This is a genomic window from Piscinibacter sp. PDB5-1 (assembly GCF_056676035.1).
The window spans coordinates 498,800-586,017 of record NZ_JBWVZL010000004.1; the positions used below are offsets into that span (position 1 = coordinate 498,800).

At 68.5% G+C, this 87,218-nt stretch carries 60 protein-coding genes and 1 pseudogene; 26 read left to right on the forward strand and 35 right to left on the reverse strand.

Translation table 11 applies throughout. The annotated features are described in order from the left end of the window. Positions 1-89 precede the first annotated feature (89 nt). A complete protein-coding gene (gene recG, locus AC1KAT_RS18575) occupies positions 90-2,210 on the reverse strand; it encodes an ATP-dependent DNA helicase RecG (RefSeq protein WP_480328457.1) in 2,121 nt (706 codons plus the stop codon). A gap of 38 nt (positions 2,211-2,248) precedes the next feature. Here recG and AC1KAT_RS18580 point away from each other — a divergent pair, with 38 nt between their 5' ends. From AC1KAT_RS18580 to AC1KAT_RS18590, 3 genes are all read left to right on the forward strand, one after another. After that, complete coding sequence (locus AC1KAT_RS18580) at positions 2,249-3,430, forward strand: PQQ-dependent sugar dehydrogenase (protein ID WP_480328458.1); 1,182 nt, start codon at positions 2,249-2,251, stop codon at positions 3,428-3,430. Between the two features lie 74 nt (positions 3,431-3,504). Then, positions 3,505-4,572, forward strand: coding sequence for a tRNA preQ1(34) S-adenosylmethionine ribosyltransferase-isomerase QueA (gene queA, locus AC1KAT_RS18585; RefSeq protein WP_480328459.1), 1,068 nt, complete (start codon positions 3,505-3,507; stop codon positions 4,570-4,572). Positions 4,573-4,635: 63 nt separating this feature from the next. Then, positions 4,636-6,987 carry an ATP-binding response regulator gene (locus AC1KAT_RS18590; protein WP_480328460.1) on the forward strand — a complete coding sequence of 784 codons (2,352 nt, stop codon included), beginning with the start codon at positions 4,636-4,638 and terminating at the stop codon, positions 6,985-6,987. Positions 6,988-7,013: 26 nt separating this feature from the next. On the opposite strand, the gene AC1KAT_RS18595 is transcribed toward AC1KAT_RS18590, so the two are convergent. Beyond that, complete coding sequence (locus tag AC1KAT_RS18595; protein ID WP_480328461.1) at positions 7,014-7,685, reverse strand: LuxR C-terminal-related transcriptional regulator; 672 nt, start codon at positions 7,683-7,685, stop codon at positions 7,014-7,016. A gap of 209 nt (positions 7,686-7,894) precedes the next feature. Here AC1KAT_RS18595 and AC1KAT_RS18600 point away from each other — a divergent pair, with 209 nt between their 5' ends. The 4 genes from AC1KAT_RS18600 to AC1KAT_RS18615 all read left to right on the forward strand — a co-directional run bounded on the left by AC1KAT_RS18600 (position 7,895) and on the right by AC1KAT_RS18615 (position 14,328). Continuing rightward, the gene (locus AC1KAT_RS18600; RefSeq protein WP_480328462.1) at positions 7,895-10,339 is read left to right on the forward strand and encodes a hypothetical protein; all 2,445 of its coding nucleotides are present in this window, start codon (positions 7,895-7,897) and stop codon (positions 10,337-10,339) included. Between the two features lie 92 nt (positions 10,340-10,431). Continuing rightward, complete coding sequence (locus AC1KAT_RS18605) at positions 10,432-11,526, forward strand: hypothetical protein (RefSeq protein ID WP_480328463.1); 1,095 nt, start codon at positions 10,432-10,434, stop codon at positions 11,524-11,526. A gap of 65 nt (positions 11,527-11,591) precedes the next feature. Then, positions 11,592-12,728, forward strand: a complete 1,137-nt coding sequence (tgt, locus tag AC1KAT_RS18610) for a tRNA guanosine(34) transglycosylase Tgt (protein ID WP_480328464.1) — start codon at positions 11,592-11,594, stop codon at positions 12,726-12,728. Between the two features lie 79 nt (positions 12,729-12,807). Further along, positions 12,808-14,328: an AAA family ATPase gene (locus AC1KAT_RS18615; RefSeq protein WP_480328465.1), complete on the forward strand. Its 1,521-nt coding sequence runs from the start codon at positions 12,808-12,810 to the stop codon at positions 14,326-14,328. Positions 14,329-14,356: 28 nt separating this feature from the next. On the opposite strand, the gene pabB is transcribed toward AC1KAT_RS18615, so the two are convergent. The 10 genes from pabB to AC1KAT_RS18665 form a co-directional block, all read right to left on the reverse strand. Continuing rightward, entirely contained in the window at positions 14,357-16,450 is a 2,094-nt protein-coding gene (gene pabB / locus AC1KAT_RS18620; protein WP_480328466.1) for an aminodeoxychorismate synthase component I, read from the reverse strand. A gap of 10 nt (positions 16,451-16,460) precedes the next feature. Then, positions 16,461-17,288, reverse strand: a complete 828-nt coding sequence (locus tag AC1KAT_RS18625) for a class I SAM-dependent methyltransferase (protein WP_480328467.1) — start codon at positions 17,286-17,288, stop codon at positions 16,461-16,463. A gap of 97 nt (positions 17,289-17,385) precedes the next feature. Continuing rightward, positions 17,386-19,278, reverse strand: a complete 1,893-nt coding sequence (locus AC1KAT_RS18630; RefSeq protein WP_480328468.1) for an MFS transporter — start codon at positions 19,276-19,278, stop codon at positions 17,386-17,388. After that, on the reverse strand, positions 19,275-20,429 hold the full coding sequence (locus AC1KAT_RS18635; protein WP_480328469.1) for a fatty acid desaturase family protein: 1,155 nt from the start codon (positions 20,427-20,429) through the stop codon (positions 19,275-19,277). Before AC1KAT_RS18635 ends, AC1KAT_RS18630 begins: the two co-directional genes overlap by 4 nt. Further along, positions 20,426-21,541: a sterol desaturase family protein gene (locus AC1KAT_RS18640; protein WP_480328470.1), complete on the reverse strand. Its 1,116-nt coding sequence runs from the start codon at positions 21,539-21,541 to the stop codon at positions 20,426-20,428. Before AC1KAT_RS18640 ends, AC1KAT_RS18635 begins: the two co-directional genes overlap by 4 nt. Further along, a complete protein-coding gene (locus tag AC1KAT_RS18645) occupies positions 21,538-22,185 on the reverse strand; it encodes a phosphatase PAP2 family protein (RefSeq protein ID WP_480328471.1) in 648 nt (215 codons plus the stop codon). The genes AC1KAT_RS18640 and AC1KAT_RS18645 overlap by 4 nt, the downstream gene beginning before the upstream one ends. Then, positions 22,182-23,489 (reverse strand): F390 synthetase-related protein, encoded by a 1,308-nt coding sequence (locus AC1KAT_RS18650; RefSeq protein WP_480328472.1) that lies wholly within the window; start codon positions 23,487-23,489, stop codon positions 22,182-22,184. Before AC1KAT_RS18650 ends, AC1KAT_RS18645 begins: the two co-directional genes overlap by 4 nt. Next, positions 23,489-24,295: an MBL fold metallo-hydrolase gene (locus AC1KAT_RS18655; RefSeq protein ID WP_480328473.1), complete on the reverse strand. Its 807-nt coding sequence runs from the start codon at positions 24,293-24,295 to the stop codon at positions 23,489-23,491. The genes AC1KAT_RS18650 and AC1KAT_RS18655 overlap by 1 nt, the downstream gene beginning before the upstream one ends. Further along, positions 24,273-25,292, reverse strand: coding sequence for an NAD-dependent epimerase/dehydratase family protein (locus AC1KAT_RS18660; RefSeq protein WP_480328474.1), 1,020 nt, complete (start codon positions 25,290-25,292; stop codon positions 24,273-24,275). The genes AC1KAT_RS18655 and AC1KAT_RS18660 overlap by 23 nt, the downstream gene beginning before the upstream one ends. Before the next feature lie 85 nt (positions 25,293-25,377). Beyond that, positions 25,378-26,361, reverse strand: coding sequence for a 3-oxoacyl-[acyl-carrier-protein] synthase III C-terminal domain-containing protein (locus AC1KAT_RS18665; RefSeq protein ID WP_480328475.1), 984 nt, complete (start codon positions 26,359-26,361; stop codon positions 25,378-25,380). A gap of 234 nt (positions 26,362-26,595) precedes the next feature. On the opposite strand from AC1KAT_RS18665, the gene AC1KAT_RS18670 reads away from it, so the two are divergent. Then, entirely contained in the window at positions 26,596-27,336 is a 741-nt protein-coding gene (locus AC1KAT_RS18670; protein ID WP_480328476.1) for a hypothetical protein, read from the forward strand. An 81-nt stretch (positions 27,337-27,417) separates the two neighbouring features. On the opposite strand, the gene AC1KAT_RS18675 is transcribed toward AC1KAT_RS18670, so the two are convergent. Beyond that, a complete protein-coding gene (locus tag AC1KAT_RS18675) occupies positions 27,418-27,867 on the reverse strand; it encodes a YiaA/YiaB family inner membrane protein (protein ID WP_480328477.1) in 450 nt (149 codons plus the stop codon). A 172-nt stretch (positions 27,868-28,039) separates the two neighbouring features. Between AC1KAT_RS18675 and AC1KAT_RS18680 the strand changes: the two genes are divergently transcribed. Together AC1KAT_RS18680 and can are read left to right on the forward strand one after the other, a co-directional pair. Further along, a complete protein-coding gene (locus AC1KAT_RS18680; RefSeq protein ID WP_480328478.1) occupies positions 28,040-28,777 on the forward strand; it encodes a helix-turn-helix domain-containing protein in 738 nt (245 codons plus the stop codon). A 69-nt stretch (positions 28,778-28,846) separates the two neighbouring features. Next, positions 28,847-29,524 carry a carbonate dehydratase gene (can, locus tag AC1KAT_RS18685; RefSeq protein ID WP_480328479.1) on the forward strand — a complete coding sequence of 226 codons (678 nt, stop codon included), beginning with the start codon at positions 28,847-28,849 and terminating at the stop codon, positions 29,522-29,524. 19 nt (positions 29,525-29,543) lie between these two features. Here can and AC1KAT_RS18690 read toward each other — a convergent pair whose 3' ends face one another. The 3 genes from AC1KAT_RS18690 to AC1KAT_RS18700 all read right to left on the reverse strand — a co-directional run bounded on the left by AC1KAT_RS18690 (position 29,544) and on the right by AC1KAT_RS18700 (position 32,996). Further along, entirely contained in the window at positions 29,544-30,173 is a 630-nt protein-coding gene (locus AC1KAT_RS18690) for a hypothetical protein (RefSeq protein ID WP_480328480.1), read from the reverse strand. 108 nt (positions 30,174-30,281) lie between these two features. Beyond that, positions 30,282-31,715: a hypothetical protein gene (locus AC1KAT_RS18695; RefSeq protein WP_480328481.1), complete on the reverse strand. Its 1,434-nt coding sequence runs from the start codon at positions 31,713-31,715 to the stop codon at positions 30,282-30,284. Continuing rightward, a complete protein-coding gene (locus AC1KAT_RS18700) occupies positions 31,716-32,996 on the reverse strand; it encodes a prohibitin family protein (RefSeq protein ID WP_480328482.1) in 1,281 nt (426 codons plus the stop codon). It abuts the gene before it with no gap. 236 nt (positions 32,997-33,232) lie between these two features. On the opposite strand from AC1KAT_RS18700, the gene AC1KAT_RS18705 reads away from it, so the two are divergent. The 4 genes from AC1KAT_RS18705 to AC1KAT_RS18720 are packed head-to-tail and all read left to right on the forward strand — an operon-like array spanning position 33,233 to position 37,342. Next, entirely contained in the window at positions 33,233-33,931 is a 699-nt protein-coding gene (locus AC1KAT_RS18705) for a response regulator transcription factor (RefSeq protein WP_480328483.1), read from the forward strand. Beyond that, the gene (locus AC1KAT_RS18710) at positions 33,928-36,030 is read left to right on the forward strand and encodes a sensor histidine kinase (RefSeq protein ID WP_480328484.1); all 2,103 of its coding nucleotides are present in this window, start codon (positions 33,928-33,930) and stop codon (positions 36,028-36,030) included. The genes AC1KAT_RS18705 and AC1KAT_RS18710 overlap by 4 nt, the downstream gene beginning before the upstream one ends. Before the next feature lie 40 nt (positions 36,031-36,070). Then, the gene (locus AC1KAT_RS18715) at positions 36,071-36,598 is read left to right on the forward strand and encodes a hypothetical protein (protein ID WP_480328485.1); all 528 of its coding nucleotides are present in this window, start codon (positions 36,071-36,073) and stop codon (positions 36,596-36,598) included. A 12-nt stretch (positions 36,599-36,610) separates the two neighbouring features. Beyond that, on the forward strand, positions 36,611-37,342 hold the full coding sequence (locus tag AC1KAT_RS18720; RefSeq protein ID WP_480328486.1) for a sterol desaturase family protein: 732 nt from the start codon (positions 36,611-36,613) through the stop codon (positions 37,340-37,342). 24 nt (positions 37,343-37,366) lie between these two features. On the opposite strand, the gene AC1KAT_RS18725 is transcribed toward AC1KAT_RS18720, so the two are convergent. From AC1KAT_RS18725 to AC1KAT_RS18755, 7 genes are all read right to left on the reverse strand, one after another. Further along, positions 37,367-37,918 (reverse strand): SRPBCC family protein, encoded by a 552-nt coding sequence (locus AC1KAT_RS18725; RefSeq protein ID WP_480328487.1) that lies wholly within the window; start codon positions 37,916-37,918, stop codon positions 37,367-37,369. Beyond that, positions 37,915-38,292, reverse strand: coding sequence for an ArsR/SmtB family transcription factor (locus AC1KAT_RS18730; RefSeq protein WP_480328488.1), 378 nt, complete (start codon positions 38,290-38,292; stop codon positions 37,915-37,917). Before AC1KAT_RS18730 ends, AC1KAT_RS18725 begins: the two co-directional genes overlap by 4 nt. 90 nt (positions 38,293-38,382) lie before the next feature. Beyond that, positions 38,383-39,429 (reverse strand): RNA methyltransferase, encoded by a 1,047-nt coding sequence (locus tag AC1KAT_RS18735; protein WP_480328489.1) that lies wholly within the window; start codon positions 39,427-39,429, stop codon positions 38,383-38,385. Between the two features lie 37 nt (positions 39,430-39,466). Then, positions 39,467-41,368 carry a PhoX family protein gene (locus AC1KAT_RS18740; RefSeq protein WP_480328490.1) on the reverse strand — a complete coding sequence of 634 codons (1,902 nt, stop codon included), beginning with the start codon at positions 41,366-41,368 and terminating at the stop codon, positions 39,467-39,469. A gap of 95 nt (positions 41,369-41,463) precedes the next feature. Then, entirely contained in the window at positions 41,464-41,886 is a 423-nt protein-coding gene (locus AC1KAT_RS18745; protein ID WP_480328491.1) for an Hsp20/alpha crystallin family protein, read from the reverse strand. 38 nt (positions 41,887-41,924) lie between these two features. Then, positions 41,925-42,383, reverse strand: coding sequence for an Hsp20/alpha crystallin family protein (locus tag AC1KAT_RS18750; RefSeq protein ID WP_480328492.1), 459 nt, complete (start codon positions 42,381-42,383; stop codon positions 41,925-41,927). A 165-nt stretch (positions 42,384-42,548) separates the two neighbouring features. Continuing rightward, positions 42,549-43,370, reverse strand: coding sequence for an IclR family transcriptional regulator (locus AC1KAT_RS18755; protein ID WP_480328493.1), 822 nt, complete (start codon positions 43,368-43,370; stop codon positions 42,549-42,551). Positions 43,371-43,629: 259 nt separating this feature from the next. Between AC1KAT_RS18755 and AC1KAT_RS18760 the strand changes: the two genes are divergently transcribed. The 4 genes from AC1KAT_RS18760 to AC1KAT_RS18775 all read left to right on the forward strand — a co-directional run bounded on the left by AC1KAT_RS18760 (position 43,630) and on the right by AC1KAT_RS18775 (position 48,891). Continuing rightward, positions 43,630-45,141, forward strand: a complete 1,512-nt coding sequence (locus tag AC1KAT_RS18760) for a 3-hydroxyacyl-CoA dehydrogenase (RefSeq protein ID WP_480328494.1) — start codon at positions 43,630-43,632, stop codon at positions 45,139-45,141. A gap of 21 nt (positions 45,142-45,162) precedes the next feature. Continuing rightward, on the forward strand, positions 45,163-46,359 hold the full coding sequence (locus tag AC1KAT_RS18765; protein ID WP_480328495.1) for an acyl-CoA dehydrogenase family protein: 1,197 nt from the start codon (positions 45,163-45,165) through the stop codon (positions 46,357-46,359). 18 nt (positions 46,360-46,377) lie between these two features. Next, a complete protein-coding gene (locus tag AC1KAT_RS18770; protein ID WP_480328496.1) occupies positions 46,378-47,541 on the forward strand; it encodes an acyl-CoA dehydrogenase family protein in 1,164 nt (387 codons plus the stop codon). 162 nt (positions 47,542-47,703) lie between these two features. Then, on the forward strand, positions 47,704-48,891 hold the full coding sequence (locus AC1KAT_RS18775) for an acyl-CoA dehydrogenase (RefSeq protein ID WP_480328497.1): 1,188 nt from the start codon (positions 47,704-47,706) through the stop codon (positions 48,889-48,891). 49 nt (positions 48,892-48,940) lie between these two features. Here AC1KAT_RS18775 and AC1KAT_RS18780 read toward each other — a convergent pair whose 3' ends face one another. The 3 genes from AC1KAT_RS18780 to AC1KAT_RS18790 are packed head-to-tail and all read right to left on the reverse strand — an operon-like array spanning position 48,941 to position 52,054. Beyond that, complete coding sequence (locus AC1KAT_RS18780; protein ID WP_480328498.1) at positions 48,941-49,672, reverse strand: 2-phosphosulfolactate phosphatase; 732 nt, start codon at positions 49,670-49,672, stop codon at positions 48,941-48,943. A gap of 49 nt (positions 49,673-49,721) precedes the next feature. Then, positions 49,722-50,228 (reverse strand): PaaI family thioesterase, encoded by a 507-nt coding sequence (locus tag AC1KAT_RS18785; protein WP_480328499.1) that lies wholly within the window; start codon positions 50,226-50,228, stop codon positions 49,722-49,724. Between the two features lie 26 nt (positions 50,229-50,254). Then, on the reverse strand, positions 50,255-52,054 hold the full coding sequence (locus AC1KAT_RS18790; RefSeq protein WP_480328500.1) for an acyl-CoA dehydrogenase: 1,800 nt from the start codon (positions 52,052-52,054) through the stop codon (positions 50,255-50,257). A 382-nt stretch (positions 52,055-52,436) separates the two neighbouring features. Here AC1KAT_RS18790 and AC1KAT_RS18795 point away from each other — a divergent pair, with 382 nt between their 5' ends. The 7 genes from AC1KAT_RS18795 (at position 52,437) to AC1KAT_RS18825 (ending at position 62,367) form a co-directional block, all read left to right on the forward strand. Next, complete coding sequence (locus AC1KAT_RS18795) at positions 52,437-54,527, forward strand: 3-hydroxyacyl-CoA dehydrogenase NAD-binding domain-containing protein (protein WP_480328501.1); 2,091 nt, start codon at positions 52,437-52,439, stop codon at positions 54,525-54,527. A 36-nt stretch (positions 54,528-54,563) separates the two neighbouring features. After that, a complete protein-coding gene (locus AC1KAT_RS18800; protein WP_480328502.1) occupies positions 54,564-55,742 on the forward strand; it encodes an acetyl-CoA C-acyltransferase in 1,179 nt (392 codons plus the stop codon). A 223-nt stretch (positions 55,743-55,965) separates the two neighbouring features. Continuing rightward, entirely contained in the window at positions 55,966-56,742 is a 777-nt protein-coding gene (locus AC1KAT_RS18805; RefSeq protein ID WP_480328503.1) for an SDR family oxidoreductase, read from the forward strand. Positions 56,743-56,855: 113 nt separating this feature from the next. Further along, positions 56,856-57,935, forward strand: coding sequence for a phosphotransferase (locus AC1KAT_RS18810; RefSeq protein WP_480328504.1), 1,080 nt, complete (start codon positions 56,856-56,858; stop codon positions 57,933-57,935). A gap of 136 nt (positions 57,936-58,071) precedes the next feature. After that, positions 58,072-59,322 carry an acyl-CoA dehydrogenase family protein gene (locus AC1KAT_RS18815; RefSeq protein ID WP_480328505.1) on the forward strand — a complete coding sequence of 417 codons (1,251 nt, stop codon included), beginning with the start codon at positions 58,072-58,074 and terminating at the stop codon, positions 59,320-59,322. A 238-nt stretch (positions 59,323-59,560) separates the two neighbouring features. Beyond that, positions 59,561-61,234 carry a long-chain fatty acid--CoA ligase gene (locus AC1KAT_RS18820; protein WP_480328506.1) on the forward strand — a complete coding sequence of 558 codons (1,674 nt, stop codon included), beginning with the start codon at positions 59,561-59,563 and terminating at the stop codon, positions 61,232-61,234. 131 nt (positions 61,235-61,365) lie between these two features. After that, on the forward strand, positions 61,366-62,367 hold the full coding sequence (locus AC1KAT_RS18825; RefSeq protein WP_480328507.1) for a tripartite tricarboxylate transporter substrate binding protein: 1,002 nt from the start codon (positions 61,366-61,368) through the stop codon (positions 62,365-62,367). 103 nt (positions 62,368-62,470) lie between these two features. Here AC1KAT_RS18825 and AC1KAT_RS18830 read toward each other — a convergent pair whose 3' ends face one another. The 9 genes from AC1KAT_RS18830 to AC1KAT_RS18870 form a co-directional block, all read right to left on the reverse strand. Beyond that, positions 62,471-63,184, reverse strand: coding sequence for a class I SAM-dependent methyltransferase (locus AC1KAT_RS18830; protein WP_480328508.1), 714 nt, complete (start codon positions 63,182-63,184; stop codon positions 62,471-62,473). A gap of 93 nt (positions 63,185-63,277) precedes the next feature. After that, entirely contained in the window at positions 63,278-63,829 is a 552-nt protein-coding gene (locus tag AC1KAT_RS18835) for a methyltransferase domain-containing protein (RefSeq protein ID WP_480328509.1), read from the reverse strand. Between the two features lie 184 nt (positions 63,830-64,013). Beyond that, positions 64,014-64,802: a hypothetical protein gene (locus tag AC1KAT_RS18840; RefSeq protein ID WP_480328510.1), complete on the reverse strand. Its 789-nt coding sequence runs from the start codon at positions 64,800-64,802 to the stop codon at positions 64,014-64,016. Next, positions 64,765-81,417 carry a LysM peptidoglycan-binding domain-containing protein gene (locus tag AC1KAT_RS18845; protein ID WP_480328511.1) on the reverse strand — a complete coding sequence of 5,551 codons (16,653 nt, stop codon included), beginning with the start codon at positions 81,415-81,417 and terminating at the stop codon, positions 64,765-64,767. The genes AC1KAT_RS18840 and AC1KAT_RS18845 overlap by 38 nt, the downstream gene beginning before the upstream one ends. Before the next feature lie 326 nt (positions 81,418-81,743). Beyond that, positions 81,744-82,910 (reverse strand): ABC transporter substrate-binding protein, encoded by a 1,167-nt coding sequence (locus tag AC1KAT_RS18850; RefSeq protein ID WP_480328512.1) that lies wholly within the window; start codon positions 82,908-82,910, stop codon positions 81,744-81,746. Positions 82,911-83,037: 127 nt separating this feature from the next. Beyond that, complete coding sequence (locus AC1KAT_RS18855) at positions 83,038-83,745, reverse strand: ABC transporter ATP-binding protein (protein ID WP_480328513.1); 708 nt, start codon at positions 83,743-83,745, stop codon at positions 83,038-83,040. Then, positions 83,732-84,496 carry an ABC transporter ATP-binding protein gene (locus AC1KAT_RS18860; protein ID WP_480328514.1) on the reverse strand — a complete coding sequence of 255 codons (765 nt, stop codon included), beginning with the start codon at positions 84,494-84,496 and terminating at the stop codon, positions 83,732-83,734. Before AC1KAT_RS18860 ends, AC1KAT_RS18855 begins: the two co-directional genes overlap by 14 nt. Then, a complete protein-coding gene (locus tag AC1KAT_RS18865; RefSeq protein ID WP_480328515.1) occupies positions 84,489-85,655 on the reverse strand; it encodes a branched-chain amino acid ABC transporter permease in 1,167 nt (388 codons plus the stop codon). Before AC1KAT_RS18865 ends, AC1KAT_RS18860 begins: the two co-directional genes overlap by 8 nt. Positions 85,656-85,657: 2 nt before the next feature. Further along, on the reverse strand, positions 85,658-86,521 hold the full coding sequence (locus tag AC1KAT_RS18870) for a branched-chain amino acid ABC transporter permease (RefSeq protein WP_480328516.1): 864 nt from the start codon (positions 86,519-86,521) through the stop codon (positions 85,658-85,660). Positions 86,522-87,097: 576 nt separating this feature from the next. Here AC1KAT_RS18870 and AC1KAT_RS18875 point away from each other — a divergent pair. Next, positions 87,098-87,218, forward strand: a pseudogene (locus AC1KAT_RS18875) (electron transfer flavoprotein subunit beta/FixA family protein); the annotation flags it as partial.

Sequence of the window (87,218 nt, forward strand, 5' to 3'; positions counted from 1 at the left end):
CGCCCGCCTGGCCCCCGTGGCAGCGGCGTCTCGGGGTGATGACCCTGCGCCGCTTCGGGTCTTGCCGAGGGCCTGAGCGGCCCCGTGGCTCAGGCCTTCAGGAACTCGGCCTTGGTGCCCAGCCAACGCGAGACGTGCCGCTCGGCCGCCTGCGGGTGCGCGTCGAGCAAAGCCTCGGCGGCGCGACGTGCGGTGTGCACCATCGCCTCGTCGAGCGTCATGTCGGCGAAGCGCAGCAAGGGCGCACCCGATTGCCGCGAGCCCAGAAACTCGCCCGGCCCGCGGATTTCGAGGTCGCGGCGCGCGATCTCGAAGCCGTCGGTGGTCTCGGCCATCGCCTTCAGGCGCGCCTTGCCGGTGTCCGACAAGGGGCCGGTGTAGAGCAGCACGCACACGCTGGCCACCGAGCCGCGCCCGACGCGGCCGCGCAACTGGTGCAACTGGCTGAGGCCGAAGCGCTCGGCGTGTTCGATCACCATCAGGCTGGCGTTGGGCACATCGACGCCCACCTCGATGACGGTGGTGCTGACCAGCACCTTCATCTGCCCTTCGCTGAAGAGCGACATCACCGCCGCCTTCTCGGCCGCCGGCATGCGGCCGTGCAAGAGGCCGACCATCTCGCCGGGCAGGGCCTCGCTCAACTGCTGGTGCGCGCTGGTGGCGTTCTGCAAATCGACGGCTTCGCTCTCTTCGATCAGCGGGCACACCCAGTACACCTGCCGGCCGCGCGCGACCTCTTGCGCAATCGTCTGGATGACGTGCTCGCGTTTGCCGTCGCTGAACACCTTGGTGACGATGGGCGTGCGGCCCGGCGGCAGCTCGTCGATGGTGCTGATGTCGAGGTCGGCGAACAGCGTCATCGCCAGCGTGCGCGGGATGGGCGTCGCGCTCATCATCAAGAGGTGCGGCTCCAGCGATTGCGCCTGCAGCTTGTCGCCGTCCTGGGAATGCGCGACAAGTTTGTCGCGCAAGGCCAGCCGCTGCGCCACGCCGAAGCGGTGCTGCTCGTCGATCACCGCGAGGCCCAGCTTGGCGAACTGCACCTCGCCCTGGATGACCGCGTGCGTGCCCACCACCAGCCGCGCTTCGCCCGAGGCCACGCGTTCGAGCATCTGCGTGCGCGCCTTGCCTTTGCGGCTGCCGGTGAGCCACGCGGTCTGGATGCCCAGCGGTTCGAGCCATTGCACCAGCTTGCGAAAGTGCTGCTCGGCGAGGATCTCGGTCGGCGCCATCAGCGCGCACTGCCAGCCGTGGTGCATCACCAACGCCGCCGACAGCGCGGCCACCACCGTCTTGCCCGAGCCCACATCGCCTTGCAGCAGGCGGTGCATCGGCAGCTCGCGCTGCAGGTCGCGCGCGATCTCTTCGACGACGCGGCGCTGCGCCTCGGTCAACGCAAACGGCAGCGCGGCCAGCAACTGCTCGTGCAGGCCGAGCGGCTGCACCGCGAAGGCGGGGGCCCGTTGTTTGGCGCGCTCGCGCTTGGCCTGCAGTTGCGACAACTGCTGCGCCAGCAGTTCTTCGAACTTGAGCCGCTGCCAGGCCGGGTGGCTGTGGTCTTGCAGCGTGGCCAGGCTCACCTCGGGCGACGGGTGGTGCAGAAAACGCAGCGCCTCGCGCAGCGAGGGCACGCCGCTCGGCACCATCGCGGGCGGCAGCACCTCGCTCAAATCGGCCCGCTGCAGGCCTGAAGCGACGGCCTTGCGCAGGTAGGCCTGTGGCAAGGCGGCGCTGGCCGGGTAGACCGGTGTCAGCGCGGCGGCCAGCGGCGTGTCGTCGGTCACACCCTTGAAGCTCGGGTGCACCATCTCGATTCCGAAGAAACCGCCGCGTGCCTCGCCACGCACGCGCACGCGGTTGCCGGCGGCGAGCGTCTTCTGGTGGTTCGGGTAGAAGTGGATGAAGCGCAGCACCAGGTCGCCGCTCGCGTCGTGCAGCCGCACCACGAGCTGGCGGCGCGGGCGGAACTGCACCTCGCACTGGTCCACCACGCCTTCGATCTGCGCCGTGTCGCCGTCGCGCAGGTCGCGGATCGGCGTGAGCCGGGTCTCGTCTTCGTAGCGCAGCGGCAGGTGCAGCGCGAGGTCGATGTCGCGCACCAGGCCCAGCTTGTCCATCGCGCGCTGCGGGGCCGACTTCTCGCTGCCCTTGGCCTTGGCCGCGCGGGTGGGCGCGGGGGCGTTGTCGAGGGCGGCGTCCGGGGCGGGCATGCAATGATTCTGCCGCCTCGCCACTGCCCCCTGCCCGCATGTTCCGACGTCTCCTGGCCTGCGCCGCCCTGGCCCTGCCCCTGTTCGCCCTGGCCAAGGGCTACACCCCCGAAGGCCGCTGCGGTGGCTGGCCGCGCATCGACGTCACCACGCCCGCGGGCTGGTGCGTGGGCCTGGTGGCCGACGAGCGCGACGGCCTGCGCATGCCGCGCCGCCTGCTCGAAGTGGCGCCCGGCCGCTTCTGGCTGATCGACATGGGCAGCTGGGAGCCCAAGCGCGGCCGCCTGCTGGAGATGACGCTCGGCAAGCCCGGCGAACGTCCCGCCATGCGCACGCTGGCCGACAAGCTCGACCGGCCGCTCGCGCTGGTGCGCGGGCCCGATGCGCGCATCTACATCGGCGAGGCCGGCACCGTGTGGCGCACGCCGGTGCCCGTGCCCGGTGCTGCCATCCAGCGCGAAGACGTGGTTCCGGGCCTGCCCGACGATGGCTCGCACCCGCTCAAAGAGCTGGCCTTCGGCGACGGCAACACGCTCTACATCAACGTCGGCTCGGCCACCGATGCCTGCCGCAATGACGCCCAGCAGCAGCCCCTGCCCTGCCCCGAGCGCGAGGGCGAGCGGCCGCGCGCGGCGATCTACGAGGCCACGCTCGACGGGCCGGGGCTCACGCTGCAGTCGATGCGCGTCTTCGCGCGCGGCCTGCGCAACTCGGTGGCTCTGGCCCATGTGCCGGGCGTCGGCCTGCTGCAAGGCGAGAACTCCATCGACTACCCCGAGGCCGACGCGCCGGCCGAAGAGTTCAACCTCGTGCGCGACGGGGCCGACCACGGCTGGCCCTACTGCGTGGGCGACCGCACGGCGGCGCGTGGCTACGAGAAGCGCTTCGATTGCGGCAAGACCATGCGCCCGCTCGCGCTGTGGCCGGCACATGCCGCGCCGCTGGCGATGCTGCACGCGACGCACGGCCCCCTGAAGGGCCAGGTGCTGGTCGCGTGGCACGGCCACCGGCCGACCGGCCGGCGGGTGGTGGGCTTCGAGATCGACGCGCAGGGCCAGCCACGCGCCAAGCCGAAAGAGTGGGTCGGCGGCTGGTCGGCCCGCGGCGAGCAGCGCCCCAACGGCACGCCGACTGGCCTGGCGCTCGACGCCCAGGGCCAGCTGTGGATCGTCGAAGACCGCAACCGCACGGTGCTGGTGCTGCGGCCCGACGCGCGCTGAGCCGCCAGCGCACGCAGGCGCGTGGAACAATCGCCGCCCTCTCCACGCACCCAGGCCGGTGAAGCCTGCGAGCCATGTCTGCCCCCACCCCCCGCACCTTCTCGCTGAGCGATTTCGACTTCGCGCTGCCGCCCGAACTCATCGCCCAGCACCCCACCGCCGAGCGCAGCGGCTCGCGCCTGCTCGACGGCACCGGCCCCGATCCGGTCGATCGCCGGTTCCGAGATCTGCCCGGGCTGCTGCACGCCGGCGACCTGCTCGTCTTCAACGACACCCAGGTCATCAAGGCCCGGCTGCTGGGCCGCAAGGCCTCGGGTGGCGCGGTCGAGGCGCTGGTCGAACGCGTGCTGCCGCGGAACGAGGTCATGGTCCACCTGCGTGCCAGCAAGTCACCGAAAGCCGGCGCGCGTCTGCGCTTCGACAGCGGCGACGGCCGCAGCCACTTCGAGGCCGAGATGCTCGGCCGCGGGGGCCCCGAAGACTCGCTCTTCCACCTGCGCTTCCCGTCCGAGCCCTTCGCGCTGATCGAGCGCCACGGCCACGTGCCGCTGCCGCCCTACATCACGCATGCCGACGATGCCGACGACGAGCGCCGCTACCAGACCGTCTTCGCCGCCAACCCGGGCGCGGCTGCGGCGCCCACCGCCGCGCTGCACTTCGACGAACCGCTGCTGGCCGCGCTGAAAGCGCGCGGTGTCGGCCTGGCGAACGTCACCCTGCACGTGGGCGCGGGCACCTTCCAGCCGGTGCGCACCGAGTCGCTGGCCGAGCACCGCATGCACAGCGAATGGTTCGAGGTGCCGCAGGCGACCGTCGATGCCATCGCTGCGACGCAGGCCGGCGGCGGCCGCGTGGTCTCGGTCGGCACGACGACGCTGCGCGCGCTCGAATCGGCCGCGCGGGGCGGCACCTTGCTCGCGGGCAGCCGCGACACCGACATCTTCATCACCCCAGGCTTCGGTTTCCGGGTGGTGGATGTGCTGCTCACCAACTTCCACCTGCCCAAGAGCACCTTGCTGATGCTGGTGAGCGCCTTCGCCGGGTACGAGCACGCGATGGCGCTGTACCGCCATGCCATCGCGCAGCGCTACCGCTTCTTCAGCTACGGCGACGCCATGTTGCTGGCGCGACAGCCGCGCTGATCGGCCAAATGGCCGACCCGCACCCCCTCGCCGCCGGGCCTGCGGGCCGTTAGTCTGCCGGGCATGTTGCAACACCAGGTGCCCGGGCTTCGACCCACAGGCTGGCTCCGGCTGTGCCTGGGGGTGCTGGCAGCCTGGCTGGCGCTCGCCATCGGCGGGGGCGCGCACGCGCAGGCCTTGCGCGTGCTGCACGAGGCCACCGTGCAGCACCCCGGGCGCGACGCCCCGCCAGAGCAGGTGGCCCTGCCCGACACCTGGGCGCAACGCGGCCTGCCCACGCGCGGCGAGGCGCGTTACGTGGTCCACTTTCGGCTCGATGCGACCCCACCCGAGCAGCCGCTGGGCGTGTCGCTCACGCGGGTCAGCTCGTCGCGCCGGGTGTTTCTCAACGGCCGGCTGATCGAAGACAGCTTCGAGCGCGGCTACCGCCACCCGGTGCGCGCGATCATCCCGCTGCCGCCGCTGATGCTGCGCCCGGGTGACAACGAACTGGTGCTGGAGGTCGCGCACCGCATCCAGGGCGGCTTGTCGCCGGTGTCCTTCGGCCCGACGGCCATCCTGGCGGACGAAGACCTGCACCTCGCGCTGCTGACCGACGAGCTGCCGCGCTCGCTCAACATGGGCATGGCGCTGCTGGCGATCTTTTTGCTGCTGGTGCGATGGCGCCGCCCGAGCGAGCGGGCCATGGGCCTGTTCGGCGTGCTGGCCTTGCTGGGCTCGTTTCGCAACTACAGCTACTTCATGAAGGTCAGCCTGATGCCGGTGGGCTTCGGCGACTTCTTCTACTTCGCCGCGCAGGTGTGGACCGTGCTGCTCTTCGCCGCGTTTGCACTCAGCCTGCACACCGACCGCCGCCGCAATGTGCTCGACCGCAGCATCGTGGCCGCCGCCATCGCCGTGCCGCTGGCGGGCGCCGCCGCGGCGTGGTTCGGCGAGCTGAACCTGATGCGCGCCGTGGTCTACCCCTGTTTGCTCGTCACCGGGGTGTCGTCGCTGGTGGGCATCTGGCGCGCGATGCGCAAGGACCGCTCGCTGATCAACATCGCGCTGGTCGCCGGGTTCGCGCTGCTGATGGTGTCGGGCGCGCACGACTACGCCTTCCAGCAAGGCTACCTGCCGGTCACCGACTTCTTCTGGGTGCCCTACGCCATGCCGATGGCCTTCGGCGTCTACGGGCTCATGCAGATGAACCGCTTCGTGCGGGCGGTCGGCGATGTGGAGCGACTCAACCTCGAACTCGAGCACCGCGTACAGCAGCGCACGCGCGCGCTGCAGTCGGCCAACACCGCCAAGACCCGCTTCCTGGCCGCCGCCAGCCACGACCTGCGCCAACCGGTGGCGGCCATCGGCCTGATGGTCAGCCTGATGCGCGAGCAGATCACGCAGCCCGCCCTGCGCAAGATGATCGACCGCGTGGACGAAGCCCTGGCCTCGATGGAAGGCCTGCTGAAGGGCCTGCTCGACCTGTCGCGCCTCGAATCGGGCACGGCGCGCGCGCGCACCGAGCGCGTGCTGCTGCAGACCGTGTTCGACGGCATCGCGCTGCACGCGGGCGAAGAGGCGGCGCGCCTGGGGTTGCGCCTGCGCTTTCGGCCGACGCGGCTGGCGGTGCGGTCCGACCCGGTGCTGCTCGACCAGATGTTGCGCAACCTGGTCAGCAACGCGCTGCGCTACACCGAGCGCGGCGGCGTGCTGGTCGCGGCGCGCTCGCGGGGCGCCGAGGTGCTGATCCAGGTGTGGGACACCGGCATCGGCATCGCCGAAGACAACCAGGCCCTGGTGTTCGAGGAGTTCGTGCAGCTCGGCAACCGTGCCCGCGAAAGTGCGCGCGGCCTGGGCCTGGGGCTGTCGATCGTCAAGCGTGGGGCTGCGATGCTCGGGCACCCGCTGCAACTGCGATCGCGCGTGGGGCGCGGCAGCTGCTTCAGCCTGCTCGCGCCGCGCGAGGCCGACGCCGCGGTCAGCGTGCGGCCCCCGCCCGTGCGCGAGCAGCCCCTGGCCGGCAAGCGGCTGGTGCTGGTCGAAGACGACCCGGCGATGCGCGACTCGCTGGCCGAACGGCTGCGCGCCTGGGGCGCCGAGGTGCTGGCGCTCGACGGCGTGCCGGCGCTGCGGGCCGCGCTGCCGCTGCCTGGCAGCCCGCGGCCGGCGCCGCATGCCTCACGCTTTGCCGACCTGCTGATCACCGACCAGCGCCTGCCCGGCGGCAGCGGCCTGCTGGTGATCGAACTCGTGCGCCAGCGCTGCGGCGCGGTCCACGCGATGGTGGTGACCGGCGACACCTCGCCGGGCGACCTGGCCTTGCTGCAAAGCTCGGGCGTGCCGGTGCTGCACAAGCCCTTCCGCGCCGAGGCGCTGCTGGAGACCATCGACCTCGCGCTGCGCAGCACCGCGCTGGGCGAGCTGCCGGTGTGAGGTGAGCGTTCGGGCGAGGGGGCGGCTCAGCCCGCCACGCGCCCCGTGACCCGCAGGCGCAGGCCCAGCCGCGCCGCCGCCACCACCGCCTGCGTGCGCGTGTTCACGTCGAGCTTGCGGAAGATCGCCGCGAGGTGCGTCTTCACCGTCGATTCCGACAGGTCCAGCTCGCGGCAGATCAGCTTGTTGGGCCGGCCCTCGATCAACAGGGCCAGCACGTCGAGCTGGCGCGGCGACAGCCCCAGCGCGTCGGCCGCCTGCGCGGGGGGCAGCGGCGGCACCGGGGGCGTGCTGCCGGCGAGCACCGTCGAGGGCAGCGACACGCCCCCGCCCATCACCACCTGCAGCGCCGACTTCAGCGCGCTGGCGTTCGCGGTCTTCGGGATGAACCCGGCCGCGCCTTCGTCGAGCGCGGCGAGCACGGTCTCGGCCGATTCGTCGGCCGACAGCACCACCACGGTGGCGGCCGGCGCTGCGTCGCGCACGCGGCTGAGGCCACTGAGCCCTTGGCTGTCGGGCAAGGCCAGGTCGAGCAAGACGAGTTGCGGGGCGGGCCGGTCGGCCCCTGGGGTCACCTGCGCCAGGGCCTCGGCCAGCGTGCCGGCCTGGACCAGTTCGAGGGTCGGAAAGCTGTGGGCGATGAGCATCGCCAGGCCTTCTCGAAAAAGCGCGTGGTCGTCAACGAGCAGGGTGCGCATGCGGGCGTGAAGGCGGGGCAAAGGCCGGGGCGGCCGACGGGACGAAAGCGCAATTATCCGTGCGGCAATCGACGGGCCCTGGCCCACGGCCTGAGAGAAATCACACACCTCGTGCGGCGCCATCGGCCGTTTGGTTGATGCGCACAACGGGGGCTCTGTCCATATTCGAGTCCCTCGGCCCCCAGGCGGCCCACTCACGGAGAGAGCACATGCAACACACAAGAATTCTGGCCAGCATGCTGGCTGCCGGTCTGGTCACCGCCTGCGGCGGAGGCGGAGGTGGCGACAGCCCGCCGCCGAGCGACAACACCTCGGCCTCGGTGTCCCTGAGCGGCGTGGCGGCCAAGGGCACGCTGCGCAACGCCATCGTGCGCGCCCACCCGATCGCCAGCGACGGCAGCGTCAACCTGAGCACCGTGCTGGCCGAAGACACGACCGACGCCGACGGCGCCTACAGCCTGAGCTTCACCGCCACGGCGAGCCAGCCGTACGTGATTCGCGTGAGCCCGAAGCCGGCCGGCCAACTGCCCGCCACCACGCAGGTCGACGAAATCAGCGGCGAAACGCCGGTCGCCCCCGACTTCTCGATGCGCGCGCTGTTCGTGCCGCAAACCGCGGGCACCGTGACCACCAGCGCCAGCGTCACCCCCTTCAGCGAACTGGCCGTCGCCGCCGCCGAAAGCGGCACCGGCGGCGTGACCGCCGCCAACGCCGCGCAGGCCGTGGTCAACGTGACGGCGCTGCTGGGCTTCAACCCGACCACGGTGACGCCCACCACCATTGCCGATGCGGGCAGCAACACGCAGCAGCTCACCTTCGCCACCATGCTGACGGCGGTGTCGAAGCTGGCCAACGAGTCAGAGCTGGGTTGCACCCAGACCACCCTGGCCGAGCGCACCAAGTGCGTGGTCGACACGCTGGCCGACAGCGCCAGCCTCAGCTCCACCAAGCCTGGCACGACCGGCGGGGTGGACGTCTCGGCCGCTCTGGTCGCGGCGGTCGAAGAGGTCGTCACCGACAACAGCCTGCCGCCCACCACGGTGGCCATCGTCACCGACAACCTCGAAGGCACCGGCACGCCGCCGCCGTCGAACATCGGCTCGAACGTGCAGACCGCCATCGCCGCGGCCAAGACCTTCTTCAACAGCCTGCGCAGCGACTGGGTCTCGATCTTCGGCCGCACCGGCAACGAAAGCTCGGCCGTGCAGGCCGAGGGCGAGAAGTTCGAGGCCGCGATGCGTGACGTGCAGGCGCCGGTCGAGCTGCTGGTCAAGGATTCGAGCGCGCTGCTGACCGGCATCGACCTGTACCGCGACTACGTGGCCGGGCGCGTGAGCACCGCGACGCGTGGCCGTGCCCCGGCCTCCGACTTCGTGGCCAACGCCGACGCGAGCAATGTGCCGACGATGACCACCGTCGGCTGCACCGTGGTGCAAGACAGCGCCGGCACGACCCCCGCCACGGCCCCGTCGAACGCCAATTACGTGACCTGCCAGGCGATCTACTACGTCGTGCGCCAGAACCTCGGCGGCAGCGCGAACATCACGCGCTGGCGCCATGGGTTCACGCTGACCCCGACGTCCACCACGGCGTTCACCTACCAGAGCCGCGCCCGTCAAACCACCGACAACTGCGTCAACGGTGTGTGCACGCAGCAGTCCAACACCTCGCTGCAGGCCAGCGCCTATGCGGGCACCGTGTCGGTCGAGGCCGACAGCCAGGAGCGCGTCGTGGGCTTCACCATCGCCGGCGACCTGCCGGGCGCCTTCGAGGACGGTGGCAACACGCTCGTCAACGAGCGCCACACCGTGAGCCTCACCGGCACCCGCACGCCAGGTGCCGTGCGTGGTGACTCGACGGCCACGGTCACCGGCACGCTGGAGGCATATGCCGTCGGCGGCACCAGCCCCATCGGCACGCTCACGCTGACGCAGGCCACGCTGACCGAGATCCCGGTCTCACTGACCGCCGACGATGCCGTCGTGCCGCGCGGTGACTCGCGTGCCGTGTCGGACTTCGGCGGCGAGCTCGCCACCGCCGACCTGCGCCTGACCTGGGCCACGCCGACGGCTGCCTTCGTGGGCCGCCTGACGCTGGCCGACAACGTGTGGGATGCGTCGAACACGTACCACGTGCCGACCAACATCACGCTGGCGGGGCAGTTTCGCAACATCGAGGGCGGTGTGACCACCGAATTCCTGAGCGGCACCTTCACCGTCACCGCGACCGGCTACGCGCAGTACAACAACACGCTGCCCACATCGGCCACGAACGACTGGACGCTGGGCTTCCAGTTCTCGGGCACGGTCAGCGCGCCGAGCCGTCCGACCCTGGCGCTCACGCTGAGCACCTCGATGCTGAGCGACGCCGACTCGCCCTCGACGATGACCGCGCAGTACCGCACCCTGGTCAACAACGTGGCTACGCAGACGGTGAACATCAGCGCCACCCAACCCGCCACCGGCGCGGCGACGATGTCGCTCGAACTGGTCGGCGCCGGCGTTTCGATGCACTTGACCGACGGCAGCAACACCGCCTCGCTGCGCCTGGGCACGGCCAGCAACGGCACCGAGATCGGCACCCTGAACCGCAGCAACAGCATGCTGATGACCTACGTGGACGGCTCGACCGCGTCGCTCGACTTCGGTCTGTGAGGCACCGGGGTCGCTGACGGCCCCGAACCGACCGGTGGCCTCGCCATGCAGATGGCGAGGCCATTTCCATTCATGATCCGCATCTTTTTGCCATGAACCTTGCCCCTGCCCTGCGTGCGCTCGCTGCCGTGGCCCTGGTGCTGGCCGCCGGCCGCGCGACCGCGGCCGCCCCCACCGCGTGGTCACTGCAGCTCGACGCGGCTCAGCACAGCGACCCGCTGCCGCTGTCGCGTTTCGACACCGCCGACTTTGCGCAGGCATTGGCGGCGCGCCACCGACGCAACCTTGCGTACGTGGACCACGAGCTGCGCCTGACGCACACGCGCGGCGCGCACCGCTTCAGCCTGTTGACGCGCCAGAGCGCCACGCTGATCGCCAGCCGCGACGCCATCGCGCTGGCGGCCGATGCCGAGTCCGCGGGCCGCCCGGCCGGCGACCGCACCTGGTCGGTCAGCGGACGCTACCTGGCCTTCGCCGGCAGCGGCCTTGCTTGGCAACACCGCTTCGGCCCGGCCCCCGGCTGGCAGCTCGACCTGGGCGCGCAAGCCCTGGTGCTGCAAAACTGGCGCGAGCGGCAGATCGACGGCCACGCGTCGTACCTCGCCGCGAGCGACGCCTACCGCTTCGACCTGCGTTCGTACGAAGCCGACGAGCGCCTGCGCTTCCCGTACCAGCGCAGCTTCGCGGCACGCGGCCAGGCGTTCTTGCTCGACGGCCAGTTGCGCTGGCAAGGCGAGGCCCTGGCCGCACGCGTCGCCTGGCGCGACCTCGGCTGGCTGCGCTGGCAAGGCCTGCCGCAGAACACCTCGACCCTCTCGACCAACACCCAGACCTACGACGCCGACGGCTTCGTGGTCTACCAGCCCCTGATCCAGGGCCAGAACAGCCAGGCCGGCCGCAGCCGCCACGCCCCCGCCCGCGTGACGCTCGCCGGCGAGTGGCAGCCGCAGGCCGGCACCACGCTCGAACTGCGCGGCCAATGGCTGCCTCACTTCGGCGTGCTGCCGGCTGTCGCCGTGCAGCAGCGCGCGGGCGACTGGCGCTACGGCGCCACCTGGCACCACCACGAACAGCGCCTGAGCCTGGGGCTCGGCTGGAAGGGCCTGAACCTGCGCCTGGGGGCCGACCGCCTGGGCCCGCAGGCCCACTCGCGCGAACTGGGCGTGAGCGCGCTGTGGCCGCTGTGACGGCCGGCACGCTGGCGCCGCGCTGAGCCCGGTGGCGGCCCGGTGCGCACGGCGACAATCGCCGCATGCTCCAGTTCGACCTGCTCAAGACCGAAGGCCATGCGCGCCGCGGCCGTCTGACGCTCAACCACGGCGTCGTCGAAACCCCCATCTTCATGCCCGTGGGCACCTACGGCACCGTCAAGGGCGTGATGCCGGCGTCGCTCGACGACATGGGTGCCCAGATCATCCTCGGCAACACCTTCCACCTGTGGCTGCGGCCGGGTTTGAGCGTGATGCAGCAGTTCGGCGGCCTGCACCGCTTCGAGGGCTGGACCAAGCCCATCCTCACCGACAGCGGCGGCTTCCAGGTGTGGAGCCTGGGCGAGATGCGCAAGATCAGCGAAGAGGGCGTGAAGTTCGCCTCGCCCGTCAACGGCGACAAGCTCTTCCTGACGCCCGAGGTGAGCATGCAGATCCAGCGCGTGCTCAACAGCGACATCGTGATGCAGTTCGACGAGTGCACGCCCTACGAAACCAAGGGCCACCTCACCACCGAACGCGAAGCCCGCACGTCGATGGAACTCAGCCTGCGCTGGGCCAAGCGTTGCCTCGCCGAGCACCAGCGGCTCGAGAACCCCAACGCGCTCTTCGGCATCGTGCAAGGCGGCATGTTCGAGAACCTGCGCGAAGAGTCGCTGAACGCCTTGGTCGAGCTCGACCTGCCCGGCTACGCCGTCGGCGGCGTCAGCGTCGGCGAGCCCAAGGACGAGATGCTGCGCATCATGGCGCACACCCCGCACCACCTGCCCGCGCACAAGCCGCGCTACCTGATGGGCGTGGGCACGCCCGAAGACCTGGTCGAAGGCGTCGCGGCCGGCGTGGACATGTTCGACTGCGTGATGCCCACCCGCAACGCGCGCAACGGCCACCTGTTCACCCGTTTCGGTGATTTGCGTTTGCGAAACAGCCGCTACAAAACCGACGAACGACCGATCGACGAGACCTGCACCTGCCATGCCTGCGCCCGGGGCTTCAGCCGCGCCTACCTGCACCACCTCGACCGCTGCGGCGAAATGCTCGGGCCGATGCTCACCACCATCCACAACCTGCACTACTACCTGAACCTGATGAAGGAAGTGCGCGAGGCGCTGGACGCCGGCCGCTTCGAGGCCTTCCGCGCGCAATTCAAGGCCGACCGCGCGCGTGGGGTGTCCACGTAGCGGCACCGGTGCCCCTGCCAGACCGTTTCATCCGTTCGGGCCGAGCCTGTCGAAGCCCTGCACTTCAACCGTCGCCCCCATGCCCACGCCCGAACAAACCCAGACCCTGCTCGACCTGCTCGCCACCCGCACGCCGGTCGTCGTGATCGAAACGCACGAAGAGGCGCGCGTGATGGCGCTCTTCACCGAAGTCTCGAAGCGCACCGAGCGCGAGGTGTGGAGCTGGTCCGTCAGCCGCGGCCTGCGGGTCGTGCACGGCCTGCGCCTGAGCCTGCTCGACTTCGGCAGCAAGGACGAGGGCCCCGCCGCCAACGACACCCAAGAGCTGCCCGACGCGCTGCAGCAGATCGACAAGCTCAAGGCGGCGGCCATCGTGCTCTTGCTCGACGTGCACCCCTACCTCAGCAACCCGGTCATCACCCGCGCGATCAAAGAGCTGGCGCTCAAGTGTGAGAGCCAGGGCCGCCAACTGGTGCTGGTCGGGCACGACGTGACCCTGCCCAACGAGCTGTCGCCCTTTGCCAGCCGCTTCGAGGTCGAGCCGATGACGCTGGAGCGCGTGAAGAAGCTCTTCAGCGCCGAACTCGGCCGCGTGCGCGACCAGTCGGGGCGCGACATCGCCGGCTGCCGCGACACGCTGCAGTCGCTGCTGCGCCACATGGTCGGCCTGCCCGAATCGGCCGTGCGGCACTTGGCGCGCCTCAGCCTGGGCGATGGCCGCATCACCACCACCGACCTGGCCGCCGTGCTCGCGGCCAAGCACGAGTCGCTGGGCGTGGCCGAGCTGCTGGTGTTCGAACAGCAGCTGCCGGCGATGGACGAAGTCGCCGGCATGGCCGCCCTGAAGCGCTGGCTCGCCGCGCGGCGGGCGCCCTTTTTGCAGCCCGAGGCCTCGGGCCTGCCGGCACCGCGCGGTGCGTTGCTGCTGGGCGTGCAAGGCGCGGGCAAGAGCCTCGCCGCCAAGGCCATCGCCGCCTCGTGGCAGGTGCCGCTGTTTCGCATGGACTTCGGCGCCCTCTTCGACAAGTACCAGGGCGAAAGCGAACGCAAGCTGCGCGAAGCCCTGCGCGTGGCCGACGCCATGCAGCCCTGCGTGCTGTGGATGGACGAGATCGAGAAAGGCCTCGCCAGCGGCAGCGGCGACGGCGACACGGGCGCTGGCAAGCGCATGCTGGGCACGCTGCTCACATGGATGGCCGAACGCCGCTCCAGCGTCTTTCTGGTGGCCACGGCCAACGACATCGAGACCCTGCCGCCCGAGCTGATGCGCAAGGGCCGCTTCGATGAAATCTTCTTCGTCGATCTGCCCACCGCCGCCGTGCGCGACGCGATCTTCCGCATCCACCTCAAGCGCCACGGCGTGGCCTTCAACGACGGCGCACTGAAGGCGCTGACCGAGTTGAGCGACGGCTACTCGGGCGCCGAGATCGAAGCGGCGGTGGTGGCCTCGCGCTACGAAGCGCACGCGCAGAACGCCAAACCCGACGCCACGCATGTGGGCACCGAGTTGCGCCGCACCAAGCCGCTGTCGGTGACTCGCGCCGAAGCGGTGAGCGCCCTGCGCGCCTGGGCGGCCGACCGCACCGTCAGCGCCGACTGAGCGAGGGTGGTGAAGCCGCCAGGACCCCTCACGGGGCGGGCGGGTCGCCGCCGAGGTACTCGGCCACCGTGCGCACCAGCACCTCGCCCTTCAGCACCGTTTCGTCGTACTCGTCTTCGGCGTTCGACAGCGCCACGATCGCGCCGCCGGTGCCGAGGCTCAGGCGGTCGCCCTGCACGACCAGCGTGCGGATCACCACGTTCAGATCCATCGCGCCGCTGAACGACAGGTAGCCGATCGCGCCCGAGTAGACGCCGCGCGCGCTGCCTTCGAGCGCATCGATGATGTCCATCGTGCGTTCTTTCGGCGCCCCGGTCATCGAGCCGCCGGGAAAGGCCGCCTGAAGGGCATCGACCGCCGACAGCCCGGGCCGCAAGCGGCCCTCGATGGTGCTGACCATCTGGTGCACCGTGGCGTAGCTCTCGATGGCCATCAGGCGCGGCACCCGCACGCTGCCGGTGCTGCACACCCGGCCCAGGTCGTTGCGCAGCAGGTCCACGATCATCAGGTTCTCGGCGCGTGTCTTCTCGCTCTGGCGCAAGGCCTCGGCGGCGGCCGCGTCTTGCGCCGGATCGGCGTGGCGCGCCGCAGTGCCCTTGATCGGCCGCGCTTCGAGCCGGCGCTCGCGGTCGAGCGTCAAGAAGCGCTCGGGTGAGCTGCACAGCACGGCCGCATCTGCAAAGCGCAGGTAGGCCGCATAGGGCGCCGGGTTGCGCTGGCGCAGCAGGCGGTACAGCGGCAAGGGTTCGACCGGCGCCTGCGCGCGCAGGCGGTTCGTCAGGCACACCTCGTAGCTTTCGCCGTCGCGGATCTTCTGCTGGCACTGCGCGATGGCGTCGAGGTAGCGCGCGCGCGGCATGTCGGGTGTGAAGTGCGGCGCGGGGCCGGCGGGTCGCGCGGGCGCGTCGGTGTTCGTGTTGGTGTCGGCCAAGCCCAAGGCCTCGATGCGTGCCTGCGTCTGGTCGATCCACGAGAGCGCGGCGGTGTCGTCGTCGCCCTCGGGCAGGGCCAGCGCGTAGACCTCGCCGGTGGCGTGGTCGAAGGCGACGAAGCGCTCGACCTGCAGCAGTTGCGCATCGGGCAGCTCGGCCGTGTGCACGCACGCACCGCCGCTCTCGGCCTTCAGCTCGTACCCCAGGTAGCCCACCAGGCCGCCGCAAAAGTCGAAGGGCAGGTCGGGGTCGGGCGCCACCCGACCGGCGGCCAGGCGTTCGCGCAGCGCGTCGAAGACGCTGCTCAGCGCCTGGGCCTCGCGCCCCCCCGCGTGCTGCGTGCCGAGCGTGCGCGTCGCCACGCGGTAGTCCAACGTCGAAGCGCCTTCGCCCATGAACGAGAAACGTGAGAAGCCGTCGATCACCCGGCTGCTGTCGAGCCAGAACGCCGCGCGCGAATCGCGATGCAGGCCGACGAAGGCCGTCTCGGCGCTCACCGCCGAGCGCCACTTGCGCCAGCGAATGCCTCGTCTCGCGACCGGCTGCGGGGGCGGCATGGCGGCCGGCACCACGCCGCGTGGCACCCGCGTGCGCAACGCACGCAGGCTCAGGTCGCGGTAGTTGCGCAGCAGGTCCGGGCCATGTTCGGTGCAGATCGACTCGGGGTGGAACTGCACGCCCCACAGCGGCCGGTGCGCATGGGCCAGCGCCATCAGCACGCCATCGCCGGTGTGCGCCGTGGCCTGCAAGGGTGCCTGCAACGGGTCGCGCACGCACAGCGAGTGGTAGCGCACGACCGACAGCGGGTTCGGCAACCCGACGAACAGCCCCTGGCCGTCGTGGTGCACGAGGCTGCTGCGGCCATGCACCGGCTCGGGCGCGTGGACGACCTCGAAGCCATGCGCCAGCGCGATGCCCTGGAAGCCCAGGCACACGCCGAGCAAGGGCCGGTCGAGCGACTGGTCGCGCACCGCCGCGATCAACCCCGCCGAAATGCCGAAGTCTTTGGGCCTCCCGGGGTGCCCCGGCCCGGGCGAGATGACGATGTTGTCGAAGGGCAGCGCCAACACCGCGTCGAGCGCCATCTCGTCGTTGCGCACGACGAGCGGCTCCTCGCCGTTCACCTCACCGATGGTCTGTGCGAGGTTGAACGAGAAGGAGTCATGGTTGTCGAGGATCAGCGTTTTCACGCGCCCATTGTCAGACCTTCAAACGCAATGAGCAGGCGAGCCGGAAGCGCTCGGCATCGAGGGCGGGGCGCTCTTCAGGGGACACGGGCGCACAGGGTTCGAGAACAGCCATGAACTCGTTGCTGTAGGTGATCGTCACCTCCGTCGGACGCAGTTGGATGAGTCCGAGCTGTCGCAGCTCCAGCAGCAGAAGCTGGAACGATTCGGGCGTGAAGGTCCAGGCGTGGAGGTCCTCGTACGCATGTCCGGGCATCTCGGCTGCGAGCATCCGCCGGTAGGCGTCGAACAGCTCGTGGTTGTAGCGAACGCTGTGAATCTCGGCGTCTTCCAGAGGCCGCCCGACGTTCGCGGACACTTCGCGCGACAAGGCGTCGAAGACCTGCCTGCCTTGATGCACCTTTGCCGGTCGGTGGTGCGCGGCCAGCACATCGGCCGTGACCGTTGGAAAGCGCAGCATGTCAAAGCAATACCTCAGGTCGGGGATGAGGTGAACGACACGCCCCCCAGGGGCCAACAAGCGGTGCACCGATTGCAGGTGCTCGATCAGGTCAACCTGGTGCTCGATCACGTGCGAGCCGAAGATGAGGTCGAAGCGCAGAGACGGAGGGACCAAGGTGTCGATCGAGCGACCGTCGGACACGAAGTCCACGGGTTGTATGCGATCGATGAGGTGTGCAACCGCCTTGTCGGCGGCGTACTTGGCCTTGAGTTCATCCTGGGTGGCATGGTCCAGGTGAAAGGTATTGGGATGCGTAGCCTTGAGGTAGCGAGGGTTGAAGCCGCCGCCGATCTCCAGGATTCGAGCGTCGCGGGGCACTGAATCCAGCAACTGCTTCACCAAGCCGGTTCTGACCATCTCTCGGCGGGCATGATCTAACCTGGCTTGCCGCCTTGCCTGGCGGGCAAGCCCGCGTCGAACGAGTGCATCCCACACGTCATTGGCCCTCAAGAAGAACGGCCACGCGGGCCCTCAGGTTGCTGGGCGTGACCTGCGAGACTGGCACCGGTTCACCGACCTGCAGCCCCACGCGGCTCCAGAAGCCGCGGCGGAAAGGCCGCGTCATTGCCGCGCCCGAGATGCGTGAGAAGAACGAGCCCCAGAGGTTCTGCAGGGCCATCGGGATGACCGGCACCGGGTGCGTGTCGAGGATCTTCATCAGCCCGCCCTTGAACTCGCCCAGCGTGCCGTCGCGGGTGATCGCGCCTTCGGGAAAAATGCACAGCAGGTCGCCGGCTTCGAGCACCTGACGGGCGCGGGCGAAGGCCTGCTCGTAGACGACCGGGTCTTCTTTCTGCGACGCGATCGGGATGGCCTTGGCCAGCTTGAACAAGGTGCCCAGCACCGGGATCTTGAAGATGCGGTGGTCCATGATGAAGGCGATGGGGCGCGGGCTCGCGGCCATCAGCAGCACGGCATCGACGAAGCTGACGTGGTTGCACACGAGCACGGCCGCGCCTTCGGTCGGGATGTGCTCGTCGCCGCGCACCTTGAAGCGGTAGATGCAGCGCGTGACGATGAAGGCCACGAAGCGCAGCAGGTACTCGGGCATCAGCAGAAAGATGTAGGTCGCCACGAGGGCGTTGAGCAGCGCGGTCACCAGAAACACCTGCGGAATCGTGAAGCCCGCCTGCAGCAAGAGGCCGACGATCACCGAGCTGGCGATCATGAACAGTGCGTTCAGGATGTTGTTGGCCGCGATGATGCGTGCGCGGTGGCTGGCTGCCGCGCGCACCTGGATCAGCGCGTACATCGGCACGCTGTAGATGCCGGCGAAGAGCGACAGCAGCGCCAAGTCGGCCATCACGCGCCAGTGCGCCGGCTGGGCGATGAAGGCACCGAGCGTCATCGGGGCCGAGGGCGGCAGCCCACGCGAGGCGAAGTACAGGTCGAAGGCGAACACGCTCATGCCGATGGCGCCCAGCGGCACGAGGCCGATCTCGACGTGCCGGCGCGAGAGCATCTCGCACAGCAGCGAGCCGATGCCGATGCCCACCGAGAACACCACCAGCAGCAGCGACGACACCTGCTCGTTGCCGTGCAGCACCTCTTTGGCGAACGACGGGAACTGCGACAGGAACACCGAGCCGAAGAACCACATCCACGAAATGCCCAGCAACGAGCGGAACACCACCAGGTTGCCGTGCGCGAGCTTCAGGTTGGCCCAGGTCTCGGTGAAGGGGTTCCAGTTGATGCGCAGGCCGGGGTCGGTCGAGGGCGAGGCCGGCACGGCGTGCACGACCGCACAGCCCAGCGCGGCCAGCGCGAGGCAGGCCCAGGCGACGTACTGCGGCCCGACCTGCGGCATGGCGATCAAGAGGCCGCCGCTCAGGCTGCCGAGCAGGATGGCCACGAAGGTGCCCATCTCGACCAGGCCGTTGCCGCCGGTCAGCTCGCGCTCGCTCAGGTGCTGCGGCATGTAGGCGAACTTCACCGGGCCGAACAGCGTCGAGTGCAGGCCCATCAGGAAGACGCAGGCCAGCAGCACGACGACGTTCTGCGCCATGAAGCCCCAGGCCGCGACCGCCATGATGGCGATTTCGAGCCACTTGATGAAGCGCATCAGCTGCGCCTTGTCGTGCTTGTCGGCAAGCTGCCCGCTGGTGGCCGAGAACAGCAGGTAGGGCAGGATGAACAGGGCGCCGATCACGAGGCCGGCCATGCTCGCTGGCAACCAGTTCAGCTGCAGCTGGTAGGTCACCATCACCGTGAGCGCGAACTTGAACAGGTTGTCGTTGCCCGCGCCGAGGAACTGCGTCCAGAAGAAGGGCGCGAAGCGGCGCTGGCCCAGCAGGGCGAATTGGTTCGGGTGCTCGTGATTCGCGCTCAAGCGGGGCTCCTCGGGGCGACGTCGTTCGGTGGGGCCACGGGCTTTCGGCCCATCTCGCGCAAGAAGCGCTGTTGCAGGGCGAAGAGTTCGGCGTAGCCGAGGTCACGATACCGCAGCCCATGGCGTGCCGCGACGTGGGCGACCACAGGCGCCATCGCCGGGTAGTGGCGGTGGGCGTGGCCCGGAAAGAGGTGGTGCGTGAGGTGCCAGTTCAGGCCGCCGAGCCACAGGCCGATCCAGCGCGGCAGCGGGCCGGGCAGGCGTGCCGTCCAGTCGCAGGTGGTGCGAAAGGCGTGCTCTTGCCAGCTGTGTGTGAAGCGGCCATTGGCCGGTGGCAGGAAGAACTCGACCCCCGACCAGTGCGTGCCCAGGATCAGCGCGACCAGCACACACGAGGCGAGCATCTGCCCCGCCAGGTACGTGAGCAGCACGGTGCCGAGGCCGATGCCCTGCCCCGACGCCACCCAGGCCGGCAGCGCGAGCGCGATGCCGACATGCAGCGCCTTGGCGGTGAAGAACCAGGTCCACCCGCCGAGGCCCGGCAGCACGCGGTCGTGCTTCAGCGGCGTGCGGCCGAAGCGGTCGATGAAGTCCGAATACCAGACGAGGTAGGGCAGCGACAGCGCCGCCACCAGCGGCCAGTGCAGGTGCTGGAAGCGGTACTGCGGCGACCAGCGCTGGTGCGGCGTCTGCCGCAGAAAGGGGTTGGGGTCGGTGTCGAGGTCGAGCCCATCGACGTTGGCATAGGTGTGGTGGTAGTGCACGTGGCGCACCGTCCAGATGTCGGAGTCGATGCCCACCGGCAGCGCCACCAGCCGGCGCCAGAAGCGGTTGGCGCCGGCCGAGCGGCTGACGGCACCGTGCGCCGCGTCGTGCAGCAGGTTCATTGCCAAGGCCATCGCGGTGAACAAAAAGGCGATGTGCGCGAGCGCGAAGCCCACGGCGCTGCTGGCGTGCAGCAACCCGGCGTAGGCCGTGGCCATCACCAGCGCGAGCACGGCGGCCTTGAGCCAGCTGGCCCGATCGAAGTGCCGATGCGGGTGCTCGCCGGCGCGCAACTCGGCGTCCACTTCGGTCTTCAGTTCGCGCCAGAACGGCGTGCCGCTGGCGGCGCGAAAGCGCGGCCGGCGATCGTCCGCACCGAGGCTCATGCCACCGCCCCAGTCGACGCGGCGGCGGGCGCCGAAGCCCGCCAGGCCCAGGCCGCATGCCCCGCCCATGCGAGCGCGAAGCCGGCGTCCACCCAGGGCTGCTGGCCCTGCCCCCAGGCGAACAGCGGCATGGCGATGCCACCCAGCGCGGCCCAGGCCCAGCGGCCGAGGGGCTGGCCGTCAGACGCCAGGCCGAGCGCCAGCGTGCCCATGAAGATCAGCGCGAACGACAGCGCATGCGCGAGCGCGGTGCGGCTGTCTTCGAGTTGCAGGTGCTGGATGACCAGTGCATACAGCAGCACACCGCCGGCCGCGACCCACAGGCCGCTCATCGCGTGCCGGGGTTGCGGCGCGGTCCAGCCGCGCAGGCCCAGCCACTGCGCCACCGGCACGAGGTTGGCCCACAGCGGGTTGCGCGAGCCGGTGGGTCGGTGCACGCCGAAGCGCACGGGTTCATCCGGCAGCTCGCGCTGGAAGCTGCCGAAGAGCTGGTCCCAGATGAGCAGCGTGCCGCCGAAGTTGCGATCGATGTAGACCGGCTGCACGCCGTGGTGCACACGGTGGTGGGCCGGTGTGACGAACCAGCGGTCGAGCCAGCCGCTGCGCTTCACGAGCGCGTTGTGGTTGTAGAACTGCACGCCGTAATGAAAGCCGCCGACCAGCACGAAGATGTGCAGCGGCAGGCCCAGCACCGCCAGCGCCGCGAAGAAGGGCAGCGACGACAGCGACGAGAACCACGAGTTGCGGATGCCCAGCGACAGGTTGAAGTGCTCGCCCTCGTGGTGCACCACGTGCACGGCCCACAGGATCGGCAGCTTGTGGTGCAGGCGGTGCAACCAGTAAAAGCAGAAGTCCCACGCGAAGAAGGCGAACAGCCATTGCAGCGCGACGGGCCACTCGGCGATCCAACCCAGGCTTGCGTGCTGCAGCAGCCACGCGTAACCCGCGACCTCGACGCCGCGCAGCAGCAGCATCAGCACATGGCCCGAGTTGAGGTTGAGCACCGTGTCGTGCCAGCACACGGGCCGGCCCTGGCGACGCAGCACCCAGGCCTCGGCCAGCACCATCAACAACATCACCGCCAGCGGCAGCGCGAACAGCTTCATCGTCATCGGGACACCTCTTCGACTCGCCAGGCGTCGGGCGTGTCTGCTTCGTTCACATCAGAACGCATCTTGCCGGCCAGCCAGCCCGCGACGAGGCCGACCGCCCAGCCGGCCACGATGTCGAGCGACAGGTGCCGGCGTGTCTGCAGGATGGCATGCAGCATTGCCACGCCCCAGCCGATGGCGCCGGCCGTGCGCCAGGGGCGACGGGCGTCGAGCCATTCGCGCACGCACAGCCAGGTCAGCGCCGCGTGCAGCGAGGGCAGGCAGTTGCGGCCGGTGTCGAAGCGGTCGAGCAGGCGCAGCACCTCGACGCTGAGGCCCTCGCCTGCGATCACCGGCGGCGTGGCCAACTGCGTGGGCCACAACCAGAAGACCAGGCCACTGGCCAGCGCCGCGATCTGGAAGGAACGCGTGAAGCGCGGCAGCCGCACCAGCGGCAGCGTCAGAAACGTGCCGCCCACCAGCGCGAAGAACGACAGGTAGACCCAGATGCCCAGCGGGTCGAACGGCACCAGGCGCTCGAACGCCGTCTCGTGCAGCACGCGCGACGGCGCCGGCCCGGCCGCGCCCAAGCTGTAGATGAGCCCGACGAAGCCCCAGCCGAAGAGCATGTGGCGGCAGCGGGTGATGAACTCGGTACGTGTCATGCCGGGGTCGCCTCGGCCGGCGCGGTGACGGCTTCGAAGCGGCGCACGATGCGCCGCCGCTTGGTGGTGAAGTCGGTGGCGGGCACCTGGGTGTCGATGCGCCAGTGCAAGCCCTGCACCGCCACGCCCAGGCGCGCGAAGACCTCGTGCAGGTGCACCTGCGCCGCATGTGCGTCGGCCAACTCGGCCACGTGCAGCGACAGCCGCGCCGGGCCGGTCTGCACCAGCCGGTAGTCGGCCTGCGGCGGCAGGCTTTGCGCCAGCGCACGCGCCACCACATCGGCGAACACGTCCACGGTGCCGCCGTGCGCGCCGGGCAGTCGCAGCAGGTCGTCGCAACGGCCTTCGATGGCGTCGATGGCGAGCGTGACGCGGCCGCAGAGGCACGGCGTGCGCCGCGCCACGAGGATGTCGTCGAGCCGGTAACGCACCACGGGCTGCGTGCGTCGCGTGAAGTCGGTGATGACGGGCACGAAGCGGGTGTCGTCGATCCACTCGGGTTCGACGTGGATGAACTCTTCGTTGAGGTGCAGCGTGCCGTGTTCGCAGGTGGCGCCGAGAAAGCCCTCGGTGGCCTGGTAGACCTCGCCGACGCTGGCGAAGGTGGCGGCCAGCAGTTGCCGGTCTTGCGGCTCCAGCACCTCGGCGGCCGAGATCGCGCGGGTGGCGCGCAGGTCGATGCGGCCTTCGCGCTGCGCCAGGGCCAGCGCGCGCAACACCTGCGCGGGCGCGACCACGATGGTGGGCCGATACGCAGCCAGCGCATCGACCAGCGCGTCGAAAGGCGAGAACAGGTCGAAGAAGCGAAAGGCCAGCCACGGGCTCTTCACCGTCTTGTAGAGGTTGTTGTTGGCCCGCAGCAGCAAGGCCACGCGCTCGCCGGCGAACAAGCCCCCGGGCAGCAATTTGGCGAGCAGCGTGCCGGCCCACTGCGCGCGCTCTTCGGGGCTGACGACGAACACGCCGCGTCGACCCGAGGTGCCCGACGACAGGCCCACGCTGTAGCGCCCGACCGTGGGCGCGAAGTCTCGGGTGGTCTCGGCGGCCATCGCGCAGGCCTGCACCTCGGCCAGGCGCAGCCCGGCGGTGTTCATCGTGTCGAAGCGTTCCATCATCAACGCCTTGTTCATCACCGGCCACTGCTCGCGCGGCAGCTGGCTGAACGCGCGGAAGTGCGGGCTGCGCGCCAGCACCTCGCGGGCGAAGCGTTGCAGCTCGCGTTGCTGGTGGGATTCGAGCGCCGCGCGGTCGTTGAAACGCAGGCGCTTCGTGCGCAAGTAGTGCCACAGCAGGCGCGGCAGCATCACAGCGCGCCTTCGTGCGTCAGGTGGATGCGCGCGCCGCCCGTGCGGTCGAGCGCCTGCAGATGGCGCAAGGTCCGGTCGTAGGCGCGGCCGTCGTGCATCAGCACATAGGCGATGGGCAGCGGGCGTTTCATCTCGCGGTAGTTGGCGTGCGTCCACGCGGCGTCGGACGCGAGCAGCACCCAGCCCTCGTCGGTGGCGACGAAGGCGCCGAGCTGGCCGGCCGCATGCCCAGGCAGATCGACCACCAGCACCTCGCCCGCGCTGCCCGGCAACGCGTGGCCGTGGGTGAAGGGCGCAAGCTGCGCGGGCAGCTCGACGCATGGCCACTGTTCGACGAAGCTGACGCGCGATTCGAAATCCCCGGGCATCAACCCCGGCACGAACGCGCGCCGCAGGGCGGCCATGCCCCGCAGCGGGCCGATCTCGCGCCATGCCTCGGTGCTGCACGCGAGCGGCACGCCGTCGAAGTCACGCAGCCCGGCCATGTGGTCGCCGTGGAAGTGCGACAGGATCAGCCCGTTCAGGTCGCGCAACCCGATGCCACGCGCCTGCAGCTGCGCCCGCAGCGACTGCGCGCTGTCGAAGTGCACCGGCGTCACGCGCCGGTACCAGGCGAACAGGCCCGTGCGCGTGTGGTCGAAGAAGTGGTTCGCGTAGCCCGTGTCCCACAGCCAGCGCTGGCCTTGCGTTTCGATCAGGTAGGCGCGCGCCGGGAAGCGGCACGACGCCAAGCCCGCGTTGCGCTGCACCGAGCACGCCGGGTGCACGCAGTGGCCCACCTCAAACGGCGTGATGCGCGCCATGCGGCCCCCGCAGCCAGTCGGCCGTTCGGCGAATGCCCTCGGCCATGTCGTGGATCGGCGCATAGCCCAGCTCGCGCTGCGCGCGTTCGTTGCTGAGCGTCATGTCGTAGTGGATCGCGCCGACGCTGTAGCGGGTCAGCATCGGTTCGCGCTTCGTCAAGGCGCTCACCGTTTCGAGCCCGCGTGCGACGACATCGAGCAACGCATGCGGCAGCGCGCGGATGCGGAAGTCGCGCTTCAGCTCGTCGCGCAGCAGGCGGGTCAGCACCGTGTGCAGCTGCATCGGCTCGTGGTTGGTGATGTTGAAGGCGCGCGCCGGGGCGAGGCCTTCGGTGGTGGACGCAAGCTGCATTGCATGCACCACGTTGGGCGCATAGGTCAGGTCGAGCCGCGCCTGGCCGCCGCGCGGCATCGGCAGCACGCCGCCGCGCGCGTCGATCATCTGCAAGATGCGCGGCAGCAGCACGCGGTCGTGCGGGCCGAACAGCGCCTTGGGCCGCAAGATCACGAAGCCCGTGCGCGGGTGGTCTTTCGCCATCTGGCGGATCACCTGCTCGGCCACCCACTTGGTGCGCACATAGTGGTTGCAGGGCCGGGCGGCGAGCTGCTCTTCGGTCACGTCGAAGCGGTGGCGAAAGTCGAAATACAGCGACGGTGTCGACACGTGCACGAAGCGCCGCACCCCGTGGGCCACCGCGAAGCGGGCCAGCCGTGCCGTGGCCTCGACGTTGGCGGCGGTGAAGTCGGCCAGCCGCCCCCAGGGCGACGACAGCGCGGCGCAGTGCCACACGGTCTCGACGCCATCGAGCAAGGCGCGTGCTTGGGCGGCGTCGAGCGTGGCCAGGTCGGCCGCGACGAAGGGCACGCCCTGCCGCGTGAGCGCCGCGCCCACGGCCGTGTTGCGACCCGTGGCGCGCAGCGGCTGTCCGGCGGCAAGCAGGCCATCCACCGCGTTGCGCCCGAGCCCGCTGGTCGCACCGGTCACGAGGGTGCTCATGACGACCCCTCGACCGATGGATACATCGTTCGATCCCCCGGGGGGATGCGGGCCGGCTTGGGAGCGGCCCTGCGCTCGGCCCGCTTCATGTGCGCAGCACCATGCCGCCGAGCGTGAGGCCCGCCGCGCTGCCCAGCAGCAGCACGCGCGAGCCGGGGCGGATGCGACCCCTCGTCAAGGCCTCGTGCAGCGCGGTCGGGATGGACGCCGCCACCTGGTTGCCATGCGTCGCGTAGATATCGACCAGCGCGCCTTCGCGCAGCTTGAGCCGCTGCGCCGCGTGCTTCATGGACAGGTGGCTGGCCTGGTGCGGCACCAGCACGTCGATGTCCGACAGCGTCAGGCGCGCCGGGTCGAGCAGGCGCTGCAGAAAGCCTTCGAGCCGCGCCGAGGCCAGCTTGAACACACGCTTGCCATCCATGCGGAACAGAAAGTCGCCCGGCGTGGCCCCGGCGCGCGGGGTGGCGCGGGTGCCGCCCGCGCGGATCTCGCAGAAGGCGACGCCGTCGGGGTAGGTCTCCAGCCGCTGCGCGGCGATGCCCGTCGTGCCAGTGTTGGAGCGCTCGACGATCACCGCCGCCGCGCCGTCGCCGAAGAGGTAGGCCGATTCGGCATCGGCCCAGTCGATGCCGCGCGAGGCGAGGTCCGACGCGACGATGGCGATGCGCCGGTGCACCCCGGCCGCCAGCAGGCCGCCCGCCACCTGCAGCGCGGCCACGAAGCTCAGGCACGAGGCGCCGACGTCCATCGTCGCAGTGCCGGCGGGCAAAACGCCTTGCGCCAGCAACCGCGCCGCCGTGCCGGGCAGGGCCTGCTCGGGCACGCCCGAGGCGCCGATCAGCAGGTCCACCGAAGCGGCCGCGATGCCGCCGCGCTGCAAGGCGTCGCGCAAGGCCTGCGCGGCCAGGGCCGACTGGCTCTCGCCGGGCTCGGCATGGTGCCGCCAGCGCACGCCCGACTTGCGTTCGACGGTGCCGGCGGGCAGGCCCAGGCGGGTGTCCAGCGCGTCGGACGTGACGCGGTGTGTCGGCAGGGCCTTGCCGGTGGCGATGATCTGCAGGGGAACCATGCGGGTTCTGTGTCGGTGCGATGACCGCGATGAAAACAGGTGCGGGAGTGTTGCGAGCGCCTCGTTTCACCACAAGCACCCGATCGGGCGGCATGCCGGGGTGCGTCCGCGGGTATCGCCACACGCCACTTGGCCGCCGCCGGCCGGGCCCAGCAGGCTGTGTTGGCAGGCGGGGGCGATGTGTCCCTAAGATCGCCCGGTCTTGTTGCTGCTGCGCTTGTGCCGCTGCCTGCCATGCCCATCTCCCGCCGTCCTGCCGCGCGCAAACCGCTGCTCGCCAAACCCTCGCTGCCCGATGCCTTGCGCGAGCGCCGACACAAGTTGTTGCAACGTCACCGGCTCGACGCCGGCCTCTCGCGTCGCGCCACGGCCGGGCGCCCGCGCGCGGCTCCGGGGTCGGTTGGCGCGGCCGTCGGCCTGGGGCTCGGCGGCATCGGGCTCTTCATCGGCTGGTTGCAGGGGCTGTGGCCGCTGGGCGTGGCCGGGGCCGCACTCGCCGTGGGCAGCGGGGTCTGGGCCTGGCGCACGCGGCCCGCACCCACGGCGGGGCCGATCGCCAGCGCCTGGGATGCCGAGGCCGCAGCGCGCCTGGACACCACCCTGCAGCGCTGCGCCGAGCAGTTGCCGGCCGAGGCGCTGGCGGTGCTCGAACGCCTGCAGGCGACGCTGGCGCGCATGGCCGGGCCCTTGCAAAGCGGGGCCGTCGAGCCGCCCTTCCGCCCTGACGACGCGCTCTTCATTGCCGAGCTGATGCGGCGCTACCTGCCCGATTCGGTCGAGGCCTACCTGCGGGTGCCGGCGGCCCAGCGGGCGGTGGCGCTGGCCGATGCCGGGGCCTCGGCGCAGCAACTGCTGGTGCAGCAGCTCGAAGAACTCACCGCCCAGCTGACCCCGCGCGAAGCCCGGCTGGTCGAGGGACAGGCGGCGGCCTTGTTGCGCCAGGGGGAGTTCTTGCGGGTCAAGCGCGGCGACTGAACCACCACCCCGCGCCCCACGAAAAAGAGCGCCCCGCGGGGCGCTCTTGGCATGCGGGGCCGATGAACGGCCCGGGGGTGGTCAGCGGCCCGGCTGGGTGTCGGGGGCGGCTGCGGCGCCACCGACCACGTCGGCCTCGTGCTTGTCGCGGATGGTCTTGGCGATCGTGAAGGTCGATGAGATCAGGAACAGCCAGCTCACGACCATGTACGACTTCTGCCAGTCCTGGATGGTCATGCGCCACAGGCCCCAGGCCGTCAGCGACACGGCGGCCGCGAAGCCGACCCAGACGATGGCGATCCAGCCGCCGGTGTCCACCTGGCCGTCGCGGTTGTCGCGCTGCGTCTTGGCGACCGCGAAGGCCGCGAACAGGCAGAAGAAGAAGCCGATGGCCAGGAACGCGCGGTCGAGTTGTTCGCTGGGCAGTTGCCAGATGCCGGCCGCGCAGGCCAGCAGGGCCAGGCCGAAGGAAACCCAGACCTGGACGATCCAGCCGCCCGTGTCGCGGCGATAGACGATGCGTTCGCTCATTTGCCCTTCCTCACTTTCGGTTGCTTTGGTGGCGGCGCCAAGCTTCAGCGCCGGGGCGCATTGTGGGTGCGCCGCGGGCGAGCACCACCGGTGGATTCACCGGGTGCATGGCACAGCCTGAAAAGCATCGCCACGCGATACCGGCGGGCGCCGGCGGCTAGCATCGCCGCCCATGAGCACCACCCTCGACCTCATCAAGGCCCTGAAGACCGAACTCAAGACCGCCGGCATCACCTACGCCGACCTGGGCGAGGCCCTGGGCATGGCCGAGTCGAGCATCAAGCGCGTGTTTGCCAAGGGCGACATGCCGCTCTCGCGCATCGACGACATCTGCCGTGTGCTCAAGCTCGACTTCGCCGAGCTGGCCCGCAAGGTCGCCGACGCGCAGCCGTTGCGCCGCGAACTCACGCTTGAGCAAGAAAAGGCCGTCGTTGCCGACCGCAAGCTGCTCTTGGTGGCCATCTGCTGCGTGAGTCAGTGGACCTGCGAGCAGATCCTCGCGACCTACACCTTCACCGAGGCCGAGGTCGTCAAGCACCTGGTGCAGCTCGACCGCCTCGACATCATCGAGCTGCGCCCGCTCAACCGCTACCGGCTCAAGATCGCCAAGGGCTTTCGCTGGCGGCCGCACGGGCCGGTGATGGAGTTCTTCCGCGGGCACGTCGCCGACGACTACTTCAGCGGCGGCTTCGACGCCGAAGGCGAGACGCTGATGCTGGTGCACGGCCAGATCAGCCCCAGCCTCGCCGCCACCTTCGTCGAACGCCTGCAGCGCGTGGGGCAGGACTTCGCCCAGCAGCACCTGGCCGACCAGAAGCTCGCCCCCGAGCAGCGCCGCCCCTACACGCTGGTGGTGGGCATGCGCTCGTGGCTGTTCGCGGCCTTCCGCGACCTCAAGCGCCCGGCGTGACAGGTGATCGCCGGCCGGGCGGGCGTCGGCCGCTAAACTCCGTCGCCCTCATTTCTTGATCGAGACCGCATGACCCGACCCCTTCAGGAACTGTTGACCAGCAACCGCCAGTGGGCGAAGAAGATGGAGGCGCAACGCCCGGGCTTCTTCACCGGCCTGCTCCAGCAGCAGGCGCCGCAGTACCTGTGGATCGGTTGTGCCGACAGCCGCGTGCCGGCCAACGAGCTGGTCGATCTGCTGCCGGGCGAGCTGTTCGTGCACCGCAACGTTGCCAACGTGGTGGTGCATTCCGACCTCAACTGCCTGTCGGTGATGCAGTTCGCCACCGACGTGCTGAAGGTCAAGCACATCATCGTCGTCGGCCACTCGCGCTGCGGCGGCGTGGCGGCGGCGCTCGACGACCGCCGCGTCGGCTTGGCCGACAACTGGATCCGCCACGTGCAAGACGTGCGCAACCGCCACCGCGCTTGGCTCGACACCCTGCCCTTGGCCGACCGCGTCAATGCGCTGTGCGAGCTGAACGTGGTCGAGCAGGCGCTCAACGCCTGCCAGACCACCATCGTGCAAGACGCCTGGGCCCGCGGGCAACAAGTCGCCGTGCACGGCTGGGTCTATGGCCTGCACAACGGCCTGCTCGAAGACCTCAGCATGAGCATCGGCTGCTACGACGACATCGAGCCGGCCTACGCGAAGGCGCTGGCCACGGTGTTCGCTCGCTACCCCGCCGGCCCGGTGGCGACGGGCTGAGCACAGCGCACGCGCGCCGTCAGCGTGTGGCCGCTGCGCAGCGCGCGGCGTAGCTGGCTTCGAAGCGCTGCAGGTCGGCCTTTTCGCCCTCGGTCATCGAGGCGATGCGCTGACGGCGTGTGGCCAGGTTGCGTTGCAGTTCGCGGCACCGGTCCCGCTCGTCCTGGGCCATCTGCCGCTCTTGCTGGCGCGCCCGGGCCTCGGCCTGTTTCTGCTCGTGCCGCGCGTGCCACTCTTCGCCCAGGCGCTGGTTGGCCTGCATGTCGTCGTCGCGGCACTTGTGCTGGTACTCGAGCTGCAGCTGGTTCAGCTCGGGCCAGCGCACACCGCGCGAGGGGCCGGTGCGCATCGCTTCCATGATCTGGGCGCAGGCCGGGCTCAGGTACTTGGCATGCTCGGGCAGGGGCTGCGGCGGCGGCAAGCTGTCGCTGTAGCTGCGTGACGGCCGCGTGGGCGGCGGTGCGGGGGCTGCCCCGCGCACGCCGAGCGCCGGGGTGGTATCGATGGGGCAAGGCCGGTCGGACCAGTGCTGCACGCCGGCCGCGTTGGTGCAGCGGTGCAAGCGTTGCGCCACGGCCGGCGCGGCCAATGCGGTGCCCAGGGCGACGGCGCAGGCCAGCTTCGCGGGGGTGCGGGGCCAGGTGCTCATGTCTTGTTGCTCCCTCGATCTCGACTCGTTCTCGGCGCGCAGTCTAGCCACCGGCGCCGGCATCTCACCCCACCGCATCGGGGGCGTCGGACGCCTCAGACACGTTTGTCAGCGAAGGCTCACCGTCGCGCGCTTCCACGCCGGGTCTTGCCACTTGCCGAACAGCGCCAGCAGCGAGGGCGTGCTGGCCTGCTTGTCGATGGCCAGGGCGTCGAGCGTCATCACCTCGAAGCTGCGGCGCAGGCGGCCGTCGGCGCGCAGCTCGCGGGCCAGCAGCAGTTTGTTCGTGCCCGGCACCCAGCCGGCGAATTCGAGGTAGCCGAGTTCGGGCGCGGTCGATGCCGGCGGCAGCACGTCGAGCGCCCAGCCATCGGCGGTCTTGCGAAACACCCACAGCTCGCGCCAGCCTTCGAGCGGCTGCACGGCCAGCGTGGCGGCGCGCTGGTCGGGGCTGAAGCTCGCGGAGGCGATCCACGCGACTCCCCAGGTGCAGCGTTGCGCCAGCGGTGCGGCACCGGGGCGCGCGCGGCCGTCTTGCAACTGCACGCAGGTCTGGCCCGGTTCGCCGGGTTGCGCGACCAGCCGCAGCTGGGTGCCGCTGGCCGTGCGCACGGGTTCGGCCGCCCAGCGGCTCGCGCCGACGCGCAGCGCGGCTTCGCTGTAGTCGAGGGCCTCGCTGTCACTCAGCTCGGCCTTGTTGACGCCGGCCAGCTCGTCGAGTGCCCGTTGCGCGGCGGGCTGCGCGGCCTCGCCCTTGCGCGCGCGCTGGAAGGCCAGCGACGACCACACCCCGGCGCGGCGCATGCGCAGGCGGTTCTTGTCGGTCTCGTTCAGCGTGGCGAAGGCCGGCGCGTCGATTCGGTCCAGCACCTCGGCCTGCCAGGCGTCGAGTTGCTGGCGCTGCAGGGGCGGCAGCGCCGGGTCGGTGCAGTCGGGCCGCGTCAGCGCGAGGGCGGCTTGGGCTTTTTGTGCGGCGCTGGCGGCCGGCATGGCGAGCACGCGGCGAAAGGCCTCGCCGTCGTAGCACAGGCGCATCGTGCCCTCGTGCTCGTAGCTCTTGAAGGTGACGCCGTAGTGCGTGGCGACCTCGAGGTGCGCCGACACAACTTCGGCGCCCTTGCCCTGCCGTGCGGTGGCCCGCCGCGCCAGGCGCTCGGCCATCTGGCCCAGCGCGTCGAAGGGTTCGGCGTCGATGGCGCTCGCGGGCGCGGCCTTCAAATAGGCCGCGGTGTAGGCGATGCCCAGGGCTTCGGCGCCGGGCGTGTCGCGCACGAAACGCAGCACCGACAGCAGTGCGGGGGCTTCGTCGGGCTTGAGCGTGGTCTTGCGCACCGACGTGGCCTTCACCCAGCCGGCGCGTTCGCGCCGGTGGTCCCAGACCTGCACATAGCCCATGCGCTCACCGCGCACTTCGAGCGCGTCGCCCTGCCACATCACCGCCTGCTGGGCGGCCGAGTCGCGCGGCGCGTTGCGCAGCGCGGCCTGGTCTTGGGTCACGATGGCCAGCGTGAGCGTGGCGGCGGCGGCGGCGGTGGCGAACATTTATTCGGCCTCCGACGCGTTCTGTGCAGCGGCGGCTTCGGGGGCCGGCGCCCCGCCCACCAGGCCGGCGGCGATGAAATTGCCGTTCGTGCCGGGGGGCGCGATGATCACCTGGATCTTGTCCGACAGCTTGTCGGCCACGGTCTTCTGGATCAGCAGCGGGTGGCGGCTCAAGAGCGCGCCGTCGCGGGCCATCTGCTCGCTGGCGATCTTGCCGACGCGGTCGAGCCGGTAGGCCTCGGCGTCGGCCAGCTTCTGGCGCGACTCGGCTTCGCCGCTGGCTTCGATGCGGCGGGCCTGCGCGTTCGCCTCGGCCATCTTCACGCGGGTCTGCTTCTCGGCCTCGGCCTCGAACTGGCGTTGCTCGATCTGCTTCTGCTTGAAGGGCAGCACGTGCTTCATCGCCTCTTCTTGCGCCTTCGCGGCGATCACCTGCTCGGCGGCCGACGCGGCGGCGGCGGTCTCGCGGCGCACCTTCTCGGCCTGCGCGTCGAGCTCGGTCTCTTTCACGCGCTTGGCCTTCAGTTCGAGCGTGTAGCGCATCTTCTCGGTCTCCAGCTCTTCGGCGAGCAGCTTGTCCATGCCGGCGCGGTATTCGTCGGGCAGCTGCACCTGGCCCATCTGCACGCTGCGCAGCACGATGCCGTCGGCGGCCAGCTTGCCGCGCAGTTCACCTTCGATGGCCTGCTGGATCTCGACGCGCTTGCTGGAGAAGATCTCGCGCACCGTGTAGCGCGCAAACACCTTGTAGATCACGCCCTGGACCGCCGGCTGCACCACCTCGCCGCCGATGTCGGCCGGCAGCTTGCGGGCCATCGTCGAGATGCGCGCCGGGTCGAGCGCGTAGCGCACGGCGAGGTCGGCGCCGAACGACAAACCCTCGACCGACTGGAACGGGGCCTCGCCCTTGGCCGCCGGACGGTAGGTCTGGTCGCGCAGCGAGAAGATGCGCAACTCGTGCACCGCGGGCAGCACCAGGGCCGTGCCGTCGCGCAACTCGTCGATGCCGCCGGTGAAGAGGTTGGTGCGCACCCCCACCTCGCCCGCCGGGACGGTGCCCATCGGCGGGTGCTTCACCAGCGCATAGGCGCTGATCGCCGCGATGCCCACGCCGATGATCACGGCGCGCGAGTCGATCAGCGCGCGGCCCAGGCGGGCGGTGCCGTGGGCCAGGCCCTGTGCGCCGCGGCCGAAGGCCTGGCGGATGGCCTCGGTCGTCGCGTGGACCTTCGAGGCCGGGCTGCGGGTGCTGTCGTCGGGGGTGTTCAGGGGGTTGCTCATGTCCTCGCTCCTTGGGTTGCCGAGAGGGGTGTCTCTCTGGAAAGCCATTCTTCGAACCGAGGGCGGAGCGCTCAATGCAGCCGCGGGGCGTCTTCGTTCGCGCGGGCGGAAGGTGCGCGGCGGGGGGCGGAAGAAATCTTCACGCGGCCTGGCGAGGCCTGGCTTTCATAATCCCGCGCAGCTCGGGTTCCGTTCGGGCTGAGGTGTCGAAGCCCCGAGAAGAAGGACCGAGAGTCATGCCCACCGTCGCCGTCATCGAAGACGACCTGCCCATGAGCAACCAGCTCAAGGGCTGGATCGAAGCCGCCCGCCCCGGCATCGTGGTGCACCAGTGGTTCACGCGCGACGACGCCGAAGCGGCACTGGCCCGCGAGCACTACGACGTGGTCGTGCTCGACATCGAACTCGGCCGCGAGCGCCACGCGGGCGTGGCCCTCATCAACACCATCAACAAGCAGCGCGGCACGCCGGTGCTTGTGGTGTCGGCGATGCCGGCGGCCATCTACCGCAGCATCATGAAGGCCCTCGATGCGTGGGACTACCTGCAGAAGACCACCTTCGAAGAGGCCGATTTCATCGACACCTTTCTTGAGATCCTGCGTGCGGCCAAAGACACCCAGCAGGCCGCCGCCCCCGCCGCGCCGGCCCCGGTGGCCAACGAGCTGTCGCTCGACCCGCTGCGCCAGGCCGCGCCCATGTGGCGCGGGCAACGCGTCAACCTGCCGCTCACGGCGCAGCGCATCCTCGCCGTGCTGCACCAGAAGCGCGGCGAGGTCGTGAGCTACGAAGACCTCTACCAGGTGGTCAAGAGCGGGCGCAACCGCGACAACATCCGCAAGCACGTCAGCACCATCCGCGATGCGCTGCGCGAGATCGAACCCACGTTCGACGGCATCGAGAACGTGCCGATGCGCGGCTTCCGCTGGGCCGCATGAAGCTCTTCGACCTGCGCCGGCGTGTGCCGATCCGGCTGCGCTTCTTCTTTCGTGCGGCCTTCGCGCTGCTGGCGCTCGCCACGCTGGCGCTGGCCGTCACCGTGCTGCGCGAAGAAAAGCAGCGCGCCCAGCGCAACGAGCTCGAAGCGCTGAAGCAATTGCAGGCGCAGATCAGCGCCCGATTGCGCCACCCCACCGGCCAGCTCGCGCTGCTCAACCTCGCCAGCGCCGACCGCCCGATGCCGCCGGTGCGGCCCTGGCTCTTGCCGCTGTCGGCCATCGGCTTCGACGACAAGACGCGCGCCCAGCAGGCGGTCGAGATGACCGGCTGCGAGCTGCGCTACCCCGACACCTCGACCCTGTGTGTCGCGGTCGGCAACAACCCGGTGGCGGGCGGCTTCATCTACGTGATCGGCAGCTTCGTCACGGGGCCGCTGGCCGCGCACGCGCCGGGCAACCTCGACATCAGCACCGCGCACCGCGTGCACATCGAGGTGGCAATGCGCGGCGAGCGCTACGCGTGGGTCGCGCCCTACGAAGACCTCGCCGATGCGCGCGGCCCCGGCCGCCAGGGCCGCCTGACCGGCTTCGACGCGCACCAGCCCATCACCCACGGCACGAAGCAGGTGCGCGACTTTCGCGGCTGGCTGTGGCAAGACGGGCGCTGCCTGGAGCCCGGTGTTCAGTCCAGCGCCGGGCCCGCCGCCGACCCGCAGATGTGCCCCCAGCGCGCCTTCATGTCGGTGCGACTGCCGATCGACATCTTCCGCATCGACCTCGCCAACAAGCGCCTGGTGTGGCCGCCGCCCGACCTCGACGCCATCGACGTGAAGGTGCGCGTGCTGCCGCCCGGCGACGGCGCCCCGCTCTTCGACAGCGACACCCCCGGCGCCCAGCGCGCCTTCGCCCTCAACGACCTGCGCGAGCTGCTGCGCCCGGGCGAAACGCTGAGCCTGCGCCGGCTCGCCGCCGATGGCGCGGTGCGCGGCGACGCGCTGCAACTGCGCGGCGCGCTCGACGCCGAAGAGCGCACCTCGCCCTGGCTGGTGCGCCTGATCCAGCGCCTGCCGGTGGACCGCGACGCCCAGCCCGTGAAGCTCGAAGCGCGCGAGGTCATTGCCACCGCCATCGGCCGCCACGAGCTCGTGCTGACCGGCGACCCGCGCCTGCTCGACCGCAACCTCGCCGCGGTGGCGACGCGCCTGAGTGGCTTCGTCGGCGCCATGCTGGCGGCGGTGATCCTCACCTGGCTGGCCATCGAGCTGCGCATCATCCGCCGCATCACGCTGCTCACCAAGCGCGCGGCGCAGGTCTCGGGGGGCGTGCGTGGCAGCGACGGGCTGGCCAGCCTCGACCTGTCGGACCTGCGTGGCAGCGACGAGCTGGGCGTGCTCGCGCAAGGCCTCAAAGACCTGCTGCAACGCGTGAACGACGACGTGCGCCGCGAGCAGATCCGCGCCGAACAAGAAAAAGACCAGTGGCACGCGGTCGGCCACGAGATCATGTCGCCGCTGCAGTCACTGATGGTTTTGCACGCCGACCCGGGCGACCCGAGCCACCGCTACATCAGCCGCATGCAGCAGGCCGTGCGCGTGCTCTACGGCCAGGCCTCGCCGAGCGAGGCCTTCGAGGCCACCACGCTGCAACTGCAGGCGATGGACCTGCGCGAGTTTCTCGCCCACGTGGCCGACAACGCGCCGCATGCCGGCATCGAGCAGGTGCTGTTCGACGACCGCGAGGGGCCGCCCGTGCGCGTGCGCGCCGACGAGTACTCGCTCGAAGACGCGATGACCCACGTCCTGCGCAACGCCCAGCGCTACCGTATCGCCGGCACGCCGATCCGCATCGGGCTCACGGTCGAGGGCCCCGTGGCCTGCGTCAGCATCCACAACCAGGGGCCGGCGATCGCCGAGGGGCTGATCGAACGCATCTTCGAATACGGCGTGTCGGACCAAGCCGCTGGCGAGGCCGAAGGCCAGCGCGGCCAGGGCCTGTTCGTGGCGCGCACCTACCTGGCCAAGATGGGCGGCGCGATCAGCGCCCGCAACGTGCCCGGCGGCGTCAGCTTCGAGATGCGCTGCCCGCTGGCGCCGCTGTGAGCCGGTCCATCACCGCGACCCCCCAAGGGAGGAGAAACGAATGAACGATCGCAACCTGTACGCGCCACCGAAGGCCGCCATCACCGAGGTGAAAGCAGCGCAGTGCGCCCGCGAGGGCAAGTCGGTGGTGGTGCACGTGGGCAGCGACCTGCCGCCTCGGTGCATCGTCTGCAACGCCCCGGCGCTGCAGCCGGTCAAGGCCAAGAAGGTCTACTGGCACAGCCCGTGGCTTTATGCGCTGGTGCTCGTGAACATCTTGCTGTACCTGGTCGTCGCCCTGCTCGCGCGCAAGTCCTTCGAGGTGTCGGCCGGCCTGTGCGAGCAGCACACCACAGCGCGCAAGCGGCGCGTGGGGGGCCTGCTCGGAGTGGGTGTCGCGGCGATGGTGTTCGCCGGCTTCACGCTGGCGGCCGACGAGGGGGCGCTGGCCATCGTGTTGTTTCTGGTCGCGCTGGCCACGCTGGTGGTGGCCGCCATCGCCGGGCGCCGCGTCTACCCGAAGAAGATCACCAAGACCTACGCCAAGCTCGGCGGCTGCAAAGAGCCCTTCCTGGCCTCGCTGGAGTGAGCGCCCGAGGCCATGGAGCTGTACGTCTACCCCATCCTCGCGCTGCTGTTCGTCGGCCTCTTCACGCGCGAGGTCATCGGCCCGGCCTCGCGCAACCGCTGCGACCGGCGCTGGCTGCTGCTCTCGACCGGGCTGGGCGCGGCCACCGTGCTCACCACGCTGGCCATCGGCCACGTGGCCGACGAGACCGTGCAGCGCCACGCGCTTTTCCACCTGGGCGCGCACGTGCCCGATGTGGTCGTGGGCGCGGCGAGCTTCCTGCTCACGAGCTTCGTCTTCTACTGGTGGCACCGGGCGACGCACCGCTTCGACACGCTGTGGCGCATCTTTCACCAGTTGCACCACAGCGCGCGCCGAGTCGAGGCGCTGACGGCCTTTTATGCGCACCCGCTCGACTCGGCCGCGGCCGTGCTCATCAGCGCGTTCTCGAGCTACCTGGTGCTCGGCGCCTCGCCGCTGGCGGCGGCCTTCGCGCTCTTCTTCACCGGTGCGTTCGACCTGCTGCTGCACAGCGACCTGCGCACGCCGCGCTGGCTGGGCTATGTGCTCACGCGGCCCGAGCAGCACACGGTGCATCACCAGCATGAGCACCACGCACAGAACTACGGCCTGCCGGTGTGGGACCTGCTCTTTCGTACCTGGGCCAACCCGGCGGATCGCGTGACGAAGCTCGGCTTCGACGACGACAAGGCCGAGCGCATCAGCGACATGCTGATGTGCCGCGACGTGCACAAGGTGCCGTGACGCCTGCCGCCGCGTGCCGGGGGCTCACGCGCCCTGCGGAATGCGCGCCTCGTACGCCGCCTTCAGGCGCACGATGTTCGGCCAGAAGCCCTTGGGTTCGACGCCGTCGAGCCGCGCGCGCAGCACCGCCAGGTGCGCGTGCCAGCCGGCCGACACGTTGAGCATGTCCTTGCGGCTGGGCAGGCGGCGGTGGGTCAGCGTCAGCAGCACCTGGGTGCCGCGCGGGCTCAGCTCGAAGCTCACCTCCGAGGGCTCGGGCGAGGCGGCATTCCACAGGTAGCTCAGCCGGTGCGGGGGTTCGCAGGCGGTGATGCGCCCGGTCATGCGCTGCGGGCCGCCATGGGCTTCGAACTCGGGCGGCGGGCCGCCGTCGTTCGGCGTCAGCCGGTTGTTGTGGAACAGGTGCTCGACCGCACCGCCGGGGCTCAGGTCCATCTCACCCGACGACAGCCATTGCGCGCGCTTGTCGCTGTCGGTGAGGTAGGCCCACAGCCGCTCGATGGGGCCGGGCATCAGGCGCTCGATGCGCAGGGTGTCGGGGGCGGTGATTTGCCCGAAATCGTCGAAGGTGTTCATCGCGGGGTTCTCCGTGGGTTGCGGGTGGGGGGTGGCTGGGCGGCGGCGTCTTCGGCCTTGAGCAGGGCTTCGAGGGCGTCGAGGCGTTCGGTCCAGAAGCGTTCGTAGTGGCGCAACCACTCGACGCCGGCGTGCAGCGGCTGCGCGTTGAGCGCGCACACGTGCGTGCGGCCTTCGATGTGGCGTTGCACGAGGCCCGCGCGTTCGAGCACCTTGATGTGCTTCGACGCGGCGGCCAACGAGATGTCGAAGGGCGCTGCCAGCTCGCCCACCGAATGCGGGCGCACCGAGAGCGTGTCGAGCATCGCGCGGCGGGTCGGGTCGGCCAGCGCGTGAAAGGTCGCGTCCAGCGTGTCGTTCAAATGTTCAACCATGTGGTTGAATTTATGGGCAACACATCGAATTGTCAACCGCTTGGTTGAGCAATTTTGTGAACCGACCGCGTCAGCCCGGGCGGTGGTGGTTCAGCGGCGCCGGCCGATGGCCGCGACCGGCACGGCGACTTCGCGTGCCGGCTGTGCACTGCGGGCGCGCAGTTGGCCGCAGCCGCCGTCCACGTCTTGCCCGGCCGACTGACGCAGGCGCGTCAGCACGCCGCGGCGGTTGAGCGTGCGGGCGATCTCGGCCGTGCGTTCGGCCTCGGGCCGCGCGTAGCCCAGGCCCTCGTTGGTGTTGTACGGGATCATGTTCAAGATGCCGTACTTGCCCTTCAGCAGCGCGACGATGCCGTCAATCTCGTCCGGCGTGTCGTTCACGCCGTCGAGCAGCGTCCACTGGTACTGGATCGGGTAGCCGGTGGTGCGTGCATAGCGCTCGCCAGCGTCCACCAACTCGGCGGGCGTCATGCGCGGCGCACGCGGCAGCAGGTGTTCGCGCAGCGCGGCGTCGGTGGTGTGCAGCGACAAGGCCAGCGCCGGCTTGACCGGCCCGAGCGGCAGGCGCTCGAACACGCGCGGGTCGCCCACGGTCGAGAAGACGAGTTGCTTGTGGCCGATGCCGCCCTGCGTGCCCAGCAGCTCGATCGCGTCCATCACGTGTTCGAGGTTGTGCGCCGGTTCGCCCATGCCCATGAAGACGACCTTCTTCACCGCGCGGCGTTCACGCGCGCGCACCACCTGGGCCACGATCTCGCCGCTGGTCACCTGGCGCAAGAGGCCGTCGCGCCCGGTCATGCAGAAGCGGCAGCCCACCGCGCACCCCACTTGCGTGGACACGCACACGCCGTCGCGCGGCAAGAGCACGCTCTCGACCGTCATGCCGTCTGGCAGCGCAATCAGAAGGCGGGCCGAGCCGTCGTCGGCCGGGTGTTCGGACTGCACGCGGGCGAGCGCGCCCAACTCGTCCATCAGCGCCGGCAGCGCGTCGCGCACCGACTGCGGCAAGAAGTGCTCGGGCTTCTTGCGCCCGTGGTCTTGCGGCAGGGCGTGGGCCCACAGGCGCAGCACGCGTTGTTCGTGCGGCGGCAGCGCGCCGGCGTCACGCAGGCGTTGGCGGATGAGGTCGAGGCGCATGGGGTGGCGATTGTCGGTGCGCGGCACCCCCGTGCGCTCAGGCGCCGATCACGCCGCCGTCGTCGCGCCGGATCGCCACCGTCGCCGAGCGTGGGCGCCCGGCCCCGTCGGGCCACGACGAAAAGCGCATCGGCTCGGCGGGGTCGCTGATGTCGCTCGGCGTTTCTCCCGGGTGCTGGATGTTGACGAACATCGTCGTGCCGTCGGGCGTGAAGGCGCAGCCGGTGACCTCGGCGTGCACGGGCGCGGTGAGAAAGCGCCGCACCTCGCCGGTGGCGGGGTCGCAGGCCAGCATCTGGTTGTGGCCGAGGCCGGCGAACTCGCCCCGGCCCAGCTGCGAGGCGTGCGCATCGGTCTGCACCCACAGCACGCCGCGCGCGTCGCGCGTCAGGCCGTCGGGGCAGCCGAAGGCATCGACCGGGGCGCCGCTGGATGCCGGCCCGCCGGCCAGCAGCAGGTGCTGCCAGCGGAAGGACGTGGCGTCGAAATCGACGTCTTCCTGCCAGCGGATGATGTGGCCGAGCGTGTTGGCCGTACGCGGGTTGGCGGCGTCCACGCCGGGCCAGCCGGGCGCGCCGCGCGCGCTGTTGTTGGTGAGGGTGCAGAAGACTTCGCGCCGCTCGGGGTCGATGGCCAGCCACTCGGGGCGGTCCATCGGCGTGGCGCCGAGCAGGTCGCTCGCGCGGCGTGTGTGCACCAGCACGTCGGCCGCATCGGCCAGGCCGTTGGCGGCCGTCAGCGGGCCGTGGCCGTGCACCAGCGGCAACCAGCGGCCGGTGCCGTCGGCGTCGAAACGCGCGACGTACAGCGTGCCGTGGTCGAGCAACTCGCGGTTGGCCTGCGCCGCGCTCACGCCCGGGCGGGCCGGGGCGATGGCGTCGCGGCTGACGAATTTGTAGATGTATTCGAAGCGTGCGTCTTCGCCCGAGTACACGACCGCGCGCCCGCTTTGCGTGACGGCCACCCAGGCGCCTTCGTGGGCGGCGCGGCCGAGCGCGGTGCGTTTGATGGGCGCGGCGCCCGGGTCCATCGGGTCGAGTTCGACGATCCAGCCGAAGCGGTGGAACTCGTTCGGGTGGCGCGTCGCATCGAAGCGCGCGTCGTGCGGGGCCCAGCCCATGAAGCCGTTCTTGCGCAGGCCGAAGCGGCGCTGCAGGGGCGTGATCGCCTCGCCGCCGTCGAAGTAGAAAGCGAAGTTCTCTTCGCCGCTGAGGTAGGTGCCCCAGGGTGTCATGCCGGCGGCGCAGTTGTTCAGCGTGCCGAGCACGGTGCGGCCGGCCGGGTCGGCCGCCGTGCGCAGCAGCGCGTGGCCGGCGGCGGGGCCGCCCAGGCGGCAGGGCGTGCGTGCGGTGATGCGGCGGGCGTACGGGCTGGGCCGCACCGCCCGCCACTGGCCTTGCACGAGCCGCAGCTCGACCACCGAGATGCCGTGCGCCGCCTGCGACTTGGCGACCTTCTCGGCCGTCCACGGCTGCACGCCACCGGGGTGCAGCAGGCCGTCGTCGGTGTACTCGTGGTTCATCACCAAGAGGCCGTGCGTCGCGCTGCCGTCGAGGGCAAAGAAGTGCAGGCCGTCGTGGTGCATGCCCAGCTGCGCGGCCTGCTCGGCGGCGCTGTTCGAGGCGTCGGCCCGCCACGCCGGCATGTCGTTCAACAGACCGACCGGCTCGCCCCAGGGCAGCAGTACCTGCGCGCGGTAGCCCTCGGGCACCACGACCGCATCGGCCGTGCCCACCGGCACCGGCTGGAAGCCCAGGCGCGGGGTGATGGCGCGAGGCGCGCTGGCGATGTTCGTGCGCGCGCAGCCCGGCAGCATCAAGCCAGCCAGCGCCGACAGCCCACCGGCGACGAGCACGCGGCGCGTCGGGTCCGACAGCGCATGGAAGCCCGGGTGGCCCGAGTCGTTGCTGTCTTCCAGGGTGCCGAAGTCCTTGCTCATCGGGGCACTATGGCATGGGCCGGCGGCCCCCCGCGCCAACGAAAACGCCCCGCCGAGGGCTCGACGGGGCGTGGCTCGCAGGCGCAGCGATGGCCTCAGGCCGCCTGCACCTCGATGCGGCGTGGGCGCGCCTTTTCGAGCTTGGGCACGCGCAGCTGCAGCACGCCGTCTTTCAGGTGGGCTTCGATGCGGGTCGTGTCGAGCTCGCGGCTGAGCGTGAAGCTGCGGCGGTAGCGCGGGGCGCGCAGCTCGACGTACACCGGCTCGACCTGGGCGGTGTCGCCCAAGGTGATCGGCGCGTCGAGCGTCAGCGTCTCGCCATCGACGCGCACCTGCAGGTCTTCCTTGCGGGCGCCGGGCAGGTCGGCCAGCAGCGTGATGCCGGCTTCGTCTTCGAACACGTCCACCGGCGGCACGAGGGCCGGGCCTTCGTGCGCCTGCGCAGCGCGCGCACCTGCGGTGGTGGTGTTGACGGTGGTGCCGGTGCTGGAGGGGGTCAGGGCGTTGGGGCTGTTCATGGCGTCATCTCCTGAATGCATGGGGTGGATGCGGACCGTCACTGCACGTCGATGCGACGCGGCTTCGAGGCTTCGCGCTTCTGGATGCTCACGCGCAGCACGCCGTCGCGGTAGGTCGCGCTGACGCGGTCGGGGTCCACGTCGTCGGGCAGGCTCACGACGCGGCGGAAGTTGCCGGTGCCGCGCTCGCGGGCGTACACGTTGACCTTCGGGTCGCCTTCGGCGGGGCGCGGGTTCTTGCGCTGGCCGGCCAGGGTGAGCAGGCCCTTGTCGATGGTGACTTCGAGTTCGCGGGCGTCGATGCCGGGCGCGAACGCATAGACCTCGACGGCCTCGGGCGTCACGCCCATGTTGATGGCCGGAAAGCCGCCCGAGCGGCCGCTCGCCCGGATGCTCGACGGCCCGGGGCGACCCGAGAACAGCTCGTCGAACTGGCGTTGCAATTCATCGAGGCCGGCGAAGAAGTCCGACGGCCGGCTGGGGTTGGTGGCGTACATGGTGGGCACTCCTTTCGTCTCCAGGCTGAGGACGGGAAGGCGGGCCGCCAGCGCGGCCCGGGCCATCCCGGCGGCGCGTGTCTTCAGCGCCTGTACCGGGACATAGGGATGCACACCGCGCCCTTCAAGGGGCGCTGTTCGTGGGGTTTTGGACGCCGCGCGCGCTCAGCGCAGCAGCGAGGCTTCGAGCCGCGTGACCATGTCGATCAGCTTGGGCCGCACCTCGTTCAAGAGGTAGTCCTTCGACAGGTTGAACGACGGGCCGCCGACGTTGATGGCCATCGGCGGCAGCCCGTTGCCGGGCTGGAAGGCGCGCGCGATGCCGTTCACGTCTTTCTGCCAGTCACCGAACGAGCAGGTGACGCCCAGCGTGCGGTAGTCCTCCAGCGAGCGCTCGATGCCGTCGCGGATGTCGGGCCAGGCGAGCTCGTCCAGCTCCTGCACGCGCTCCATGAAGTCCTGGCGCTCGCGTTCCGAGATGGCCGCGAGCCAGGCCCGGCCGATGGCCGAGGGCGCGACCGGGATGCGCGAGCCGACGTCCATGCTGAGCGTCAGCGCGGCCGAGCTGCGGGTGTTTTCGATGTAGATCATCGAGAAGCGGTCACGCGTGCCGAGCGACACGGTCGAGCGCGTCGCGTCGGCCAGCTCTTGCATCATGGGGCGGGCGATCTGGCGCACGTCCAGGCGGGCCAGCATCGCGCTGCCCAGCGACAGCGTCGCGGTGCCCAGGCGGTACTTGCCGCTGTCTTCGACCTGGATCAGGTAGCCGAGCTTGGTCAGCGTCGAGGTCAGGCGCGACACGGTGGACTTGGGCAGCTGGCAGCGCTGGGCGATTTCTTGGTTGCCCAGCGCCTTGTCGCCCGAGCGGAAGCAGGCCAGCACCTCCAGCCCGCGCGCCAGCGCCGTCACGAAATGACGGTCTTCCTTGTGGCGAGGCTCGCCGCCGCTCGTGCGCCGGGCAAGCTTGCTGGGGTTGTCGATCTCCATGTCGTGCACTCTCCCTAAAGTCGCTCAAAGTGGAACACAAGTCTGCACAACGAATGTGCCCACCGGCCGGCCGGCGCCCGCGCCCGGGGCTGTCTCGGCCTGCGGATCATCCTGCATCCAGAGGGGGCGACCCATGCGGACACACCGCAAGTTGACAGCCGTTCTGCACCCAGGAACAATTTGCCGGATGTTTTTATAGGCAGAATATTGTTCCGCATTGCAGGCCTTTGTCAAAGGGCTGCGTTCAGGAGACGAGTCAATGAGTGAGGCAACTCCCGCCCTGCGCCTGGGTTTGGTCGGCGCTGGCGTGATGGGCATGGGCATCGTGCAGATCGCAGCGCTGGCCGGGCTGACGGTCAAGGTGCATGACGCGCGTGAAGGCGGCGCCGCACAAGGCGTTGCGAAGTTGGCGCAAACATTGCGCGGCTTGCAAGAGAAAGGCAAGCTCAAGCCCGAGGTGGTCGATGCGGCGCTCGCCCGCGTTAGCGCCGTCGGCAGCCTCAAAGAGCTGGCCGACAGCGACCTCGTCGTCGAAGCCATCCTCGAAGACCTGAAGATCAAGCAGGGCCTGTTCGCCGAACTCGAAGCCCTGGTGCGGCCGGACGCGATCCTCGCCACCAACACCTCGTCGCTGTCGGTCACGGCCATCGCCGCCGGGCTGAAGCACCCGGGGCGCGTTGCCGGCTTCCACTTCTTCAACCCGGTGCCGCTGATGAAGGTGGTCGAGGTCATCGACGGCCTCTTGACCGACCGCGCCGTCACCGACCGCCTGCTCGACCTGGGCCGGCGCATGGGCCACACGGCCGTGCGCGCGAAAGACACGCCGGGCTTCATCGTCAACCACGCCGGCCGGGGCTACAACACCGAGGCGCTGCGCCTGGTGTCCGAAGGTGTGTGCTCGATCCCCGAGGCCGACGCCGTGCTGCGCGACCTGGCCGGCTTCCGCCTGGGCCCCTTCGAGCTGATGGACATGACCGCGCTCGACGTGTCGCACCCGGTGATGGAATCCATCTACCAGCAGTTCTACGAAGAGCCGCGCTTCCGGCCCAACCCGCTGACGCGCCAGATGCTGGCCGCCGGCATCGTCGGCCGCAAGGTCGGCCGGGGTTTCTACCGCTACGAAGGCGGCCAGAAAGAGGTGATCGCCGAGGCGCCGGTGCCGCAGGTCGCGAAGCCGTCGCAGGTGTGGGTGGCGCCCGATGCGCCGCAGGCCATCGTCGATCTGGTCGAGGCCCTGGGCACGCGCGACAGCGGCGTGACGCCGGGCGCGAGCAGCCTCATCGTCGTCACGCCGGTCGGCGAAGACACCACGACCGTCGCCCTGCGGCTGGGCGTGGATCCGGCGCGCACGGTCGGCATCGAGTCGCTGTTCGACCTGAGCAAGCGCCGCGTCGTGAGCACCAACCCCGCGACCACGCGTGAATGGCGCGACGCCGCGCACGCCTTCTTTGCCGCCGACGGCAAGCCGGTCACGGTGATCCGCGACAGCGCCGGCCTCGTCGCCCAGCGCGTGGTGGCGACCATCGTCAACATCGCCGCCGACATCGCCCAGCAGCGCATCGCCACGCCCGGCGACATCGACCGCGCCGTGTCGCTGGGCCTGAACTACCCCTTCCCGCCGCTCGCCTGGGGCGACAAGCTCGGCGCGCGCACCGTGCTGACCATCCTCGAACGCATGGAAAGCTTCTACGGCGACCCACGCTATCGTGCGAGCCCCTGGCTCAAGCGCCGCGCGCTGCTCGGCCTGTCCCTGCTGGCGGAAGAAGCCTGATCGAGATTCAAGGAAAGAACCATGGACCTGACCTTCACCCCCGAAGAACAAGCCTTCCGCGAGGAAGTGCGCGCCTTCCTGCGCGACAAGCTGCCCGAGCACATCCGCAACAAGGTGCGCAACAGCCTGCACCTCACGCGCGAAGACCACGTGCTGTGGCAGCGCACGCTGCACGAACGCGGCTGGGGCGGCCCCGGTTGGGCCAAAGAATTCGGCGGCCCGGGCTGGAACTCCGTGCAGCAGTACATCTTTGATGAAGAGTGCTCGGCCGCCGGTGCGCCGCGCCTGATCCCCTTCGGCATCAAGATGGTCGCGCCGGTCATCATGGCCTTCGGCAACAAGGCCCAGCAAGACCGCTTCCTGCCCAAGATCAGCTCGGCCGAAGAGTGGTGGTGCCAGGGGTATTCGGAGCCCGGCTCGGGCTCCGACCTCGCCTCGCTCAAGACGCGTGCCGTCAAGGAAGGTGACTTCTACATCGTCAACGGCCAGAAGACCTGGACCACGCTCGGCCAGTACGCCGACTGGATCTTCTGCCTCGTGCGCACCGACCCGGCCGCCAAGGCGCAAAAGGGCATCAGCTTCTTGCTGATCGACATGAAGACGCCGGGCATCACCGTGCGCCCGATCATCACGCTCGACGGCGCGCACGAAGTCAACGAGGTCTGGTTCGAGAACGTCAAGGTGCCCGCCGAGAACCTGATCGGCGAAGAGAACAAGGGCTGGACCTACGCGAAGTTCTTGCTGGGCCACGAGCGCAGCAACATCGCCGGCATCGGCATGGCCAAGCGCGAGCTGGCGCGCCTGAAGCGCGTCGCTGCCACCGAACAGAAGCGCGGCCGCCCGCTGCTCGAAGACCCGCTGTTCTCGGCCAAGGTCGCCGCGCTCGAAATCGACCTGATGGCGCTCGAAATCACCAACCTGCGCGTGCTGTCGGACGAAAAAGAGCACAAGGCCCCCGGCCCCGCCGCGTCCATCCTGAAGATCAAGGGCACCGAGATCCAGCAGGCCATCAGCGAACTCTTGCTGCAGGCCGTGGGCCCCTACGGCCTGCCCTTCATCAAGGAAGCGCTGGCCGCGGGCTACCAGGCCGACCCGGTCGGCCCGGCCTACGCCGGCTCGCTGGGCGCGCACTACGCCAACCTGCGCAAGCTGTCGATCTTCGGCGGCTCGAACGAAATTCAAAAGAACATCATTTCCCAGCAGCTGCTGGGTCTTTGATCGACGCAAGGAACGAACATGGACTTCAGCTTCAGCGAAGAGCAGTTGCAACTGCAAGACGCCGTCACCCGCTTTGTGCAGGGCGACTACAGCTTCGAGACGCGCCGCCACATCCTCGCCACCAACGAAGGTTGGAGCCGCGAGGTATGGCAAGGCCTGGCCGACCTGGGCGTGCTGGCGATGAACATCCCCGAAGAGCAGGGCGGCCTGGGCTACGGCCCGATCGAAACCTTGCTCGCCATGCAGGCGACCGGTGCGGCGATGCTGGCCGAGCCGCTGCTGGCCAGCGGCGTGATCGCCACCGTGCTGATCCGCGACTTCGGCGATGTCGCCGCCAAAGACCAGCTGCTGGGTGCGATGGCCACCGGTGAGCGCATCGTCGCCGTCGCGCACGGCGAAGCCGCCGCCCGAGGCGAAACGCTGTGGGTCGAGACCACTGCGAAGGTGGCTGGCGACCATGTGGTGCTGAACGGCCGCAAGGCGGTCGTGCTGCATGCGGCCCAAGCCGACGAGCTGATCGTGTCGGCCCGCGTCAGCGGCGCCGCTGGCGACCTGGCCGGCGTGAGCCTGTACCGCGTGCCGCGCGCCGCCGCCGGCCTCACCGTGCGCGACTACGGCACGCTCGATGGCCGCCGCGCCGCCGAAGTCGTGCTGCAAGACGTGAAGCTGCCTGCCTCGGCCCGCCTGGGCGCCGAAGGCCAGGGCCTGCCGGCGGTCGAGAAGGCGCTCGACATCGGCCTGGCCGCGCTGATCGCCGAAGCGGTCGGCACGATGCAGGCGACGGTGGACGCGACCATCGAATACCTCAAGACCCGCCAGCAGTTCGGCCAGCCCATCGGCCGCTTCCAGGCGCTGCAGCACCGCACCGCCGACATGCTGATGCACCTGGAGCAGTCGCGCTCGATGGCCTACCTCGCCGCGATGGCCTGTACCAACGCCGACGACGACGCGCGTCGCAAGACGCTGTCGGCCGCCAAGGTCACCATCGGCAACGCCTGCCGCTTCATCAGCCAGCAGTCGGTACAGTTGCACGGCGGCATGGGGATGACCGACGAGCTGAACGTCAGCCATTTCTTCAAGCGCCTGGTGGCGGTCGAGCTGAGCTTCGGCGACACCGACACGCACCTGCAGCGCTTCGCGCAGATCAGCCAGCGCGATGCGCTGCAACAAGCGGCGGCGTGACAGCGTCCAGTAGGTGACGGCGGGCGGATTTTTTCGCTCACACAATCCGTTGGCTTGACAAGGTCGGGCTGGGAGGTCGAAGGTCGGTAATGGCTTCGATCCCCAGCCCGACCCACATCCAGAACACACACCACGCCGCTCACCCCTCCCCGGAGACCCACCATGGCCCAAAGCACCGTTGCCTTCCAATGGGACGACCCCCTGCTGCTCGACGACCAGCTCACCAGCGACGAGCGGCAGATCCGAGACGCCGCGCGCGCCTACGCGCAGGACAAGCTGGCCCCGCGGGTGGTCGAAGCCTTCCGCCACGAGAAGACCGACCCGGCGATCTTTCGCGAGATGGGTGAACTGGGCCTGCTGGGCCCGACCATCCCCGAGCAATACGGCGGTGCCGCGCTCAACTACGTCTGCTACGGCCTGATCGCGCGCGAGGTCGAGCGGGTCGATTCGGGCTACCGCTCGATGATGAGCGTGCAGTCGTCGCTGGTGATGGTGCCGATCAACGAGTTCGGCAACGAGGCCACCAAGCAGAAGTACCTGCCCAAGCTCGCCAGCGGCGAATGGATCGGCTGCTTCGGCCTGACCGAACCTGACCACGGCTCCGATCCCGGCAGCATGGTCACGCGCGCCAAGAAGGTGGCCGGCGGCTACAGCCTCACCGGCGCCAAGATGTGGATCAGCAACAGCCCCATCGCCGACGTGTTCGTCGTGTGGGCGAAGGACGACGAAGGCGCGATCCGCGGCTTCGTGCTCGAGAAGGGCTGGAAGGGCCTGAGCGCACCGGCCGTGCACGGCAAGGTCGGCCTGCGCGCCAGCATCACCGGCGAGATCGTGCTCGACAACGTGTTCTGCCCCGAAGAGAACGCCTTCCCCGAGGTGCGCGGCCTGAAGGGTCCGTTCACCTGCCTCAACAGCGCGCGCTACGGCATCGCCTGGGGGGCGCTGGGCGCCGCCGAAGACTGCTGGCACCGCGCGCGCCAATACGTGCTCGACCGCAAGCAGTTCGGCCGCCCGCTCGCGGCCAACCAGCTGATCCAGAAGAAGCTCGCCGACATGCAGACCGAGATCACGATGGGCCTGCAAGGCTGCCTGCGCCTGGGCCGCCTGAAAGACGAGAACAAGGCCGCCGTCGAGATCACCTCGATCATGAAGCGCAACTCGTGCGGCAAGGCGCTCGACATCGCCCGCCTGGCGCGCGACATGATGGGCGGCAACGGCATCAGCGACGAGTTCGGTGTGGCGCGCCACCTGGTCAACCTCGAAGTGGTGAACACCTACGAGGGCACGCACGACGTGCACGCGCTGATCCTCGGGCGCGCGCAGACGGGCATCGCGGCGTTTTCGAACTGAAGTTCTTGCGCGTCGGGCCCGGGCGGCAGGCTCGGGCCGAAGCCGCTGGTCAGATCAGAACGAGGCGGTCCCCGACGAGTTGCGGCACGGCGTCGATGACGCTTTCTTGCGCCGCATAGGCCAGCTCGGCCTCCAGCCCCTTGCTCAGCATGCGCCGGCCCACGCGGGCGCGCCACAGGTGGTGCTCGGCGCCAGCGGGGCAGCGGCCTTGCGCGTAGAGCAGCCCGGCGGCCATCGCCGCATCGGTGTACGTGCGTTCGCCGGGTGACTGCTTGAACAGGCTCACCAGGTAGCCCGCGCCGAAGAAGTCTTCGAGGTTGAAGCGCCCGGCCGAACCGGCGCACACCAGCAACACTGTGCGGTCGGGGTGTTCGCGCGTGACGTGATCGACCACGGCGCGGCCGTTCACCAGCGCGGCCGCGAACACCGCCTCACCGCCGCGTGCTTTCAGCAAGGCCGGCGTGCCGTTGGTGGTGGCGTAGATCAACGACCGACCGGCGATGTCTTCGGCCATCAGCGAGTGCGGCGTGGCGTGCAGAAAGCCGGGCAGCGTCTCGGCCATGAACTCGCCGGCCAGCAGGCAACTGCCGGGTGCGTGTCGCTTGGCCTCGGCCAGGGCCGCCTCGCCATCGGGCATCGGGATCACGTCTTTCAAGCCCGCGTTCAGCACCGCGACCATGGTCGTGGTGGCGAACAGCACGTCCAGCACGACCAGCACCTTGCCGTCGAGGCGCTCGCCGGCCAGCTCTTCTTTGCGGGTGAGGACGTGGATCTTTTGCATGGGGCGCATCAAAAAAGCACCCGCGTCGGGTGCTTGTGAGCGAGGCCGTTCAGCCGTCGTTGTCTTTGGGCAAGGGCTGGCCGGGCCGGCCCACCGTGGCAAACACGCCGGTACAGCGCAGCATCACTTTCTCGCCCACACGCAGCTCGCAGTCGGCAAACGAGATGCGCGAGCCGTGCTTGCGGATGTCGGTGTGGGCTTCGAGCCAGTCGCCGGGGCGGGCCGAGTCGAGGAAGTCGCTCGACAAGTGCACCGACACCATGGACTGCGGCGGGTTGCGCGAGATGGACAGGTTGATGCCCATGGCCCCGTCCGCGAAGGTGACCAACATGCCGCCATGGGTGATGCCCAGCATGTTGGTGTGCTTCTTGGACACCCGCAGCCCGATGACCACCAGGTTCTTCTCGTCACGACGGAAGAACAGCGGCCCCAGGTGGGTGAAGTAGGGGCCGCCGCGCCGCATGTGTTTGAAGCCCTCAGGGGCTTGGGCGGCGGCGACTTCGGCCTCTTCCTCAGGGGTGAGGGCCTCGTGCGAGGTGGACGGGTCCTGACTCATGAAACTCAGTCTCGCGCGTCAGTCGCTCAGAAGTAGCTGGCCGGCATGGTCATGGTGGTGTCGTCCATGCTGCGCAGCAGTTCGTGTTGAGCACGGGTCTTGGGCAGCTCCCAGCGGAAGAACCACTGGCAGGTGTGCAGCTTGCCCTTGTAGAAATCGACGTCGTCGCCGACCGCGTTCGGCAGCGCGCGTTGCGCGACCAGCGCCTGGCGCAGCCAGGTCCACGCGATGACGGTGTGGCCGAAGGCTTCGAGGAAGACGCTCGCATTGGCCAGCGCGCGGTCGGTGTCTTCGGCCAGCATCGGGCCGATCTGCGCGACGGTCTTCTGCACGTCGGCCCAGGCGGTGCGCAGCGCGTCGGCGTGCGGGCGCAGGGTGTCGGAGGCGCTGGCGTCGGCGATGGTCTTGTCGATCTCGCGCGTCAGCAGCGCGAGCGCCGCACCCTTCTTCATCACCACCTTGCGGCCCAGCAGGTCGAGCGCCTGGATGCCGTGTGTGCCCTCGTGGATCATGTTCAGGCGGTTGTCGCGGTACAGCTGCTCGACCGGGTACTCGCGCGTGTAGCCATAGCCGCCATGGATCTGGATCGCCAGGCTGTTGGCTTCGAGGCAGTACTGCGAGGGCCAGCTCTTGACGATGGGCGTCAGCAGGTCGAGCAGCAGGCCGGCTTCTTCGCGCGTGGTGGCCGACTCGCCGGTGCGCTGGTCATCGACCAGCAGCGCCGAGTACATGCCCAGCGCGTACGCGCCTTCGACATACGCCTTCTGCGCGACCAGCATGCGGCGGATGTCGGCGTGCTCGATCAGCAGCACCTGCGGGTCGAGCGGGTTCTTGCTGCCGGGCTTGCGGCCTTGCGGGCGCTCTTTCGCGTACTGCAGCGACGCGAGGTAGCCGCGGTAGCCGTACATCACCGCGCCCATGCCGACGCCGATGCGCGCCTCGTTCATCATCATGAACATGCAGGCCAGGCCGTTGTGCTCTTCGCCGACCAGTTCACCAATGCACTGACCCTTCTCGCCGAAGGACAGCATCGTCGACGTGGTGCCGCGCCAGCCCATCTTGTGGATCAGCCCGGCCAGCGCCACGTCGTTGCGCGCGCCCAGCGAGCCGTCGTCGTTGACGTGGTACTTCGGCACCGTGAAGAGCGAGATGCCCTTCACGCCGGCCGGGGCGCCGGGCAGGCGGGCCAGCACGAGGTGGACGATGTTCTCGGTCAGCTCGTGGTCGCCGCCCGAGATGAAGATCTTGTTGCCCTTGATCGAGTAGGTGCCGTCGCCGTTGGGCGTGGCGCTGGTCGTCAGGTCGGACAGGCTGGAGCCGGCTTGCGGCTCGGTCAGCGCCATCGTGCCGAAGAAGCGGCCGCTGAGCAGCGCTTCGAGGTACTTCTTCTTCTGGCGTTCGGTGCCGAAGTGCTGGATGACGTTGGCGTTGCCGTGCGTCAGACCCACGTACGACAGCGTCGGGCCATTGGCGCTCTTGAAGATCGACGACGCGGCCTGGGCCAGCAGCACGGGCAGCTGCATGCCGCCGAGGTCGTAGTCTTTGGTCGGGGCCATCCAGCCGGCTTCGCAGTAGGCCTTCAGGGCCTCGCCGACCGCCGGGATCATCTGCACCTTCTGGCCGTCGAAGGTCGGCTCGTTTTCGTCCGACTCGCGGTTGTGCGGCGCGAACTTCTCTTCGGCGATGGCCTGGGCGGCATCGAGCGCGGCCGAGAAGGTCTCGCGGCTGTGGTCGGCGTAACGCGCGCGGGTCGTCAGCGCTTCGGCGTTCAGCACCTCGAAGACGTGGAAGTCGAGGTCGCGGCGGTTGATGATCGAAGAGGTCATGGAAGCGATTCCTGGGCTGCGGGCTGTCGAGGAAGTCAGAGACAAAGACACTCCGGCCGGACCGGCCGGGAGCGGATGGGCGATATTCTGCACCGCAAAACATCGGCGCGGGAATTGGAAATTGCCCGGGGCGTCAGCAGTGTGACCTTCGCGACTCGGTGGCCGGCCTCCTATCACGTAGGCGACAGGGCCTGCAGGCGGTCCGCGCCTGCGGGAGGGGCCGTGTTTACAAGCCCTTGCACTGGGATTACGATACCCGCCAATTCAAAACATTGTTCTGCACTGCGGAACGATAAATGAAGGCTGGCGGTGGCTGACAATCAGCCCTTTCGCCGATGCGGCCCCGGCCGCTTCCTCATCGCTTCATAGGGAACCTCAGCTCATGAGTAACGCCACCCAGTACGCGGTCCACGGGTCCGTGGCCGTCATCACGCTCAACAACCCGCCGGTCAACGGCCTCGGCTACGCGCTGCGCAAGGGCATCGTGGACTCGCTCGACCAGGCCCTGGCCGACAACGCCGTCAAGGCGGTCGTGATCACCGGCACCGACCGGGCTTTCTCGGGTGGCGCCGATGTGCGCGAGTTCGGCACGCCGAAGGCGGGCTTCGAGCCCAACCTGAACAGCGTGATCAAGGCGGTGGAGCAGTCGTCCAAGCCCGTGGTCGCCGCGATCGCCGGCGTGGCGCTGGGCGGTGGTCTCGAACTGGCGCTGGGTTGCCACTTCCGCGTGGCCAAGGCCGACGCGTCGCTGGGCCTGCCTGAGGTCAAGCTGGGCATCCTGCCGGGCGCCGGCGGCACGCAGCGCCTGCCGCGCCTGATCGGCCTCGACGCCGCCCTGAACATGATCGTCTCGGGCAACCCGATGCCGGCCAAGAAGCTCGAAGGCACCCCGCTGCTCGACGCGGTCACCGACGGCAACGTGCTCGAAGCCGCGCTGGCCTTCGCCGACAAGGTCGTCAAGGAAAACCTGCCGCTCAAGCGCGTGCGCGACCTGAAGGTCAAGCAGCCCAACGCCGAGGCCTACCTGCAGTTCGCCCGCAACATGGTGGGCGGCATGTCGAAGCACTTCCCCGCGCCGCTGAAGTGCGTCGAAGCGGTCGCCGCGTCGCTGAAGCCGATGGACGAAGGCCTGAAGGTCGAGCGCGAGCTGTTCCTGGGCCTGATGCAGACGCCGGAGTCGCGCGCGCTGCGCCACATCTTCCAGGCCGAGCGTGCCGCCTCGAAGATCACCGACATCCCCGAAGACACCAAGACCCGCGACATCAAGAAGGTCGGCGTCATCGGTGCCGGCACCATGGGTGTGGGCATCACGATGAACTTCATCAACGTCGGCATCCCCGTGACGCTGCTCGAAATGAAGCAAGAGGCGCTGGACCGCGGCCTCGGCACCATCCGCAAGAACTACGAAAACTCGATGGCCAAGGGCAAGCTGACGCAAGCCCAGCTCGACGAGCGCATGGCCCTCGTGACCCCGACCCTGGCCTATGACGGCTTCAAGGACGCCGACCTCGTCATCGAGGCCGTGTTCGAGAGCATGGAAGTCAAGGAACAGGTCTTCAAGACGCTCGACGAAGTGTGCAAGCCGGGCGCGATCCTGGCCTCGAACACCTCGGCGCTCGACCTGAACGCCATTGCCGCCTTCACCAAGCGCCCGCAAGACGTCATCGGCCTGCACTTCTTCAGCCCGGCCAACGTGATGCGCCTGCTGGAAATCGTGCGCGGCGCCAAGACCGCCCCGGACGTGCTGGCCACCTCGGTGCAACTGGCCAAGAAGATCAAGAAGGTCGCGGTCGTTGCCGGCGTGTGCGACGGCTTCATCGGCAACCGCATCGTGGCCCGCTACGGCATGGCCGCCAACGAAGCGCTGAACGCCGGGGCTTCGCCGCAGCAGATCGACAAGGCGCTCGAAAAGTTCGGCCTCGCCATGGGCATCTACCGCATGGGTGACCTGGCCGGTCTGGACATCGGCTACGCCGGCCGCAAGCGCCGCAAGGAAGCCAACCCCGAGGCCTACGTGCCCATCGTGGCCGACCGCCTGGCCGAAGCCGGCCGCCTGGGCCAGAAGACCGGCGCGGGCTTCTACAAGTACGAGCCGGGCAAGCGCGACCCCATCGCCGACCCGGTCGTGGACAAGATGATCGAGGACTTCCGCAAGGAACGCGGCATCACCGCCCGCAAGGTGACGGACGAGGAAATCGTCGAGCGCTGCATCTTCGCGATGGTCAACGAGGGTGCGCGCATCCTCGAAGAAGGCATCGCCCAGCGCGCGTCGGACATCGACATCGTCTACCTGAACGGCTACGGCTTCCCCGCACACCGCGGCGGCCCGATGCTCTACGCCGACCAAGTGGGCCTGCCCAATGTGGTTCGCGCCCTCAAGCGTTTCGCGGCCGAACCCGGCTCGGACACCGCCTTCTGGACGCCGGCCCCGCTGCTGGTGAAGCTGGCCGAAGAAGGCAAGAGCTTCAGCTAAGCCGTTGCAGCCTCGACAAGACTTAAAGGAATCATCATGACCGACGCAGTCATCGTCTCGACCGCCCGCACCGGCCTCGCCAAGAGCTGGAAGGGTGCCTTCAACATGACCTACGGTGCCACGCTGGCCGCCCACTCGATCGAGCACGCCGTCAAGCGCGCCGGCATCGACCCGGCCGAAGTGGAAGACGTGTTCCTCGGCGGCTCGCTGTCCGAAGGCACCACCGGCGGCAACATCGCCCGCGTGGCCGCGCTGCGCGCCGGCCTGCCCGTCACCGCCGCCGGCGTGACCATCAACCGCTTCTGCTCGTCGGGCCTGCAAGCCATCGCGATGGCCGCCCACAGCATCATCGTGGACGGCGTGCAAGTCGCCATCGGCGGCGGCGTTGAATCGATCTCGTGCGTGCAGAACGAGACCAACCGCCACATGCGTGCCGACCCCGCGATGCTCGAGCGCAAGCCCGAGATCTACTGGTCGATGCTGCAGACCGCCGAGCAAGTGGCCAGCCGCTACAAGATCAGCAAGGAAGCGCAAGACGAGTACGGCGTGCGCAGCCAGCAGCGCGCCCACGCGGGCCTGCTCGCCGGCAAGTTCACCGACGAAATCGCGCCGATGACGACCACCATGGGCGTCGTCGACAAGGCCACCGGCCGCCTGACGACCAAGGAAGTCACGATCTCGGCCGACGAAGGCATCCGCGCCGACACCACGCTCGAAGGCGTGGCGAAGATCCGCTCGGCCATGCCGGGGGGTGTCATCACCGCCGGCAATGCCAGCCAGTTCAGCGACGGCTCGTCGGCCTGCGTGCTGATGAACGGCAAGCTGGCCGAGCAGCGCGGCATCAAGCCGATGGGCATCTTCCGCGGCTTCGCGGTCGCGGGCTGCGAGCCCGACGAAATGGGCATCGGCCCCGTGTTCGCCATTCCGAAGCTGCTGAAGCAAGCTGGCCTGAAGATTGACGACATCGGCCTGTGGGAGCTGAACGAAGCCTTCGCCGTGCAGGTGCTGTACTGCCGCGACAAGCTGGGCATCCCCGATGACCGCCTGAACGTCAACGGCGGCGCCATCGCCGTGGGCCACCCCTACGGTGTCACCGGCTCGCGCTTGACCGGCCACGCGCTGATCGAAGGCAAGCGCCGCGGCGCCAAGTTCGTCGTCGTGACGATGTGCATCGGCGGCGGCCAGGGTGCTGCCGGCCTGTTCGAAGTCGTCTGATCTACCGTTGAATGAAGGGTGCGTGCGGCTTGGGTCGCACGCACCCTTTCTCGCTTCTGGCGGGACCGAAGTGCATCGAAGGCCTTTTCACCGCCAAGACGCCAAGAACGCAAAGAAGGGATTCATCCCTTGGCGTCCTTTGCGTTCTTGGCGTCTTGGCGGTAAGAAAACCGGGCCCTGAACCACGGCTTCGTTGAAGAACCTGTCTACGAAAGAACCTCAAATGAGCGTCAAGAACCTCTTCCAGCTCGACGGCAAGGTCGCGCTGATCACCGGCGGCTCGCGGGGCCTGGGCCTGCAAATGGCCGAAGCCCTGGGCGAGATGGGCTGCAAGGTCGTCATCACCGCCCGCAAGGCCGACGAGCTGGCCGAGGCCAAGGCGCACCTCGAAGGCCTGGGCATCAAAGACGTGCTGGCCGTGCCCAACGACCTGCAGAAGTTCGACCAGATCCCCGGCCTCGTGACCAAGGTGCTCGAGACCTATGGCCAGATCGACATCCTCTTGAACAACGCCGGCGCCAACTGGGCCACGCCCGCCGAGGACTACCCCGACGAGGCCTGGAACAAGGTGATGAACCTGAACGTGAACGCGCCCTTCTTCCTGTCGCGCGAAGTGGCCAAGCGCAGCATGATCCCGCGCAAGAGCGGCAAGATCATCAACCTCGCGTCCATCGCCGGCCTGAAGGGCTCGGGCCCCGGCGTGACGATGGTGGCGTACCACACGTCCAAGGGCGCGGCGATCAACCTGACGCGCACGCTGGCCTCTGAATGGGGCCAGCACGGCATCAACGTCAACGCGATCTGCCCGGGGTTCTTCCCGACCAAGATGACCGACGGCCTGCTCGACAAGATCGGCGACGGCGTGATCGCGCGCACCCCGCTGCGCCGCCTGGGCGGTGACGAAGACCTCAAGGGCGCGGTGGTGTTCTTTGCCAGCGAGGCCTCGCGCCACATCACCGGCCAGGCCTTGGCCGTCGATGGCGGTTCGAGCATCATCTAAGACTCACACGAGCCATTCCCCGAACCTGGCCTGCCCGCCGCTCCGAACGGAGCAGCTGGCAGCCCATGCATGCAGGGGCAGGACTCCCACACACCGTTGAGCACCAGAAGACCATGAGCGACACAGACAAATTCGTCGGCACGCGCCCCGTCGCGCCACAGCACGCTTTCGACGTGGGCCGCCTGACCGACTACATGCGCCAGCATGTCGAAGGTTTTTCAGGCGACCTGACGGTCGAGCAGTTCAAGGGCGGGCAATCGAACCCGACCTTCATGCTGACCGACAGCAAGGGCAAGCGCTACGTGATGCGCCGCAAGCCGCCCGGCAACCTGCTGCCCTCGGCCCACGCGGTGGACCGCGAGTTCAAGGTCATCAGCGCACTGGCCAAGACCGACGTGCCGGTCGCCAAGGCCTACGCCCTGTGCGAAGACCTCGACGTGGTTGGCACCATGTTCTACATCATGGACTGCGTGGAAGGCCGCGTGATGTGGGACCCGCAGGTGCCCGGCGCCAGCAACAGCGAACGCGCCGCCATCTTCGACGAGATGAACCGCGTGATCGCCGCGCTGCACAGCGTCGATCCGGTCGCCATCGGCCTGGGCGACTACGGCAAGCCCGGCAACTACATCGAGCGCCAGGTCGGCCGCTGGACCAAGCAGTACAAGGCCGCCGAGATCGACCCGATCCCCGCCGCCGACAACCTGATCGACTGGCTGCCGCAACACATCCCGGCCGGTGACGAAGCGCGCATCGTGCATGGCGACTACCGGCTCGACAACGTGATGTTCCACCCGACCGAGGCGCGCATCGTCGCCGTGCTCGACTGGGAGCTTTCGACGCTGGGCCACCCGCTGGTGGACTTCGCCTACCACTGCATGACCTGGCGCATGCCGGCCGACCAGTCGCGCGGCCTGGGCGGCCTCGACATTGCGTCGATGGGCATCCCGAGCGAGAGCGACTACGTCAAGCTCTACATGAAGCGCACCGGACGCAGCCTCGACGAGACCCCGTCGCCGGCCGAATGGAACTACTACATGGTGTTCAACATGTTCCGCCTCGTGGGCATCTTGCAGGGCATTGCCAAGCGCGCCCAACAGGGCAATGCTTCGAGCGCCGAAGCGGTGGCCGCCGGCAAGCGCGCACGGCCGCTGGCCGAGCAGGCCTGGGCGCTGGCCGAGACGATCAAGTTCTGAACAGGGGTTGAGGCAGGTCAACCACGCAGCGCGGGGTCGAGGCGTGCTTTGAGGCGCTGACCCCTACGCGACGGACAAACCCCGGACGCACCGCGAGAATCGCGCGTCTCAAGAGACAAACAAAGCGAGGATCCCCATGGATTTCGAATACACCGACAAGGTCAAGGACCTGCAAAAGCGCGTCACCGCGTTCATGGATGAGTACGTCTACCCGGCCGAAGAAGTCTTCGAGCACGAGATGGACGCTTTCCGCGCACAGGGCAACCCCTGGCAGGCGACGAAGGTCGTCGAGGAACTGAAAGACAAGGCCAAGGCCGCCGGCTTGTGGAACCTCTTCCTGCCGCCGAGCGCCGGTGGCCACAGCAAGCGCGTCGAGAAGTACGGCGCCGGCCTGACCAACCTCGAATACGCGCCCTTGTGCGAAATCATGGGCCGCTCGCACCTCGGTGCCGAGCCCTTCAACTGCTCGGCGCCCGACACCGGCAACATGGAAACCATCGTGCGCTACGGCACGGAGGAACACCACAAGCTGTGGCTCGAACCGCTGCTCGAAGGCAAGATCCGCTCGGCCTTCGCGATGACCGAACCTGACGTTGCCTCGTCGGATGCGACCAACATCGAAGCCAGCATCCAGCGCGATGGTGACCACTACGTCATCAACGGCAAGAAGTGGTGGACCTCGGGCGCGAACGACCCGCGCTGCAAGGTCCTGATCTTCATGGGCAAGTCGGACCCGAACCATCAAAACCGCCACCAGCAGCAGTCCATGATCCTGGTGCCGATGGACACCCCGGGCGTCAAGGTGCTGCGCCACCTGCCGGTGTTCGGCTACGACGACGCGCCGCACGGCCACGCCGAGATGCGCTTCGAGAACGTGCGCGTGCCGGCCAGCAACATCCTGCTGGGCGAAGGCCGTGGCTTCGAGATCGCCCAAGGCCGCCTCGGCCCGGGCCGCATCCACCACTGCATGCGTTTGATCGGCCGCGCCGAGCGCGCCCTCGAAGACATGTGCAAGCGCGCGCTGAGCCGCGTGGCCTTCGGCCGCAAGGTGGCCGACCAGGGCGTGACGCGTGAGCGCATCGCCAACGCCCGCATGCTGATCGACCAGGCGCGTTTTCTGGTGCTGCACGCTGCCTACAAGATGGACAAGGTCGGCAACAAGTTCGCCAAGCAAGAGATCGCGATGATCAAGGTCGTGGCCCCGAACATGGCCTGCCAGGTCATCGACTGGGCGATGCAGGTGCACGGCGGCGCCGCCGTGAGCGACGACTTCGGTCTCGCCAAGGCCTACGCCAGCTCGCGCACGCTGCGCTTCGCTGACGGCCCGGACGAAGTCCACCGCAACGCGATCGCCAAGGACGAACTGGCCAAGCACCTGACCCGCTGATCGGCCCCGGTTCCTTCGCCCCCGCAAAACGCCGCAGCTTTGCCTGCGGCGTTTTGCCATCTGGGGCCCGAACTCGCACGGGTGTTCGAGTGCCGTGTCGCCGAGGCGGCGGACAGGCCCGCGCAGGCACCGCAGTCTTGCGGGCTCGGGCCGCGGCCGAACGCCGTGCCCTCACTTGCGCCGAACGCGCCCCAGGCGCATCCTGCAAGCCCACCCCGGGCCTGACCGAGCTTCACACATGTCCGACCGACACGCCCCGCACTGGCCACCCGGCATGCCCCGGCACCTGAGCCTGCCCGAGACCAATGTGTTCTACAACGCCGAGGTCTCGGCCCAGCGCTACCCGAACAAGCCCTTCATCGTCTTCTACGACACGCCAATCAGCTTCGCCGAGTTCAAGCAAGAGGCCGAGTGGATCGCCGGCTACCTGCAGCGCGAATGCGGCGTGAAGGCGGGCGACCGCGTGCTGCTGTACATGCAGAACAGCCCGCAATGGGTGCTGGCGTACTACGGCATCCTGCGCGCCAACGCGGTGGTCGTGCCGGTCAACCCGATGAACATGACCGAGGAGCTGCGCCACTACGTGAAAGACGCTGGCGCCACGACGGCTTTCGTGCCGCAAGACCTGCTGCCGCAGATGCAGCCGCTGGTGGGTGGTGAAGAGGGCCTGAAGCACCTGGTCGTCGCGGCCTACAGCGACTACCTCAAGCGCCCCACCGACCTGCCGCTGCCGCCCTTCGTGTCGGCGCCGCGCCAGCCGCTCGATGGGCCCGGCCTCGTCGCCTGGGAAGACATGCTCGCCGCGCGCCTGATGCCCGGCCCGCTGACCGCCGGCCCCGACGACCTGTGCGTGATGCCCTACACCTCGGGCACCACCGGCCACCCCAAGGGCTGCATGCACACGCACCGCAGCGTGATGAGCACCCTGGTCGGCGCGGCGCAGTGGTTCAGCCGCACGCAAGACACCGTGTACCTGGGCGTGCTGCCTTTCTTTCACGTCACCGGCATGGCGGGCAGCATGAACGCACCGCTCTACACCGGCGCGACCACTGTGCTGCTGCCGCGCTGGGACCGCGAGGCCGCCGCGCAATGCATCCAGCGCTATGGCGTGAGCTCGTGGGCGGCCATCTCGACGATGGTTGTCGACTTCTTGTCGAACCCGCGCATCGGCGACTACGACCTGAGCAGCCTGCAGGTCATCCGCGGCGGCGGCGCGGCCATGCCGGCGGCGGTGGCCGCGCAGATGAAAGAACTGCTCGGCCTGCACTACGTCGAGGGCTACGGCATGAGCGAGACCATGGCCGCCACGCACATCAACCCGCCGCACCGGCCCAAGCCGCAGTGCCTGGGCATCCCGGTCTACGACGTCGATGCACGCGTGGTCGATCCCGCCACGATGCGCGAGCTGGGTGTCGGCGAGATCGGCGAGATCGTCGTTCACGCGCCGCAGGTGATGCAGGGCTACTGGAACCAGCCCGAGGCCACCGCCGAAGCCTTCGTCACCCTCGACGGCAAGCGCTTCCTGCGCACCGGCGACCTCGCGCAGGTCGATGAAGACGGCTACTTCTTCATGGTCGATCGCTTGAAGCGCATGATCAACGCGAGCGGCTACAAGGTCTGGCCGGCCGAGGTCGAGTCGCTGATGTACCGGCACCCGGCCATCCTCGAAGCCTGCGTGATCGGCGTGCAAGACGCCAAGCGCGGCGAAACCGTCAAGGCCTTCGTGGTGCTGCGCGACGAGCAGCGCGGCAAGGTCACGCCCGAAGAAATCATGGCCTGGTCGCACGACCACATGGCCGCATACAAGAGCCCGCGCCTGGTCGAGATCGTCGAGTCACTGCCCAAGTCGGGTAGCGGCAAGGTGATGTGGCGCGAACTGCAAGACCGAGAAGCCAAGGCCCAGGCGCGGTAGTCCTCACGAGGGGCTCCGTGCCGATCCACGACGCTGCGGGTTAGCCCGGGACAACAGCGCAACCATTGCGGCGCAGACTTTCGCCGCTCTTCCCCCAGACCCTCACCCACTGCACCTGTAGGAGCAACACCATGACCACCCCCCACTCCCGGCGCGTCCGCATGAACCGCCGCTCGGTGCTCATCGCCACCGCCGCAGTCGGCGCCGCCGCGCTCGCCCCCATTGGCAGCGCCGTCGCCCAGGCCTTTCCCAGCCGCCCCATCACGCTGATCGTGCCGTGGCCGGCCGGCGGCTCCACCGACCGCCACCACCGCGCCCTGGCCGAACTCGCCAGCAAGCACCTCGGCCAGCAGATCAACGTCGAGAACAAGCCCGGTGCCGGCGGCACCCTCGGCCCCGGCAACATGGCGCTCACCGCCAAGCCCGACGGCTACACCATCGCCCAGTACCCGATGGGCATGCTGCGCTACCCGCACATGCAGAAGACGCAGTGGCACCCGATCAACGACTTCACCTTCATCATGGGCGTGTCGGGCTACACCTTCGGCTTCGTCGTCAAGAGCGACTCGCCGTACAAGGGCTTCAAGGACTACATCGAAGCCGCCCGCAAGCAGCCCGGCAAGATCGACTACGGCTCCACCGGCATCGGCACCTCGCCGCACCTGCTGATGGAAGAAGTGGCCGACGCCGCCAAGGTCGAACTGAACCACATCCCCTTCAAGGGCAACGCCGACCTGATGCAGGCCCTGCTGGGCGGCCACGTGATGGCCGGCAGCGACGCCACCGGCTGGGACAAGTTCGTCGACGGCGGCCAGATGCGCCTGCTCGTCACCTTCGGTGAAAACCGCACCAAGCGCTGGCCGAACATCCCCACCGCCAAAGAGCTGGGCTACGGCGTGGTGTCGTCGTCGCCCTACGGCCTGGTCGGCCCCAAGGGCATGGACCCGGCCGTCGTGAAGACCCTGCACGACGCCTTCAAGAAGGCCATGGACGACCCCAAGCACGCCGAAGTGCTTGCCCAGCTGAACCAGGACATGTGGTACCGCACCGGCGACGAGTACAAGCAATGGGCCGTCACCATCTTCAGCAAAGACAAGGCGCTGATCGAGCGGCTGGGCCTCGCGGCGAAGTGACGGGGCGCCCGGCAGGTGCTTGCCGGGGCGTGAAATACAAAGGGCCGCATCTGCGGCCCTTTTGCTGGGTGCCCGGGCGCGCGTGAACGCGCCCGGTCGCCACTCACTGCAGGCGGTCGGAGCTTGACTGCCAGTCCTTGACCACCGTGGAGTACGAGGCTTCCATGCCCTCTTCGCCTACGCGCACGTAGCGCGAGATCCAGCGGTTCTCGGACGTGAACACCGGCGGTGCCACCGAGCGGAAGCCAAGAAAGTTCATGATGAACTCGATGGCCGGCGGCGTGAAATACCAGCCGAAGCCATAGGTGCCCGCTGCCTTGCCCGCGACCGGCATCTGCGTCATCGGGCTCACCGAAATCAGCGGGTGCTGGCTTTCCCATCCCAGGTCGTCGAAGCAGAAGAAGCGCTTGGCCCGGCGTGCCGCCGAGCGAATCAGTCCCAGCGAGTCGAACACCCCGTGGGCCACGCCCAACAGGCACACCACGTCGAACTGCTCGTCCGAGCGCGAGAAGAACTCTTCGGCCGTCGCCTGCACGATCTCGGCCGGCGCCACCCCGGCCAGCAACTCACGCGAGGTCTTCACGTATTCCGCCTGGTGCTCGACGCCCACGTAGCGCGTGGCCCCGAAGTGCGTCACCCAATGGCCCGTCGCCCCGAGGCAGCTGCCCAGGTCGAGCACGGTCGCCCCGCGAACCACGTCTTCCGGCAGCAAGGTGTTGTGCTTGTGGTTCAGCAGGTGCACCGTCGTCGGGTTGAGCGGGCGCAACCGGCGGTTGTCGAGTTGAAAGAACGGGGAGTCTTCGGTGAACAAGTCCATGGTCGATCCAGAGCGTGAAAGTCTCGCGCCGCGGTCGGGCGCGAAGAGGAAGGCAGGTCGCGGGAGTATCGGTGAGCGCGCGGCGCCGGCGCGTCAGAGCGTGCCCGGCCGGTATGCCAGGTAGGTGACGAAACCCAGCCGCGCCGAGATGACCTCGGTCGTGAAGCCCAGGCCCTCGAGCGTATCGACGTACCAGCGGTGAGGCAGCGGCTCCAGCACCCCGACCAGGCTCGCCTTCTTGGCGGCGATGTCTTCGGTGCTCATGCCCTGCGAGGCCTTCCAGTCGTGGTACAGGCTCTCGACGAACGCCGACTGGCGCGTCTTCTCGGTCAGCACCAGCAAGCCGTCGGGCTCCAAGGCCTTGCACACATCGGCCAGATAAGCGGCCCGCGCCTCGGGTTTCACGAAGTGCAGCGTCCAGTTCAGCAACGCCAGCTTGAACGGCCCGAGTTCGACCGGAAAGACGTCCGAGCAGATCAGCCGCGAATGCTGCACGACGCAGCGGTCGAGCATGCTCTGCGAGTTGTCGATGCCGGTGAGATCGGTGAAACCAGCCTGTTCGAGCGCGCGCAGGGTGAAGCCGGTGGCGCAGCCGATTTCGACGATGGGGGTGGTCAGTGCAAACCGCGTTTGGGCGATTTGCACTGATAACTGGACCACGGGGTCGTAAGCGGGAATATTGACGCGAGCGTGGGGTTCAAACCCAGCAGCCACATGGTTGTCAAAGCGCCATCCACCAGAGTTGTGCACAGGAATTTGAATCGGATCAGGCGGGGCAAACATTGGACAATAGGGCGAAAGTAATCAACACAATCAATCGCCCCAACACTTAGGTCCGAAAGTCAAAAGGAGAACTTCCGCCAGAGAAAACGTGGGCGCAGTACTGATCCATTGTCTTTTGTGGATTTTCTATCTCGGCATATTCATCGAAATCGTGACCCTTCACATGGAAGACTCGACCATCATTTGCGTTCTGATTCAGAAGCAGAAGCTCATTACTGTCGCAATGAATCCACACTCTGATCAACTCCGGATTCCCCAAGTCCTTTGATATCTTCTCGAGCTTCTTGTGTGACAGCTTCTTGTCGGCGCGGTAGACCTCCAAGTTACTCCACTTGAATATTGATCCTGGCAAATTTCGGTGATGCGCGGTTGGCCCAGCCAATCCTGGTTGTTTTGAGGTGTGAAGACCGTTGAGGTGCCCATAAAAGCATCGCAGTCCCGTGGGCAGCGAGGCGATGTCTTGCCTCCAGACAGATTCAGAGGCCATCCAGTCCTGCGCTGCAGGAGCAATGATTAAACAATCCTGCAACTCAATTGCGGCAGATATAAGAACCAAGCCGGGCATGCCTTCGTCCACAAGCAGACTACACCCTACATAGGCACTCTCTAGAACAGCGGCTGCTGATGGCAAAGCCTCCATGATCGGCTTTAGAAGCGCCGCATAACCCTGATCGAAGTGTTCCAGAAACGCAGCATCCACTTCGGATTCAACGATTCGCTCCTGTCCGATCTCGGCTGAACTGTCGCACAGCCGATAGCCGTCGGAGAAATACTCAACATGACGGGCGCTGAGCATCCTATCGTCCTCTTGTTGTGGTGCGGATTTGTTTTGCAATCATTGCTTCAAGCTGATTAACGCGCTGCGTCTGATATTTGACGTAGTCCGGATCCAGCGAGGCGCCTTTGTATGTTGTGAAGTACTGATTGCCACCCTTTGAAGCGTTGAGGGATTTTGGCATGAACTCGAGGTTCTTCTCAAACACCCCTTCACCCTGAACGAGTTGGCGAAGCTCCTCTCGAGTAAGTTTTTCAACGCCCGGGAAGTTGTTCTTATTCAACAATCTCTTCAGAGGAACAATGTGGTCCACCTCGGCGCTTCCATAAACCGCCTCCGCAGCCTTCAATGAGCCGACGACGTTTGTTAGCGGATTGCGGAACGCATCGGCATCGCGTTTAGCCACACGCGCTGCCATGTCGGGCGTCACCGTGGCAAAGCGGTCGAACTTCACTCCTAGGGAGATGAAGTACTTCTCCAACCGCGGAACAGCAGTCAGCTGCGGCCCGAGGAGGTGGTAAAGCCAGCTTCCCGGCTTTACAGGCATGGCATCGGCGGTGACCGATATCTTGGTCAGCTTCGCAGCAACCGCGAAGTCCTCGAGGGCGCCCATCAAACGAGTAGCAGCCTCCGTTTCCTTCAGAGCCTCGATGCCGCGGCCGGCCCACTTTGTAGCATTGGTCCCTACTGAGCGAGCACCCAAGCCGAGCAGCAACTCAACCGGCAACTGCGCGAGGATCTCGGTTTGCCCAACGGTTGAGGAGCTGTTGTAGTACCGACTTGCAAAATCCTTGATGAAGGCGGCGCCATTCGGATCGTCGTAAATCGTCCGCGCCATGTCGATGGCATTCGAGGCGGCTTGCTTGAGTTCGGCAACTTTCTCGCGCTGACGTGGCGTCATCTCGAAGCCATTGCCGATGTATTCGGCTGCCTCTCCAGCGACTGTCTTAATCGCCTGCCACGTTCCCTTGAGCGTTTCCACGCCGATGTTGCCTACCGCGCCGAATCGGATGGCCCACTGCGTCAATTCGTCAGAGTCATAGAAGGCCTGATCAGCGGAGGCCGCAGTGGTGGCGCGGTCCTTGAGGAACGCGTCGGCTGCTGCACGCAGCCGGTTCATCGCGCTGACTCGCGGATCCTGGTCGAGAACGAAGATCTCCCCATCCACCATGATCACCACGCCATTGCTACCCAAAGCCGCGGGCGCAGCACTGGCGTCCGCGGGGGTCGACTGTTTCACCGCCGTGGTGCGTGGTTTCGCCGGTTTGTTGGTCGTTGACCCAGCGGGTTTTTCGCCGTCTACTGCCGTGGCTGCTGGGTCTCCCTCGGCTGACTGCGAAGGCGGCAACTCACTGGTTTCCCCACCAGACACTGGCGGTGGAGACTGCGTTCCGATGTTCCGGATCTCAACCGGTGCGAAGTTATGTTGCGCGCTCTTGTCCGCCATCAGGGCGCCCAAGGGGTCGTCCAACCCACCGTAGCGCAGGTCCATGCCAAGACGCTCGCCTGCTGCCTGAGCATAAGGAGCTAGTTCGGTACCAATGGCATTGCCAAAGGCGTCTGCGGCGATCTGACTAAAACTGACCTTGCCGCCACGCACCAACGCAGACGCCGTGCCCGAGGCAAAGCCTTGCAGGGTGTTCCGCGCCAGGGCGCCGCCGACTTCTCCCAACCCGGTGAACGCACCGTCCAGGGCCTGGGCAGCGATGCCACCCACGCCTGCGCCCACGGCGGCCGCGGCCACGTTGCGCCAGCTGAACTTGTCTTGCAGGCCCGTCGCTACCGAGATGCCTTGGGTCAATGCGTTCGACACGGCCGCCTTGACGACGACGTTCTTCAGCATTTCAGCCCCCGGTCCGGCGTACGCCGACAGGCCCGCCGTCACCGCACCACCGACGGCCGCCAAGCCCACTTGCTTCCAGCTGAACTTTTCTTGGACGCCGACGGCCATGCCGACCAACTGGCTGGCGATGGACCCTACCGCCGCAGCCGCAGCCCCGATGGCCACGCTGGCCGCACTGAGCTGGCCCATGGCCACGCCGAAGTACCCTGCCGCAGCCCCTGCCGTGAAGTACGTGACCACGATGGCCACGACGATGACCAGCAGCATGCCGAGTCCACCGCAGCCCTTGTCGGCTTCGGGCATCGGCAAGTTCGGCGTGGTGTCGCCGGTGATCTTGCTGGGGTCGTACGGCTTGAAGGTGTCGGCGCTGTTGTGCACCGAGCCCACCGTGCTCGGGATGCTGACGGTCTGGCCGACACGCAGGTCGCGGTCGCCGCTCAGGCCGTTGACGTCGGCAATGCGGAACCACAGGCGCTCGTCACCGTAGGACTGGCGGGCAATGCTCTTCAGCGTGTCACCCGCCTGCACCTGGTAGCTGCCGACGCTGGCGGTCGGGTAGTTGGCAGTGATGGGCTGGTAGCCGAAGTTGAAGTCGGCGACCTGTGCGAACAATGGGTTGCCGTCGTTGTCGCGCGGCTTCAGTTCGTCGATGCCCAGGCCATAGCGGCCCAGCACCTCGCCGTTGACCACGACCTGGCGCTGCACGTTGCCGCCTTGGTTAACGTACAGGGCACGTCCGGCGATGTCGTTGACGAAGTTGCGGTCGTTGCCGTCCTTGGTGGTGTCGTCCACGCGGACGAGGTTGCCATTGACGTCGTAGGTGTTGATCGTGCTGCCGGGGTTGAACTTGCTGCTCGTCCCGTCGATGCGTGCCTCTTTGTAGCCGTCGAAGCGGGCGTGGGTGTACTGGTACGTGTTGTTGTACGCATCCTCCCCGTGGACGGCCAGCGTGTAGGTCTTGAGGTTGCCGGCCGCGTCGTACGAGCTGTAGTCGATCTCGTTGTTGACGCGCGAGTTGTCGCTGTTGAACACGGTCTGGTGCACGAGGCGACCGTTGGCGTCGTATCGGTTGCGGCGGGTCTCCAGGCCGATGCTCTGGCTGGCCGACTCGCCACTGTTCAGTGCTGCGGCATAGCCGGTGGGCAGCACGCCGTTCGGGCCGGTCTGGATGACGCGGCTCGAGGCGTCGTAGCCACGTGCATCGACCTGCACGCCGTCGCGCACCACGCGGGTCAGGCGGTTCAGGATGTCGTAGTCGTAGGTCTCGGTGACCTGCCCTTGCGTCGTGGCGTAGGTGGTGGCGGTGCCACCGTCGTAGACCGGGTTGCCACCTTCATCGACGTACAGCACCTGCGGCGGCGTGCCGTCGGTCGTGATCACCTTGTTGCCATGGAACGTGTCGCTGATGCGGTTGCCGTTCTTGTCGTAGGTGACCAGCCGGCCGTCGGTGCCGAGCTGCAGTGAAGCGTTCAGGTCGATGCCGACCTGCCGGTTCATGCTGTCGTAGGTGAAGTAGCGGTCCGTGTCCTTGGCCGTGTCGGCCGAGCTGCTGCCCACCTGCATCACATCGACGTGGGTGCGCACGCGGGTGCGGTTGCCCATCTTGTCGTACTCGATGTCGATGTTCATGCGCCCGTCGCTCACGTGGCGCAGGCGGCCCACGGTGTCGTAGGCCATCGTGTTGTCTTGGTAGACGACACCAGCCTGCGAGGTCTTCTCGCGCACATGGCGGCCCGACAGGTCGTAGGCGTACTCGGTGACCTGACCGAGCGAGTGGTCGGTGATGCTCGTGACCTGACCGGCCGCGTTGTACGTGTTGGTCAGCTGGGCGCCCGTGCCGTGGCGGCTGTTGAAGGTGTTCAACAGCTGGCGTGCGTTGTCGTAGGTGTAGCGGTAGCGTGCCCCGCCGATGTCAGTGCGCGAAGCGATCAGCCCGAAGTAGTCGTAGCTCCAGGTGGCGGCCAGGTTGTTCTGGTCGATGCTGGCGACCTTGCGGCCGAACACGTCGTAGACCGTGCGGGTGGTGTAGCCCTCGCCCATCGGCTGGATGGTGGCGATCACGCGCCCGGCCAGGTCGTACTCGTAGCGGGTGACGTCACCGGCCGAGGTGGCGGTAGACCCGTTGGTCTGGCTGAGCTTGCGCCCGGCCTGGTCGTAGGTGTTGTATTCGAAGACTTGACCTTGCACGTAAGAGGCCTGCATCGCGGAGTCGATGCTCCAGATGTTGACGATGCCGTGCGCGGTGCGCAGCAGCCGGCCCATCTGGTCGTACTGGTAGCCGGTGGTGCGGTTGGCGCGCTCTTGCGAGCCGGCCGCGGCCGCGTTGCCTTCGGCGTCCACCGTGCGCACCTTGTCGCCGAAGCCGTCGTAGAAGTGGGTGATGAGCCCACCGTCGGCGTGCAGTTCGCCCACGAGGTTGCCCCCCGCGTCGTACTGCTGGCTGTTGACGTTGTTGTTGGCGTCACGCACGGCCACCTGGTTGCCCCGGGCGTCGTAGTAGACCTGGGTGACCGGGCTGTTGGCGGTTTGCGCGCCGTTGACGTCGGGCTTCTGCTCGCGCACGAGCTGGTTGTTGGCGTTGTACTGGTAGGTGGTCGTCCACGCGGCGTAGCGCGGGTCGCTCACCTCGGTGACGTTGCCCCAGCGGTCGGTCTTCTGGTAGACGATCGGACGGCTGGCGAACGAGCCACCGTTGACGCCCGACGAATGAACCAGCGTGGACAGTGCCGGTGCGCCGCTGATCGAGTGGCTGTTGGGCACGGTCGAGACACTGGCGCTGTACTGCGCCGGGGTGCCCGCGATGGTGTAGCCCGGGGTGTACGGCGGCGTGGTGATGCCGACCGTGGAAGGCGCCGCGGTGCCGGGCACCCAGACTTGCTGCTGCTGCTGTTGCGGCTGCATGGTGGTGTACGGCACGGCCACGATGACGTCGCCCTGCCACTCGTAGCCCTGGCCGAGGATCGGCTGGCCGCTTTCGTCGGTGCCCACCACCACCGGCGGCCCATAGATCGGCCGGCTCGGGCTGAGGATGTAGGCCGAGGCATCGGGCGGCGTGACCGTCACGTTGCCGTAGACCGGCACCTGCTGCGAGGTGTAGCCGACGATCTGGCTTTCGGTGTACGGCACGCCGACGACGACGTTGCCCTGCCACTGGTAGTGCGCGCCGAGGATCGGCTGGCCGCTTTCATCGGTGCCCACGACCACCGGGTGGCCGTAGATCGGGCGCGCCGGTGCGGTGATGAAGCCGGCCGGATCGGGCGGCGTCACCGTGACCGGGCCGTAGACCGGCACCTGCTGCGAGGTGTAGCCGACGATTTGGCTTTCGGTGTACGGCACGCCAACGACCACGTCACCCTGCCACGCGTAGTGCGCGCCGAGGATCGGGTTGCCGCTCTCGTCGGTGCCCACGACCACGGGCGAACCGTAGATCGGGCGCGGCGCACGCGTCATGTACGGCGCGGGATCGGGCGGCATCACCGAGACCGGGCCATAGACCGGCACCTGCTGCGAGGTGTAGCCGACGACCTGGCTTTCGGTGTACGGCACAGCCACCACCACGTTGCCTTGCCACGCGTAGTGCGCGCCGAGGATCGGGTTGCCGCTCGCATCGGTGCCCACGAACACCGGGGCGCTGTAGATCGGGCGTGCCGGCGAGGTGATGTAGCCGGCCGGATCGGGCGGCATCACCGAGACCGGGCCATAGACCGGCACCTGCTGCGAGGTGTAGCCGACGATCTGGCTCTCGGTGTACGGCACGGCGACGACCACGTCACCCTGCCACGCGTAGTGCGCGCCGAGGATCGGGTTGCCGCTTTCGTCGGTGCCCACGACCACGGGCGAGCCGTAGATCGGGCGCGGCGCACGCGTCATGTGCGGCGCCGGGTTCGGCGGGGTCACGGTGACCGGGCCATAGACCGGCACCTGCTGCGAGGTGTAGCCGACGATCTGGCTTTCGGTGTACGGCACGCCGACGACCACGTCACCCTGCCAGGCGTAGTGCGCGCCGAGGATCGGGTTGCCGCTCTCGTCGGTGCCCACGACCACGGGCGAGCCGTAGATCGGGCGCGGCGCACGCGTCATGTACGGCGCCGGGTTGGGCGGCGTGACGGTCACGTCGCCATACACGGGCACCTGCTGCGTCTGGTACTGCGTGACGTAGGTGACCGTGTAGATGATGTTGCCCGACTCATCGCGGGCGTAGATCGGGTTGCCCGACTCGTCGTAGCCGGTGATGACCGGCGGGCCCTGCACGGCCACCTGCACCGGCACCTGCACGGTGTCGTAGCGAATGATCTGCGTCTGCGTGTACGGCACCGCCACCACGTAGTTGCCCGACCACGCGTAGTGCGCGGCGAGGATCGGCTGGCCGTTGCCGTCGTAGCCGGTCACGATCGGGTAGGCGTACTCGGCGCGGTGGTAGCCCGTGATGTAGTTCGACGGGGCCGGCGGGTTGACCGTCACGTTGCCGTAGGTCGGCACCTGCACGGTGTCGTAGCGGACGATCTGGTTCTCGGTGTACGGCACCCCCACCACGTAGTTGCCTTGCCACTGGTAGTGCGCGGCGAGGATGGGCTGGCCGTTGCCGTCGTAGCCGGTCACGATCGGCGAGCCGTATTCGGCGCGGTGGTAGCCGGTGATGTAGTTGGCTGGGTTCGGCGGGTTGACCGTCACGTTGCCGTAGGTCGGCACCTGCACGGTGTCATAGCGGACGATCTGGTTCTCGGTGTACGCGACGCCGACCACGACGTTGCCCGACCAGGTGTAGTGCTCACCCAGGATGGGCTGGCCGCTCTCGTCCGTGCCCACGACCACCGGCCACCCGTAGGTCGGGCGGCCGTAGCCGGTGAGGTAGTTCGAGGCCGGCGGCGGGTTGACCGTCACGTTGCCGTAGGTCGGCACCTGCACGGTGTCGTAGCGAACGATCTGGTTCTCGGTGTAGGCCGTGCCCACCACGTAATTGCCCTGCCACGTGTAGTGCGCGGCGAGGATCGGCTGGCCGGCTTCGTCGTAACCCGCGACGATCGGCGAGCCGTATTCGGCGCGGCGGTAGCCGGTGATGTAGTTGGCCGGGTTCGGCGGGTTGACCGTGACGTTGCCGTAGGTCGGCACCTGCACGGTGTCGTAGCGAACGACCTGGTTCTCGGTGTAGGGCACGCCGACGACGACGTTGCCCGACCACGCGTAGTGAGCCCCCAGGATCGGCTGGCCGCTTTCGTCGGTGCCCACGACCACCGGTGAACCGTAGGTCGGGCGACCATAGCCGGTGATGTAGTTGGCCGGGTTCGGCGGGGTGACCGTCACATTGCCGTACACCGGCACCTGTTCGGTCGTGTAGCCGACGATCTGGCTCTGCTGGTACGGCACGCCGACAACGACGTTGCCTTCCCAGCGGTAGTGCTCGGCGAGGATGGGCTGGCCGCTCTCGTCGGTGCCCACCACGATGGGAGCGCCGTACACCGGGCGCGTCGCGCCGACGATGTAGTTGGCCGGGTTCGGCGGCGTGATCGTCACCGGGACCATCACCGTGACGGTGACAGTCTCGTAATGGCCGGCCCCGGTCGGGTTGACCGTCAGGTTGCCCGACCCCAGGGCCAGCGTGTTGCTGCCCGAGGTGTAGGTGATGCGGAACTCGTAGCTCGCCGCAGCCAGCCCTGACGGGCTGACGTAGCTCGTGTTGCCGACCGTGTTGATGGCCAGGCTGCTCCAGGCCGAACCGCTGCCCGCGACGCGGTACTGGAAGCTCGGCGAGCCGGCGGCAGCCGTCCAGTACAGGCCGTGGATGGTGGTGTAGCCGGTCGGGTTGCCGGCCTCGTCAACGCCGACGATGGGGTTGCCCGATTCGTCGTAGCTGGTGACAACGGCCAGGCCTGCCGGCGGGGTCAGCGCGATGCCGGTGACCGCGGGGTAGCCCACCGCTGGCACGTAGGTCGGCGGCGTGCCGGCCGTGATGGTGAAGTTGCCGGTCGCGTGGGCGTACGGCGCGCTCTCGTTCGAGCGCGTCCACAGCAGCTCGAACTGGTAGGTGCCGGCCGCCAAGGCCGAGGTGTCCACCCCTTCCAGACCCTCGCCGCGGAGGGCGACGTTCAGGGTGCTCCAGGCGCCCGTGGTGCCCAGGCGGTAGCGCACGCTTTGCGTGATGTTGCTCGGCTGCGCCTGCCAGGCCAGCACGCCGGCGCCGGCCGCGCCGAAGCTGATGGGCACCGCAATCGACGCCAGCGGCGGTGTCGTCACCGACAGGGTGCCGGTGGCCGTGACTTGCTCGGACTGGCCGAGCGGCGTGGTCAGCACGCGGTACTCGAAGTTGCCCGACCCGACGCTGGCGGCGTTGAAGCGCAGCGCATCGCCGAAGTGGATCGCACCGGTCACGGGTGTCCAGCCGCCGGTGCTGCCCGCCGGGCGCACCTGCAGAACCACCTGCGTGCTGGCGTTCGCCGGGGCGGCCACGTCGATGACGTTGCCGGCCAGGCCCAGGCCACCGTCGTGCACCACCTGCCAGACGCCGTCGGTGTTCTTCTTCCACAGCGTGAGGCGCGTGATGCTGCCCACCCCGCCGGCGTTGTAGAGCACGTTGCCGCTCTCATCGATCGCCGTCGTCGCCGAGCCGCTGTCGGGCCAGGAGAAGGTCGCCCCCGTGGCGCCTTGCTCGGCGGTGAAGATGCCGGTGCGCGAACGCGACTCGGCCGGCGAGTAGGCGGCCGGGCGAATCAGCATGCCCGATTCGTCGTACTGCGCGGGCGTGACCTCGACCGAGGCGGTGAGGTACTCGACCGTCACGCGCACGTCGCCCGAGCCCAGGTGAGCCAGCGACGACCACGACAGGTTGATCTGGTTCGTGCCGGCCCAGCTCGGAGCCGCGGATTCGCCGTGAGCGATGCCTGCCGAGGTGAAGGTCGCGGTGTTGAGCTGCTGCTGCACCGTCACGCCACCCTGCTGGGTGGTGCGCACGGGCTGGCGCTGCTCGGTCACGCGGCCGAGCGCGTCGTAGACGGTCTCGGTGCGGCGCAGGGAGCTGAGGCCCGCCGCTTGCGCGGCGTTGTTCAGCAGCGCCAGGTTGCGGTCGTCATGGCCGTGGCCCGAGCTGCGGATCTCGGCCGTGACGTTGCCCTGCACGTCGTACAGCGAGATCTTGTCCACGCCGTCGCCGCTGTTCGTGCGCCACAGGCGGCCCGCGCCGTCGTAGTCGAAGTACTCCTGGCGACCGCCGTTGACGCCCTTGCGCACCACTTCGCCGAAGGCGTTGTATTCCTGTGCGGTGTCGATGAGGCTGGCCGCGCTCGCAGCCACCGCATTCACGCCGGAGCCCGTGGCCTGGGCCGCGCTGCCTTCCCAGCGGACCACCCAGGTTCCGCCCACGTCCTGGAGCACGCGCACATAGGTGAGCGAGTCCAGCGCCTCGCCGTCGGTCCACGACAGCGTGGTGCCACCGACGGTCGCCGCGGCGCTGTTGTCGAAGTTGCGCGAAGTCGCGAAGCTCGCGGTGCCCGAGTAGATCGGGTTGTTGGATTCGTCGGTGCCGGTATGGCGCAGGGTCGAGACGGTCTGGTAGTCGAGCTGCACGCGCACCGTGCCGCCCGCCGGATCGACCAGCGTGCTCCATTCGAGCGAGACCTGGCTTGCGCCCACGATCAGGCCGGACTCGTCCAGGTACGGCGAGTTGTTCACCGTGGCCTTGACGCCGTCACGCAGCGTGGTGGCCACGCCCGGATCGAGCGTGCGGGTGAGCTGCCCGAGGCGGTCGTACTGGAAGGCCTTGAAGACGGTGCTGTTGGCGACGAGCCGGCCGGACTCGTCACGGACCGCGGCGCCCGAGGTCACGCCTTGCCAGGTCTTGGCCACCTGGCCGCGGGCGTTGTACGACGTGAAGCTGCTGTTGCCGGCCGCGTCCGTCTGCTGGACCACGCGACCGTGCGCGTCGTAATCGGCGTAGGTGACGCGGTCGCGGTAGTCGAAGATCTGACCGCCGTAGCCGTTGCCCGTGACCGGGCTGTTCCAGCCGTTGAGCAACTGGATCGGACCACCGTAGCCATTGCCCTCGAACGGACCGCCATAGCCGTCGCCCAGCACCACGATGCCCTTGGCCTCGGCGGCACTCGACACGCCGTTGGCCAGGTCGATCTTGGCCACCACGTTGCCATAGGCGTCGCGGCGGAAGAGGCTCAGCGGGGCCAGCGGGGTGCCGTTGGGCGTGCTGCTGCGCAGCGGCGCGGCCACGGCCGTCACACGGCCCAGCGCGTCGTAGTAGCTGTAGGTGCTGGCGCCCAGCGCGTCGGTCGTGCGGGTCAGGTTGCCCACGGCGTCGTAGCCGTAGGTGGTGGTCAGGTCCTTGCGGCTGCTGCTGCCGGCCTGGGCTTCGGCGGCCGTGCTGGTCTCGACGCTCAGGCGCGTCTCGCTGGCCTTGCGGTTCAGCCCGTCGTAGGTGTAGGTGACCGTGCGGTCGTTGGCATGCCCCAGGCCCGCGGGCGCGATCAGCTGCCAGCTGGTGTCGGTGGGCAGCGCCACGGCGGTGGCGAACTCGGTGATGCGGGTGACGTTGCCCAGCGCGTCGTAGGCCTGGGTGGTCAGGTAGCCCAGCGCATCGACGCTGGCGGTGCGCTGGCCGAGGCGGTTGTAGTAGCTGGTCGTGCGGTTCCAGCCGCTGGCGGTGTTGCTGGCCACCAGCACCAGTTCGCCGAAGGCGTTGTAGGTGTTGCGGGTGGTCTTCTGGGCGTCGGCGTAGCCGCCGGTGGCCGAGTCGTAGGTGTAGGCCGTGGGCTCGCGCACTTCGGTGGCGCGGCCGAGGCGGTCGTAGGTGGTGTCGAGGACGCGGTTGGGCGTGCCGTCGCCGGCGGCGCCGGCGACGACGGCCTGGATGTACGCAGCCGTGGGCGCCTGGGCGGCGCTGGTGGGCACCGTGTTGGCCAGCGTGGTGCTTGCGCTGTAGCGGATGACCTGGGTGGCGTCGCCGAAGGCGTTGCGGGTGTAGCCGGTGACGTGGCCCATCGCATCGACGTCGAAGCGCACGCGGTTGGCCAGGTCGTAGGCCTTGTAGCTGGCGTGCCCGGCCACGTCGATGTTGGCCACGGCGTTGCCGAAGGCGTCGTAGAAGGTCTGGGTGCTCAGCGCCTGGGTGACTTCGGCGCGGGTGGCCCCGCCGTTGGCGCCGTTGGTGGCCAGCGCGGCGGTGCTTTCGTTGTAGACGCCCACCGGCGGGTGGGTGACGCGGATCTGGCGGCCCGCGGCGTCGTAGGCGTAGGTTGTGGTGCGGCCTTCGCTGCCGAGGTTGTCGGCTTCCGAACGGCTGAGCAGGTTGCCCAGGCCGTCGTAGGTCATGCGGGTGACGATCTCGCTGACGATGGTGCCGGCGGCGACGAGGTCGCCGTAGCCGTTGGTGGTGACGCTGGCGACTTCGACGTGCGGGCTGATCTCATGGGTGACCCGCCCGGCCGCGTCGTAGTGGTAGGTCCAGACGGCGCCCTTCTTGTTGGTGAAGGTGAGTTTGTCGCCGCGGCCGTTGTAGGTGTAGGACTCGGTCTGGCCTTCGGCGTCGCGGGTGCCGGTGAGGCGCCCGGCGTCGTCGTAGGTGAAGGTGGTGGTCTGGTCGGCGGCGTTGGCGGCCGGCCAGGCCCCGGCCGTGGCGGGGCGCACGGCGTGACGGGTGGTGCTGAGCACGCGGCCGGCGTCGTCGTAGACGCTGGTGGTGACGTAGCCCTCGGCGTCGGCGGTGTAGGTGACGCGCCCGGCGCGGTCGTAGCTGAAGCTGGTGACGCGGTCGGCGAAGGGGTGTGCCTGCACCTGGCTGGGCGCACTGCCCGGGGGCAGGAGGTTGGCGTACTGGGTGCGGCGGGTGACGTTGCCGTTGGCGTCGTAGGTGTTGCGGGTGACGGCCCCGCTCGCATCGACGCTGTCGGTCAGGCGGTTGGCGTTGTCGTAGACGAAGACGCTGGCGCGGTCGTCGGCGCTCGGCGGCACGCTGTCGGCGCTGGCGCCGGCGGCGATGAGCGTGGCGTGGCGGACCTGGCGGACGATGTTGCCGTTGGCGTCGTACTGGTTGCTGGTGACGGCGCCCAGGGCGTCGGCGACGTGGGTGGCGCGGTTGAGGGCGTCGTAGACGGTGCGGATGCGTTGGTCGCGGCCGGCGTCGGGGGTGGGCGTGGGGTCGGTGCTGCCGTTCCAGGCGGCCAGGTTGATGACGTTGGCGTAGCCGATGCGTTCGGTGACGTTGCCGTTGGCGTCGTAGCGCAGTTCGGTGACGGCGCCGGTGCCGTCCACGGTGAAGCGCAGGCGGCCGTCGCGGTCGTAGCGGTTGGCCTGGATGGCGTCGCGCCCGGCGCTGGCGACGACGAGGGCGTACACCTGGGCGGTGGTGGCGGCCAGCGGCAGGCTGGCGACGCTGAAGGGGTCGGCGGCCTGGGCGTAGCGGGTGGTGCGGCTGACGCGGCCTTCGGCGTCGTAGTCGGTGCTGCTGATGCCGCCAGCGGCGTCGAGGGTGAGGACGAGCTGGTCGCGGCTGTCGTAGGTGTAGCGGGTGACGGCGCCGTTGCCGTCGGTGCTGCTGACGGCGTTGCCCTTGGCGTCGTAGGTGTAGCGGCGGGTGAGGTTGAGACCGCTCGGATCGACGCGTTCTTCCATGCGGCGGCCGAGGGCGTCGTAGCTGTACTGGGTGACGGTGCCGCGCGGGTCGGTGACGCTCAGGGTCTTGCCGCGGGCGTCGTAGGTGAAGCTGGTGACGAGGTTGAGGCCGGCGGGGTCGATGACCTGGCGCAGGACCTGGCCCTTGAGGTCGTAGCTGAGGCTGGTGACGGTGCCGCGCGGGTCGGTGACGCTGATCTGCTGGCCTTTGGCGTCGTAGCCATAGGTGGTGGTGAGGTTCAGGCCGGTCGGGTCGACACGGCGGGTGAACAGCCGGTTGGCCGCGTCGTAGGTGAAGGCCGTGCGGATGCCGCGCGCATCGGTGGTTTCGATGAGGCGGTTGGCGCGGTCGTAGTCGTTGCTGGTGGTGACGCCTTGGGGGGCGGTGGTGGTCTTGAGGTTGCCGTTGCGGTCGTAGGTGTAGCTGGTGACGGCGCCTCGGCCGTCGGTGACGCTGAGGGTCTGGCCGTGGCGGGTGCGCACGGAGGTGACGCTCACGCCTTCAGGGGTGGTGACGGTGACGCTGCGGGCGTTGTTGTTGTACGCGTACTGGGTGGTCTGGCCGAGGGCGTCGGTCTGGGTGAGCACGCGACCGAACGCGTCCCAGGTGCTGCTGCGGGCGGCGTTGGTGGGGTCCAGGGTCTGCACGACGCGCCCGAGGCGGTCGTAGCTTTGCTGGCGAACGTTGCCGTTGGCGTCGATGCTTTCGGTGACGCGGCCGAAGGCATCGTAGATGGCGTGGGTGGTGGCATTGACGCCGCCCAGGTCGGCGATCGAATAAATTTGCAGGCCGCGGCGGTCGTAGCTGGCCGTGTCGATCCGGTTCAGCCCTTCGCTGATGTGCGTGGCCGTGTGGACGAGCTCGCCGAAGGCGTTGTAGCCGTGCGAGACGGTGTTGCCCAGGGCGTCGACGGAGGTGAGCAGTTGCCCGCGTTCGGTGTAGATGTAGTGCGCGTGGCTGTCGCGGTCACTTCGCACGCTGTTGATCCGACCGGTGATCGTGTCATCCACCAGGCCACCGTTCAATCCGACCGGGTCGATCGCCGTGCCGAAGCGCGTGGTGATGGCGAGCTGGTTCAGCGGGTTGTAGACGCGCTCCTCGGTTTCACCCAGGGCGTTGACGGTGACGACGAGGCGGCCGTCGGTGTCGTAGAAGAAGACGGTCTTGAGGCCGTTGGGGTCGGTGGTGCTGGTGCGACGGCCGGCGGCGTCGTAGGTGTGGGTCAGCCCGTGCTGGGTCCAGATGGCGTCGATCTGGGCCTGGGTGAGGCCCCCGCTCAGCAGGGCCGAGCCTTCGGCGCTGAGTTCACCGACCAGGCGGCCTTGCAGGTCGTAGCGGGCACTCAGGGTGCGCACTTCGGCCTGGCCGGCGGCCTTGACGGTGCTCACCAGGTTGCCCACGTTGTCGTAGACGAATTGCGTCACCGTGCCTTCAGCGTCCGTCACCTGCACGGCGCGGTTCAGGGCGTCGTAGACGGTGCTGATGGCCTGGTCAAGCGGGCTGGCGGCGGGGCGGATGCTGGCCAGCGCCGTGCCCGGGGCCGGGCTCGTGGCGAGCTTGGTGGCATAGCGCACCGACAGCGTCACGTTGCCGCTTGCGTCGTAGACGTTCTCGGTGAGGTAGTTCTCGGCATCGACCTGTCCGAGCACAAGGCCCTTGGCGTCGTACAGAGTCACGGTGCGCTGGTCGCTGGGCGACGTGGCCGGGCGCAGCGATGTCAGCGTGCCGGTGGCCCATTGGCCAGCGGGCGAGGCGGTGGCATAGCGAACGGTCGTGGTCAGGCGGCCCGCGGCGTCATAGCTCAGTTCGCTGAGGTAGCCCTCGGCATCGAGGCTGCCCAGCAGGCGGCCGTCGGCGCCATAGAAATTGCGCGTGCGGCGGTCCTCGCCCGAATCGGCGACCGGCATGGCCTCGGCCGAGGTCGGCAGCGTGCTTGCGGTGATGCCGCCCACGGGGTTGGCCCAGCGGATGACCTCGATGACGCGCGAGGCCCCGTCGTAGCGGGTTTCGGTGACATAGCCCTGCGCGTCGATGGTTTTGGCCAGTCGGTTGGCGTAGTCGTAGAGGTTCCAGGTGCTGAGCTGGTCGCCGCCGGGTCGCACGTTCGCGAGCACGACGTTGCGCGGGTTGCCGTTGGCATCGACCAGGGCGGCGATGTCGGTGGCCGTCGTGTAGCGGATGCTTCGCACGACCTGGTTGTTGAGGTTGTAGACGTACTCGATCAGCGAGCCGTCGGCGTCGATGTCGGCGACCTTGCGGCCCGCTTCGTCGTACACGAACCAGTTGCGCACGCCGGTGGCGTCCTGCGTCATGCGCAGGCGGTTGTCGGCGTCGTAGAAATAGCGCGTTTCGCCCAGGTTGGCGCTGGCGGCGCTGCTTTGCAGCACCGAGCTCAGGCGGCCGGCGCGGTCGAAGGTGCTGGTGGTGACGAGCCCGTTGGCAAGCGTGACGCTGCTGCGGTTGTTGAGGTCGTCGTAGGCGTTGGTCGTGGTCTGGCCGAGCGCGTTGGTCGTGACCAGCAGGCGGCCGAGGCCGTCGTAGGTGAAGTTGGTCGCGCCGTTGGTCGGGTTGACGGTACCCCGCAACTGGCCGGCCTGGTCGTAGATGTACTGGGTGGTGCTGGCGGTCGCCCCGGTCACGCCCGCGCCGCTGGCGGCGACGGTGCTGTAGGTGGTGCTGCGCTGCACCTGGCCACGGAAGTCGTAGACGACATCGACGCGCTGGGTCTTGGTGCGGTCTTGCGTGCCGGTCCAGGTGACCATCTGGGCCAGCGTCGGCCGGGCGGTCACCGCCAGGGCGCTGACGTTGTAGACCGCGCCGGCGTACTGGATGCTGGCGACGCGGTTGCCGAAGTTGTCGTACTGGTGCTCGGTGACGCGCCCCTCGGGGCTGAGTTCGAAGCGCAGCTGGTTCTTGTTGCCCGCGTCGTAGATGTAGCGCGAGGTGACAGGGCTGGTGGCAGCCGCGGTGCCAGAGCCATCGGGGTCCGGCACGAGGTAGGCGGTTTCGGTCAGCAGCTGGTTGCGCGTGTCGAAGGTGCGCGTGATGGTGTTACCGGCCGCGTCGCGCTGCAGGGTCTGATTGCCACGCGCGTCGTAGCTCATGTCCACCGCACGACCTTCGGGATCGACCACGCGGGTCAGGTCGCCGTTGGAGTTGTAGGTGAAGTTGGTGACCTGCGCGACCGTGCCCACGGTCGGCGCGGTGATGCGGATCAGCTGGCCGGTGGTGTTGTAGTCGTACAGGGTGCGCAGGCCCAGCGGGTCGGTGACCGTGGTGCGTCGCGTCGAGGTGTTGTAGGCGAAGCTGGTCGTCTGGCCGAGTGCGTCGCGCACGCTGGCCACACGGTAGGCGCCGCTGACCAGCACGTAGCCGATGGTCAGGCTGGTGCCGTCGCTCTGGGTGATCGACGCCACGCGCGTGCTGGTGCCGTCGTAGGTGTAGGTGGTGACGTAGGTGCGCCCGTCGCCGACGTTGTTGTCTTCGGGGGTGAGGTCCACCGTGACGCTGGACAGCCGGTTGCTCGCGTCATAGGCGTAACGCGTGCGGATCAGCGTCTGCGTGCCGGTGCCCACCGTGACGACGGTGCGCACCTGCGTGAGGTTGTTGCCGACGTAGTCGAGGAAGGTCGTTTCGCCACTGGCGCTGACCATGCTGGTCAGCTTGCCGCCCGCGTCGTAGCCGTAGCTGATGGTGTTGCCGCTGGTGTCCACCGTGGACAGGAGGCGGCCGGTGGTGCCGTCGTAGCGCTCTACGATGCCGGTCGAGCCGTCGGTCCACACATATTGGTTGGTGGCCGAGTCGTGGACGATCGTGTCGAGCGCGCCGCTGCCGGCGAACGAGCGGTATTGCGTGCCGGTGGCGGTGAAGGTGTAGGAGGCTTGCGCGCCGTCGCGGTCGGTGCGCGTCAGCGTGCTGCCCGAGGCGTTGAGGGTGCCCGTCAGCCGCAACTGCTGGTTGAAGATGCCGTGCGACCAGTTGTCGCCGTTGTCGTCGGTCAGCAACCCCTGGCTGTTGTAGGTGCGCAGCGAACCGACATCGACACCCCGGCTGACCAGCAGGTCGTCGCGGCTTTGCAGCACCAGGTTGCCGTTGGCGACGTTGACGTAGGCCAGTTCGCCGTTGCGACCCTGCCCCGCCGTTCCCGTCACCCCGCGCTGGCCGAGCGTCGCCAGAGAAGTCAGGCTCAAACCAAGCGAGTTGCCGCTGACGATCGCTACCATTTTTTTCCCGTCCTGGATGGTGGGAGCCTCCTGCGGAGGTCACCCGGTGTTGCGTTTTGGTTTTCGGGGCGACCCCACTCCCTCGGGCTCGCGCTACAACCAATACATCCAGTGCTTCTGAAATTCGTTTAGCGGCAATTTGTAAGCATTTGTTGATCTCCGTCAGAGGGCTTCGGGCGCTGGGGGTGTGCGGCATGAGCGTCGGGCGCCTGCCAAAACAAAAGGGCTGGGATGCCTCATCGGCATCCCGGCCCTTGTCCGTGTGGCCCCCGTCGCGGGTCGGCGCGCCCCGGCAGGGCGCGCGAACCGTCGGGTTCGCGCTGGGCTTACTTCAGCGAGCTCAGCTTGATTTCCTTGACCTTGCCGCCGTCGATCACGGCGACGCGGGTGTCGGCCAGCGAGCCGCCGCGCTCATCGACGCCGTCCAGGCTGTTCGGGTTGCGGGCCGGGGGCAGTTGCTTCATGGCCTTGTCGAGGTTGGCGCGGATCGCCGCCGCATCGGTCACGCTGCCGGCGAGCTTCATCGCGATGGCGGTGGCGTGGATGGCGGTGTAATTCAGCGACACCTCCGAGCTGGGCGTGCGGCCCGGGTAGGCCGCCTGGAAGCGCTTGACGAAGTTCTTCGCGTCTTCGGTGCCGTCTTCGACCAGCGGCAGCACGCCGATCGAGCCTTCGAGCATGCCGTAGCCGCCGGTGACGCGGCCGATCTCGTCGAACTTGGCCTGGTCGATCACGATGAAGCCGCCCTTGAAGCCGAGTTCACGCGCCTGCTTGATGACGAGGCCGGTCGGCTCGGAGGCACCGCCGACGAACATCACGTCGGGCTTGGCGGCCAGCGCACGGCTCACGCCGCTGTAGAAGTCGGCGGCGCGGTTGTACGACATCGGGTTCTCGATGACGGTCTTGCCGCCGGCGGCTTCCCAGGCGGGCTTAAACGCGGCGGTCCAGGCCTTGGCGTAATCGTGGTCGCCGTGGGCGAACGCGATGTTCTTGCCGTACTTGGTCATCGCGTGCTTCACGAAGGCCGGCACGTAAGAGGTGAACTCGGGCGGGATGCGCAGCGTGAGCTTGTTGCCGCGCGCGGTGACTTGCGGCACCGAGGTGTACGACAGCAGCAGGTATTTCTGCGCTTCGTTGGTGGTCTGCAGGGCGAAGCTGCCGCCCGAATGCGGCACCAGGATCGCCGGGGCCTTGTGCTCTTGAATCAGGCGCTGCGCGTTGATCGCGGTTTCAGACGGGTTGTACTTGTCGTCGAGGGCGACGATTTCGAGCTTGTACTTCTTGCCACCGACCGTCAGGCCTTCGGTGTTGATTTCGTTGACGGCAAGCGTCATGCCGTCGAGCACGTTCTTGCCGTACAGCGCGGCACCGCCGCTCAAGGGGCCGGAGTAGCCGATCTTCACCACGTCTTGTGCGCTGGCGGAGCCGGCCGCGAAAGCCAGGCCGACGGCTGCGGCGGCCGACAGTTGCTTCAGTTGGGTCTTGAACTTCATCTCTCTCTCCTAGGGGTGGAACAGAACGTGCGCCTTGGCAAGCCGGCGGGCAGCGCTTGGATTCAACGCCGGCACGGTGCCGGCGTTGATGGGGAAAACACGAGGGAACCAGCCATCGCCGCGCGCATCACGCGCCGATGTACGCCTTGCGGACGGCTTCGTTGTGCATCAGGCTGTCACGGTCGCCTTCCATCACGATGCGCCCACCTTCGATCACGTAGGCGCGGTGGGCGATCTTCAGTGCCGCGAAGGCGTTCTGCTCGGCCAGCAGCACCGTGGTGCCTTCCTTGTTGATGCGCTGGATGACCTCGAACACCTGCTTGACGACCAGCGGCGCGAGGCCCAGCGAGGGCTCGTCGAGCAGCAGCACCTTGGGCCGGCCCATCATCGCGCGGCCGATGGCCACCATCTGCTGCTGGCCGCCCGAGAGCGAGCCGGCGGGGTCGTCCTTCTTCTGGTCGAGGATCGGGAAGAGCCCCAGCACCTCGTCGAGCCGCTTCTTGTTGCCGGCCTTGTCGCCTCGGTGCACGTAGGCGCCGAGCATCAGGTTCTTGAGCACCGACATCTGCGGGAAGAGCTTGCGCCCCTCGGGGCACTGCACCACGCCGGTCTCGACGATCTGCGCGGCCCGCATGCCGATCAGTTCTTGGGTGCGGAACTTGATGCTGCCGCCGTCGGCCCGGTGGATGCCGCTGGTGGTCAGGAAGATCGAGCTCTTGCCGGCACCGTTGGCGCCGAGCAGCACGACCAGTTCGCCTTCTTTGGCGTGCAGGTTGACGCCGTTGAGCGCCTGGAAGCTGCCGTAGTGGAGGGTGACGTTCTCAAGCGTCAGCATGTTCGCTCCCGAGGTAGGCGTCGATCACGGCTTCGTTCGCGCGGATCTCGGCGGGTGAGCCTTCGGCGATCTTCTCGCCGTAGTTCAGCACCATGATCTTGTCGGCCAGGCTCATGATCATGTTCATCTTGTGTTCGATCAGGCCGACGGTCAGGCCGCTCTTGACCATCTTGCGGATCAGGTCCGCCAGGCCCAGCGTCTCGTCGGGGTTCACGCCGCCGGCGGGCTCGTCGAGCAGCACGAGCTTGGGGTCGGTCGAGAGCGCCAGCGCGAAGGCCACGCGCTTGCGCTCTTCTTGCGAGATGTCGCCGGCCAGCCGGTTGGCGGCGTGCGACAGGCCCACGAAGTCGAGCGCGTCGCGTGCCTTCTCGCGGCACACCTTCTCTTCGTTGCGCAGGCGCGGCGTGCCCACCAGCACGTCGAACAGGCCCGAGCGCGTGCGCAGGCGGTGACCGACGATCAGGTTGTCGAGCACGGTCGCCTGGTCGAACAGCGCGGTGGTCTGGAAGGTGCGCGACACGCCCAGCTGGGCGACCTGGTCGGTGCGCAGGTGCGTCACGTCCACCCCGTCGAGCAGGATGCGGCCCGAGGTGGGCTTGTGCACACCGCTGATCAGGTTGAAGAAGGTCGTCTTGCCGGCACCGTTGGGGCCGATGATCGCGTTGATCTTGCCCTTCTCGATGGTCGTGGTGACGTCGTTGACGGCGGCCAGGCCACCGAAGCGTTTGCTGAGGTTTTCGATCTTAAGCATGGCGCGGCTCCGTGGCGGTGGGGGCAGCCGGGGCGGCGGCTTGGGTGGCCAGTTGGGCGGCCGCGGCCGCTTGCTCCTTGTGCCCGGCCGACCAGCGCCGGTGCAGCGCGACGATGCCTGCGATGCCGGCGATGCCCAGCACCACGATGCCGATCCAGCCGATCAGCTTGAAGCTGAGCAGCAGCGCGAAAGCCAGCACCAGGCTCAGGAAGCGCGCGGGCGAGCCGCCCATGCGCCAGGCGTGGAAGCTGCCGACGACGCCGTGCGGCGCGAAGATCACCAGCACGATCAGCAGCGGGCCGAAGACGATGAAGCGGTACTCCTGCAGCTCTTGCAGCATCTGCATGATCCACGGCGTGGCCAGCGAGCCGAGCAGCGGGCCGAACATCGTGCCCAGGCCGCCCACCAGCATGTACATCGTGAAGTCGAAGGTGTGGTGCACGCCGGCCAGGTCGGGCCCCAGGAAGCGCACGAAGGCCGCGTACAGCCCACCGGCGATGCCGGCATAGAACACCGACAGCAAGAACGCGATCAGCTTGTTGCGCATCAGGTTGATGCCCAGCGACTCGGCCAGCTCGTCGCTGTTGCGGATCGCCATGAAAGTGCGGCCCAGCAGCGAGCTGACGATGCGGTGCATGAAGAACACGCCCACCACGAGGAAGAAGTACACGAGGTAGTACAGCTCGCGCGGCGTCTCGAAGGTCAGCGGCCCGATCGGCGACGGCGACGGAATGCCGATGATGCCCACCGTGCCGTGCGTGATGGGCTCGGCCTTCTCGATCACGAGGAACATGATGTAGCCCACGCACAGCGTGAAGATCGAGAAGTAGTGGCCCTTCAGGCGCAGCGACACGAAGCCCAGCGGCAGCCCGAGCACCACGGCGAACAGGCCCGAGCACGCGAACGCCAGCCAGAACGGCCACTGGTAGTCCACCGTCAGGATGCCCACCGTGTAGGCCCCCACGGCCATGAAGCCCGCGTGCGCCAGGTTGAACTGCCCGGTGTAGCCGGTGATGAGGTTGAGGCCGATGGTGGCCAGCGCGAAGATGTACGCGGTCGACATCACCGTGAGGTGGTAGTCGTTGCCCGTGAGAAACGGGAACACGAGGCCGGCGACGAACAGAAGCCCCCAGCCGATCTTTCCTTGGAGGAAGCCCATGGTCAGCGAACCCCCTTGGTGAACAGCCCTTGCGGACGGATCGACAAGATGACCACCAGCAGCACGAAGGCGATGATGTCCTTGTAGTCCGACGAGATGTAGAACGCGCCGAAGCTCTCGGCGAAGCCGATGATCAAGCCGCCCACGATGGCGCCGGGCACGCTGCCCATGCCGCCGAGGATGATGATCACGAAGGCCTTCGTGATCACCAGGTTGCCCATCGCCGGGTACACGAGGTTGATCGGCGAGTAGAGCGTCGCGGCCACGGCCGCCAGCACGCCCGAGATCGCAAACGTCAGCATCGCCACGCGGTTCGCGTCGATGCCCACCAGCGAAGCGCCGTCGCGGTTCTGCGCCATCGCGATGATGGTCGAGCCCATCACCGTCTTCTTCAGGAAGAGGTGCAGCAGCACCATCAGCAGGAATGCCGCGCCGATGATCATCAGGCGCTGCACCGGGGCGGTCACGCCGCCCAGGTCGATGATGCCGGTGTAGGGCGTTTCCATGCGGTGGAAGTCAGCGCCCCAGATCGCCTGCGCGCCCGCTTCTAGGAACAGCAGCATGCCGATCGCCGCGATCATCGGGTGCAGGCCGTGGTGGTGGCGCAGCGGGTGGAACACCAGCCGCTCGGCCACCGCCGACAGCACCGCGACGAACAGTGCCGAGCCGGCCATGGCCACCCAGTAGTTGAAGCCGTACTTCGTCATCAGGTGGTACGACGCGAAGGCGCCCGCCATGTAGAAGGCGCCGTGCGCGAAGTTCGGCACGTGCAGGATGCCGTAGACCAGCGTCAGGCCCAGCGCCACGAGGCTGTAGATGCCCCCGAGCGTGAGACCGTTGAGAACTTGCTGAAGAAAGAGATCCATCGCTCAGACCTCCGTCCCGCAGAGGGAGAAGCCGGTGTGGATGCGCGTGCAGATCCGCGCAGACACCAGTGCAAAAACGGACAAGGGCATGGGGGTGTTGACTCCATAAGGGCCCGCCCTGCAGATGCGAGGGGAGGGCATCACTGAATCTGGTGGTCGAGGGCCTGATCGGGCCCGTCGATCCGCCTGACGGAACGAAATCACTATTCCCCGCGGTAGCGACTAGCGTCAACTCGTTTCCAGAGATTTGTGCTGCATGGCAGAACAAACGAGGGTAAACACCGAGTGCCTCTCCAAGTTGTTGCGGCGCACCATCTTTCGGCGCGTGTCGCCTAGGTGGCAACCCAGGCAAAACCTCGATTTGACGAGCATCACTCGCACAAAGTGAAAGGGCCCAAAACCCGGGTCTTGATCGCCAAGGCGGGCCTCTGTATATTCCGCTCTGCAGAAGTTTGTTTCACAAACAGCGGGTCGAATCTGCACACACGTGCATCGAGAATCCGGGGCCGACCCAGGCCACCGAAATGACCCGGCCTGGCCCCGTTTCCGTTTCCAACTCTCCATAGGGAAGTCCCAATGAAAGTTCTCGTACCCGTCAAACGCGTGGTGGACTACAACGTCAAGGTTCGTGTGAAGAGCGACGGCTCGGGCGTGGACATTGCGAACGTGAAGATGAGCATGAACCCCTTCGACGAGA

Bases quoted from the DNA above. Each gene is read 5' to 3' on its own strand.
- recG (WP_480328457.1), bottom strand. From the start codon at position 2,210: ATGCCCGCCCCGGACGCCGCCCTCGACAACGCCCCCGCGCCCACCCGC.
- AC1KAT_RS18580 (WP_480328458.1), top strand. From the start codon at position 2,249: ATGTTCCGACGTCTCCTGGCCTGCGCCGCCCTGGCCCTGCCCCTGTTC.
- queA (WP_480328459.1), top strand. From the start codon at position 3,505: ATGTCTGCCCCCACCCCCCGCACCTTCTCGCTGAGCGATTTCGACTTC.
- AC1KAT_RS18590 (WP_480328460.1), top strand. From the start codon at position 4,636: ATGTTGCAACACCAGGTGCCCGGGCTTCGACCCACAGGCTGGCTCCGG.
- AC1KAT_RS18595 (WP_480328461.1), bottom strand. From the start codon at position 7,685: ATGCGCACCCTGCTCGTTGACGACCACGCGCTTTTTCGAGAAGGCCTG.
- AC1KAT_RS18600 (WP_480328462.1), top strand. From the start codon at position 7,895: ATGCAACACACAAGAATTCTGGCCAGCATGCTGGCTGCCGGTCTGGTC.
- AC1KAT_RS18605 (WP_480328463.1), top strand. From the start codon at position 10,432: ATGAACCTTGCCCCTGCCCTGCGTGCGCTCGCTGCCGTGGCCCTGGTG.
- tgt (WP_480328464.1), top strand. From the start codon at position 11,592: ATGCTCCAGTTCGACCTGCTCAAGACCGAAGGCCATGCGCGCCGCGGC.
- AC1KAT_RS18615 (WP_480328465.1), top strand. From the start codon at position 12,808: ATGCCCACGCCCGAACAAACCCAGACCCTGCTCGACCTGCTCGCCACC.
- AC1KAT_RS18635 (WP_480328469.1), bottom strand. From the start codon at position 20,429: ATGAGCCTCGGTGCGGACGATCGCCGGCCGCGCTTTCGCGCCGCCAGC.
- AC1KAT_RS18640 (WP_480328470.1), bottom strand. From the start codon at position 21,541: ATGACGATGAAGCTGTTCGCGCTGCCGCTGGCGGTGATGTTGTTGATG.
- AC1KAT_RS18645 (WP_480328471.1), bottom strand. From the start codon at position 22,185: ATGACACGTACCGAGTTCATCACCCGCTGCCGCCACATGCTCTTCGGC.
- AC1KAT_RS18650 (WP_480328472.1), bottom strand. From the start codon at position 23,489: ATGCTGCCGCGCCTGCTGTGGCACTACTTGCGCACGAAGCGCCTGCGT.
- AC1KAT_RS18655 (WP_480328473.1), bottom strand. From the start codon at position 24,295: ATGGCGCGCATCACGCCGTTTGAGGTGGGCCACTGCGTGCACCCGGCG.
- AC1KAT_RS18660 (WP_480328474.1), bottom strand. From the start codon at position 25,292: ATGAGCACCCTCGTGACCGGTGCGACCAGCGGGCTCGGGCGCAACGCG.
- AC1KAT_RS18665 (WP_480328475.1), bottom strand. From the start codon at position 26,361: ATGGTTCCCCTGCAGATCATCGCCACCGGCAAGGCCCTGCCGACACAC.
- AC1KAT_RS18670 (WP_480328476.1), top strand. From the start codon at position 26,596: ATGCCCATCTCCCGCCGTCCTGCCGCGCGCAAACCGCTGCTCGCCAAA.
- AC1KAT_RS18675 (WP_480328477.1), bottom strand. From the start codon at position 27,867: ATGAGCGAACGCATCGTCTATCGCCGCGACACGGGCGGCTGGATCGTC.
- AC1KAT_RS18680 (WP_480328478.1), top strand. From the start codon at position 28,040: ATGAGCACCACCCTCGACCTCATCAAGGCCCTGAAGACCGAACTCAAG.
- can (WP_480328479.1), top strand. From the start codon at position 28,847: ATGACCCGACCCCTTCAGGAACTGTTGACCAGCAACCGCCAGTGGGCG.
- AC1KAT_RS18690 (WP_480328480.1), bottom strand. From the start codon at position 30,173: ATGAGCACCTGGCCCCGCACCCCCGCGAAGCTGGCCTGCGCCGTCGCC.
- AC1KAT_RS18695 (WP_480328481.1), bottom strand. From the start codon at position 31,715: ATGTTCGCCACCGCCGCCGCCGCCGCCACGCTCACGCTGGCCATCGTG.
- AC1KAT_RS18700 (WP_480328482.1), bottom strand. From the start codon at position 32,996: ATGAGCAACCCCCTGAACACCCCCGACGACAGCACCCGCAGCCCGGCC.
- AC1KAT_RS18705 (WP_480328483.1), top strand. From the start codon at position 33,233: ATGCCCACCGTCGCCGTCATCGAAGACGACCTGCCCATGAGCAACCAG.
- AC1KAT_RS18710 (WP_480328484.1), top strand. From the start codon at position 33,928: ATGAAGCTCTTCGACCTGCGCCGGCGTGTGCCGATCCGGCTGCGCTTC.
- AC1KAT_RS18715 (WP_480328485.1), top strand. From the start codon at position 36,071: ATGAACGATCGCAACCTGTACGCGCCACCGAAGGCCGCCATCACCGAG.
- AC1KAT_RS18720 (WP_480328486.1), top strand. From the start codon at position 36,611: ATGGAGCTGTACGTCTACCCCATCCTCGCGCTGCTGTTCGTCGGCCTC.
- AC1KAT_RS18725 (WP_480328487.1), bottom strand. From the start codon at position 37,918: ATGAACACCTTCGACGATTTCGGGCAAATCACCGCCCCCGACACCCTG.
- AC1KAT_RS18730 (WP_480328488.1), bottom strand. From the start codon at position 38,292: ATGGTTGAACATTTGAACGACACGCTGGACGCGACCTTTCACGCGCTG.
- AC1KAT_RS18735 (WP_480328489.1), bottom strand. From the start codon at position 39,429: ATGCGCCTCGACCTCATCCGCCAACGCCTGCGTGACGCCGGCGCGCTG.
- AC1KAT_RS18740 (WP_480328490.1), bottom strand. From the start codon at position 41,368: ATGAGCAAGGACTTCGGCACCCTGGAAGACAGCAACGACTCGGGCCAC.
- AC1KAT_RS18745 (WP_480328491.1), bottom strand. From the start codon at position 41,886: ATGAACAGCCCCAACGCCCTGACCCCCTCCAGCACCGGCACCACCGTC.
- AC1KAT_RS18750 (WP_480328492.1), bottom strand. From the start codon at position 42,383: ATGTACGCCACCAACCCCAGCCGGCCGTCGGACTTCTTCGCCGGCCTC.
- AC1KAT_RS18755 (WP_480328493.1), bottom strand. From the start codon at position 43,370: ATGGAGATCGACAACCCCAGCAAGCTTGCCCGGCGCACGAGCGGCGGC.
- AC1KAT_RS18760 (WP_480328494.1), top strand. From the start codon at position 43,630: ATGAGTGAGGCAACTCCCGCCCTGCGCCTGGGTTTGGTCGGCGCTGGC.
- AC1KAT_RS18765 (WP_480328495.1), top strand. From the start codon at position 45,163: ATGGACCTGACCTTCACCCCCGAAGAACAAGCCTTCCGCGAGGAAGTG.
- AC1KAT_RS18770 (WP_480328496.1), top strand. From the start codon at position 46,378: ATGGACTTCAGCTTCAGCGAAGAGCAGTTGCAACTGCAAGACGCCGTC.
- AC1KAT_RS18775 (WP_480328497.1), top strand. From the start codon at position 47,704: ATGGCCCAAAGCACCGTTGCCTTCCAATGGGACGACCCCCTGCTGCTC.
- AC1KAT_RS18780 (WP_480328498.1), bottom strand. From the start codon at position 49,672: ATGCAAAAGATCCACGTCCTCACCCGCAAAGAAGAGCTGGCCGGCGAG.
- AC1KAT_RS18785 (WP_480328499.1), bottom strand. From the start codon at position 50,228: ATGAGTCAGGACCCGTCCACCTCGCACGAGGCCCTCACCCCTGAGGAA.
- AC1KAT_RS18790 (WP_480328500.1), bottom strand. From the start codon at position 52,054: ATGACCTCTTCGATCATCAACCGCCGCGACCTCGACTTCCACGTCTTC.
- AC1KAT_RS18795 (WP_480328501.1), top strand. From the start codon at position 52,437: ATGAGTAACGCCACCCAGTACGCGGTCCACGGGTCCGTGGCCGTCATC.
- AC1KAT_RS18800 (WP_480328502.1), top strand. From the start codon at position 54,564: ATGACCGACGCAGTCATCGTCTCGACCGCCCGCACCGGCCTCGCCAAG.
- AC1KAT_RS18805 (WP_480328503.1), top strand. From the start codon at position 55,966: ATGAGCGTCAAGAACCTCTTCCAGCTCGACGGCAAGGTCGCGCTGATC.
- AC1KAT_RS18810 (WP_480328504.1), top strand. From the start codon at position 56,856: ATGAGCGACACAGACAAATTCGTCGGCACGCGCCCCGTCGCGCCACAG.
- AC1KAT_RS18815 (WP_480328505.1), top strand. From the start codon at position 58,072: ATGGATTTCGAATACACCGACAAGGTCAAGGACCTGCAAAAGCGCGTC.
- AC1KAT_RS18820 (WP_480328506.1), top strand. From the start codon at position 59,561: ATGTCCGACCGACACGCCCCGCACTGGCCACCCGGCATGCCCCGGCAC.
- AC1KAT_RS18825 (WP_480328507.1), top strand. From the start codon at position 61,366: ATGACCACCCCCCACTCCCGGCGCGTCCGCATGAACCGCCGCTCGGTG.
- AC1KAT_RS18830 (WP_480328508.1), bottom strand. From the start codon at position 63,184: ATGGACTTGTTCACCGAAGACTCCCCGTTCTTTCAACTCGACAACCGC.
- AC1KAT_RS18845 (WP_480328511.1), bottom strand. From the start codon at position 81,417: ATGGTAGCGATCGTCAGCGGCAACTCGCTTGGTTTGAGCCTGACTTCT.
- AC1KAT_RS18850 (WP_480328512.1), bottom strand. From the start codon at position 82,910: ATGAAGTTCAAGACCCAACTGAAGCAACTGTCGGCCGCCGCAGCCGTC.
- AC1KAT_RS18855 (WP_480328513.1), bottom strand. From the start codon at position 83,745: ATGCTGACGCTTGAGAACGTCACCCTCCACTACGGCAGCTTCCAGGCG.
- AC1KAT_RS18860 (WP_480328514.1), bottom strand. From the start codon at position 84,496: ATGCTTAAGATCGAAAACCTCAGCAAACGCTTCGGTGGCCTGGCCGCC.
- AC1KAT_RS18865 (WP_480328515.1), bottom strand. From the start codon at position 85,655: ATGGGCTTCCTCCAAGGAAAGATCGGCTGGGGGCTTCTGTTCGTCGCC.
- AC1KAT_RS18870 (WP_480328516.1), bottom strand. From the start codon at position 86,521: ATGGATCTCTTTCTTCAGCAAGTTCTCAACGGTCTCACGCTCGGGGGC.